Origin of the sequence: Rhizobium sp. 1399 (genome assembly GCF_031455475.1) — a bacterium.
Taxonomy (GTDB): Bacteria; Pseudomonadota; Alphaproteobacteria; order Rhizobiales; family Rhizobiaceae; genus Rhizobium.
Genome location: NZ_JAVDSU010000005.1, coordinates 113,383 through 226,902 on the forward strand (window position 1 = coordinate 113,383; position 113,520 = coordinate 226,902).

108 protein-coding genes, 1 tRNA gene and 2 pseudogenes (2 of these 111 cut by a window edge) are annotated in these 113,520 nt (G+C 60.3%); 62 read left to right on the forward strand and 49 right to left on the reverse strand.

Features of this window, described 5'->3' with window-relative positions; all coding sequences use genetic code 11:
* Nucleotides 1-100, reverse strand: the 5' portion of a protein-coding gene (locus J2X71_RS17970) for a hypothetical protein (protein ID WP_183850680.1). The gene continues 68 nt to the left of window position 1, outside the view; 100 of the gene's 168 nt are visible here — the first part of the coding sequence; the start codon lies at nt 98-100; its stop codon lies beyond the left edge, outside the window.
* Nucleotides 101-275: 175 nt separating this feature from the next.
* On the opposite strand from J2X71_RS17970, the gene J2X71_RS17975 reads away from it, so the two are divergent.
* The 3 genes from J2X71_RS17975 (at nt 276) to J2X71_RS17985 (ending at nt 2,761) form a co-directional block, all read left to right on the forward strand.
* Nucleotides 276-1,556 carry an MFS transporter gene (locus J2X71_RS17975; protein ID WP_113320874.1) on the forward strand — a complete coding sequence of 427 codons (1,281 nt, stop codon included), beginning with the start codon at nt 276-278 and terminating at the stop codon, nt 1,554-1,556.
* 123 nt (nt 1,557-1,679) lie between these two features.
* Entirely contained in the window at nt 1,680-1,871 is a 192-nt protein-coding gene (locus J2X71_RS17980) for a DUF1192 domain-containing protein (protein ID WP_310383507.1), read from the forward strand.
* Nucleotides 1,872-2,245: 374 nt separating this feature from the next.
* The gene (locus J2X71_RS17985; RefSeq protein ID WP_310383509.1) at nt 2,246-2,761 is read left to right on the forward strand and encodes a DUF1465 family protein; all 516 of its coding nucleotides are present in this window, start codon (nt 2,246-2,248) and stop codon (nt 2,759-2,761) included.
* Between the two features lie 139 nt (nt 2,762-2,900).
* Here J2X71_RS17985 and rpmE read toward each other — a convergent pair whose 3' ends face one another.
* Complete coding sequence (gene rpmE / locus J2X71_RS17990; RefSeq protein WP_007826526.1) at nt 2,901-3,122, reverse strand: 50S ribosomal protein L31; 222 nt, start codon at nt 3,120-3,122, stop codon at nt 2,901-2,903.
* Between the two features lie 193 nt (nt 3,123-3,315).
* Here rpmE and J2X71_RS17995 point away from each other — a divergent pair, with 193 nt between their 5' ends.
* From J2X71_RS17995 to J2X71_RS18015, 5 genes are all read left to right on the forward strand, one after another.
* Nucleotides 3,316-5,118 (forward strand): ABC transporter transmembrane domain-containing protein, encoded by a 1,803-nt coding sequence (locus J2X71_RS17995; RefSeq protein WP_310383513.1) that lies wholly within the window; start codon nt 3,316-3,318, stop codon nt 5,116-5,118.
* Between the two features lie 136 nt (nt 5,119-5,254).
* The gene (locus tag J2X71_RS18000) at nt 5,255-6,244 is read left to right on the forward strand and encodes a tripartite tricarboxylate transporter substrate binding protein (RefSeq protein ID WP_310383515.1); all 990 of its coding nucleotides are present in this window, start codon (nt 5,255-5,257) and stop codon (nt 6,242-6,244) included.
* Between the two features lie 170 nt (nt 6,245-6,414).
* Nucleotides 6,415-6,603, forward strand: a complete 189-nt coding sequence (locus J2X71_RS18005; RefSeq protein WP_192729246.1) for a YegP family protein — start codon at nt 6,415-6,417, stop codon at nt 6,601-6,603.
* 230 nt (nt 6,604-6,833) lie between these two features.
* A complete protein-coding gene (locus J2X71_RS18010) occupies nt 6,834-7,175 on the forward strand; it encodes a YciI family protein (protein WP_310383518.1) in 342 nt (113 codons plus the stop codon).
* 7 nt (nt 7,176-7,182) lie between these two features.
* Nucleotides 7,183-8,433, forward strand: coding sequence for a DUF6596 domain-containing protein (locus J2X71_RS18015; RefSeq protein WP_310383520.1), 1,251 nt, complete (start codon nt 7,183-7,185; stop codon nt 8,431-8,433).
* Here the strand turns inward: J2X71_RS18015 and J2X71_RS18020 are convergent.
* The 3 genes from J2X71_RS18020 to J2X71_RS18030 form a co-directional block, all read right to left on the reverse strand.
* Nucleotides 8,414-9,442 (reverse strand): peptidoglycan -binding protein, encoded by a 1,029-nt coding sequence (locus tag J2X71_RS18020; protein ID WP_113320880.1) that lies wholly within the window; start codon nt 9,440-9,442, stop codon nt 8,414-8,416. The two genes, J2X71_RS18015 and J2X71_RS18020, sit on opposite strands and share 20 nt — an antisense overlap.
* Nucleotides 9,443-9,445: 3 nt before the next feature.
* Nucleotides 9,446-10,546: a flagellar motor protein MotA gene (locus tag J2X71_RS18025; protein WP_310383523.1), complete on the reverse strand. Its 1,101-nt coding sequence runs from the start codon at nt 10,544-10,546 to the stop codon at nt 9,446-9,448.
* Nucleotides 10,547-10,658: 112 nt separating this feature from the next.
* Complete coding sequence (locus tag J2X71_RS18030) at nt 10,659-11,459, reverse strand: inositol monophosphatase family protein (RefSeq protein WP_113320882.1); 801 nt, start codon at nt 11,457-11,459, stop codon at nt 10,659-10,661.
* A 212-nt stretch (nt 11,460-11,671) separates the two neighbouring features.
* On the opposite strand from J2X71_RS18030, the gene J2X71_RS18035 reads away from it, so the two are divergent.
* Entirely contained in the window at nt 11,672-12,250 is a 579-nt protein-coding gene (locus J2X71_RS18035) for a TetR/AcrR family transcriptional regulator (RefSeq protein ID WP_310383525.1), read from the forward strand.
* A 73-nt stretch (nt 12,251-12,323) separates the two neighbouring features.
* A complete protein-coding gene (locus tag J2X71_RS18040; protein ID WP_310383527.1) occupies nt 12,324-13,064 on the forward strand; it encodes a 3-oxoacyl-ACP reductase family protein in 741 nt (246 codons plus the stop codon).
* A 60-nt stretch (nt 13,065-13,124) separates the two neighbouring features.
* Here the strand turns inward: J2X71_RS18040 and J2X71_RS18045 are convergent, their stop codons facing one another.
* From J2X71_RS18045 to J2X71_RS18095, 11 genes and pseudogenes are all read right to left on the reverse strand, one after another.
* A complete protein-coding gene (locus tag J2X71_RS18045) occupies nt 13,125-14,222 on the reverse strand; it encodes a chemotaxis response regulator protein-glutamate methylesterase (RefSeq protein ID WP_310383529.1) in 1,098 nt (365 codons plus the stop codon).
* A gap of 9 nt (nt 14,223-14,231) precedes the next feature.
* Entirely contained in the window at nt 14,232-15,086 is an 855-nt protein-coding gene (locus J2X71_RS18050; protein WP_310383531.1) for a CheR family methyltransferase, read from the reverse strand.
* Between the two features lie 33 nt (nt 15,087-15,119).
* Nucleotides 15,120-15,596, reverse strand: coding sequence for a chemotaxis protein CheW (locus tag J2X71_RS18055; protein ID WP_007826506.1), 477 nt, complete (start codon nt 15,594-15,596; stop codon nt 15,120-15,122).
* A gap of 76 nt (nt 15,597-15,672) precedes the next feature.
* The gene (locus J2X71_RS18060; protein WP_310383534.1) at nt 15,673-17,493 is read right to left on the reverse strand and encodes a methyl-accepting chemotaxis protein; all 1,821 of its coding nucleotides are present in this window, start codon (nt 17,491-17,493) and stop codon (nt 15,673-15,675) included.
* Between the two features lie 170 nt (nt 17,494-17,663).
* Nucleotides 17,664-19,100 (reverse strand): annotated as a pseudogene (locus J2X71_RS18065) (methyl-accepting chemotaxis protein); the annotation flags it as partial.
* A gap of 827 nt (nt 19,101-19,927) precedes the next feature.
* Entirely contained in the window at nt 19,928-21,865 is a 1,938-nt protein-coding gene (locus J2X71_RS18070; RefSeq protein WP_310383538.1) for a methyl-accepting chemotaxis protein, read from the reverse strand.
* A gap of 225 nt (nt 21,866-22,090) precedes the next feature.
* Nucleotides 22,091-23,803 (reverse strand): methyl-accepting chemotaxis protein, encoded by a 1,713-nt coding sequence (locus J2X71_RS18075; RefSeq protein ID WP_310383539.1) that lies wholly within the window; start codon nt 23,801-23,803, stop codon nt 22,091-22,093.
* A gap of 30 nt (nt 23,804-23,833) precedes the next feature.
* Complete coding sequence (locus J2X71_RS18080; protein ID WP_310383541.1) at nt 23,834-24,343, reverse strand: chemotaxis protein CheW; 510 nt, start codon at nt 24,341-24,343, stop codon at nt 23,834-23,836.
* Nucleotides 24,340-26,403, reverse strand: coding sequence for a chemotaxis protein CheA (locus J2X71_RS18085; RefSeq protein WP_310383543.1), 2,064 nt, complete (start codon nt 26,401-26,403; stop codon nt 24,340-24,342). The genes J2X71_RS18080 and J2X71_RS18085 overlap by 4 nt, the downstream gene beginning before the upstream one ends.
* A complete protein-coding gene (locus tag J2X71_RS18090; protein ID WP_112544064.1) occupies nt 26,400-26,768 on the reverse strand; it encodes a response regulator in 369 nt (122 codons plus the stop codon). Before J2X71_RS18090 ends, J2X71_RS18085 begins: the two co-directional genes overlap by 4 nt.
* A complete protein-coding gene (locus J2X71_RS18095; RefSeq protein ID WP_310383547.1) occupies nt 26,765-27,094 on the reverse strand; it encodes an STAS domain-containing protein in 330 nt (109 codons plus the stop codon). The genes J2X71_RS18090 and J2X71_RS18095 overlap by 4 nt, the downstream gene beginning before the upstream one ends.
* A gap of 343 nt (nt 27,095-27,437) precedes the next feature.
* On the opposite strand from J2X71_RS18095, the gene J2X71_RS18100 reads away from it, so the two are divergent.
* The gene (locus J2X71_RS18100) at nt 27,438-29,183 is read left to right on the forward strand and encodes a chemotaxis protein (RefSeq protein WP_310383549.1); all 1,746 of its coding nucleotides are present in this window, start codon (nt 27,438-27,440) and stop codon (nt 29,181-29,183) included.
* Between the two features lie 12 nt (nt 29,184-29,195).
* On the opposite strand, the gene J2X71_RS18105 is transcribed toward J2X71_RS18100, so the two are convergent.
* On the reverse strand, nt 29,196-30,275 hold the full coding sequence (locus J2X71_RS18105; protein ID WP_310383550.1) for a tetratricopeptide repeat protein: 1,080 nt from the start codon (nt 30,273-30,275) through the stop codon (nt 29,196-29,198).
* Nucleotides 30,276-30,285: 10 nt separating this feature from the next.
* Entirely contained in the window at nt 30,286-30,939 is a 654-nt protein-coding gene (locus tag J2X71_RS18110) for a thiamine phosphate synthase (RefSeq protein ID WP_310383552.1), read from the reverse strand.
* Nucleotides 30,940-31,047: 108 nt separating this feature from the next.
* Between J2X71_RS18110 and J2X71_RS18115 the strand changes: the two genes are divergently transcribed.
* Nucleotides 31,048-31,812, forward strand: a complete 765-nt coding sequence (locus J2X71_RS18115) for a sulfite exporter TauE/SafE family protein (RefSeq protein WP_310383554.1) — start codon at nt 31,048-31,050, stop codon at nt 31,810-31,812.
* Nucleotides 31,813-31,877: 65 nt separating this feature from the next.
* Nucleotides 31,878-32,138 (forward strand): helix-turn-helix transcriptional regulator, encoded by a 261-nt coding sequence (locus tag J2X71_RS18120; RefSeq protein ID WP_025669780.1) that lies wholly within the window; start codon nt 31,878-31,880, stop codon nt 32,136-32,138.
* 154 nt (nt 32,139-32,292) lie between these two features.
* Here the strand turns inward: J2X71_RS18120 and J2X71_RS18125 are convergent, their stop codons facing one another.
* Nucleotides 32,293-32,466 (reverse strand): YdcH family protein, encoded by a 174-nt coding sequence (locus J2X71_RS18125; protein ID WP_007826474.1) that lies wholly within the window; start codon nt 32,464-32,466, stop codon nt 32,293-32,295.
* 230 nt (nt 32,467-32,696) lie between these two features.
* Here J2X71_RS18125 and J2X71_RS18130 point away from each other — a divergent pair, with 230 nt between their 5' ends.
* The 6 genes from J2X71_RS18130 (at nt 32,697) to J2X71_RS18155 (ending at nt 36,623) form a co-directional block, all read left to right on the forward strand.
* Nucleotides 32,697-32,900 (forward strand): YdcH family protein, encoded by a 204-nt coding sequence (locus tag J2X71_RS18130; protein WP_007826473.1) that lies wholly within the window; start codon nt 32,697-32,699, stop codon nt 32,898-32,900.
* 16 nt (nt 32,901-32,916) lie between these two features.
* Entirely contained in the window at nt 32,917-33,411 is a 495-nt protein-coding gene (gene purE / locus J2X71_RS18135) for a 5-(carboxyamino)imidazole ribonucleotide mutase (protein ID WP_007826471.1), read from the forward strand.
* Complete coding sequence (locus J2X71_RS18140; protein ID WP_310383984.1) at nt 33,408-34,475, forward strand: 5-(carboxyamino)imidazole ribonucleotide synthase; 1,068 nt, start codon at nt 33,408-33,410, stop codon at nt 34,473-34,475. Before purE ends, J2X71_RS18140 begins: the two co-directional genes overlap by 4 nt.
* A 177-nt stretch (nt 34,476-34,652) precedes the next feature.
* Nucleotides 34,653-34,778 carry a type B 50S ribosomal protein L36 gene (gene ykgO, locus J2X71_RS18145; RefSeq protein WP_007826467.1) on the forward strand — a complete coding sequence of 42 codons (126 nt, stop codon included), beginning with the start codon at nt 34,653-34,655 and terminating at the stop codon, nt 34,776-34,778.
* 99 nt (nt 34,779-34,877) lie between these two features.
* Nucleotides 34,878-35,495: a hypothetical protein gene (locus tag J2X71_RS18150; RefSeq protein ID WP_113181450.1), complete on the forward strand. Its 618-nt coding sequence runs from the start codon at nt 34,878-34,880 to the stop codon at nt 35,493-35,495.
* Between the two features lie 78 nt (nt 35,496-35,573).
* On the forward strand, nt 35,574-36,623 hold the full coding sequence (locus tag J2X71_RS18155; RefSeq protein ID WP_310383563.1) for an alpha/beta hydrolase: 1,050 nt from the start codon (nt 35,574-35,576) through the stop codon (nt 36,621-36,623).
* On the opposite strand, the gene J2X71_RS18160 is transcribed toward J2X71_RS18155, so the two are convergent.
* A complete protein-coding gene (locus J2X71_RS18160; protein WP_310383565.1) occupies nt 36,575-37,378 on the reverse strand; it encodes an SDR family oxidoreductase in 804 nt (267 codons plus the stop codon). The genes J2X71_RS18155 and J2X71_RS18160 overlap by 49 nt on opposite strands.
* Nucleotides 37,375-37,704 (reverse strand): nuclear transport factor 2 family protein, encoded by a 330-nt coding sequence (locus J2X71_RS18165; RefSeq protein WP_310383566.1) that lies wholly within the window; start codon nt 37,702-37,704, stop codon nt 37,375-37,377. The genes J2X71_RS18160 and J2X71_RS18165 overlap by 4 nt, the downstream gene beginning before the upstream one ends.
* A 106-nt stretch (nt 37,705-37,810) precedes the next feature.
* Here J2X71_RS18165 and J2X71_RS18170 point away from each other — a divergent pair, with 106 nt between their 5' ends.
* Nucleotides 37,811-38,176, forward strand: coding sequence for a helix-turn-helix domain-containing protein (locus J2X71_RS18170; protein ID WP_310383568.1), 366 nt, complete (start codon nt 37,811-37,813; stop codon nt 38,174-38,176).
* A 4-nt stretch (nt 38,177-38,180) separates the two neighbouring features.
* Here the strand turns inward: J2X71_RS18170 and J2X71_RS18175 are convergent, their stop codons facing one another.
* Entirely contained in the window at nt 38,181-38,897 is a 717-nt protein-coding gene (locus J2X71_RS18175) for an SDR family oxidoreductase (protein ID WP_310383570.1), read from the reverse strand.
* Between the two features lie 114 nt (nt 38,898-39,011).
* On the opposite strand from J2X71_RS18175, the gene J2X71_RS18180 reads away from it, so the two are divergent.
* Nucleotides 39,012-39,866, forward strand: coding sequence for a helix-turn-helix transcriptional regulator (locus tag J2X71_RS18180; protein ID WP_310383573.1), 855 nt, complete (start codon nt 39,012-39,014; stop codon nt 39,864-39,866).
* 62 nt (nt 39,867-39,928) lie between these two features.
* Nucleotides 39,929-41,671, forward strand: a complete 1,743-nt coding sequence (gene ggt, locus J2X71_RS18185) for a gamma-glutamyltransferase (protein ID WP_310383575.1) — start codon at nt 39,929-39,931, stop codon at nt 41,669-41,671.
* Between the two features lie 8 nt (nt 41,672-41,679).
* Here ggt and J2X71_RS18190 read toward each other — a convergent pair whose 3' ends face one another.
* Nucleotides 41,680-42,387 (reverse strand): hypothetical protein, encoded by a 708-nt coding sequence (locus tag J2X71_RS18190; protein WP_310383576.1) that lies wholly within the window; start codon nt 42,385-42,387, stop codon nt 41,680-41,682.
* Between the two features lie 149 nt (nt 42,388-42,536).
* Here J2X71_RS18190 and J2X71_RS18195 point away from each other — a divergent pair, with 149 nt between their 5' ends.
* The 3 genes from J2X71_RS18195 (at nt 42,537) to J2X71_RS18205 (ending at nt 45,802) form a co-directional block, all read left to right on the forward strand.
* Entirely contained in the window at nt 42,537-43,598 is a 1,062-nt protein-coding gene (locus J2X71_RS18195; protein ID WP_310383578.1) for a helix-turn-helix domain-containing protein, read from the forward strand.
* Nucleotides 43,599-43,667: 69 nt separating this feature from the next.
* The gene (locus tag J2X71_RS18200) at nt 43,668-44,642 is read left to right on the forward strand and encodes a threonine/serine dehydratase (protein WP_310383580.1); all 975 of its coding nucleotides are present in this window, start codon (nt 43,668-43,670) and stop codon (nt 44,640-44,642) included.
* A gap of 131 nt (nt 44,643-44,773) precedes the next feature.
* Nucleotides 44,774-45,802 carry a dienelactone hydrolase gene (locus J2X71_RS18205; protein WP_310383582.1) on the forward strand — a complete coding sequence of 343 codons (1,029 nt, stop codon included), beginning with the start codon at nt 44,774-44,776 and terminating at the stop codon, nt 45,800-45,802.
* A 54-nt stretch (nt 45,803-45,856) separates the two neighbouring features.
* Here J2X71_RS18205 and J2X71_RS18210 read toward each other — a convergent pair whose 3' ends face one another.
* Nucleotides 45,857-46,654 carry an SDR family oxidoreductase gene (locus J2X71_RS18210; RefSeq protein WP_310383584.1) on the reverse strand — a complete coding sequence of 266 codons (798 nt, stop codon included), beginning with the start codon at nt 46,652-46,654 and terminating at the stop codon, nt 45,857-45,859.
* Between the two features lie 130 nt (nt 46,655-46,784).
* Here J2X71_RS18210 and J2X71_RS18215 point away from each other — a divergent pair, with 130 nt between their 5' ends.
* A complete protein-coding gene (locus J2X71_RS18215; RefSeq protein WP_310383586.1) occupies nt 46,785-47,729 on the forward strand; it encodes a GlxA family transcriptional regulator in 945 nt (314 codons plus the stop codon).
* Between the two features lie 255 nt (nt 47,730-47,984).
* Here J2X71_RS18215 and J2X71_RS18220 read toward each other — a convergent pair whose 3' ends face one another.
* Together J2X71_RS18220 and J2X71_RS18225 are read right to left on the reverse strand one after the other, a co-directional pair.
* Nucleotides 47,985-48,791, reverse strand: a complete 807-nt coding sequence (locus tag J2X71_RS18220) for a phytanoyl-CoA dioxygenase family protein (RefSeq protein WP_310383590.1) — start codon at nt 48,789-48,791, stop codon at nt 47,985-47,987.
* A gap of 227 nt (nt 48,792-49,018) precedes the next feature.
* Nucleotides 49,019-49,951: a LysR substrate-binding domain-containing protein gene (locus J2X71_RS18225; protein WP_310383591.1), complete on the reverse strand. Its 933-nt coding sequence runs from the start codon at nt 49,949-49,951 to the stop codon at nt 49,019-49,021.
* A 107-nt stretch (nt 49,952-50,058) separates the two neighbouring features.
* Here J2X71_RS18225 and J2X71_RS18230 point away from each other — a divergent pair, with 107 nt between their 5' ends.
* The 3 genes from J2X71_RS18230 to J2X71_RS18240 are packed head-to-tail and all read left to right on the forward strand — an operon-like array spanning nt 50,059 to nt 51,421.
* A complete protein-coding gene (locus tag J2X71_RS18230) occupies nt 50,059-50,478 on the forward strand; it encodes a tautomerase family protein (protein WP_310383593.1) in 420 nt (139 codons plus the stop codon).
* Nucleotides 50,475-50,873: a cupin domain-containing protein gene (locus J2X71_RS18235; protein ID WP_310383595.1), complete on the forward strand. Its 399-nt coding sequence runs from the start codon at nt 50,475-50,477 to the stop codon at nt 50,871-50,873. The genes J2X71_RS18230 and J2X71_RS18235 overlap by 4 nt, the downstream gene beginning before the upstream one ends.
* The gene (locus J2X71_RS18240; RefSeq protein ID WP_310383596.1) at nt 50,870-51,421 is read left to right on the forward strand and encodes a DUF4865 family protein; all 552 of its coding nucleotides are present in this window, start codon (nt 50,870-50,872) and stop codon (nt 51,419-51,421) included. Before J2X71_RS18235 ends, J2X71_RS18240 begins: the two co-directional genes overlap by 4 nt.
* Nucleotides 51,422-51,501: 80 nt before the next feature.
* Here J2X71_RS18240 and pyk read toward each other — a convergent pair whose 3' ends face one another.
* Nucleotides 51,502-52,941, reverse strand: a complete 1,440-nt coding sequence (gene pyk / locus J2X71_RS18245) for a pyruvate kinase (protein WP_037103632.1) — start codon at nt 52,939-52,941, stop codon at nt 51,502-51,504.
* Nucleotides 52,941-53,414 carry a DUF1036 domain-containing protein gene (locus J2X71_RS18250; RefSeq protein WP_037103631.1) on the reverse strand — a complete coding sequence of 158 codons (474 nt, stop codon included), beginning with the start codon at nt 53,412-53,414 and terminating at the stop codon, nt 52,941-52,943. Before J2X71_RS18250 ends, pyk begins: the two co-directional genes overlap by 1 nt.
* Nucleotides 53,415-53,628: 214 nt before the next feature.
* On the opposite strand from J2X71_RS18250, the gene J2X71_RS18255 reads away from it, so the two are divergent.
* From J2X71_RS18255 to J2X71_RS18265, 3 genes are all read left to right on the forward strand, one after another.
* Nucleotides 53,629-54,417, forward strand: a complete 789-nt coding sequence (locus J2X71_RS18255; RefSeq protein ID WP_310383986.1) for an N-formylglutamate amidohydrolase — start codon at nt 53,629-53,631, stop codon at nt 54,415-54,417.
* A gap of 17 nt (nt 54,418-54,434) precedes the next feature.
* Complete coding sequence (locus J2X71_RS18260; protein WP_029868617.1) at nt 54,435-54,740, forward strand: DUF1244 domain-containing protein; 306 nt, start codon at nt 54,435-54,437, stop codon at nt 54,738-54,740.
* A gap of 90 nt (nt 54,741-54,830) precedes the next feature.
* Nucleotides 54,831-55,094, forward strand: coding sequence for a DUF2312 domain-containing protein (locus J2X71_RS18265; protein WP_007822869.1), 264 nt, complete (start codon nt 54,831-54,833; stop codon nt 55,092-55,094).
* A gap of 157 nt (nt 55,095-55,251) precedes the next feature.
* On the opposite strand, the gene J2X71_RS18270 is transcribed toward J2X71_RS18265, so the two are convergent.
* Nucleotides 55,252-57,129 (reverse strand): DUF882 domain-containing protein, encoded by a 1,878-nt coding sequence (locus J2X71_RS18270; RefSeq protein ID WP_310383597.1) that lies wholly within the window; start codon nt 57,127-57,129, stop codon nt 55,252-55,254.
* Between the two features lie 179 nt (nt 57,130-57,308).
* Nucleotides 57,309-58,853 (reverse strand): sigma 54-interacting transcriptional regulator, encoded by a 1,545-nt coding sequence (locus J2X71_RS18275; protein WP_029868539.1) that lies wholly within the window; start codon nt 58,851-58,853, stop codon nt 57,309-57,311.
* Nucleotides 58,854-59,164: 311 nt separating this feature from the next.
* Here J2X71_RS18275 and J2X71_RS18280 point away from each other — a divergent pair, with 311 nt between their 5' ends.
* From J2X71_RS18280 to J2X71_RS18340, 13 genes are all read left to right on the forward strand, one after another.
* Nucleotides 59,165-61,018, forward strand: coding sequence for a M3 family oligoendopeptidase (locus J2X71_RS18280; protein WP_310383599.1), 1,854 nt, complete (start codon nt 59,165-59,167; stop codon nt 61,016-61,018).
* Between the two features lie 34 nt (nt 61,019-61,052).
* Complete coding sequence (locus J2X71_RS18285) at nt 61,053-62,213, forward strand: aminodeoxychorismate synthase component I (RefSeq protein WP_310383601.1); 1,161 nt, start codon at nt 61,053-61,055, stop codon at nt 62,211-62,213.
* Complete coding sequence (locus J2X71_RS18290) at nt 62,210-62,839, forward strand: aminotransferase class IV family protein (protein WP_310383603.1); 630 nt, start codon at nt 62,210-62,212, stop codon at nt 62,837-62,839. The genes J2X71_RS18285 and J2X71_RS18290 overlap by 4 nt, the downstream gene beginning before the upstream one ends.
* Nucleotides 62,840-62,841: 2 nt before the next feature.
* A complete protein-coding gene (locus tag J2X71_RS18295; RefSeq protein ID WP_310383605.1) occupies nt 62,842-63,126 on the forward strand; it encodes a YciI family protein in 285 nt (94 codons plus the stop codon).
* Nucleotides 63,127-63,173: 47 nt separating this feature from the next.
* Complete coding sequence (locus J2X71_RS18300; protein ID WP_310383607.1) at nt 63,174-64,031, forward strand: DUF3445 domain-containing protein; 858 nt, start codon at nt 63,174-63,176, stop codon at nt 64,029-64,031.
* A 131-nt stretch (nt 64,032-64,162) separates the two neighbouring features.
* Nucleotides 64,163-65,608, forward strand: a complete 1,446-nt coding sequence (locus J2X71_RS18305) for a homospermidine synthase (RefSeq protein ID WP_029868533.1) — start codon at nt 64,163-64,165, stop codon at nt 65,606-65,608.
* Between the two features lie 173 nt (nt 65,609-65,781).
* Nucleotides 65,782-66,150: an outer membrane lipoprotein Omp10 gene (omp10, locus tag J2X71_RS18310; protein WP_029868534.1), complete on the forward strand. Its 369-nt coding sequence runs from the start codon at nt 65,782-65,784 to the stop codon at nt 66,148-66,150.
* 30 nt (nt 66,151-66,180) lie between these two features.
* Nucleotides 66,181-66,501 (forward strand): hypothetical protein, encoded by a 321-nt coding sequence (locus J2X71_RS18315; RefSeq protein WP_310383609.1) that lies wholly within the window; start codon nt 66,181-66,183, stop codon nt 66,499-66,501.
* A gap of 177 nt (nt 66,502-66,678) precedes the next feature.
* The gene (locus tag J2X71_RS18320) at nt 66,679-68,595 is read left to right on the forward strand and encodes a 5'-nucleotidase C-terminal domain-containing protein (RefSeq protein ID WP_310383611.1); all 1,917 of its coding nucleotides are present in this window, start codon (nt 66,679-66,681) and stop codon (nt 68,593-68,595) included.
* A 126-nt stretch (nt 68,596-68,721) separates the two neighbouring features.
* Nucleotides 68,722-69,753, forward strand: a complete 1,032-nt coding sequence (gene hemH, locus J2X71_RS18325; RefSeq protein WP_310383614.1) for a ferrochelatase — start codon at nt 68,722-68,724, stop codon at nt 69,751-69,753.
* 157 nt (nt 69,754-69,910) lie between these two features.
* Nucleotides 69,911-70,174, forward strand: coding sequence for a hypothetical protein (locus J2X71_RS18330; protein WP_310383616.1), 264 nt, complete (start codon nt 69,911-69,913; stop codon nt 70,172-70,174).
* An 83-nt stretch (nt 70,175-70,257) separates the two neighbouring features.
* Nucleotides 70,258-71,277: an SPFH domain-containing protein gene (locus tag J2X71_RS18335; protein WP_113320926.1), complete on the forward strand. Its 1,020-nt coding sequence runs from the start codon at nt 70,258-70,260 to the stop codon at nt 71,275-71,277.
* A gap of 3 nt (nt 71,278-71,280) precedes the next feature.
* Complete coding sequence (locus J2X71_RS18340) at nt 71,281-71,736, forward strand: NfeD family protein (RefSeq protein WP_113320927.1); 456 nt, start codon at nt 71,281-71,283, stop codon at nt 71,734-71,736.
* On the opposite strand, the gene J2X71_RS18345 is transcribed toward J2X71_RS18340, so the two are convergent.
* Entirely contained in the window at nt 71,737-72,732 is a 996-nt protein-coding gene (locus J2X71_RS18345; protein WP_310383618.1) for a KpsF/GutQ family sugar-phosphate isomerase, read from the reverse strand.
* Nucleotides 72,733-72,875: 143 nt separating this feature from the next.
* Between J2X71_RS18345 and J2X71_RS18350 the strand changes: the two genes are divergently transcribed.
* Nucleotides 72,876-74,408 carry an outer membrane beta-barrel protein gene (locus J2X71_RS18350; protein ID WP_310383620.1) on the forward strand — a complete coding sequence of 511 codons (1,533 nt, stop codon included), beginning with the start codon at nt 72,876-72,878 and terminating at the stop codon, nt 74,406-74,408.
* Nucleotides 74,409-74,414: 6 nt separating this feature from the next.
* Here J2X71_RS18350 and galU read toward each other — a convergent pair whose 3' ends face one another.
* The gene (gene galU, locus J2X71_RS18355; RefSeq protein ID WP_310383622.1) at nt 74,415-75,302 is read right to left on the reverse strand and encodes a UTP--glucose-1-phosphate uridylyltransferase GalU; all 888 of its coding nucleotides are present in this window, start codon (nt 75,300-75,302) and stop codon (nt 74,415-74,417) included.
* A 204-nt stretch (nt 75,303-75,506) separates the two neighbouring features.
* Here galU and J2X71_RS18360 point away from each other — a divergent pair, with 204 nt between their 5' ends.
* Nucleotides 75,507-76,730, forward strand: a complete 1,224-nt coding sequence (locus tag J2X71_RS18360) for a lytic murein transglycosylase (protein WP_310383624.1) — start codon at nt 75,507-75,509, stop codon at nt 76,728-76,730.
* 192 nt (nt 76,731-76,922) lie between these two features.
* Complete coding sequence (locus J2X71_RS18365) at nt 76,923-78,134, forward strand: DUF459 domain-containing protein (RefSeq protein WP_113320979.1); 1,212 nt, start codon at nt 76,923-76,925, stop codon at nt 78,132-78,134.
* Nucleotides 78,135-78,230: 96 nt separating this feature from the next.
* On the opposite strand, the gene J2X71_RS18370 is transcribed toward J2X71_RS18365, so the two are convergent.
* The 3 genes from J2X71_RS18370 to gltB form a co-directional block, all read right to left on the reverse strand.
* Entirely contained in the window at nt 78,231-78,872 is a 642-nt protein-coding gene (locus J2X71_RS18370) for a hypothetical protein (protein WP_310383627.1), read from the reverse strand.
* A gap of 257 nt (nt 78,873-79,129) precedes the next feature.
* On the reverse strand, nt 79,130-80,584 hold the full coding sequence (locus tag J2X71_RS18375; protein ID WP_310383629.1) for a glutamate synthase subunit beta: 1,455 nt from the start codon (nt 80,582-80,584) through the stop codon (nt 79,130-79,132).
* 223 nt (nt 80,585-80,807) lie between these two features.
* On the reverse strand, nt 80,808-85,532 hold the full coding sequence (gene gltB / locus J2X71_RS18380; protein WP_310383632.1) for a glutamate synthase large subunit: 4,725 nt from the start codon (nt 85,530-85,532) through the stop codon (nt 80,808-80,810).
* Between the two features lie 544 nt (nt 85,533-86,076).
* Here gltB and J2X71_RS18385 point away from each other — a divergent pair.
* Nucleotides 86,077-87,129: a low specificity L-threonine aldolase gene (locus J2X71_RS18385; protein WP_310383633.1), complete on the forward strand. Its 1,053-nt coding sequence runs from the start codon at nt 86,077-86,079 to the stop codon at nt 87,127-87,129.
* A 137-nt stretch (nt 87,130-87,266) separates the two neighbouring features.
* Nucleotides 87,267-87,695, forward strand: coding sequence for a BA14K family protein (locus J2X71_RS18390; protein WP_310383635.1), 429 nt, complete (start codon nt 87,267-87,269; stop codon nt 87,693-87,695).
* A gap of 60 nt (nt 87,696-87,755) precedes the next feature.
* Here J2X71_RS18390 and J2X71_RS18395 read toward each other — a convergent pair whose 3' ends face one another.
* Nucleotides 87,756-88,610 (reverse strand): LysR family transcriptional regulator, encoded by an 855-nt coding sequence (locus J2X71_RS18395; RefSeq protein ID WP_310383638.1) that lies wholly within the window; start codon nt 88,608-88,610, stop codon nt 87,756-87,758.
* Between the two features lie 51 nt (nt 88,611-88,661).
* On the opposite strand from J2X71_RS18395, the pseudogene J2X71_RS18400 reads away from it, so the two are divergent.
* Nucleotides 88,662-89,709: pseudogene (locus J2X71_RS18400) on the forward strand (bile acid:sodium symporter family protein).
* A 71-nt stretch (nt 89,710-89,780) separates the two neighbouring features.
* Here the strand turns inward: J2X71_RS18400 and J2X71_RS18405 are convergent.
* Both J2X71_RS18405 and J2X71_RS18410 read right to left on the reverse strand, forming a co-directional pair.
* Nucleotides 89,781-90,251 (reverse strand): Hsp20 family protein, encoded by a 471-nt coding sequence (locus tag J2X71_RS18405; RefSeq protein ID WP_007822816.1) that lies wholly within the window; start codon nt 90,249-90,251, stop codon nt 89,781-89,783.
* 327 nt (nt 90,252-90,578) lie between these two features.
* Nucleotides 90,579-91,103: a hypothetical protein gene (locus J2X71_RS18410; RefSeq protein ID WP_310383641.1), complete on the reverse strand. Its 525-nt coding sequence runs from the start codon at nt 91,101-91,103 to the stop codon at nt 90,579-90,581.
* 237 nt (nt 91,104-91,340) lie between these two features.
* On the opposite strand from J2X71_RS18410, the gene J2X71_RS18415 reads away from it, so the two are divergent.
* On the forward strand, nt 91,341-92,312 hold the full coding sequence (locus J2X71_RS18415; protein ID WP_310383644.1) for an alpha/beta hydrolase: 972 nt from the start codon (nt 91,341-91,343) through the stop codon (nt 92,310-92,312).
* Nucleotides 92,313-92,417: 105 nt separating this feature from the next.
* Here the strand turns inward: J2X71_RS18415 and hisN are convergent, their stop codons facing one another.
* On the reverse strand, nt 92,418-93,191 hold the full coding sequence (gene hisN, locus J2X71_RS18420) for a histidinol-phosphatase (RefSeq protein WP_007822813.1): 774 nt from the start codon (nt 93,189-93,191) through the stop codon (nt 92,418-92,420).
* A 250-nt stretch (nt 93,192-93,441) separates the two neighbouring features.
* Nucleotides 93,442-94,323, reverse strand: coding sequence for an N-formylglutamate amidohydrolase (locus tag J2X71_RS18425; protein WP_310383648.1), 882 nt, complete (start codon nt 94,321-94,323; stop codon nt 93,442-93,444).
* A gap of 190 nt (nt 94,324-94,513) precedes the next feature.
* On the opposite strand from J2X71_RS18425, the gene cpdR1 reads away from it, so the two are divergent.
* From cpdR1 to J2X71_RS18440, 3 genes are all read left to right on the forward strand, one after another.
* Entirely contained in the window at nt 94,514-94,876 is a 363-nt protein-coding gene (gene cpdR1 / locus J2X71_RS18430) for a response regulator CpdR1 (protein WP_003542883.1), read from the forward strand.
* Between the two features lie 84 nt (nt 94,877-94,960).
* Nucleotides 94,961-95,035: transfer RNA gene (locus tag J2X71_RS18435), tRNA-Val, on the forward strand.
* Nucleotides 95,036-95,260: 225 nt separating this feature from the next.
* Complete coding sequence (locus J2X71_RS18440) at nt 95,261-95,737, forward strand: hypothetical protein (protein WP_007822806.1); 477 nt, start codon at nt 95,261-95,263, stop codon at nt 95,735-95,737.
* Nucleotides 95,738-95,771: 34 nt separating this feature from the next.
* Here the strand turns inward: J2X71_RS18440 and J2X71_RS18445 are convergent, their stop codons facing one another.
* The 3 genes from J2X71_RS18445 to J2X71_RS18455 all read right to left on the reverse strand — a co-directional run bounded on the left by J2X71_RS18445 (nt 95,772) and on the right by J2X71_RS18455 (nt 97,097).
* A complete protein-coding gene (locus tag J2X71_RS18445) occupies nt 95,772-96,485 on the reverse strand; it encodes a hypothetical protein (protein ID WP_310383650.1) in 714 nt (237 codons plus the stop codon).
* Between the two features lie 157 nt (nt 96,486-96,642).
* Entirely contained in the window at nt 96,643-96,819 is a 177-nt protein-coding gene (locus J2X71_RS18450; protein ID WP_310383652.1) for a hypothetical protein, read from the reverse strand.
* 38 nt (nt 96,820-96,857) lie between these two features.
* Nucleotides 96,858-97,097, reverse strand: a complete 240-nt coding sequence (locus tag J2X71_RS18455; protein WP_037103557.1) for a hypothetical protein — start codon at nt 97,095-97,097, stop codon at nt 96,858-96,860.
* A 372-nt stretch (nt 97,098-97,469) separates the two neighbouring features.
* Here J2X71_RS18455 and J2X71_RS18460 point away from each other — a divergent pair, with 372 nt between their 5' ends.
* Nucleotides 97,470-98,564, forward strand: coding sequence for a DUF475 domain-containing protein (locus J2X71_RS18460; RefSeq protein ID WP_310383655.1), 1,095 nt, complete (start codon nt 97,470-97,472; stop codon nt 98,562-98,564).
* A 126-nt stretch (nt 98,565-98,690) separates the two neighbouring features.
* Here J2X71_RS18460 and J2X71_RS18465 read toward each other — a convergent pair whose 3' ends face one another.
* The 4 genes from J2X71_RS18465 to J2X71_RS18480 form a co-directional block, all read right to left on the reverse strand.
* Nucleotides 98,691-98,861 (reverse strand): hypothetical protein, encoded by a 171-nt coding sequence (locus J2X71_RS18465; protein ID WP_007822797.1) that lies wholly within the window; start codon nt 98,859-98,861, stop codon nt 98,691-98,693.
* Between the two features lie 292 nt (nt 98,862-99,153).
* The gene (locus J2X71_RS18470; protein WP_310383657.1) at nt 99,154-100,671 is read right to left on the reverse strand and encodes a tripartite tricarboxylate transporter permease; all 1,518 of its coding nucleotides are present in this window, start codon (nt 100,669-100,671) and stop codon (nt 99,154-99,156) included.
* 92 nt (nt 100,672-100,763) lie between these two features.
* Entirely contained in the window at nt 100,764-101,255 is a 492-nt protein-coding gene (locus J2X71_RS18475; protein WP_310383659.1) for a tripartite tricarboxylate transporter TctB family protein, read from the reverse strand.
* Complete coding sequence (locus J2X71_RS18480) at nt 101,252-102,196, reverse strand: tripartite tricarboxylate transporter substrate binding protein (RefSeq protein ID WP_037103547.1); 945 nt, start codon at nt 102,194-102,196, stop codon at nt 101,252-101,254. The genes J2X71_RS18475 and J2X71_RS18480 overlap by 4 nt, the downstream gene beginning before the upstream one ends.
* 327 nt (nt 102,197-102,523) lie before the next feature.
* On the opposite strand from J2X71_RS18480, the gene J2X71_RS18485 reads away from it, so the two are divergent.
* Together J2X71_RS18485 and J2X71_RS18490 are read left to right on the forward strand one after the other, a co-directional pair.
* The gene (locus J2X71_RS18485; RefSeq protein WP_310383662.1) at nt 102,524-103,204 is read left to right on the forward strand and encodes a helix-turn-helix domain-containing protein; all 681 of its coding nucleotides are present in this window, start codon (nt 102,524-102,526) and stop codon (nt 103,202-103,204) included.
* 190 nt (nt 103,205-103,394) lie between these two features.
* Nucleotides 103,395-104,228, forward strand: coding sequence for a class I SAM-dependent methyltransferase (locus J2X71_RS18490; RefSeq protein WP_113320945.1), 834 nt, complete (start codon nt 103,395-103,397; stop codon nt 104,226-104,228).
* Nucleotides 104,229-104,407: 179 nt separating this feature from the next.
* Here the strand turns inward: J2X71_RS18490 and J2X71_RS18495 are convergent, their stop codons facing one another.
* Nucleotides 104,408-105,472 (reverse strand): ABC transporter substrate-binding protein, encoded by a 1,065-nt coding sequence (locus J2X71_RS18495; RefSeq protein WP_310383665.1) that lies wholly within the window; start codon nt 105,470-105,472, stop codon nt 104,408-104,410.
* Nucleotides 105,473-105,540: 68 nt separating this feature from the next.
* Nucleotides 105,541-106,053: a GNAT family N-acetyltransferase gene (locus J2X71_RS18500; protein ID WP_310383667.1), complete on the reverse strand. Its 513-nt coding sequence runs from the start codon at nt 106,051-106,053 to the stop codon at nt 105,541-105,543.
* Nucleotides 106,054-106,286: 233 nt separating this feature from the next.
* Between J2X71_RS18500 and J2X71_RS18505 the strand changes: the two genes are divergently transcribed.
* The 4 genes from J2X71_RS18505 to J2X71_RS18520 form a co-directional block, all read left to right on the forward strand.
* Entirely contained in the window at nt 106,287-106,964 is a 678-nt protein-coding gene (locus J2X71_RS18505) for a response regulator transcription factor (protein ID WP_310383669.1), read from the forward strand.
* Nucleotides 106,961-108,343: a sensor histidine kinase N-terminal domain-containing protein gene (locus J2X71_RS18510; RefSeq protein WP_310383671.1), complete on the forward strand. Its 1,383-nt coding sequence runs from the start codon at nt 106,961-106,963 to the stop codon at nt 108,341-108,343. The genes J2X71_RS18505 and J2X71_RS18510 overlap by 4 nt, the downstream gene beginning before the upstream one ends.
* 107 nt (nt 108,344-108,450) lie before the next feature.
* The gene (locus tag J2X71_RS18515) at nt 108,451-111,777 is read left to right on the forward strand and encodes a transglutaminase family protein (protein ID WP_310383672.1); all 3,327 of its coding nucleotides are present in this window, start codon (nt 108,451-108,453) and stop codon (nt 111,775-111,777) included.
* Nucleotides 111,778-111,791: 14 nt separating this feature from the next.
* Nucleotides 111,792-113,520, forward strand: partial view of a circularly permuted type 2 ATP-grasp protein gene (locus J2X71_RS18520; RefSeq protein ID WP_310383674.1) — the 5' portion only. Its footprint extends 689 nt past the window's final position; 1,729 of the gene's 2,418 nt are visible here — the first part of the coding sequence; the start codon lies at nt 111,792-111,794; its stop codon lies off the right edge, out of view.

A 113,520-nucleotide genomic window follows, 5' to 3' on the forward strand; every position in this document is an offset into this window, starting at 1 on the left:
TCCAGAAATCCATCCGGCGGCGCAGCCCCGGATAGCCGAGCGGCTTGATGATCTGGATTGCCATGGCAAGGATGAGCAGCAAAGCTATCAGCTTTGTCATGGCTTTATTTTTTCCATCTATCAGAATGTCACAGGACGGACATTTTTTCACGCGAACAGAGAATATCTACTCGCCGTAAAGGCATTCCGGGACACAATCAACATTCTTATGGACTGGGCAGATACAGGTCTCGCCTTATGTCCTTTTTCAAAGCGAACACGCCGAGTCTGGGGATATGACAAGAAATCTGCTGTCCGTCGCTGCGCTGCTCTTTGGCACGCTCTTCCTTTTCATGGGCAACGGACTGCAGGGCATTCTGCTTCCCGTACGCGGAAACCTGGAAGGTTATGCAACGACCACACTGGGCCTGCTCGGCACGTCCTGGGCGGCGGGCTTCGTCATCGGCTGCCTTGTCGCCCCGAAGATGGTGCGCCGCGTCGGCCATGTACGCGCCTTCTCCGGCTTCATCGCCATTATCGCCATCATCGCGCTGGTCAGCGGCATCATCATCGACCCGGTCTGGTGGGTCATCCTGCGCGCCGTCACCGGCTTCTCAACCGCTGGCACCTCGATGATCATCGAAAGCTGGTTGAACGAGCGGGCGAACAATGAAAGCCGCGGCGCGATCTTCTCGCTCTATATCGGCATCACCCTTCTGGGCGTCGTGGGCGGCCAGCTGATGATTCCGCTGGAAGACGTGCGCACACCGGTGCTCTTCATGATCTGCGGCATCTTCTACTGCATCGCCATGCTACCGACGACGCTCTCGACCGCCGCTTCGCCGCAGCCACTGAAAGCGGTGAAACTCGATCTGCCTGCGCTCTATCGCAATTCGCCCGTCTCCTGCCTTGGCATCCTGCTCGTCGGCATCGCCAACGGTGCCTACGGTACACTCGGCGCCGTCTTCGGCGCGGGTGCCGGCCTCTCCGACACCTCGATTGCGGTGATGATGAGTGCCACCATCTTTGCCGGTGCCATCATGCAGCTTCCGGCTGGGCGCCTCTCCGATCGCATCGACCGCCGTTATGTGCTGGCGGCCATGTCAGCCATCGCAGCGCTCGCCGGCCTCCTGATCTTCGTGCTGCACCCCTCATCCCCTGTCTTCCTGATCGGCCTTGTCATCCTCTACGGCGCCGTCGCCAATACGCTCTATCCGATCGCCGTCGCCCATGCGAACGACTTTGCCGCGTCGGAGGATTTCGTAAAGGTCTCGGGCGGCCTGCTGCTTCTTTACGGCATCGGCACCGTCATCGGTCCGACGATCGGCGGTCCGGTCATGTCGATCATCAGCCCGCATGCGCTCTTCCTGGTGACGGCGCTCGCCCATCTTCTGATTACCGGCTATGCCATCGTCAGGAGCCGCATTCGCGCAGCCATTCCGGCAAGCGACCGCGATGCCTATACGACGATCCCGACAGCAACATCTCCTACTCTCACGCCGCAAAGCATGTCGCTTGCCGATCGCGGCTCCAACAAGTCTCCCGAAACCGGCGATCCTGCTGTAAAGTTCGGCTGACGAACTGACGCATGTTGCGCAAAACTGTGCAGCGGTTTTGCTATAACGACATGCCGGAAACGGAGACTTAAAGCGTGGAGGCGAACCTGGAAGATCGCGACACGGTTTAAAGGAGGAGCGACAATGAGCTTGATGGATGACGACAGGCCGCAGAAGAAGACCGCACACGAGATCGGCTCCGATCTCTCCCTGCTTTCGGTGGACGAGCTGAAGGCGCGCGTGGAACTCTTGAAAACCGAGATCGCGCGGCTCGAAGCCGAGGCAGCCAAGAAGGCTTCCGGCCGGCTTGCCGCCGAAAGCCTTTTCCGATCATAAGACTGTGAACGAGCAACTATTGCTTCGAAATTACTTTCACTAAGTCTTAAATTGGAACGACATTAATAAAAAATTAAGCTTTATAAGATATTACTCAAACTGTTCAGATCCTTCTGAACCTCAGACAGTTTTCCAAGCGGTGAATTGGTCTGATTTTTCTCCCTGTTTTACCTTGAGAGCCGCTTTTGCGGCTCTTCTTTTTCGCGCTGCCTTAGATCTTTCCACGAAACTGTGGAGATTAACCTTTTCTTAAGAAACGGCTTGCGCAATTAGGTTAAAGATACCATCTTGAAATCATAAAGACCGGCCTAGGAAACTTTTCCGCGGAAACCGGCGTTACCTGATAGTAGATGCGTGCAACAGGGATTCTTTAGATGTCGGAACTTGGATTGAATACAATCAGTTTTGCGGGCCGCGCTGCCGCATCCTCGCAGTTCAAGACGCTGTATGCAGAGGGCATGTCGCTGGTCGAAGAAACCGCATCCTACCTCGACGGCCAGGGCCGCGCAGCCTCCAAGGTTCTGCCGCGTATGGCCTCGGTCCTTTACGCGGCTGAATCGATGCGCCTGACCACCCGCCTCATGCAGATGGCTTCCTGGCTGCTCCTTCAACGCGCCGTCAACAATGGCGAGATGTCTCGCGATCAGGTTCTGGCCGAGAAGAACAAGGTTCGGCTCGACGGCTTTAATGTCGACCGCAACGCTCCGGGCTGGGGCGACCTGCCGGAATCCTTCCGCGATCTCGTAGAGCGCTCGCTTCGCCTGCAGAACCGCATCGCCTTGCTCGACCGCGAAATCTATCGCCCGTCAGAAGCTGCGATCGTCCCGGACAACCAGAACAGCGTCCAGGCTCAGCTTTCCCTGCTGCAGACGGCCTTCGGCAACAACTGATCTGGCATCCATCATAGAATTTCATGGAACCGGCTGCGGCAACGCGGCCGGTTTTTTGTTTGCTCACCGGTACAGACCCGAAAAACAAAAAGCCCGGCACGAGACCGGGCTTTTGAATATTCCGCCAAGCGGATGCGAATTAGAGGCCGAGGCCGCCGAAACGCTTGTTGAACTTCGAAACACGGCCGCCGCGGTCCATCAGCTGCTGGTTACCGCCGGTCCAGGCCGGGTGCGACTTGGAGTCGATTTCGAGGTTCATGACAGCGCCTTCCGAACCCCAGGTCGAGCGGGTTTCGTACTCGGTGCCATCGGTCATGACTACCTTGATGACGTGGTAGTCGGGATGGATGCCTTCCTTCATGACAATCTTCCTGCGATGCCGGGGTTCAATTTGCCGCAGACAGTTGCGGGGAAAGAACCGATTGAATAAATGAAGCCGCAGTCGTGAAGGCTACGGCTTCCCATTAGGATGCGGTGCCTATACATGAAGGGCGCCGGGATAACAAGGGCCAAGGAGCCGCAATACGCGGTCTTTGAGGGCGATCGGAGACGATTTGGCAGAGCAGGCAGAGCTTGGGGAAAATAAGTCGCGTTCGCTAAGGCCGCTCGGCAGGTTGACACCTTATGTGGCGCGTTATCGCGGCCTAGTCGCGGGCGCTCTGGTTTCGCTGGCGCTCGCCGCCGTCACATCGCTTGCTATACCGCTTGCCGTGCGCCGCATGATCGACCACGGCTTCACCCAGGCCGATGGTACCTTCATCAACAGCTACTTTGCCATGCTGATGATCATGGCCATCGTGCTCGCCGTCGCCAGCGCTCTTCGCTATTATTTCGTCATTACCATCGGCGAACGCATCGTTGCGGATCTGCGCCGTGACGTCTTTGCTCATGTCACACAGCTCTCACCCTCGTTCTTCGACGTCAACCAGTCGGGCGAGATCGTCTCGCGGCTGACGGCCGACACCACGCAAATCAAATCGGCCGTCGGCGCCACGGCTTCCGTAGCGCTCCGCAACCTGATCCTCTGTATCGGTGCGCTCGGTATGATGATCGTGACCTCGCCGAAGCTCTCGAGCCTCGTCATCGTCGCGATCCCGGTCATCGTCTTTCCGCTGGTCGCCGGCGGGCGATCGGTGCGCAAGCGCTCCCGCGCGGCACAGGATACACTGGCAGAGGCTTCCGCCTTCGCCAATGAGACGATCGCTGCAACCCGCACCGTGCAGGCATTCAACGCCGAAACCGCCGCAGCGGACCGTTACGGCTCGGCTGTCGAATCCGCCTATCAGGCCGCACGTTCCGCCGTCTCCTCCCGCGCCCTGCTGACGGGCATCGCCATCACCCTGATCTTCGGCAGCGTGGTCGCCGTTCTCTGGTTTGGCGCCCATAGTGTCCTCGCTGGCACGCTTTCGGCCGGCACACTCGGGCAGTTTCTGCTCTATGCGGTCATCGCAGCCGGATCGCTCGGCGCACTGTCGGAAGTCTGGGGCGAGCTTTCGCAGGCAGCAGGTGCAGCCGACCGCCTGACTGAGCTTCTCGACGAAGTCTCGCCGATCACCGCCCCCGCAAATCCGCAGCCATTGCCCTCGCCTGCCCAGGGCCGCGTGGAATTCGACGGCGTGCACTTCGCCTATCCGTCTCGTCCAGGCAAATCGGCCCTGCACGGACTGGATTTCACGGTGCTGCCAGGAGAAACAGTAGCAATCGTCGGTGCATCCGGCGCCGGCAAGAGCACGGTCTTCTCGCTGCTGCTGCGCTTCTACGATCCGCAACAGGGTAGCGTGAAGATTGACGGTGTCGACGCCCGGCAGGCAGATCCGGACGCCTTGCGACAGCGCATTGCTATCGTGCCGCAGGATGTCACCATCTTCGTCGCCTCGATCCACGACAATATCGCTTTCGGTGTTCAAGGCGCCACGCGCGAGCAGATACGCGCCGCCGCGATCGCGGCCCAGGCCGATGAGTTCATTAATCGGCTGGACAAAGGCTACGATACGCAAGTCGGCGAACGCGGCATAACGCTATCCGGTGGCCAGCGCCAGCGCATCGCCATCGCCCGCGCGATCCTGAAGAACACACCTATCCTGCTTCTGGACGAAGCGACCTCGGCCCTTGACGCCGAGAGCGAAACGCTTGTGCAGAGGGCGCTTGACGGGCTTATGCATGGCCGCACTACGATTGTCATCGCCCACCGTCTCGCCACTGTTCTCAAGGCCGACCGCATTCTCGTCATGGATCAGGGCCGTGTCGTCGAGGAAGGCACACATCAGAGCCTGATCCGGCACGGCGGCATCTATGCAAAGCTCGCCAGCCTGCAATTCGATGCAGCCAACGAGGATGTGCTGGCAGCCGCCAAATAGCTGCCTCATACGTCATCGCGACTAAAGTCTGATCGCATAGCTCCCCGGACGCGGTTGCCTTTGCGGCAACCTGCCCTAACCTCCCTATGCCCGAGGTAGGGGCCCTTGCTGTTGAAATCTGTGGGAGGAGATTCGAATGGCGCTTTCTGATATTACCCGTCGCATGAGCCTGGCGCTCGGCTTTGGCCTGCTCGCAGCGGCCACAGGAACGGCCGCATCGGCCCAGAGCTTTCCTGACCGATCCATAACCATGATCGTGCCTTTCGCGGCCGGAGGCTCGACCGATGTCGTCGCACGTATCGTCGCGCAGAAAATGTCCGAAGATCTCGGCCAGCAGGTCATCGTGCAGAATGTTGCGGGAGCCGGCGGCAATCTCGGCGCTGACAACGTCGCGCGTGCTGCGCCGGACGGCTATACGATCCTGATGGGCACTGTCGCCACCCACGCGCTCAATCCGCTGATCCTGAAATCGACGCCTTATGATGCCGAGAAGGATTTCGCGCCGATCTCGTTGCTCGTGGTCGTTCCGAATGTGCTGGTCGTCAATCCGGAACTGCCCGCAAAGAACGTGCAGGAATTGATCGCGCTCCTGAAAGCCGATCCGGACAAATACAGTTACGCCTCATCCGGCAACGGCACACCGCTGCATCTTTCCGGCGAACTTTTTAAAAGTATGGCCGGCGTCGACATGCAGCATATTCCCTATAAGGGCGCTGGACCGGCACTGAACGACGTCATTGGCAACCAGGTGCCGATCATGTTCGACAACCTGCCCTCGTCGTCTAGCCACATCAAGGCCGGCACGTTGCGGGCACTCGCCGTAACGACCGCCGAACGCGCGTCATCCTTCCCCGATATTCCGACCATCGCCGAATCCGGTATTCCCGGATACGAGACCTATACGTGGAATGCGCTCTTTGCACCGGCCAATACGCCGGCCGATGTGATAACCCGCCTCAACGCCTCCGCCAAGAAGGCGTTGACCGATCCGGCCGTTGCCGAGCGGATGAAGGAATTCAGTGCAACGATCGTCGGTTCCACGCCGGAAGAACTCGGCGCTCACGTGAAGGCCGAGCTTGCGAAATGGAAACCGGTCGTGGACGGCGCCCATATCCAGATGGAATGAGCACAACGGAAGGGGACAGCGTGCCGTTAGCCCCTTTTCTCACGCCCGATCCAACCGGCGGCAATTGGACGCCATGCAATTGAATTCTAATTAAGGTAGTGGAAAAGCTCACAATTCTGAGCTAGCTTTCGGGAGGCTGATGCATGATTTCAGCTTACCAGGAGGGATCCATGTACAGATTTGAAGTTTACAAGGATAAGGCCGGTGAATTCCGCTTCCGCTTCAAGGCGTCGAACGGCGAGACCATGTTCTCGTCCGAAGGCTACAAGGCGAAGGCATCTGCAATGAACGCCATCGAATCCATCAAGAAGAATTCGCCTGGCGCTGACGTAGTGGATCAGACAAAGGCGGAAGCCTGACTGAAGCGGAGGCGGCATCAGTCGCCTCCAGCACTTTCCGCTCAGCGTATTTTTCGCGCACTTTTCCATGTGATCAATTTTTTCGACCGCAATGTCGAAATGAGGACGACTGAGACCTCATTGTTTCGGAACGGCTTGAGGCCGCGCCACCGAAGCATTGCAGCATGGGCGAATTCGGCTTTAGATGCTGCCTGCCCGGTCAAACGCCCCTAGAGGATCAGGAGTTTCCGATGCAATACGCACTTATCATCCGTGAATCCGCAGAAGACTTCATCCGCCGCAGCGACCCTGCCTACCGCGATGGTTGGACGGCCTACACCAAGGCACTGGTGCAAGCCGGAATCTTGACCGCCGGTGCCGGCTTGACCCCGCCTGAGACAGGCACGATCGTGCGTCGCAAGGGCGACGACCATGATGTACAGGATGGCCCGTACCCGGAAGGCAAGGAATCGCTTGGCGGCTTCTACGTGATCGACGTGCCCGATCTCGATACGGCGCTCGAATGGGCCACGCGCGTTCCCGTCTCCGAACAGGGCTCGGTGGAAATACGGCCCCGGCTGCAGGTCGCGTGAGGCCGTTGTGACATCAGATGCGGGCCGTGCTGCCGAGAAGGTGGCACGGCAATCCTACGGCAAGCTCATCGCCTTCCTTGCCGCTCGCTCCCGCGATGTTCCGGCGGCGGAGGACGCATTGTCTGATGCGCTGGCGGCCGCGTTGCGGGTCTGGCCCGAGCGGGGCATTCCCGACAATCCGGAGGGCTGGCTGCTCACCGCAGCCCGCCGCAACCTCATACAGGCTGCCCGCCATCGAACTGTCCGCGACAATGCCAGCGAAACGATTGCGCTGGCCGTCGAGGAGGCCGAGGAGCGTATGAACGATGCACGAAACGCCGACTTTTCCGATGAACGGCTGAAGCTTCTTTTTGCCTGCACGCACCCGGCAATTGACCGGTCCGTTCACACACCGCTGATGCTTCAGACCGTGCTCGGCATTGATGCGAAGACAATCGCACAGGCCTTCGTCGTCTTGCCGGATACCATGAGCCAGCGCCTGGTGCGGGCCAAGGTCAAGATCCGCGACGCCGGCATTCCCTTCGCCATCCCCGAGCGGCAGATCCTGACGGAACGGCTGGCGGGCGTACTCTCGGCAATCTATGCCGCCTATGGGCTCGGCTGGGATGGGCTCGATGGCGAAGGAGACAGTCGCACGGGCCTGACCGATGAGGCGATCTGGCTTGGCCGCGCACTCATGACCATGCTGCCCGAGCAGCCGGAGGTCATCGGGCTGCTCTCACTAATGCTTTATTGCGAGGCGAGAAGGCACGCACGGCGTGATGCCGATAGCGCTTACATACCGCTTGAGGAGCAGGATACCGGTCTCTGGAACGAAATCATGCTCGCAGAAGCCGACACGTTGCTGCGCAAGGCGGGCACCTTCGACCGCTTCGGTCCGTCCCAGTGCCAGGCGGCGATCCAGGCCGTCCACGCCACGCGCCGCCGGACGGGCACGACGGATTGGAAGGCGCTTATTACCCTCTACCGGGCACTCATCGCGATGAAACCGACACTCGGCTCAAAGGTCAGCCATGCCGCCGTCGTCGGCAGGGTCGATGGCGCAGCCCCGGCGATCGCCCTGCTGGACGGACTGGAACAACGGGGCATCGCCAGCTACCAGCCTTACTGGGCAGTGCGGGCGCATCTGCTGGCAGACCTTGGCGAAAGCGATGCCGCAGTAGAAGCCTACAGGATAGCGATCGGCCTCAGCGACAGTCCCGCCGTCCGCACCTTCCTCACTGGCAAACTTCAGGCCGTTATTTCTCGGTCAGCTTGAGCTCGATACGGCGGTTGGTGGCGCGCGCTTCCGGCGTATCGCCGGGTGCGATCGGCTGGAATTCGCCAAAACCTGCCGCAACGAGCCGGTCTGCGGGCACACCCTGCGCGATTAGGAACTTCACGACCGAAATCGCGCGGGCGGATGAAAGCTCCCAGTTGTCGCGGTAGCGGCCTGAGCCCGACAGCGCGACATTGTCCGTATGCCCGTCAACACGCAGCACCCAGTTGATCTCAGGCGGAATTTCCTTGGCAAGGTCGAGCAAGGCGGCGGCAAGCTTTGCCATTTCCGTTTGGCCATCCGGATTGAGGTCGGCTCCGCCAGACGGGAACAGCACTTCCGACTGAAAGACGAAACGGTCGCCGACGACGCGAATGTTCTCGCGATCGGACAGGATTTCGCGCAAGCGGCCGAAGAAGTCCGAGCGGTAGCGATTGAGTTCCTGCACACGCGCAGCCAGCGCCACGTTCAGGCGGCGGCCGAGGTCGGCGATTTTCGTCTGCGAAGTCTGATCCTTCTCCTCGGAAGCCTGAAGTGCTGCCTCGACAGCAGCGATCTGGCTGCGCAGCGCCGCGATCTGCTGGTTGAGGAGCTCGACCTGGCTGAGGGCACGGTCGCTGACCTGCTTCTGCTCATCGAGCTGCTGCGTCAGCGTTCCGATCTGCTGCTTTGCCGCATTCTGGCCGCCCGTACCGGCGCTGAGAAGCGCCTGCAACCGCGTACGCTCGCCCTCGGCACTCGCAAGCGACGCCTGCAGATTGGCGACCGAATCCTGAAGATCCTGATTGCTGCCCTTCTCGAGCGCCAACAACTGCGTGAGCTCGTTGATCTGACCGTTCAGACGCGTCAGCACCTCGTCACGGCCGCTGATTTCGCGGCTGAGAATGAACTGGCCGACAACGAAAACCGTGAGGATGAACATGATGGCGATGAGCAGCGTCGATAGAGCATCGACGAAGCCCGGCCAGTAGTCCACCGCGCGTTGGCGGCGGTTGCGGCCAAGAGGCATGGCTTACTTGCCCTCGCTCTTTTCGATCTGGCCGGACCGTTCGCGCACTCTGTCGCTGCCGCGGTCTTGCACACCGATGCGTTCAGCCAGCCGATCGAGCGTGCGGCGCATCGCCTTTGCCTCGTCCTGCTGGACCTCGATCCAGTCGCGCAGCATCTGCTGCTCGTTGCGCATGTTCTTGACGAGACCCTGAATGCCTTCGGCAAGGCTTGCCATCGCGGCAACCGACCGCTGGCTGGACGCGCCGTCCCCTTCGGCGACCTTTCGCAGATATTCCGACAGGGCCTTCATATCTTCCGATGAGCCACCGGAAACGCCATCCAGCGCCGGCACCGGAATGTCGGAGCCGACATCGGTAACCGAGGAGAGCCAGTTTTCCAGCTCCGTATAGAAACGGTTCTGCGCACGTCCGGCCTGCAGATCGAGGAACCCGAGGATCAGCGAACCCGAAAGACCGAGCAGCGAAGACGAGAAAGCCTGGCCCATGCCGGAAAGCGGCATCGCAAGCCCTTCCTTCAGCGTCGAAAGCACATCGCCCGTGCCATTCGAGCCGGCATCGAGCGACTGGATGACAGAGCTGATCGAGCCGATCGTGCCGATAAGGCCCCAGAAGGTACCGAGCAGGCCGAGGAAGACGAGCAGGCCAATGAGATAGCGGGAAACGTCACGCGATTCGTCGAGGCGGTTGGCAATCGAATCCAGAATGGAGCGCAGCGCGGTGGTCGATAATGCAACCCCCGACCTGCTACGATTTCCGATCAGCGCCCGCATTGGCGCGAGCAGCCGCGGATTGCGGTTCACCTTGTCGGCACTGCCAGCAGCGCGGAAAGAATTGAACCAGCGTACTTCCGGGCGAAGCGACAACACATGATTGAAAACGAGAATGATTCCAACGGCAAGAACGCCGACGATGAGACCATTCAGGCCCGGGTTATGCATGAAGGCAGTCTGTGTCTGCCGGAACAGGATCGCCGCTATGAAGCCCACGATGATGAGGAACAACACCATCGTCCAGAAGAACGACATGGGGCTGGAGAGTTTGTAAGCGTAGCCACCGGCCGTCTTCTCGGTCGAGCCGAACTCGGCCACATTCACATTTTCCATAGGTTCCTCGGCCTCCGGACTCATTACAGCCGAAGACTAGATCAACATTGTGCCAAATTGAAGTATGCGCGGGCGAAAAGCCGGACTTTACAACAGGCTGTTGCCCAGATCGTCACTTGGTCGGAACCGGTCGCTTGACCACTTCCGTGAGCGCTTTGTGGATGTGCTCGTTGCCGGCAATGATCGCACCGGTCTCCAGAATTGACGCCCCGCCGTCCCAGTCAGTCGCATAACCACCCGCTTCACGGATGAGCAGAATACCGGCCGCCATGTCCCAGGGCGACAGCGCCACTTCCCAGAAACCGTCGAAACGACCGGCGGCCACATAGGCAAGATCAAGCGAGACTGCGCCCATGCGGCGGATGCCGGCGACTTCGCCCATGACATGGCGCAGTTCGATCAGGAACTTGCCGTGATTGCCGCGGCCAAGATGCGGCACGCCGCAGCCGATGACGCTGTCGGAGAGCACCCGGCGCGAGGCGACGCGCAGGCGGCGATCGTTGAGGAACGCGCCGCCGCCACGCTCGGCAGTGTAGAGCTCGTCCGTCGCCGGATTGAAGACCACGCCTGCGACAATCTCATTGTTGCGCTCAAGCGCGATGGAAACGGCAAAGGCCGGGATACCGTGCAGGAAGTTGGTCGTGCCATCCAGCGGATCGACGATCCAGCGGTGCGCACCGTCGGTACCCTTGATCTCTTCGCTCTCTTCGCCAAGGAAGCCATAAGTCGGACGAGCCTTGAGAAGCTCTTCCTTGACGATCTTTTCGGCCTTGCGGTCGGCATTCGAAACGAAGTCGCCCGGTCCCTTCACGGATACCTGCAGGTTCTGCACTTCCCCGAAATCACGCCCCAGCGACTTGCCTGCCTTGATGGCAGCCTGAACCATGACATTGAGAAGAGCTGAACGGGCCATGTGGGCATTTTCCTTGGATAATACGGGACGCACTGTCAGGGGCGGGATATGTCCCTGAACGCCGGAAGCGACAGCGCTGCATAGATTGGCGGCCTCAAGACCACAAAATCGGGGAAATTTCAAGGGGAATGCCGCATGGCAGGGTTACAGCACGAAAGGATAGTTCCTAAATTATTCTGGACAGATCAGTCTAGAAACCTTATTGAGGCATCATGGCAAGGCATAAGGAATTCGATCGCGACACCGCACTCAAGGCGGCCATCACCGTGTTCACCGAACACGGCTACGAGGGCACGTCCACGGATGCGCTGCTGTCGGCCATGAAGATCAGCCGGCAAAGCATGTACGATACTTTCGGCGACAAGCGCAGCCTCTATCTGGCAGCGCTCGACCGCTACAATCTCGACAGCGTCTCTCAACTCGTGGCCGATCTGCACCGCGATACGACACCGTTGAAAGCTTTGGAAGAGACGCTCATCGCCTTTGCCTCCCGTCCGGAAACCGAAGCCGGCCGTGGCTGCCTTGGTGTCAGCGCCGTATGCGAGTTCGGTCGCACGGACAGTGCGGTCTCTGATCTGACAGACAAGGCATCCCGCCTGCTTTCATCCGCCGTGCAGACAATCCTTGAGGAAGGCAAGAAGCGGGGCGAGGTTGCAGATGATGTCGATACCACCGATGCCGTGTACTTCCTCGGCTCGACCCTGTCAGGCATGAAGGTCAGCGCCCGCAATGGCGCCTCCCCCGAAGCGCTTCGCGGGATAGCCCGCCTCGCCATTCGAAGCCTCCGGTAAAACCTGGAAGTCCAAACCCGATTTCGCATGCCCAATTCAAGACTAAACAGTCCAAAAAAGGAAGGAAACCACAATGTCCCAACCACTCTCCGGCAAGATCGCCCTCGTAACCGGTGGCTCGCGCGGTATCGGTGCCGCAATCGTCCGCCGCCTCAGCAGCGACGGTGCGGACGTTGCGTTCACCTATTCCGCCTCCGGCGACAAGGCGAAGGCCATCGTTGCCGAAATAGAGGCGAAGGGTGCGAACGCGCTGGCCATCAAGGCAGACAGCGCTGATCCGAAGGCCGTTCAAGATGCGGTCGATGAGACTGTCTCGACGTTCGGTGGCATCGACATTCTCGTCAACAGCGCCGGAATTCTCATGTTGAATCCAGTAGAGAATTTCCCCCTCGAAGACTTCGACCGCATGTTTGCGGTCAACGTCCGCGCAGTCTTCGCCGGCACGCAGGCGGCCGCGCGCCACATGAAAGCAGGCGGGCGCATCATCACCATCGGCAGCATCGTCGCCGAGCGGAGCGGCTTTCCAACCTCTTCGGTCTATTCCATGACCAAGGGTGCGGTCGCTGCCATGACACGCGGCCTTGCCCGCGATCTTGGCCCGCGCGGCATCACCGTCAACACTATTCAGCCAGGCCCGACGGCGACGGACATGAACTCGAACGAAGCCAGCCATGAGATGCTGAAACAGTTGATGGCGCTCGGCCGCATCGGCGAGGACAAGGAAATCGCCAGCTTCACCGCCTATCTCGCCAGTCGCGAGGCCTCCTTCATCACCGGCGCCAGCCTGACGATCGACGGCGGCTATCTGGCCTGATTCAGACAAGCGAACGGCGGCGCAGATACGCCGCCGTTCCATTGTTCAATGCTCGGAAATTCAGGATTTCTGCTGTGTGATCAGCACTTCGCGGGCGATCTGGTCGAGCGGCAGAATTCGGTCGACACCGCCCTTGGCGATCGCTTCCTTGGGCATGCCGAAAACAACCGAGGTCGCTTCATCCTGCGCGACGGTATAGGCGCCGGCCTGATGCATTTCCAGCATGCCACGCGCACCATCGTCTCCCATTCCGGTCATGATGATGCCCATCGCGTTCGAACCGGCCGAACGGGCAGCGGAACGGAAGAGCACATCGACGGACGGGCGGTGGCGGGAAACCAGCGGCCCCGGCTTGACGGACACGTAATAACGCGCGCCCTGGCGCTCCAGCAGCATATGCTTGTCGCCCGGCGCAATCAGCACATGGCCGCGCAATACCGGATCGCCATCGGCCGCTTCCTTGACCTCGACTTCGCAGAGACCGTTGAGGCGCTTGGCGAAAGCCGCTGTGAATTTTTCCGGCATGTGCTGGACGATGACCATGCCCGGCGCATTGGCCGGCAGCGCTTCCAGAAACTCGCGCAGGGCTTCCGTTCCGCCCGTTGAAGCGCCGACGCAGACAACCATTTCCGTCGTTTTCGCCATCGCCCGACCGGTCGGCGGCGGCAACATCGCATCGGCCGTCAGCTTCTTGGCCGGCCCCTCTGCCGAAGCCGAGCGGATGCTGCCTGCAGCGCGGCGCACATTGGTAAGCCGCGCATGCGAGGCACTCTTGACCACTTCGCGGATGCGCATTGCATCATCGGCCAGACTATCTGCCGCACCGATCTTGGATTTCAAGATGACGTCGACAGCACCCGCCTCAAGCGCCTGAAGCAGAGTTTCCGAACCCGCTTCCGTCAGCGAGGAGCACATGACGACCGGGATCGGCCGCTGCGACATGAGCTTGCGCAGGAAGGTGATACCATCCATGCGCGGCATCTCGACATCAAGGGTGATGACATCAGGGATCTCTTCCTGGATCTTGCGCGCCGCCATGAACGGGTCGGAAGCCACGGCCATGACTTCGATCTCCGGGTCTTCTTCCAGAACCCGTGCCAGCGTCTGCCTGACACTGGCGGAATCGTCAATGATGAGGACGCGGACTTTTTTGGCCATAGTATCCCCTCAGATGCGCTGGAACACCGTATTCGAAACCTGCTTCAAGGGAAGGTCGAAGCCGGTGATCGATTCCGAGTGACCGATAAACATGTAACCGCCCTTCGCGAGGCAATTGCAGAGACGGGTGAGCACCCCACCCTGCGTCTGCTTGTCGAAGTAGATCAGCACGTTGCGGCAAAAGATAAGGTGCATCATGTCGCCAATAGGATATTTCTCATCCATCAGGTTCATGCGGGCAAAGCCGACACGGCTGCGCAGCTTCGGCGAGATGCGAACCTCGCGGCGACCCTGCTGCTTGGCAACCATAACATATTTCTTCTGCAGGTCGCGCGGCACCGGAGCGATCAGATCTTCCGCATAAATACCCTTGCGCGCTGTCTGCAGCACATCGGTGGAGAGATCGGTCGCCAGCACATTGTAGGAGACATCGCTTCGGTTCTCGACGAACTCGGCCAGCACCATAGCCATCGTATAGGGCTCTGCACCCGTCGAGCAGGCAGAACTCCATGTGCGGATCGTCCGCAGGCCGCTGTCGGCGAGCGTCGGCAGGGCGACCATCTGCATATATTCGAAATGTTTGGCTTCCCGGAAGAAGTCGGTCTTATTGGTCGTCACGACGTCGATCAGGTAGACAGTCTCCTGCTCGAGACCATCCTCGTTGAACAGGAAATCACAATAGTCGTCGAAGCTCGCATGGCGCGTGGCGCGCAAACGCCGGCGCAGCCGGCCCTCCAGCATCGTCAGCTTCGTCGGCGGCATCTTGATGCCGCTATAGTCATAGATGAACCGTGCCAGCTTGTCGAAATTACGCTTGCTGATCCTGTCACCCGGCAATTGGGTTTCTACCGCTGCCATACTCATAAAACGCGACGCTCCGAACAGGTCTTGAGGGCCTCAGGCGGCCGATTGCAGGACAGTGGCATCCTCGCGCGACAGAAGCCGGGCAAGGTCGACGATGACGACGAAGCCGTTCTCGCGGCGCACGACACCAGCAATATAATCCGACCGCCAGCGTACGCCGATATCCGGTGCGGACTCGATCTGCTCGCGACGGAAGGGCGTCACTTCGAAAACGCGATCGGCAACGAGGCCGAGCGTCAGAAGGCGATTTTCCATCGGAACGTCTAGAACCAGCACGCGCGTGTGCGGCGTCGGCACTGTCTTCGACATGCCGAGCTTCAGGCGCAGATCGATCGTCGGAACACCCTGGCCGCGCACGTCGCGCAGGCCGAGCAGATAGTCGGGACCATTCGGAATCTTGAATGCTTCCGCATAGTCGAGGATTTCGCGCACCACCTCCACTGGAACGGCGAAGATCTCCTCGCCGAGGCTGAAGGTCACGAATTGGGCTTCCAGAGATGTTGTTGCCATGATCAACCGCTTTCCTTGGATTCGGGCGCCCCCATTATCGGAGACGCCTGTTAACATATTGAAAGGACCTGGATGCTCAGGCGCTTTCCTTGAACTCGGCATCCCCGTCGTCCGGCCCACCCATGGAGAGGTCGAGGGCAAAGCCCTTGGCGCGCGCCTGCTGGGCGGCAACCGTATTGGTGGCCGTGGTCTTCTTGCCGACCGGCTTGCGACCTCCGGTCGGAACCGGCGTGCGCACCGTGACCTTGGCAGCCGGAGCGCGGGACAGGCGGTTGCCGGCCGTGTCCACCTTGAAGAAGGCGATCGAGGCCTGCAATTCCTCAGCCTGGGTCGCCAGCTCTTCGGAGGTCGCCGACATCTCTTCGGAGGCGCCGGCATTCTGCTGGGTCACCTTGTCGAGCTGCTGGATCGCCTCGTTGATCTGGGCTGCACCAATATCCTGCTCGCGGCATGCGGCGCTGATCTCGGAGACCAGTTCCGCAGTCTTGCGGATATCCGGAACCAGCCGGCCGAGCATGTCGCCGGCTTCCTGCGCAGCTTTCACCGTATCGCCGGACATCGCACTGATTTCAGCGGCTGCCGATTGGCTGCGTTCTGCAAGCTTGCGGACTTCGGATGCGACGACCGCAAAACCCTTGCCGTGTTCACCGGCACGCGCAGCTTCGACGGCGGCGTTCAGGGCCAGCAGATCGGTCTGGCGGGCGATTTCCTGAACGATGCCGATCTTCTCGGCAATCGTGCGCATCGCAGCCACAGCCCGGTTGACGGCATCGCCGGAATTCTCCGCATCCTTGGCGGACTGGCGGGCGATCTTTTCGGTCTGGGCGGCGTTGTCGGCATTCTGCTTGATGTTGGAGGCCATCTCTTCCATCGAAGCGGAAGCCTCTTCAGCCGAAGCCGCCTGTTCGGTCGCACCCTGCGAGACCTGCTCGGAGCTGGCCGAGAGTTCCTGGCTGCCGGACGAGACGTTTTCCGCAGCGGCAATCGCATCGGCGACAACACCACGCAGGCGCTCCACCATCTGCTCCAGAGCAATACCCAGCGTATCCTTCTCGGACAGAGGCTTCGGAGACACCGTCAGGTCGCCGTTCGAGATCTGGTTGGCGATCTGCGCCGTGTTACGCAGGTTGCCGGTCATCCTCGTCATGGAATTGACCAGGTCGCGGATTTCGTCATTGCTCTTATGCTCGATGTCCTGTTCGAGATCGCCGATGCTGACGGCATCCGCGAGCTGGACTGCACGCTTGAGGCCACGGGAGATATTGAGCAGGATCCAGATGGCGGCAGCAGAGGATATGATGATCAGACCTATCGTCATCATCACCAGCATGTTGCGCGACTGGGCATACTGGTCGTTGGTAGCGGCGTCGGTTTCGGCGACATTGCCGGTCACGGTGTCGTTCAGCTTGGTGAGAATGCCGAGAAGCTGGGTCGTCACCGCCTGGCCTTCGCCCATCGAAATGACGCCGGCCTGGGTGTTGGATTCGGTGGTGTTCTGCTTGGCGAGGTCGGCAACACGATCCTGCAGCGCCGTCCACTTGCCGTAGAGATCGCCGAACTGAGCCATGCCATTCCTGATGTCAGGGTCTTCCGAAGTGGCAAGGCGAGCCTGCAGTGTCTTGATCTGCTCGCGCTGCTGCGAGATCTCATCGACATAGCCGGCGATCTTGGTCGCATCGGTATTGATGATCGCATCCTTTTCGGCGCGGATGGAACGCATCACGGCATCGGAGAGATCACCGGAATCGCGCAGATTGGCGACCGGACCGGCAACCATGACCGAGATGTCGCTATTCAGCGACGAGAGATTGTAGATCGAAAGACCGGCCATGGCGCAGGTCAGGAGAACGATGAAACCGAACACCAGGCCCAGTTTGAGTTTGATCGTGAAGCGCATTCCAAGACCCCTTTAGGACTGCAGCGGATATCCCGCGAAATGACACATTGTGCCGCCGTAAAAACGCTTCATGCGTTGCCGGCCGAGCCGGTGTGCCCCGGCGCTTCCATGCGCCGGCCGTAACGGGGCCGCTGTTGCCGCGGCCCCAATGCCTGTCCGCCGGGAAGCGCTTACGCGCTTTCCCGGAAATCATCGTCCGCCGTGTCCGGTCCGCCCATGGACATGTCCAGGGCAAAACCCTTGGCGCGGGCTTGCTGAGCGACAATGCCGTTGGCGGCAGCCGCCTTGCCGACCGGCTTGCGAGGTGCAGATGGAGCCGGGCTGCGCGTGGTCACCTTGGCAGCCGGTGCGCGACCCTGGCGGCCACCCGTCGCCATTGTCTTGCCACCCGCCGTATCCACTTTGAAGAAGGCGATCGACGTCTGCAGTTCCTCGGCCTGGGCAGCGAGCTCTTCGGAGGTTGCAGACATCTGCTCGGAAGCACCCGCATTCTGCTGGGTTACCTTGTCGAGCTGCTGGATCGCCTCGTTGATCTGCGACGCACCGACATCCTGCTCGCGGCATGCAGAGCTGATCTCCGCCACGAGTTCCGCCGTCTTTCTGATGTCAGGCACCAGGCGGCCGAGCATGTCCCCGGCTTCCTGGGCGGCAGTGACGGTATCGCTCGACATGGCGCTGATTTCCGCTGCCGCCGACTGGCTGCGCTCTGCAAGCTTGCGCACTTCCGAAGCGACGACTGCAAAACCCTTGCCGTGTTCGCCGGCACGAGCCGCTTCCACCGCAGCGTTGAGTGCGAGAAGGTCGGTCTGGCGGGCAATTTCCTGAACGATGCCGATCTTCTGGGCGATCGTACGCATGGCCTCGACGGCGCGGGAAACGGCGCTCCCGCTCATCTCCGCATCCTTGGCGGATTGACGCGCGATCTTTTCCGTCTGGGCGGCATTGTCGGCGTTCTGTTTGATGTTGGCGGCCATCTCTTCCATCGAGGAGGAGGCTTCCTCGGCCGCCGAAGCCTGCTCGGTGGCGCCCTGCGATACCTGTTCGGAGCTCGCCGAAAGTTCCTGGCTGCCGGCCGAAACATTCTCGGCGGCCGCAATTGCGTCCGCGACGACATCGCGCAAACGCTCCACCATCTGTTCCAGCGCGGTGCCGAGTGTATCCTTGGCTGAAAGCGGCTTCGGAGAAACCGTCAGGTCGCCGGCAGCAATCTGCGTGGCAATATCGGCAGTGATGCGAAGGTTGGCAACCATGCTTTGCATCGCGATGCCGAGCGTATCCTTGGCCGAAAGCGGCTTGACCTCGACCGAGAGGTCGCCTTCTGCGATCTGGTTGGCAACATCGGCGGTAGCGCGCAGGTTGTTCACCATGCCGAGCATGGCAATACCGAGCGTATCCTTGTCGGAGAGCGGCTTCGGTGTAACGCTGAGGTCACCATTCGAAATCTCGTTTGCGATGCCAGCGGTATTGCGCAGATTATCCGTCATGACGTTGATCGTGTTCACCAGATCCTTGATCTCGTCGTTGCTCTTGATCTCGACCTTCTGGTTCAGATCGCCGATGGCGACGGCGCTAGCGACGTTCATAATCTTGCGCAGGCCACTGTTGATGCCGAGCGCGATCCACAGTGCGGCGGCAAAAGCGATAACGGAAGCGCCGATGGCGATGCCGATCAGCAAGTTTCTGGTGTTGCTGTAGAGGACTTCAGTATCGTTGTCGGCTTGCGTCATCGACTTCTGCTGAAGCGCGACAAGCGTCGTAAAGACGTCTTCCAATTCTGTGACGATGGCCCGAACCTCTCCACCGGAATAGGCCGTGGCCCCTGCCCTGTCGCCATTTTCCTGGATCAAGGCGACTTTGTTGGAACCTTCCACGAAACGTTTGCTCAGCTCGACCAGCCTGTCCCACGTAGGCTTGCCGTCAGCCGTTGCAAGCTGCTGACCGCCTGTCGCGAATGTGAGCAATTCATCCATGCTCTTTGCCGAATTTTCGTAGTGTTTCCTGGCTGCTTCAGGATCCATTTCCAAAAGGGCGTTCTTCTGCCATCGGATAGCATCGAGCTCGGCAGCTTTGGCTTCCAGAGCCAGCTCCAGTCTTTTTGAAGGACCTGCGATCAGGTTGCCGACGGCATCGTTCAGGGAGCTGAGGCTGATAATTCCAAAGACTGCACTACCCACTAGCAACAATATGACAAAGCCGAACGCGGCTGCGAGCTTGAGCTTGATCGTGATACGCATCGCAATACCCCTATTTGAAAGCGACGGAATAAGTGTGGACCGGTGGTTTCCTGGGCGCGGCGTCACGCAGCAAAAACATTCCGGAGGCGAAGACAGTTATCGAAGAAATTGCGATCTTGCGTCCGGGGTTCCTGGGCACCGAATGCTTGTGGTCAGGGGCCATAAGCCTGGTCCCTGACGGTATTGGAGCGAGAAAGCGCTCAGGCGCTTTCGCGGAAATCATCGTCGCCGGCGTCCGGGCCGCCCATCGACATATCCAGGGCAAAGCCCTTGGCGCGTGCCTGCTGGGCGGCAACCGTATTGGCGGCAGTGGTCTTCTTGCCGACCGGCTTACGGATTGCTGCCGGAGCCGGGCTGCGGACCGTAACCTTGGCGGCCGGCGCGCGGGACTGGCGGTTGCCGGCCATGTCCACCTTGAAGAAGGCGATCGACGTCTGCAGTTCCTCGGCCTGGGAGGCGAGCTCTTCCGAGGTCGCAGACATCTGCTCAGAGGCACCGGCATTCTGCTGTGTCACCTTGTCGAGCTGCTGGATCGCCTCGTTGATCTGGGCTGCCCCGATATCCTGCTCGCGGCACGCCGAGCTGATCTCGGAAACCAGCTCCGCCGTCTTGCGGATGTCGGGCACCAGACGGCCAAGCATATCGCCCGCCTCCTGCGCAGCTTTCACCGTATCGCCGGACATCGCACTGATTTCAGCGGCTGCCGATTGGCTGCGTTCTGCAAGCTTGCGGACTTCGGATGCGACGACCGCAAAACCCTTGCCATGCTCGCCGGCACGCGCCGCTTCCACGGCAGCGTTCAGCGCGAGAAGGTCGGTCTGGCGCGCGATCTCCTGGACGATGCCGATCTTCTGCGCGATCGTGCGCATGGCATCGACGGCGCGGGAGACGGCTTCGCCGCTGGCTTCGGCATCCTTGGCCGACTGGCGGGCGATCTTCTCGGTCTGGGCGGCATTGTCGGCGTTCTGCTTGATGTTGGAGGCCATCTCTTCCATCGAGGCCGAAGCCTCTTCGGCGGAGGCGGCCTGCTCCGTCGCACCTTGAGAAACCTGCTCGGAGCTTGCCGAGAGTTCCTGGCTGCCCGCAGAGACGTTCTCGGCAGCCGAAATCGCATCGGCAACGACGCCGCGCAGGCGCTCGACCATCTGCTCGAGCGCAGTGCCGAGCACATCCTTTTCCGAAAGCGGCTTCGGTGAAACGGTCAGGTCGCCGTTCGAGATCTGGTTGGCCACTTCGGCAGTTGTGCGCAGGTTGGTCACCATGCTCTGCATGGCGATGCCGAGAGCATCCTTATCCGACAGCGGCTTTGCGTCGATCGAGAGGTCCCCCATGGCGATCTTGTCGGCAAGGGCCGCAGTGCTGCGCAGGTTGGCGGTCATGATATTGACCGTGTCGATCAGATCCTTGATCTCATCATTGGTCTTGATCTCGACCTTCTGCTCGAGATCGCCTTTCGAGACGGCTTCCGCGATGAAGGCAACCTTCTTCAGGCCACGGTTGATACCGAAAGCGATCCAGACCGCGATGGCCGTCGAGAAAACGAACAGCACCGCCGCCATGCCGATCAGGGCGCTGCTGGAATTGTCGTATTGGACATTCGTCGCTACATCGGTGGCGTGAAGATCTTCAACGATATGATTGTTGAGCTCGCCCAGGATCTTCAGGAGATTATCGGTGATCTTGGCACCTTCGCCCATAGAGATCTGAGCGGCATGCGCGTTGCTTTCAGCAGTGTTCTGGGTCGCCAGATCAAGGATCTGGTCCTGCATCCGTGTCCAGTTCGGATAGACCGAACGGAATTCTGCGAGCTTGCTGACGATTGCCGGATTGGTCTCCTTGTCGAGCTCGGACAGCCGGTCGTCGATAGTCTTCCGTTCCTGCGCGACCGTGTCCCGATATCCGGTGATGGCAGCCGGATCCGTGTTCATAATGGCATTTTTCTCGGCGCGGATCGATGCGGCGACCGCATCAGAAAGCCCGCCCGAATTCAAAAGGTTCTTGGCAGGACCAGCAACGATATCGCTGATGGCGGCATTGAGTGAATAAAGATTGGAAATGGCAAGACCTGCCATCCCAAGCGCCAGTAATATTACGAGACCAAAAGCAATACCTAGCTTCATTTTAATGGTGAAACGCATCTCTATCCCCTGAAAGCGGAAAATACTGTCTCGCAAGGCGGCCCGTGAGCAGATCGCCAGTAAGTAAAACCAATGAAGAGCCAAAAAAGGGGGACAGCGAGTGATTCACTTCCCAGCAGTCGGACATCTAGTGATCACGACGCTAACGCATACACACGTTGCGGGATATTTCGGTCCGAGGCCGCCGAAGCGGCCGCGGAGAGTTTCGGTTGACTGCGAAGCCGCTTAAGCGCTTTCGCGGAAATCGTCGTCACCGGCGTCGGGGCCGCCCATCGACATGTCCAGAGCAAAGCCCTTGGCACGTGCCTGTTGGGAAGCGACGGTGTGGCCGTGATTGTGGTTCTGCGTAGCCGGAGCTGGCTTGCGTGGGGCAGCGGCCGGAGCCTTGACCACCTTGGCAGCCGTCTTTGCAGCGGTCTTCCGTACGCCAGCACGGGTCGCGCCTGCCGTATCGACCTTGAAGAAGGCGATTGAAGCCTGCAGTTCCTCGGCCTGAGCAGCAAGCTCTTCAGAAGTAGCCGACATTTCTTCCGAAGCACCGGCATTCTGCTGGGTCACCTTGTCGAGCTGCTGGATCGCCTCATTGATCTGCGAGGCGCCGATATCCTGTTCGCGGCAGGCGGCACTGATCTCGGAGACGAGTTCGGCAGTCTTGCGGATATCCGGAACCAGGCGGCCAAGCATTTCGCCGGCATCGCGGGCGGCCTTGACCGTGTCGCTCGACATGGAGGAGATCTCCGCGGCTGCCGACTGGCTGCGTTCTGCAAGCTTGCGCACTTCCGAGGCGACGACCGCAAAGCCCTTACCGTGCTCACCGGCACGCGCGGCTTCGACGGCGGCGTTCAGGGCTAGCAAATCAGTCTGGCGGGCGATTTCCTGAACGATGCCGATCTTCTCGGCAATCGTGCGCATCGCATCGACGGCGCGGTTGACAGCATCGCCGGAAGCTTCCGCGTCCTTGGCGGATTGGCGGGCGATCTTCTCGGTCTGGGCGGCATTGTCGGCATTCTGCTTGATGTTGGCAGCCATCTGCTCCATCGAAGCGGAAGCCTCTTCAGCCGAAGCCGCCTGTTCGGTCGCACCCTGCGAGACCTGCTCGGAGCTGGCCGACAGTTCCTGGCTGCCCGAAGAAACGTTGTCGGCGGCAGACAGGGCATCGGCAACGACACCGCGAAGGCGTTCGATCATGATATTGACGTTGCCGAGCAGTTCGCCGATTTCGTCATGCGTGGTGATTTCGGCCATCTTCGTCAGGTCGCCTTCGGCAACTTCGCGGACAACGGTGTTGGCGCGGCTGAGACCCTTGCTGATGGTATTCGCGATCCAGAAGGCAGTGAGGACTGCAATCAGCAACGCTGTTCCGGCAACCGCGATCATCATCGTGCGCGTCGTGGCATACTGCTGGTCAGCGTTGTCATCCGCATCCTGCATGCGCTTTTTTTCGAGCGCCAGAATTTCATCGAGCGTGGAGTCAATATCGTTGGCTGCCTGGCGAGCCGTCGTAACCGAGACAGTGTTGGCGCCGTCCATATTGCCGCCTTTGATGAAATCTCGGATCTGGTCGTCTGCCTGATTGAATGCCTTGGAGAGTTCGGCAACGCGTTCCCAACGCGCTTTGCCTTCCTCGGTCGCAAGCTTCGTCACGGCAGCGAATGCGTCGGCGAAGTTTTTGCGGGCCTGGTTGCCCTTTTCGATTGCACCGGAAGCGTCGTCGGCATTGCGTGCGGTCAGAAGGTTCTTCTGCTGGCGGATGGCTTCGAGCTGGGCGATATTGATCTGTTGCGCCAGGTCGAGACGCGCGGCAGGACCGGCAAGAAGGTTGCCGATCGTATCGTTCAGCGAGCCGAGGCTGAAGATACCATAGGCAGCAGTGCCCATGAGCATGAGAATGATAAAGGTGAACGCGGTCACCAGCTTAGTCTTGATCGTCAATCGCATCGTTTTAACCCCTCAATGATTGGCCCCCGGCTAGTTGACGGCCCCCGCCGTCTCATGCCTCGATGAGAAAATCGCCTGCAAATTCGGAAGGATGATGAACTCGCCCCCCCTCTTGACCAGGCAGTTGATGTAATCCGCGCGCCAACGCATACCCACGCTTGGCGGTGGTTCGCTGGCGCTTTTCGTCAGCGTCGTCACCTCGTTCACCTTGTCGGTACGCATTCCCACGAGAGTCTGCTCCCCCTGCAGATCGACCTCGATGACGATGATGCGGCTGTCGATCGTCGCTTCCGAAGCTTCCATCCCAAAGGCGAGACGAAGATCGGCAAGCGGAATGACCTTGCCGCGGAAATTGATGACGCTGGCGACGAAGGGCTGGCTGCCCGGCACCGCCGTCTCGGGAAGCAGATCCAGGATTTCCTGGACGATTACCGCTTCCAGCGCGAAGGTTTCGCCATTGAGATCGAAGGTCAGAACTTCGATTTCCTCGGCGTAATTCCAGTGCTTGTCGAATTTTTCGGCTGTTGCTGCTGTGCTCATCCTGCCACGCGCAATTGCGCCTCCTGTTGCTGACCCGCGGCAACGAGGTGCCCGACGTCAAGAATGAGGGCGACGCTGCCGTCGCCGAGAATGGTAGCGCCAGAGAAGGTCGCCACGTCGTTGTGCAATTTCGACATCGACTTGATGACTGTCTGGTGGTCGCCGATGATCTGGTCGACCACGAGGCCGACACGTTCGGTGCCTGTCGAGATGACGACCACCTTCTGATGGACATCAGGCTTGGTGCCGGTGCGGAAGAGATCGCGCAGGCGCAGGAACGGCACCAGGCTGTCGCGCAGCGAGATGAAGCTGCGCCCACGCGAGCGGAGATCTTCTTCCAGCGACAGTTCAAGGCATTCCTCGACCGCCGAGAGCGGGATGACGTAGCGGCCGGAGCCGACACGCACCAGCAGGCCGTCGATGATGGCGAGCGTCAGTGGGATGCGAAGGGAGACTTCCGAGCCTTGCCCCGGCAGGCTGACGATCTCGATCGCACCACGCAGCGCCTCGACCGTCTTCTTGACGACATCCATGCCGACGCCGCGGCCGGAGAGATTGGTGATCTGCGCGGCCGTGGAGAAGCCGGGCGCGAAAATGAGCTGCAGCAATTCCTGATCGGAAAGCGGCTGGCCGGGCGCAATCAGGCCCGAGGATTCCGCCTTGGCGCGAACCCGCTCGCGGTTGATGCCGCGGCCGTCATCCTTGATCGAGATGATGACTTCGCCGCCGGACTGGTGGGCGGACAGCGTCACGGTACCGGCTTCCGTCTTGCCTGCGCCGAGGCGTTCGGCTGGCGGCTCGAGGCCATGGTCGATCGAGTTGCGGACCAGATGGACAAGCGGATCGGCAAGACGCTCGATGACGGTCTTGTCGACTTCGGTCGTTTCGCCCTCGGTGACGAGTTCGATGACCTTGCCGGTTTCGCGGGCGAGATCGTGTACGAGGCGGCGGAAGCGCGAGAAGAGCGTTCCGACCGGCACCATGCGCAGCACCATCATCGTGTCGCGCAGCTCACCGGAGAGACGTTCGATTTCTTCCGAAACCGAGCGTAGGGCAATATCCGAACTGGAGCTTGCCAGCTGACTGAGGCGCGACTGGGCAATGACGAGTTCGCCGACACGGTCCATCAGCTCGTCGAGCCGCTCTGCCGGAACGCGGACGTTTTCCTGTGCCTTTGCCTGGGCTGCCGCCTGAACAGGCGCTGGCGTTTCACGCTTCACCGGAACCGCCTCGACCGGGCGGAATTCTGGAGCAGCGGCGGGCACCGGTGCGACAGGTGCTGCGGCAACCGGAACGTCCGGAGCAGGAGCGACGTCCGTCTTTGTCTCGGCCGGTGCGGCTTGCGGGCCGGCGATTTCCTGAACGTCGAGCTCCATGTCATCCATGACGAAGATGAACACGTCGTCGATGGCCGAACGGTCCTGTTCGCTTGTCAGAATGACGTCCCAGGAAACGTAGAGCTCAGTCGGGACCAGATTATCGAGCGGCGGAATGCCTGATGTGTTTGCGCGGACTGTGCATTCGCCGAGATCGCGCAGTTCATCCAGAAGGCCGAGCGGGTTGGTGCCGTTGGCCATGGAATTTGCCGGCAGGCTGAAACGGATGCGCCAGGTCGTTTTCTTCTTGGTGGGAGCGGCGACGGCAGGGGCTGCAGCGGCAAGCGCGACAGCCTCCTTGACTTCGGCCTTGCCGCCGACGGCGGCCTGGAGCTGGGCAAGCAGCTTGTGGCCGGTATCGCCGTGATCGGCATCGGGCTGTTCGACGAGGGCGCGCATATGATCCTGCGCGGCAAGAACGGCGGCGACGAGCTCGGCGGTTGCCGGAACCTCACCCTTGCGGACACGGTCGAAGGCCGTTTCGCAATGATGGGTGAAAGCGGCAAGCGCCTCGAAGCCGAACATCGCACCCGAGCCCTTCAACGTGTGAAGGCCGCGGAACACGGCGTCGACGAGGTCCTTGTTTTCGAGGTCGTGGTTGAGGTCGAGAAGGCCGGCTTCGATCGCCTCGAGGCATTCGGCCGCTTCGGTACGGAATACTGCGACTGGATCAAGCGAGCTCATCTGCCAAGAACCTTCTTCACGATCTTAACGAGATTTTCCGGATCGAACGGCTTTGTAAGCCAGCCGGTGGCACCCGCGGCCTTGGCGCGGGCCTTGAGGTCCGCATCGGATTCCGTCGTCAGGAAGATGATCGGCACGCCGGCCTGAGCGGGCAGCTTCCGCAATTCTTCGATCATCGTCAGCCCGTCCATGACAGGCATATTGAGGTCGGTGACGATCAGGTCGAAATTGCCGCTCTTGGCTGTTGCCAGACCCTCGGCGCCATTGACGGCTTCGGTGACCGTGTAGCCGGCATTGGTCAGCGTGACCTTGGTAGTCAGGCGGATGCTGGCGGAATCGTCGACGGTCAGGATGTTTGCGCTCATAACGTCACCTCTTTATGCAACCAAAACTTCTTGTCTTCTTCATCGAAGGCCTCGGTAAATCCGGCCCGCTCAAGGACCTTGAGAAGCGGACCGCTGGCCGGAGCCGAAAGGGTAAAAGTCTTGCCTTCGGCCTTTGCCTGACGGCGGGCGGCTTCGATGAGCTGAAGAAAACTCAGATCCGCTTGCGCGTTTTCGGGAAGACTTAGAGTAATGTTATTATTGCCGCGAAATCGATCAATAATATTCGAATATACTTCCGAAGCATTACGAATGCTCAGAACTTCCGGAAGGGATATAGATTCGCAATATTGTGCCTGAGTATCCAATGCAGCCTCCATGGTCGGAGAAATACTTAACGACCATAAAAGGACTCTCATGACAGGCTTAACAGTGCGTAAACAGCGGTTGTAGGAAAGTGCAATTACCGCGAGTCCGGACTCCCTGAATTATCATCCAGGATAACTTATACTGAAGCTTTCTCATATGATAAAATACCACAAAAAAACAGATAGATAGCTCGACACCAACGCAGAACCTATCAATTCTTGCCGAATGCCTTCATAGGTTGTTAATCACAACGTTTACGAGTCTGCGGCGTTTACCTGCCGTTTCCATCCTGCCCGTAAAAATAGAGTCAAATTGCCTGTGTTTATAAGTAAAGGTACAAAAGTGACAAACGCGACGGCATCGGCACAGACTGCGCACTACGCATCAGGTTCGGATATCAGCCGTACCCTGGAATCGGCCCGCACCCAGGTCGAGGAACGCTTCCTCGAAGGTGGCACCGTCCTGCTGTCCGTGATGGATGTCCTCAATCGTCTGTTGACGTCACTGGACCAGATCACCAAGGCGCTGGACAACAATGAGGCGAGTGACACCAGCGCCGATCTCAATGCAACCGTCCAGAATCTGATCGAGCTTCCTGGCGCTGAGGAAAACCGCCAGCAGGCTCTGGCGGCACTTGCCCAGACCGGCTCGGAACTGCACCGGCATGTCGCGGATATGCAGGAAACGATGCGCTACCTGCGCACCTTCGCGGTCACGGTAAAGATAACGGGTGCCGGTCTCGCCGAATTCGCGGGCTTCGCCCAGGAAATCCTCGAGCGCATCTATTCGGGGACGGACGAAGTCAATCGCTTCGCCACCCATCTCGACAGCCTGCAGAAGGAGGTTAAGCTCGCCCTCTCCTTTGGCAACAGTCTCTCCAAAAGCTATGCCGACACCGTTCCTGCCGTCGCCAGGGCGCTTAAGGACGACGCAAAGAAGATTGCCGATCACCGCCAGAACCTCGGCGCCATCGCCCGAGACGTAGGCGCCATCGCTCGCGGCGTACAGGGCAAGGTCGCATCTACGCTTTCGGCGCTGCAGATCGGTGATATCACCCGTCAGCGCATCGAGCATGTGCAGAACACCTTTTCGCTGCTGGAGGATTTCTTCGCGAGCGAAGACGGCGCCAAGCTTGATGGCGATGCGCACAAGCGGCTGCAGAACGTCATTCACCACCTGACGGCCGCGCAGATGGCAGACATGTGCACCGACTTCCAACGGGATTCCCGCAATGTCGTAAAGACCATCGCGAGCTTCAGCCAGGATACGCAACAAATTCTGAGGTTGCGCGACCAGATGAGCGGTCAGAGCGACGGCAGCGGCGGCAATTTCATGCGTGCGCTGGAATCAAGCGTCTCTGCTGCCCACGAGATCGTCAAGCAGGTCGATACGGCGAGCCGTCAAGCCGACCAGGTCAGTCAGTCGACGCTCGGCACGGCCGCAACCCTTCTGCAGTCCATCGAGGCGATCCGCGCGGTCAAGACTGATATCCACTATATGGCGCTGAATACCAACCTGCGCTGCAGCCGTCTCGGTGAAGAAGGCAAGTCGATCAACGTCGTCACCGCCGAGTTGCGCATCTTTGCCGGCAAGCTCGATGATTCAGCCGATGCCATCGTCAATGGCCTGCCGGCGCTCGAGGCTTCGGCCGGACGTGTCGCTCCTGCCGCCGGCACCAAGAATGGAGGCCTTGCCGAAAGCCTCACCTCGGCCGTCGGCACGATCCGCGCTGCTGCCAACCTGATGGAAGACGAGCTCAAGGTACTTGCCGAACATGGCCGCGAGGTCGCAACCAGGATCAACCTGCTGATCGGCAAGCTCGATTTCCAGCATGATCTCGGCGACGTGCTCGCCCGTTGCGCCGACGTGCTGGAAACGGTGGCCGGCGACCAGATCGCCGATATTTCCGACATTGCCGAGGCAATCGCCCCGCTCGACCACAGGATCTTCAAGCTCTACACAATGGTGCAGGAACGCAATGTCCATCGCGACATCATTCCCGCCACCGAGGAAACAACGGCAGCGGCTCCTGCTGAGCCCGCCAAGGCCCAGAGCGACGAGGATCTGTTTGAGGACGCCCTTTTCTAGAAAGACCGCGGGTTAGTTGATGCGGCGGAACTTGTTCGCCGCTTCGATCGCCGCCTTCTGCTGGTCGTCCTCGATGCCGAGATAGAAATCCTCGAGCGAGGGGTCGCTCAACCCTGCGCGCCGCGACAGGACATACCATTTGGCAGCCTCGACCGGATCTGGCGCCGTACCGATGGCGTTGATGTAGAGATGCGCGAGCTTGTTTTGTGCAGCGACATTGCCCCTATTGGCGGCAATCTTCAGCCATTCGAAGCCGCGCACGTAATCCTTCGGCCCGCCGACGCCGTTGACCAGCCAGATACCCATGTCAAGTTGGGCCGTATCGAAGCCCGCCCGCGCCGCGCGCGCCATCCACTCGCGGGCCAGCTGCTTCTTGTCTTCGGGCAGGTCTGGCACCTGCTGATAGATCTGCGCTACCGCATATTGCGCGTCTGCGACGCCCTGCTCCCCCGCCTTTTCATAATAAGGCAGGGCAAGTTTCAATCCCTTGTCGCCGGGATTGTCGGCAACGAGCGTCTGCGCCCAATTGAATTCTGCGGATGAATTTCCGGCATTGGCCGCCTTGCGCATATATTCGTCGGCCTTCGCCTTGTCGCGCGTGACGTTATTGCCCTCCATGAGGAGCAACGCATATTTGAACATGGCAGTCGGATCGCCGCCCTCCGCCGCCTTGCCGTACCAGAAGGCAGCGTTCTTCATGTCCCGCTTAACGCCGAGGCCCTGCGACAGAATTTCGGCGATCAGGGTCTGGGCTGCTGGATCGCCGAGTTGCGCCCGTGGCAGCGCCTTGTCCATAGCGGTCAGATAATAGCCGCGCTGATAGGCGCCGAACGCCTCATCGATCTGACCCTTATATTCCTTTTCAGGTGGCAGGTCGGGCAGCTTCGCACCCATACGATCGAAAACCCCGACACCATCGGACGGCACAATACCCTGCGGCTGCGGTCGATCGGTACGGAATGTCTGGCTGGGCGTCGCCGAGGGCTCGGCAATCGCCCCATTTGCCTGCGCCGCCGCAAATTCCGGCCGGGCCGCCAGCAAGACGGTCATACAAAGGAGAGCGCATCTCGAAAAGCGGGCGGGGATCGGCATAAGCGCGATATCAATCCTCAAACCGTGGCGCTTTTTCGTCAAGCAAGGCATTGATCTGAGCCACGATCGAGGGCGCCTGAGCCGGCTCGGCAAATACGCCCATGCGCATCGCCACAAACTCGGCCCCAGTCTCCGCAACGGCAAGCGCGGAAGCCGGATCAGTGCCGCCCATGACGATGCACGGGATTTCGATCATCGACGCCCACCACTCGGCAAGCGCCAGGTTCTTCGGATGCGCCTCCGGCTTGATGTCGCCGTCGAGCTTGCCGAAGAAGATATAGTCGGGCCGCTCCTCGCCGACTGCGAGCGCTGTATGCCGGTCGGCGGCATTGCCGCCACCGACAATCAGCTTGTCGGCATAACGATCGATCGCATCGGCAATCTCGCTTGCCGGTCCGGCGATGTGCAGGCCATCGGCCTTCGAACGACCGACGACGCGGCTGTCGCCGGCAATCAGCGCCGCGGCACCGGCGTCCTGAATGATGGGCACGAGCTTTTCAGCGTGTTTCTGGAAGCTGCCGTCATCGAGACCGTATTGCGGCAGGATAACGGACGCGACATCACCGCCCTTCAACGCATCGGCAACGATCGCCGCCCTTTCATCGGCATCGGCGATATCGGGCACAACGAGAACAAGGCGGCAGCGGTTTTCCGGTTCGGTCATGAAGTCTTTCCATCTGCGGCGGTTTTTCCTGCTCTATGGCGGATCCGCACTCGTTTTGAGTGAGTAATTCCGATAGAGGGGGCTTGCAAGGGGAGGAACTTCAAAAGCATGCCGCAAGATCTGTCATTCTACTACGCCGCAATCCCGGCTGTCATTCTTGTCGGGCTTGCCAAAGGCGGGATGGGCGACGCTTTGTCGCTGATCGGCCTTCCCTTTCTCGCCCTCGTCGTAGCACCCGTCGAAGCCGCCGCGATCCTGCTTCCCATCCTCGTCTTCATGGACATGATATCGCTGGTCATCTGGCGCCAGCACGGCGACTGGACGACGCTGAAGATCATGCTGCCTGGCGGCCTTCTCGGCATTGCCTTCGGCTGGGCCACCTCCGCTCTCGTGCCGGGCAGCATGTTGCGCATTCTCATCGGCGCCGTCACCGTTGCCTTCTGTCTGCGTTATTTCTGGAACAATTTCGGCCCCGGCAAGGGTATAGCCATCCCGCCGCGACCCCAGCGCCCGGTACTGGCAAGCCTTTGGGGCACGTTTTCCGGTTACGGCAGCTTCGTTGCCCACGCCGGCGGCGCGCCCTTCCAGATTTACGCCCTGCCGCTCAAGCTGCCGCCACGCGAATTCACCGGCACCAGCGTGCGCTTCTTCGCCATTCTGAACGCTGTAAAGCTCGTTCCGTATTTTGCGCTCGGCCAGCTCGACACCCGCAACCTTCTGGCCTCTGCCACGCTCCTGCCCTTCGCCCCGCTGGCAACGATTGCCGGTGCATGGTGTGTGCGGCGCATGAAGCCGCAGATATTCTACCCCTTCATCTATGCCATGGCGCTGATCGCTGCTTTCCTCATCCTGCGCGAAGGCTTGCTCGAGTAGGGTTGTGTTCCGTTGCGATGCACAATTTCCTTGCTGCAAGAGCCTGTTTGACGTAGCTTTTTGTGATGTCGAACACGGACCCCTTCGCTGCGATTGCCGATCCGAACCGGCGGTTCTTGCTGGAGGAATTGCGGCGCGCGCCGAAGACGGTCAATGAGCTTGCCGAGGGCCTGCCGATCAGTCGTCCTGCCGTGTCGCAACACCTGAAAGCGCTGCTCGAAAGCAACCTCGTTTCCGTGACCTCGGAAGGAACGAAGCGCATTTACACGGTCAATAACCGTGGCTTCGACAAGCTCAATCTCTGGCTGGATCAGTTCTGGGCCTAAGGCGCCCCTCATCGTAAAAACGCCAGCCCGATGCCGCATGCAAGGGACTGGCGCTTGATTTCGGTTATTCACCGGGTCTTGCTTGATGGTCTAGAAAATTGGGGAATTTACCTTTTCTTTCACAAGACAGATGTCCGGCGATAGCCTGGAAAGATCAATGGACGGATGACTTGAGACGCTCGATCTCGTCCTTGATGCGCAACTTACGGCGCTTGCATTCGGCAAGTTCAGTATCGGAAATAGAGGGAGATGTTCTCAGGGCATGCAACTCCTCCTCGAGAGCGACATGCTTTTTCTGGAGCGATTCAAGATGAGCTTGAACAGTCATTTGACCCTTCCTTCCTCTTACCCTTCCCCAGCCATCCATTGCTGGAGATCCAAGGTGTCAACCAGCGGACTGTGACACATTTTTAAAGGCTTGTCGAAGGCCAAAAGATGGAGACTAAGCGGCAAATTCATGATCAACACTAACTTCCCGTTACCTCTATTTGGTGATAGGAGCTTGCGGAAATTATCGGCAGACCGGACAAGGTCCGAAGACGATTATGGGGAATATAAATGGCCGATCAGGAACAGGCGGAAATCAGGCTCATGGTGGCGCGTCTGCGCCAGGAGCACGAGGATTACGACGCCGCGATCAACGCCATGATTGAGACGGGCTGCGATGCCCTGCGCATCCAGCGCATGAAGAAGAAGAAGCTGGTCATCAAGGACAAGCTCTCCAAATTAGAAGACCAGATCATCCCTGATATCATCGCCTGAAGGAACGATTGTGACGATGACAGACAGACCACCAGTCGCCATTATCATGGGCAGCCAGTCCGACTGGGAAACCATGAAGAATGCTGCCGATACGCTGGAGGCGCTGGAAATCGAGTATGATGCGCGCATTATCTCGGCTCATCGCACACCCGACCGGCTCGTAACCTTCGCCAAGGGCGCACGTGCCGAAGGCTTCAAGGTCATCATCGCAGGTGCAGGCGGCGCGGCGCACCTTCCGGGCATGACGGCGGCAATGACGCCGCTGCCGGTCTTCGGCGTGCCCGTGCAGTCAAAGACAATGTCCGGCCAGGACAGCCTGCTGTCCATCGTTCAGATGCCGGGCGGCATCCCCGTCGGCACGCTTGCCATCGGCAAGGCCGGCGCGATCAATGCAGCACTTCTTGCTGCGGCAGTCCTTGCCCTCTCGGACGAGGAAATCGCAGAGCGCCTCGACGAATGGCGCGAGCGCCAGAGCGCCTCCGTCGCCGAATATCCGATGGACGATCTCTGATGGTCAGGACAATAGGCATCATCGGCGGCGGCCAGCTCGGCCGCATGCTTGGCATGGCCGCAGCCCGGCTGAACTTCCGCACAATCATATTGGAGCCGCAGGCCGACAGCCCTGCCGCTCAGCTCGCCAACCAGCAGATCGTCGCTGCCTATGATGACCCATCAGCGCTCGCCGAACTGGCTGGGCTCTGCGATGTCGTAACCTACGAATTCGAGAACGTGCCTGTCGCCGCTGCCGAAATGCTGGCAAAGAGCGTGCCCGTCTATCCGCCGCCGAGGGCATTGGAAGCTGCGCAGGACCGGCTGGTCGAAAAGCGCTTCATCAATGGTTGCGGCATCCCGACGGCTCGTTTCCATGCCATCGACAGTCAGGCCGATCTCGATTCGGCGCTAGCGGATTTCGGCAGCCAGGGCGTGCTCAAGACCCGCCGCCTCGGCTATGACGGCAAGGGCCAGATGGTCTTCCGGTCAGCAGCCGATAATGCTGAGGGCGCCTATGCGGAACTTGGCTCGGTGCCGCTCATCCTCGAAAGCTTCGTCGCCTTCGAACGCGAGGTCTCGATCATCGCCGCCCGCGCCACCGACGGTACTGTGCTCTGTTTCGACCCGGCCGAAAACGTGCACCGCAACGGCATCCTGCATACGTCGACAATTCCGGCGACAATCTCCGCCGCCACCGCCGATGCGGCGCGCAAGGCTGCCGAACAGATTCTCACCGCGCTCGATTATGTCGGCGTCATCGGCATCGAGTTCTTCGTGCTGGCCGATGGCAGCCTGATCGCCAACGAGATGGCGCCTCGCGTACACAATTCCGGCCACTGGACGGAAGCCGCCTGCGTCGTCTCGCAATTCGAGCAACATATCCGTGCCGTCGCCGGCCTGCCGCTCGGCAATCCGCGCCGCCATTCCGATTGCGTGATGCAGAACCTGATCGGCGACGATATCCTTGCCGTTCCGGACTGGCTGAAGCGTGACGACACGCTGGTGCACCTCTACGGCAAGACCGAGGCGCGCGTCGGCCGGAAGATGGGCCACGTGACGACGCTGACGGGCAAAGCCTGCTGAGCCGTTTGCCCGGCCGGCACCTGAAACCCACGGAAAAAAGCCTTCACGTGGTTGACACAAGGCGGAGGTCGGGTTATCTGCTCCCCCACCTAAAGAGCGCGCCCAGCCGGCGCGCTTTTGATTGTTAAAAGACACGGGCGAATGTGAATTCCCCCAGAAACATCGCGGATCAGAAAAATGAAGATCAAGAATTCGCTCAAGTCGCTCAAGGCGCGTCATCGTGACAACCGTCTCGTTCGCCGCAAGGGCCGCATCTACATCATCAACAAGCAGAACCCGCGCTACAAGGCTCGTCAGGGCTGATTGCGCGTATCCGGTTTGCCTGCCCTCAGGTGGGCATATCGGTTGGTCGCTTCGGTGATCACGCCAAATTTGTTTGATCTTCAGCGATGGCGGGCTAATATGTCCGCCATGCGCTTTTTTGCCTTGACCTCAGCGGCGCTGCCGCTTGCCCTCACCCTGTTCGCTCCTGCTCTCCCCGCTATGGCTCAGCAGAAAGACGTTATCGTCGAACAGCCGGCCGATTCCGATTCGTCTCCAAAGCAACGTCTCGACCAGCTCTATGGGCAGCTGAAGCGTGAGCGCGACCCCGACAAGGCAAGCAGCATCGCCAATCAGATCCGCATGGAATGGAACGATTCCAACAGCGCGACGATCAATCTCCTGATGCAATGGGCCGACAAGGCGATCGAGGAAAAGCGCAATCCGGCAGCGCTCGATTTTCTCGATGAAGCCATCGCCCTGAAACCCACCTATGCCGAAAGCTGGAACCGTCGTGCAACACTGAACTTCGTGCTCGGCAACTATCGCAAGTCGATGGCCGACATCGAACAGGTGCTGAAGATCGAGCCCCGCCATTTCGGCGCCCTGTCAGGCATGGCGGCTATCCTCGCCACCACGGGCAATGACCAGATCACCCTCAAGGCCTGGGAGCGCGTTCTGGATGTCTACCCCGCCGATCGCACCGCGCAGGAGCAGGTCAGCACGCTCTCGGAAAAGCTTGCCGGCAGCCGCACCTGACAGATCCGGCGCGCACTTGACGACGTAGGAAGGCGCACAATCTTAGCTCAATGATATCGTCACTGTGCGGTTAGTGCCATGCTTGCCGAAATCTCTGCCCTCCTCGCCCCCATCGCCGCCGCCATCGGCTATTCCTCCTACAAGGCCCGCCAGTTCGAACACGCCTATCCCAATATCGGCGAACTGACCGATATCGGCGGCTATAGCCTGAATGCCGTGCATGTTCCGCGCCCCGACACCGCCGATCTTCCGCCCCTGGTCTTCATTCATGGAGCAAGCGGCAATTTGCTCGACCAGACCGGCGCCTTCCGCGAAGCACTGGAGGGCCGCGCCGAGATGCTCTTCGTCGATCGACCCGGTCACGGCTACTCGGAACGTGGCGGGCCGGAAAACGCGCTGCCCTCAGGCCAGGCCGATGCCATTGCCAAGCTGATGGAAAAGCGCGGCATCGAAAAGGCTGTTATCATCGGCCATTCCTTCGGCGGCGCAATCACAGCGGCCTTCGGTGTCCACCATCCCGAGAAGACAGCCGGCCTGCTATTCCTCGCGCCGGCCTCTCATCCATGGCCGGGCGGCATCGATTGGTATTATCATGTCGCAACAACACCGCTTGTCGGCTGGCTCTTCAATCATGCGGTCGTCGTGCCCCTCGGCCTGCGGCGGTTGGAACGCGGCACGCTGAACGTCTTTCATCCCAATCCCCGGCCTCTCGATTACGTCGCCAAGACTGGTCCGTCGCTGGTGCTGCGGCCGCGCGCCTTTTACAACAACGCCACCGACTTCAAACGGCTCCATGAATATCTGACGGCCAACGCGCCACGCTATTCCGAAATATCAGCGCCAACCGTCATCATCACCGGTGACAAGGACGAGATCGTCTGGGAGCATCTGCATTCGCGTGGATTGGCGCGGGATATCAAGGGGTCGGAACTTATCATGGTTAGGGGCGTCGGCCACAAGCCTGACTATCTTGCGACCGACGTCGCCATTGCCGCCATGGAGAAGATTGCCGGCAAGGTGCGTGACCTTGCGGCGATTGCCCGCAAGGCGGAAGAGCGGCTTGCCGGCTCTTCCATCAATCAGACGGTTGGAACGGTACCGCCGTCGATCGTATATTCCGCGCCATGAATGGAGGCGGCGCGGGGCGAGGCCAGGAACGCCACGAGCTCCGCCACCTCTTCCGGGCGGCCCGGCCGGCCGATCGGTATGCCGCCCAGCGATTCCATCAGCAGCCTGCGGCCACCATCTTCATCGGTGCCGGCCTCATCAGCGATGCGCCGGATCAGGGCGGTGGCAGCCGTGGTCTCGATGAAACCCGGCGCGATCGTATTCACCCGAACGCCCTTCGGCCCGACCTCTTTCGACAATCCCTTGCTGTAATTCGACAATCCTGCCTTGGCCGCCGCATAGGCGAGTGTGGCTTCATATAGCGGCAGCCGCCTCTGGATCGAGGAAATATGGATGATGACGCCGTGGCCGCGCTCGATCATGCTGGGGAGGAATGCCCTATCGAGCCGCACCGGCGCGAGCAGATTGGCATTGATATCCGCCTGCCAATGTGCATCCGTCAGCGCAGCAAAACCGCCGCTTGGTGCCGATGAACCGCCGACATTGTTGACGAGAACATCGAGACCGCCGAAGACCTCCAGCACCCTCGACGCGACGCTATTCACGCCTTCCGCCGTGCTGATATCCGCCTGAACAAAGAGCGCGGAAGTCTGCCCCTCGGGCAGCGGCGAACGTGCGGTCGTCGCAACGCGTGCGCCGGCTGCGGAAAGTCGCCGCACGATCGCTTCGCCCATGCCCTTCGTGCCGCCTGTGACAAGAACGCGCTTGCCGGTGAACTCGTTCGGATCGAACGAAAATGCCGGTACGACAGTCATGCATTGATCTCCAGATGCTTGATTGCGCCGCCGGCAAGCGTGAAGTGATAGTATAGTGTGACAGGGCTGCCCGGAAAATTCCCGGAGACCAGCGCAGCCACAACCGGCTTGTCTGCGTCGCCGGAAATCTCCCTGGTATCGACCGTCACACCATATTTGCGCGTCGTCTCCTCCATCCATTCGCGGATGTCGACATGACCGCGCCTGTCCTCGCCCTCATCGTGCACGCTGGCATCTGCCGCAAAGCAGGCAAGCATGCCGTCGACATCCTTCTGATTCTTGGCGGCGTAATAGACGGCCAGCGGTTTCGGAAGCTCGATACTCATTCGGAAACTCCTCCTCGGTTGCTTCGCGAAAAGAATGGGCATAGGCTTACCAGATGACAAGAACCTACAAAAAAGTCAGGTACTTACCTGAAAGTAAGGTACTGCGATGACACCCTATTCCGCAGCGACCGGCGTCGAAAACGTGCTGAAGATTCTGGAAGGGCGATGGAAGCTCATCATTCTTTTCCACCTCTTCGGCGGCAAGGTGCTGCGCTTTTCCGATCTCGAACGCGCCATTCCCGCCATCTCGCAAAAGATGCTGATCCAGCAGCTCCGCCAGATGGAAAACGACGGTATCGTGCTGCGCATCGTCCATCATCAGGTTCCGCCCAAGGTGGAATATCGCCTGACGGATTGGGGTCAGGCCCTTTGCCCCGCCTTGGACGCCCTGCTGAAATGGGCGGCCCTGAAGGACAAGGACCTGACCGGAATGGTTTTCGCACCCGAGGAAGCCGTTGACGGGACTGTCTGAGCGTTCAAGCCCCGAGGTGAATGCCGCCATCGCAGGTCAGCACGTGACCGCTCATGAAGCCGTTCGAGACCAGGAAAGCGACGGCCTTGGCGACATCATCCGGCTGGCCGATGCGACCGACCGGGGTGCGCCCGGCAAAATCCTGGAACACGGCCTGACGCTGTTCGGCGGGCAGGAAATCCCACCACGGCGTATCGATCACGCCAGGCGAAACGCCATTCACGCGCAGTGGCTTCAACTCGGCAGCAAGCACCCGCACCATCGCCTCGATCCCTGCGTTGACAGCGGCAAGGCCTGCGGTTCCCGGCATCGCGGCCTGCGCACTAACGGCGGACACGAAAGTAATGCTGCCGTCTGGCCGCAGGGACGGCAGAGCCGCCTGCGCCGTCGCCGCATGCGGGATGAGCTTCGTCTGGAAGCCGGCAAGCAGGTCGGCCATGTCAAGCGTCGCGAAGGGACCGGCGCCATGGCCGCTGCCCAGCGCCAGCACGAGATGATCGAAGGATCCGAGACTTTCGAAGGCCTGCTTCACCGCGACGGGATCTCGGGCATCGATGGCGATCATTCCGATCTCGCCGGAAAGATGATCAGCCGATGCCTTGAGCTTCGCCTCGTCCCGTGCAGCGATGGTGACCCGAAACCCTTGTTCCAGAAGCAGTCTCGCCGAGGCGAGGCCGATACCGGAAGAGCCGCCGATAACGACTGCGTGCTGCAATGACATGAGAATACTCCTTTGGATGATCGAACTTCCGGCTTTCGTTGCCGGGTGCGCTCTCATCTTGCGGAGTCCCAAAATCGCAAACAGGCCTGATTTTATCCTGGTATCGATACTGATATGATCGTTGCGATGGATCAGAAGCTGGACACGTTCGAAGCGCGCCGTCGCGAATTCGCGGCCTTCCTGCGCTCGCGCCGTGAGCGCCTCCGCCCGGCCGATGTCGGCCTGCCGGATGGTTTTCGACGCCGCACGCCAGGGCTCAGGCGCGAAGAGCTCGCCATGATCGCCGGTGTCGGCACCACCTGGTACACCTGGCTGGAACAGGGGCGCGACATCCGCCCCTCCCCGCAGGTGCTGAACGCGCTTGCGGATGCGCTTCGCCTTGATGAGGCCGAGCGCCAGCATCTCTTCACCCTGAATAGCCGCCAGTCGCCGCAGCCGCTTTCGTCCGCGCCGGAAGTGGTCGATGAGCCGCTGCGCCGAATGCTGGATAATCTGACCCACCAGCCGGCCTATGTACTTGGCCGTCGTTGGGACGTGCTGGCCTGGAACCGTGCCGCCGACCTGCTCTTCGGTGGTTATGACCGGCTGGGGCCGGACGAGCGCAACACCATGCACCGGCTGTTTGCCGATGATTTCCATCGCAGCCTGCTGGTCGACTGGGAGGCAGTCGCCCGCGTCTCGCTCGCCATGTTCCGCGCCGACAGCGCCCGCTATGCCGGCGACCCTGATTTCGAGCGGCTCATCGGTCTGCTCCAGCAGGCAAGTCCGGAATTCCGCGCCTGGTGGCCACGCCATGAGGTCGTGGCTCCGCTCACCGGCGTGAAGCGCCTGAACCATCCGGTCAAGGGCCTGATGTCCTTTGAACATACGGGCCTTGCGCTGATGAGCCAGCCGGACATGAAGCTGATCGTCTACACGCCTCTTGACGAGCACGACACGAACAGGAAACTCGCCGAGCTTCTTGCCTGATCATTGCCTGCCGCAGAAGCGACGCCATATCTTTCCCATCGCCGTCCTTTGAGGGGAAATTCATGGATCGCCTTCCCAGACACTCCGTCGCTATTCTCGCCGCCATTTCGCTTTGCCTCGCGCCATTGCCGGCTTTTGCCGCCTCGCCGGCACCCGTCGAAGCTGAGCATGGCATGGTCGTCACCGCCCAGCATCTGGCAACCGATGTCGGCGTCGATGTCTTGAAGAGTGGCGGTAATGCCGTCGATGCCGCGGTCGCGGTGGGCTACGCGCTGGCCGTTGTCTATCCGACAGCCGGTAATCTTGGCGGCGGTGGGTTCATGACGATCCGGATGAAGGATGGAAAAACAACCTTCCTTGATTTCCGCGAACGCGCACCGCTTGCGGCAACCAAGACCATGTATCTCGATGCTAAAGGCGACATTGTCCCACGCGCCAGTCTCGATGGTTATCTCGCCGTCGGCACACCGGGTTCGGTCATGGGCTTTGAGACCGCGCGTGAGAAATACGGTACCAGGAAGCGAGAAGAACTGATCGCCCCAGCTTTAAAATATGCGAAGGAAGGCTTTACGCTGGAGCAGGGCGATGCAGCTACGTTCGCGGGCAGCGCCAAACGGCTCGCCAAGGATGAAGAGGCCGCAAAAATCTTCCTGAAAGCCGGTGGCAGCCCCTATGCGTCGGGCGAAAAGCTGGTGCAGCCGGATCTTGCGGCTGTCCTGCAATCCATCTCCGAAAAAGGCCCCGATGCCTTCTACAAAGGTGCGCCTGCCGAGGCAATCGTCAATGCCAGCCAGGCCAAGGGCGGCATTCTCGCCAAGGAGGATTTCGAGCAGTACAAGGTGCGGGAACTGAAGCCGATCGAGTGCAATTACCGCGGCTATGACATCATTTCCTCGCCGCCGCCCTCTTCCGGCGGCGTCATCATCTGCGAGATCTTGAACGTCCTCGAAGGCTATCCGCTCTCTTATCTCGGCTACGGATCGGCAGAAACCGTTCACATCATGGTCGAGGCCATGCGTTATGCCTATGTGGACCGCAACGCCGCACTCGGCGACCCTGACTTCATCGACAATCCCGTCTCCAAACTGCTGGACAGAAGTTATGCGGCGTCAATTCGTGCCAAGATCGATCCGTACAGGGCCGGCACTTCGGCCAATCTGAAGCCGCTGGGCGGCAAGGAAAGCACCGAGACGACCCATTATTCGATCATCGACGACGAGGGCAATGCAGTCGCCGTGACCTATACGCTGAACGGCTCCTTCGGCGCTGGCGTCGTTGCACCCGGCACCGGCGTGCTGCTCAACAACGAGATGGACGACTTCACCTCCAAGCCCGGCGTGCCGAACCTCTATGGCCTCGTACAGGGCGAGGCCAATGCCATCGCGCCCAAGAAGACGCCGCTTTCTTCCATGAGCCCGACGATCGTCACCAAGGATGGCAAGCCCTTCATGGTGATCGGTAGCCCCGGCGGTTCGCGCATCATTACGATCACCCTGGAAGCCATCCTCAACGTCGTCGATTTCGGCATGAACATCAGCCAGGCGGTCAACGCCCCGCGCATCCATCATCAGTGGCAACCGGACACCGTCTACCTGGAGCCTTTTGCGCTCTCGCCGGATACCGAAAAGGCGCTCGCCGCAATGGGCTACAAGCTCGATGGCGGCAATGATGCTCCGGTCTGGGGGCAGGCCGCCGGTATTCTCGTCGGCGGCAAGAGCCTTGCAGCCATCCAGAAGGGCGGCGGCGCCCGCTACAATGGCGCAATGGACAACCGCGCGACCGAAGGCTCAGCCAACGGTTATTGAACAGCCGCTTAGCGGATCCTGACCCGAGCGAAATCGCCATCGATCTCGACGCGTGGCATAGCGCCCGGCACGCTTGGCTTCAGGGCATCGACCCAGGAAGCCTTTGCCGTCACCTTGTAATCGACCGGCGCACTGTCTCCGAAACCAAGATAGGCATCGAGAGCACGAGCGCGGATCGATACTCTCTCGTCCGCTTCGACCCTGTCGAAATCGAGGGAAGCCCGCACGGCGTCGGCGCGAATATCGATGCCCCCGGCATGGCCGTCCAATGTGAGATCGGCCGCTTTTCCGGCAATCGCAAGCTCGGAAAAATGCCCCGTGAGCTTCGCCGTGAAAGCGCTCTGATCGATCCGGAGGGCCGCACCGGCAGGCACATTGGCGTTCACCTCGATCACACAGTCGGACGGATCCAGCCACGACGATGCGGCGATATCGATATGCAAGACCGTGCCTTCCACCCGCATGTCGCTATTGTCGCGGCAATCGGCAAAATACCAGCTTGAATACCAGGACGAGAACCAGCCCTTCCGTCGCCCGCTGAGCGATGCGCCATAGGGCTGGTCGCTTCGTGTGGTGATGTTGATCGAGCTTGCGTCACCACTGATGGCAATCGCACGCACGCCGGAAAGATCGGGAATTGCAGTTGTCGATACCTTGTCCGGCAGAGCGGCTGCAGAAGCTACCAGAAGCACCGGCATCACAAGAAGAATGATCATCGGAATCCGTCCATGAATGAGGCCCTCCCGTCGAGGACACTTTCAGGATGGATTTTCAGCCCCTATTTCGAGACCTCGATCACGATCCGGGTCGACCGCGAACGCAATCGGGTTCATTCTGGGATCATTGTTGCTACCGGATATCGCCGATGATCTTCGTTCCCTTGCCCTTCGTCGTGGCTCTGCTGCTTGCCATCCTGCTGATCCGCATGCTGCGGCAGGGAGATGGGGCGCTTGCCGAAAAGCGGCCTTTCCTATTGCTGATCGGGTTCTACATCCTCCAATCCATAGTGATCGGCATCCGCTGGGGCTACGACGTCATCGCGATCATGCCGATTCAATCGTTGATCGCGACAACAATCACGGGCCTCGCCTGGGTCTGCTTCAAGGGGCTTGCTATGGAAGAGCAGCCCACCCTTTCCCGTTTCTGGCCACATCTTCTGCCCACAGCCGCAATCGCAGTCTTCATCGCCCTCTATCCGGAGCCCATCAGCCTCGCCATCATCTTGATCTTCCTCTTCTATGGCGCCGCGCTGCTTTGGCTTGCCCGACATGGACCTGATGTTCTCGTATCCTCCCGCCTCGACGGTGCAGTGCTGTCCTATCGTTCGCTGCAGATAACCGGCTTTGCCCTCATCGCCTCCGCCGTCACCGACGTGATCATCAGCTTCGATTTCACCAAGACCGGCGGCATTCATGCGGGCGCCATCGTCGCACTCGGCAATGTCATTGCTCTCCTGATCCTCGGCACCGCCGCTTCGGTAGCAAGTGGCGGCAGCAGTGCAGAAGCGACCTCCGCGGAGCTGCCGCCGCCACCACCGGCAACGGAAGAAGACGGTGCCGTCGCCGCTGCCCTCGATACGCTGATGCGCGCCCGTCAGCTCTATCGCGATCCCGATCTCAATCTCACCCGCATTGCCCGCAAGATGAATCTCCCGGCCCGGCGCGTCTCCACGGCCGTCAACCGCATCCACGGCATGAGCGTCTCGCAATATGTGAACGACTTCCGTATCCGCGCCGCCTGCGAGCAGCTGGTCGGCACCGATCATCCGATAACACAGGTGATGTTCGACTCCGGCTTCATCAGCAAGTCCAATTTCAATCGCGAATTCGCGCGCATGAATGGCGAAACCCCCACACAATACAGAAAGCGGCGTGTCCCGCGGGAATCGGGTGGCGCGGCGTCCAATGTCATATTCATGTCACCGTGACAAAATCGCCGTTCACAAGCAAAGATGCGCGCTCTATGCATGAGCGGCATTAAAGCAGAAGAGATTCCCATGGCCTCCATTGAAATGATCGTTGCCGCCAGGGCCCGCCTGCGCGGACATGCGCGGCGCACGCCGCTTCTCTCCTCCCCCTTCCTCGATGAAATCGCCGGTCGGCGGGTGCTCGTGAAGGCCGAATGCCTGCAGCATTCCGGCTCCTTCAAGTTCCGCGGCGGCTGGTCTGCCGTCTCGGGCATTGATCCGGAACTGCGCAAGAAGGGCGTCATCGCCTTCTCTTCCGGCAATCATGCCCAGGGTGTTGCGCTGGCCGCACGCATGCACGGCGTTCCCTCCGTCATCATCATGCCAAGCGATGCGCCGAAGCTGAAGATTGCTAATACGCGCGCCTTCGGCGCCGAAGTGGTGCTCTATGACCGCGCCAATGAAGACCGCGACGAGATCGGCGCAAGACTTTCGGCCGAACGCGGACTGACGCTCATCAAGCCTTTCGACGAACCGCTGGTCATTGCCGGCCAGGGCACGACCGGGCTGGAAATCGCCGAACAGGCGGAAGAGGAAGGCGTCAGGAATGCCGAAGTCCTCGTTCCCTGCGGTGGTGGCGGCCTGAGTTCGGGCATCGCGCTGGCACTGGAAGCGAGTGCGCCGGGCTTCCGTGTCCGTCCCTGCGAACCAGAAAATTTCGACGACACCACGCGATCGCTTGCATCGGGCAAGATCGAGCGCAACGCCGCCATGAGCGGGTCGATCTGCGATGCGATCGTCACGCCCCAACCGGGCAACATTACCTTCCCTATCCTCAAGCGTCTGGCCGGACAGGGTATTGTCGTGACGGATGATGAGGCGCTGCGCGCCGTAGCCCTCGCCTTCACCCGCCTCAAGATCGTCGTCGAGCCGGGCGGAGCCGTCGCTCTTGCTGCCGCCCTCTTCCACGGCGACCAGCTGGATAGCGACACGGCCGTTGTCGTCACCTCCGGTGGCAATATCGACGCCGACGTGTTCACCACTGCACTCGAACGCTTCGGCTAACGCTCGACAACGCTCTCGAAGACCCCGATCGCGATCGGCGAGACCTCGATCATGATCGGGGTCTCGCTCACCTGAAAAACAGCGAAAACCTCGTCTTGCCGTCATGTGGCGGTCTTCGTTCCGAGGTTTCCATGAGACATCTTCTCACCCTGCTGCTGTCGGCCTGCCTTCTTGCTGCCAACACTCCGGCACATGCGGCCGACCCTGTCGGTCTGTCCTTTCTTTCGGTTCCGGTACCCGAACGCCACGGCACCATGGAGATCTCACTCTGGTATCCGGCCTTAGCAGGCGGAACGCCCATCCTGATCGGAGTCAGTCCGCTTTTCAAAGGCGAGACCGCGCAACGGGACGCACCGGCCGCTGCCGGCGATTTTCCGCTGATCCTGCTTTCGCATGGCGGTCTGAAATCCGGCCCTTTCATCGGCGCCTGGATGGCGTCGCGCCTCGCTTCGGAAGGTTTCGTGGTGGCAATGATGCGCCAGCCGGATCCGCAGACAATGACGAGCGAGGAGAGCATTCATGAAATTTGGCTCCGGCCCGCCGATCTCTCAGCCGCCCTGACCGCGATCGAGAAGGACAGCACACTACCTGCAAAGATAGACCGAAACCGTATCGGCGTGCTGGGCTTCCTCATCGGCGGAACATCCGCACTTTCGGTTGCGGGCGGCAGCCTGGATCCGGAGAGTTTCGCGCGTTCCTGCGGTCCCAATGGCACCGGCGTAGACTGCGCCGAGTTCGCCAGAGCCGGTATCGATCTCCACTCCGTCGACAGGCAGCAGCTCAGCCGCTCTCATCTAGACACGCGGGTGAAGGCGGTCGTCGTCATCGATCCTGAATTCGGCGCCAGTTTCACACCCGAAAGCCTCAAGCACATATCGATCCCGGTCCGCCTCATCAATCTCGGCACGCCGGCGACCATCTGGCCTGGGCTGCGGATATCAGGCCTAAAGGACACTATACCCAACGCGCGCTATGATCTCCTGGGCGATACTTCGCAATATGGTGCCTTCAGCGAATGCAAGCCGGGAGGCGCTGCGATCCTTCAGGAAGAAGGTGAAGAACCTCTCTGTGACGATCCCGAGGGAACGAGCAGGGCCACGATCCACGATCGCCTCGCTGAGAATATCGCAGCGGCCTTCCGCACGGATCTCCCCCAATAGAAAACATCGTCCGCAGCGACCTGCCGCGGACGATGTCTTCGCTATCGATCGTCTTCAGGCGATCTTGTAGCGCGCAGCCGGAGCCGAACGCGACAGGTTTGGCATCAGCGCCTGGCGGGCCTGTTCATAGGCAGCAAGAAAGCCGGCATCTTCAAGCGCCGGGATCGTCGCAAATTCTCCCTCGGCGAGACCTGCCAGAGAGGCATCGACCATGTTTTCCGCCGACATGACGATCTCGCCCGGCAGGTGCTCGATCGGCGTGCCGGCAATGCCCCAGAATTCGGTGGCCGTGGCACCCGGCAGCACGACTTGAACGCGAATATTCTTGTCGGCAAGCTCGTGCTTCAGCGACTGGCTGAAGGCGAGCACGAAGGCTTTACTACCGCCATAGACACCGTTCAGGACCTCGGGCGCGATTGCGACGATCGAGGCAATGTTGATGATTGTGCCGCCACCGCGGGCAACGAGACCTGGAACCGCAGCATAGGTCAGCCGCGTCAATGCCGTCACGTTGAGCTCGATCATTTCCTGCATCTTGTCGACGTCGGACGCGAGCAGCGGCGCCGTGCCGCCGAAGCCGGCATTGTTGACGAGCATGGTAATGCTCTGATCTTCCTTCAGCACCTTCTCGACCTTGGCAAGATCGTCCTTCTTGCCAAGATCAGCGGAAAGCGTCTCAACGGTCCGGCCCGTCTCATCGGTCAGCCGGCTTGCCAGCGCCTTGAGCCGCTCGCCATTGCGGGCGACGAGGATGAGATTGTAGCCCTGTTTCGCCAGCCGGTGTGCATAGATCGCGCCGATGCCCGAAGAGGCGCCTGTGACCAGCGCCGTACCCTTATGTTCTTGTGCCATGATCGTTTCTCCATTTCGTGCGCCAGCCCGATTGCCTTGCGCTTGAGGAGAGTTTTACGCCCGATTGCCGATGTCCCAAATGTCATATATACCACCTTTTAAGACATCCACTTTTCAGGACATGATGACCATGCAGCAAATCGGCTTCCTGCTTTTTCCCGGTTTCCAAATCATGAGCCTCGCCGCCGTCTCGGCCTTCGAATTCGCCAATCTCGAGATCGGCGAGAAAGTCTACGACATCCATTATCTCTCTGAGACCGGCGGTCCCATCGCCAACTCGCTGGGCATGATCGTCGAAACCGAAGCCTTCGGCGATCCCGGTTTCGACACGCTGATCGTCGCCGGCGCGCCTGACATTAAGCTGCCCAGCGAAGCCGAGGTGGATTTCATTCGCGCCGCCCTCCCCGCTGCCCGCCGCCTCGCCTCGATCTGTACCGGCGCCTTCCTGCTTGCCGCTGCCGGCGTTCTTGATGGCCGCCGCGCCACGACCCACTGGTATCTCGCCCGCGAACTGCAGAGCCGTTACCCTGAAATCAGGATGGAAGAGGACCGCATCTACATCATCGACGGTTCCGTCTGGACCTCGGCAGGTATGACGGCGGGTGTCGATCTGGCTCTGGCCATGGTCGAGAAAGATCATGGCCTGGAGATCGCCCGCGCTGTTGCCCGCAAGCTGGTCGTCTATCATCGTCGCGCCGGCGGCCAGTCGCAGTTTTCCGCCCTTCTGGAACTGGAGCCGAAATCCGACCGCATCCAGAAGGCGCTTGCGCATGCCCGCAGCAATCTGAAATCCACCCTCTCGGTCGAGGAACTGGCCGAGGCTGCACATCTGAGCCCCCGCCAGTTCAGTCGTGCCTTCCGCGCCGAAACAGGCCAGTCGCCGGCCAAGGCTGTCGAGAACCTGCGGCTGGAGGCGGCCCGCCTGATGATGGAGCAGGGCCGCCATCCAATCGAGGTCGTCGCCCGCGAGACCGGCTTTGCCGATCGCGAGCGCATGCGCCGCGCCTTCCTGCGGGCTTTTGGCCAGCCGCCGCAGGCGATCCGCCGGGCGGCACAGCAGGAACTGCTGGCGTGATGCACCCGGCAAAATTGGATGCATCCTCTCCGGCTGCGGGGGGCGGAGGTAACCTCCTCCACCCCCCTCCACTTGAGATGAACCTCCTCCACCAAGAGCACCGAGCGTCCGTTCGGACGCAAAAATAGCGCCCTTTTCGCGAACATGGGCATCTTGTGGAGGAGGTTCCTCGAAGTGGAGGAGGTTCCGATACGAAGCAACCTCCTCCACATCTATGATCCCGCGCAAAACTGTGCAGCGGTTTTGCGATACCCCTCAACCTTGCTGAAGCGCCCTGCGGATGGCGATTTCGACAGGCGAATAGGCGCCGTCCTCACGCGTAAGCTTCAACGGTTCTGAAGGTGCGAGGCCGGGCTGCGCCATGAAGCGCGGTTCCTTGCCGCGATGCATCTGCGCGGCATGGATCAGGAAAGGGTGGCACAGATAGACCGTGCCCGCCTGCCCCGTTGCCAGCGCAAGCGGCCTGTCCTCACCGACATGTTCCAGCCACAGATGCGCCATGCCGGCCTCGCCAGCCGGCTCCAGTAGCTTCGCGATATCCTTGTGCGACCCAACCCGGATACGCGTCGGCGCGTCATTCTCGCCGACATCGGAGAACAGGAAGAGCATCAGGAGTGCCCGTCCGCGCGAGGTGATGTTCACCCGCCAGGCGGAAAAATCCCGCTGTTCATTCGGATCGCCTTCGTCCCCCGGAAAGCTCAGATCCACATGCCAGCCGGCATCGCCGGGATCGTCCGGATGCGGAAAGCGGACCGGGAAGCTGCCAAGACCGCTGCGTGGTTCCCAGCGTCCTTTGCCGACGAGCTGATCGAAAGCCGAATGCAGCAGGGGCGTGTTGACCGCCGTCTCGAACGGCCCGCCGCCATAGCCGGCAAGCCGGACGACCGGCCGCACCCAGCTTTTCGGATCATCGGGATCGAAGGGAATGTCCCGCCACATGATGGCGCGGGCTTCTTGGGCCACGTCGCGGGGAAAAGCATCATCGATCCGTACGAAGCCGTCTTCGATGAATTGCTCAATCTGCGCGGCGCTAAGCGCCGGCGGGTAACCAGTGGATGTCATGAAATATCTCTCTATCGCCAAACCCTGCCGGCATTGTCCATCGGCCGAATGCAGGGTGGTTACAGTCCACGGCAACGGACCCAGCCAGCAGGCTGGTGGAGCGGCCGCACCTTCCTTTGCCCGAGGGCAGAGCCTTAAAGGCTCAAGAAGAAGACCGTAGCGATGTTGAGAGCGATCATTTTCATAGCGATGAGAGGCTACCGGCTTCCAAGGGGAGGGTCAACACTTCACCCGAACCTTCGCAGCGCCTTCTCCTGATCGGAGGGAATAGAAATATCTCGCACTGCCTCGTGCACCGACTGCAGCACCAGTTCCGCCAGCCGGCTCGTTGCAGAATCCGGCTCCGCTTCCGCTCGATGCAAGACCAGCCCCAGCTTCGGCAGTTCCGGCAGGCCGGCTTCGCCTGACGCCAGCATCCGCACCTTGGCCGGCAGCCCTATAGGCGTGCGCACCGTAATACCCAGTCCTGCAGCGGTTGCCGCCCAGAGGCCGCCGAGGCTTGGACTGACGAAAGACAGCCGCCAGGAGATACCCGCCTCGTCCAGCACTTTCGTCGCGGCATTCCTGAGCAGGCAGGGCGCCTCGAGCGAGGCAAGCGGCATCGGTTCGCCGCCTCCAGCCGCCCATGCCGGCAAGCCATTCGCCGGGCCAATCCAGCGCATCGGCACATCGGCAATATGCTCGCAATGGGCGGTCAAAGTGCCTGTGCTCCAGGCGAGCGCAAGATCGAGCTTCCCCGTCGTCACCCGTTCCAGAAGCTCGGCATTGCGCACCACACGCGCTTCGATCCGCACCTTCGGATGCGCCCGAGCAAAGCGTCCGAGCACCTCGGGTAGCAAATTCTCACCGAAGTCCTCCTGCAGGCCGAGCCGCACCCAGCCTTCCAGCTCGACACTCTGCACCGCAGCGACTGCCTCGTCGTTCAGATCGAGCAATCGCCGGGCGTATGCAAGCATCGTCTCTCCGGCTTCCGTCAGCGCCAGTCCGCGCCCGGATTTGCGGAAAATCGGCGTGCCAGCCTGCTCCTCCAGCTTCTTAAGCTGTGCGCTGACCGCCGAGGTCGAGCGCCCCAGGCGATCCGCCGCCCTGGCGAAATTGCCGAGATCCATGCCGGTCGCGAATGTCCTGAGCACATCCAGGTCGAATGTAATCCGTCGCATTTCGCGATCCCGATTTTCAGGATAATTCATGCATAAAATTCTGATTTTCCGCACCATGGTGTCGTGGCATGCTTCTCCTGTCAAGACAAAGAACAAGGAGGCATCCAATGCCATTCGCTCGCATTTCCCTTCTGAAGGGCAAATCGCCGGACTATCTGCGTGCGCTCTCGGATAGCATCCACAAGGCCATGGTCGAGACCTTCAATGTGCCGCCGGCCGACCGCTTCCAGATCATCCACCAGCATGAGCCGGGCGAACTGATCTTCGATCGCAATTACCTTGCCGGTCCGCGCTCGGATGATTTCGTGCTGATTTCGATCACGACCGGCAAGCCGCGCACAACGGAAATGCGCAAGGCTCTCTTCCGCCGAACCGTCGAATTGCTCCAACAATCGCCCGGCTTGCGCCCCGAAGACGTGATGATCGTCATCTCGACCAGCGAACCGGACGAATGGTCCTTCGGCGACGGCTTGACGCAGATGGCCGAACCCGGATGGGAAGCGCGCGCCAGGGGAGTTCCGGCATGAGCACCGCCAATCCGAGGACGATGACGATCCGCCGTCCCGGCAGTGCGGTCCGTTCTCCCGAAGGCATTTCGAATGCACCCTTCTGGGTCGAAATGCTGCTCGACAGCGAGATCGATGGCGAGAACACCGCCATGCGCGCAACCCTCGATCCGGGCACGGTCACACACTGGCATACGCATCCGCGCGGCCAGCTTCTTTATGTCCTCTCCGGTGTCAGTGTCGTGCAGCGGGAGGGTGAACCCGTCGAGGAAGTCAGAACCGGCGATGCAATATGGTTCGCCCCGGACGAGCTTCACTGGCACGGGGCAACGGCTGACAGCCCTTTCGGATATCTTAGCATCCAGGGTTTTGAGAAGGGACGCTTCGTCGACTGGTCTGAGGAGACACAGCCATGATGGCCATGCAATATTCCTTCACCTTGCCGGCAGATTACGACATGGAAATCATCGATCGCCGCATCCGCGACAAGGGGCCGGCGATGGACGGCTTCCCGCACCTCGGTTTCAAGGCTTTTCTGAGCGTTCGCCGCGGTGAATTCGGCAGCCGGGAAAATCTGTACTCGCCCTTTTATCTCTGGGATCAGCCGGAAGGCGCCAGCAACTTCATCTGCGGTCCCGGCTTTGCCGCGCTGACGGACGCCTTCGGTCGGCCGCTCATTCGCCATTGGATCGTCTGGCATACGCATGTCTCACCGGACCCCGCCAACGCCCGCTTTGCTTACAGCGAACACCTCCCTATCGAACCGCATGTCTCTCTGCCCAACTTACAGCAGCAAGAGGTTGATCTGGCAAAGCAGGAAGCCAGCGGCAGACATCTGCTCGCCCGCATTACCGCCTTTGACCCGCATGACTGGACGATGGTCCGTTTTGGACTTTGTGCGGAAGCCCCGCCCGCGTCAGGCACCAACCAGATCTATCGCGTCGGTCACCTCTCCCGCGGCTAAGAGCACCAAAGGCAGAATCGGAAAGCAAAAAAAGCGCCCCTCTTTCGAGGAGCGCTTTGTTTTTTCAGGCCTGAAAGCGATCAGATGCCACTCTGGCCGTCGGAGCCGATATAGGCGATACGCAGCATGTTGGTCGCGCCAGGTGTGCCGAGCGGCACGCCAGCGGAGATGATGATGCGATCGCCCGGCTTGCCGAAACCTTCTGCTGCGACGATGCGGCAGGCGCGGTTGACCATGTCGTCGAGGTCGGTCGCGTCATGTGTGACGACGCAATGCATGCCCCAGACGACGGATAGGCGGCGCGCAGTCTTGATGATCGGCGACAGAGCGATGATCGGCACCTGCGGACGCTCACGCGAGGCGCGCAGGCCAGTTGTGCCGGAAGAGGTATAACAGACGATAGCCGACAGCTTCAGCGTCTCGGCGATCTGGCGGGCGGCAAGCGAGATAGCGTCGGCGCCGGTTGCTTCCGGCTGGGCGCGCTGCGCATAGATGATGCCCGGATAGTGCGGATCCTTCTCCACCGTGCTCGCAATCGAGGCCATCATCGAGACGGCTTCGACCGGATAAGCGCCGGAAGCCGACTCGGCCGACAGCATGATCGCGTCAGCACCTTCGAAGACGGCGATCGAAACGTCCGAAACTTCGGCACGTGTCGGAACCGGCGAGGAGATCATCGATTCCAGCATCTGCGTGGCGACGATGACAGGCTTGCCCGAACGGCGGCAGGAGCGAATGAGCTGCTTCTGGATACCCGGAACGGCTTCGAGCGGCATTTCAACGCCGAGATCGCCGCGGGCGACCATCAGCGCATCGGAAAGCTCGATGATTTCTTCGATGCGTTCCAAAGCCTGCGGCTTCTCGATCTTCGACATAATGCCGACGCGGCCACGGGCGATCTTGCGCACTTCGGCAAGGTCGTCGGGACGCTGGACGAAGGAGAGCGCGACCCAGTCGACATCGTCGGTCGCGAGAACTGCGTCGAGGTCGGTACGGTCCTTGTCGGTCAGCGCGCCAACGCCAAGCAGCGTATCGGGCAGGCTGACGCCTTTACGGTCGGAAATGCTGGTGCCGGCAATGACGGTCGTGACGATGCTCTTGCCGTCGCACTTTTCTGCGCGGAGAGCCAGTTTACCGTCGTCGATCAGCAGGCGATGGCCGGGCTGAACGGCTTCGAGAATTTCAGGATGCGGTAGGAACACGCGGGTGTTGTCGCCGGGGGTATCGTTGTTGTCGAGCGTAAATGTCTGACCGGGCTTCAGCTCGACCTTAACATCGGCAAACTTCCCGACGCGAAGCTTCGGACCCTGCAGGTCGGCCAGAATACCGATCGGCCGGCCCGAGCGGGCTTCGACGGCGCGAATACGCTGCACGAGTGTGCGCATCACGTCATGGCTCGCATGGCTCATATTGATGCGGAAGATATCCGCACCCGCCTGGTGCAGCTTCTCGATCATCGACTCCTCGGAGGAGGCGGGGCCGAGGGTGGCGAGGATTTTAACTTTGCGGTTACGCTTCATCAATTCTGGCTTTCTTGCGTCCCTGGGGTGTCGGAGAGTTGAACCATCCAGCTTCCCTGGCGGCCCGTATCATATTCCTTGAATCCCATTTTCTGATAACCCCGGGCGTAGCAGTCCTGCACACCCGTGATCTTGAATTCGTTTTCCGCCACGCACATCTGCACGTCACCCGTCCATCGGCCTCCCCGGGCGGCGTCTTCTGCGTAGAGGTAATAATAACGCGACTGTAGCTCTCCCTCGATCAGCGTGGCGCAGGTCGTTGCCGGCACCTGCCACCAACCCTCCGTGACCCAGCCATCCTTCGCTCTATATCCGATCGCAACGCCAACCAGATTTTGCGTACCGTTGCATACACGGAAATCCGCACGCGCGGCATCGGCAATGAAGAACGGCGAGACGGCTGCAAGAGCGAACAATGCGAGACGGACCAACGGCCCGGACCGCGTGAGGAAACTTGGCGCGGCTTGGATCAACACGGCTCCCAAATAGCTCCACGGTTATTCGTTATCCGTGTCTTCTTGCGCCGCCATCAGGCGAAAGTCAACGCAATGCTAATCGATTATATTTCCTTTCATAACCGCCGATCGGGCGCATCTTGTCGCGTTGGTCCGCCCATCACGCTTGAACCGGCCGAACGCGCATGCAATCACTGGGCGAAGACGCGAAATGACAATTGGCAATTTCCTGATGGATCACTTCCAATCCTTCGAAATCCTATTCGGCCAACATGACAAAGGCATGGTGATCCTTGGCGATCATGCCATGAACCGTCTGCCCGAGCGATATGGCCGGCTCGGCCTGCCGGAAAGTGCCTTCTCCAGGCACATCGCTTATGACATCGGCATTCAGGGCCTTGCCCGCAAGCTGTGTGCATGGTTGGGCGTGCCGGGCGTGCTCGGCGGTTTTTCGCGCTTGCTGATCGACCCCAACCGCGGCGAGGACGACCCGACGCTGATCATGAAAATCTCCGACGGCGCCGTCATCCCCGGCAACCATCCGATTACTGAGGAGGAGTGGAACTACCGGATCGAAACCTTCCACAGACCCTATCACAATGCCGTGTCGGAGACGATCGATAGGGTGGCGAACGCGACCGGCAAAGCGCCGCTGGTCCTGTCCCTCCACTCCTTCACGCCTGCCTGGAAGGGTGTTCCCCGCCCCTGGCATGCAGCAGTGCTCTGGGATAGTGACCACCGCGCCGTTGCCCCATTGCTTGAAAAACTGCGGGCCGATCCCGATCTCGTCGTCGGTGACAACGAACCCTATGACGGTGCCCTGAAGGGTGACACCATGTACCGTCATTGCATGATGACGGGCATCCCGCACGCGCTTCTGGAAGTACGCCAGGACCTCATCGGCAACGAGGCCGGAATCGAGGAATGGGCGGCGCGCCTGGCACCCGTCTTTGCGGAGATGAACGCCGATCCGGCGCTGCATGCATACAGCGTGCACGCTTCACGCACCGGCCCCTATTGAGTGAAAGGACTTGACCCATGACCACGCTCAGCAAGGAACAACAGACGGAATTCGAGGCAGCCGCCTTCCGCCGGCTCATCACGCATCTTCGCGAACGAGCCGACGTGCAGAACATCGATCTGATGAATCTCGCCGGCTTCTGCCGCAACTGCCTTTCCAACTGGTACCGCGAAGCCGCGGAGGCCGGAGGCGTCACTATGACGAAGGACGAATCGCGCGAGATCGTCTACGGCATGCCCTACGAAGACTGGAAGAACATCCACCAGACAGAAGCATCGCCTGTGCAAAAGGCGACTTTTGAGGTGAACAACCCGCACAAATAGTCCACCCGCTCTCGAATCGTCTTGACGCTGGCGGCACTTCGCGGCAGTCACTGGCAACCCGAATGCATATCCCGAAATCAGGAGAACACGATGTCTGATGCACATGGCGTCGCTCGCGATCAGCTTCGCGCTTTTGTCGAGCGCATTGAACGCCTGGAAGAAGAAAAGAAGACCATCGCCGACGACATCAAGGACGTCTATGGCGAAGCCAAGGGCATGGGCTTCGACACCAAGATCCTCAAGAAGGTCGTTGCGCTCCGCAAGAAGGACGAGCAGGAACGCATGGAAGAAGATGCGATCCTCGATACCTACCTGCACGCTCTCGGCATGATCGAATCCCCGCCGGAAGGCTGAGGATCATCCAACCGCATTTTCAGAGAGCCGCCGCTTCGGCGGCTTTTCTTTTGATCTCATCAAAGTACCAGCGCCGATTTTCGCCGTGCCTCCGGCCCAAAAACGAAAGCCGCCGGAGACGATCCAGCGGCTTTTGCTTATTCGAAATATGGCCGGATCAGCGCGTGTTGAACTTACGCACTTCCATGAAATTGACGGCCGTGCCGCTGAAACGACCTGGGTCGATCGAAGCAGTCTTCTGGAAGCCTTCGGCATAAACCGAGGTTGGCTGGGCGCGCAGCTCCTGGCTGACGAAGCGCGGTGCCTGCACCTTCTTGGACGCCATTTCCAGGCGGGCATTGGTAAGAGCCCACTGCGAGATCATCTTCTGCGTCAGCTTCGGCTCCGTACGCACCGTCTGGCGGCTTTCGTCGGCGGCTACAGCTTCCTGCTTCGTCGGACGACCACCCTTGGTGGGAAGGCCCTGCGCGACCGGGCTGTCGACGATGACAGGCTTCGGCGCCGCGGGAGCAGCAGCAAAGCTTGCAGACTTCGTCATCGGAGCAAGTGCCGCAAGCTGCAGTGGCGGCTTGTCGAGTGCCGGCGGATTCTTCGGCGCGGCGGCGTTGATTGCCTGCTCCACGGTCTGCGGCTCAGAAGGTGCGTTCATAGCGACCTCAGCGCCACCGCTCTGATCCTGCTGCTTTGCAAGTGCTGCCGCCATAGCCGGCGAAAGCGTATCCTGATCAGCCTCGTCTTCACCCGCTTCAGGATCGGCATTCTGTGCAGCAAGCAGGTTTTCGGCAACGGCCGGACGTTCGGCTGGGGTCGGAACGCTCGTCGACATCAGGCTCGGGTCGACAGAGGCAAGTTCGGCATCACCCGGCGCACGACGCTGCCCAAGGAGTGACGGAACCGGAATGCTGTAACCGGTGAGATCGGCGAAATGCTCCGGTTCCTGCGGCTGGCCTGCGGGCATGGCGGCAAGCGCCTGCTGGGCAGCATTGCCTGCAGATGGCGGCACCAGGGCATTGGCAACCTCGTTGCCGGCAAGCTGGTTGCTGAAGGCCGGGCGAACCTGCGGCACTGGTGCATTCACGCTCGCAACTTCGGTCTGCGGCTGCGGTTCATCAGCTGCTGGGACAGCCTCAGCCTTCGGCGGCGTCGCCTTGGCGACAGCCACCGGTGTGCTATCCTCCGAATTATCCTCTTCCTCGTCAGCGCCGCCACCAAAGAGGTAGGCAAACAGCGTCTTCTGCTTGCGAGGTTCGTCATCGGAAACGGAAGCGCCGGCGCTGGCCATCATGATCTGGCTGCCGTTCGCCATGCGGCGCTTGTAATCGGCCATTGCCTGCTGGTAGCCTGGCAGCGGCTTGCCATCGGCGGGAATATGAATGGTATTGCCGTCAGGGAAGAGCCTGACCAGTTCGTCGCGGCTCATGCGCGGCCAGGCGCGAACGCCGCCGACATCCATATGCACGAAAGGCGAACCGGACTTTGGATAGAAGCCGACGCCGCCGACCTGCATCTTCATGCCGATACCGCGCAGCGTGGCGAGCTTTACGTCTGGAATGAAGAAGTCCATCGCCTTGCCAAGCATATGCTGGCTCTTTTCGGCGACACCGGATTTACGCGAACGACCGCGCAGCATCTCGTTGGTAGCAGGCGAGCGGAAACCGCAGACGACGTTGATGTAATCCCTGGAGCCGGACTGGCGGTAAACTTCCCAGATGAGGTCGAAGAGGCGCGGGTCCATCTTCGTCGGCTGATTCTTGCGCCAGTCGCGCAGGAAACGGTTGAGCTGCTCGAGACCTTTGGGGTCGAATTTGCCGTTTCGCTTGTAGGTGATGACGGCCTTTTCGCCGGTATGAATGAAATAGAGCTTCAGGCTGCGGGTATCCCCGGCAGCCTGAGACGGTGTGCTTACGAATACCGGTGAGGAAACCGCGAGTGCAAGAAGGGCGGCCGCTGCCGTCCTAATTGCCTTTCCGCCAATCTTGGCGCACAAACGCCAACTCAAGCGCGAAAGCTTGGTATTCCCATTCAGATTCTGCAACTCGATCCCCGTCAGACAGTCAATGTCCAATGCTGTCTCAAATGGCTGTCAAATGCGGTCACACGATGGCAAAAATGCCACACATGATCAACCTTTTCTTTATAGAGTGAACGAGCTGCTAACAAGTGGTTTATGGACGGTAACCAAATGTGGTTGCCTTATTCTTAATAAAAATGCGCTTATGCCGCATCTTTCTGAGGATTATCGGGGTCGATACCGTAGTCCTTGAGCTTTCTATAAAGTGTGGATCGCCCGATACCTAGCTTTCTTGCCACTTGACTCATTTGTCCTCGGTAGAATTTCAAGGCAAAACGAATCAGTTCTTCCTCGACATCGGCAAGACGCCGAACATCACCAGACTGATTGACGCTTGATATCGCGTTATCGGAAGCCTCGGTCCCGCGGCGCATCGTCTCGGCGACTGATTCCGCCTGATAATCCTCGGGGAATTCCGCGTCAGGATCGAGGTGGGAATTGTCGGCAACGAGCGCCAGATGGTCCACGACATCGTAGTTCGGAAGCTGGGCGGCGATCTGCGGGAAGTCCGCCTCAGTCAGCTCCGGACCTTCGGCAAGCACGACGGCGCGGAAGATCGCGTTTTCGAGCTGGCGGATATTGCCCGGCCAGTCATAGGCGGTCAGCAATGCCAGCGCGCCGGCATTGACCGTCATGCGGCGGCCGTTCTTCTGTTCGCTGGAGAAGCGGTCGGCAAAGACGCGCACCAGATGCGGAATGTCCTCCTTGCGCTTGCGCAGCGCCGGAATGGTGATCGGGAAGACGTTCAGGCGATAGTAGAGGTCCTCGCGGAAGTGGCCATTCTTGACCTCTTCGATCAGATCCTTGTTCGTCGCCGAAATGAGGCGAACATTGACCTTGTGCGCAGTGCGCGCACCGACGGTCTCGATCTCGCCTTGCTGAACGGCGCGCAGCAGCTTCACCTGCACCTCGAGCGGCAGATCGCCGATCTCGTCGAGGAAGATGGTGCCGCCATCGGCTTCCATGAACTTGCCGATATGCTTTTCGGTCGCGCCGGTAAACGCACCCTTTTCGTGACCGAAGAGGATGCTTTCCACGAGATTGTGCGGAATGGCGCCGCAATTGACCGTCACGAACGGTTTGGTGGCGCGATCGCCCCCCGACTGGATGGCGCGTGCCACCAACTCCTTGCCGACACCCGATTCGCCTTCGAGCACGACTGGGATGTTGGACTGCGAGGCGCGCTGCGCCAGATCGATGACGCGAATCATCGCCGGGCTTGCCGAAACGATGTCGTCGAAGCCGACGGAGCCCGAACGTGAACGACGGCCGGTACGGGCCTTCACCTCACGCTGGTCGAGCTTCATGGCATTGGAAATCGACGTGTTGATACGCTCCGGAGAAACCGGCTTGACGACAAAATCGAAAGCCCCGGCGCGCATGGCCTGCACCACCGTTTCGATGCCGCCCTGCCCCGTCTGGACGATGACCGGAATCTGGGTGCCGAAATCATGCAGTGCTTCGAGGAATTCGAGGCCGGTCATTTCCGGCATCATCAAATCGAGCACGATGACGTTGAAAAGGCCGGGATCGCGCTTCACCATCTCCAGCCCGATGCGGCCGTTTTCGGCCTGATGCACCACATGGCCGCTACGCTCGATCGCGTTCTTGAGCAGACGGCGCTGGACGGGATCGTCCTCGACCACAAGGATCTGCCCTGCCCCTTTGAGCTCATTGTAACCGGTCATTGTCGCCTCACTTCATGCGAAACCATAGAGCGCACTCTGACAGAAAGGCTTGAACATCCTGTTTTGAGAAACAATTGCATTTTAACTGTTCTGACAGGCCGTTTTCGTGCCGTTACGGGCCCTTTCACACGCCGAAAACCCCTTGATGCTGGACCTTTCGGCGCCCAGAGCGCCGCGCGTCCATTCGGACGCGCAAAGGACGTCTCTCTTTTTGAAACTGCGCAATCAGCCTTTCCGAAAATCGATTCCGATTTTCGGGCCGATGCTGTAGACAGTCAGACCTGTTATAGAAGAGGAAGAGGAACCGCCCCATGAGACATATGCTTGCGCACGCCGATCTTCACCTTTCGGCAACGGCTCCCGCTGCAGCGTCGGACCCGGCTCTGGGCGAGCTTCCCTCCTGGCGGCTGCAGGATCTCTACCCCTCGGCGACCTCCACCGCCTTCGTCGCCGATATGGAAAAAGCCGGCAAGGCCGCTTCCGCTTTCGAAGAGAAATGGAAGGGCAAACTTGCCGAAGCAGCCGCCAAGAAGGGCGAGGAAGGCATCGGCCAGGCACTGAAGGAATATGAGGCGCTCGACGATATTATGGGCCGCCTCGGCTCTTTCGCTGGCCTTACCTATTTCTCGGATACGTCCAACCCGGCAAACGGCAAGCTCTATGGCGACGTCCAGGCCAAGCTTACCGACTATTCCGGCCGCTTGCTGTTCTTCGCTCTCGAACTCAACCGCATCGACGATGCAGTGATCGATGCCTGCATGGCGAACGATCCGCTTGCCGGCCATTACCGCCCCTGGCTGGTCGACCTGCGCATGGACAAGCCCTACCAGCTCGAAGATAAGCTCGAGCAGCTGTTCCTCGAAAAGTCGATGACATCAGCTGCCGCCTTCAACCGTCTCTTCGATGAGACGATGGCGGAGCTGCGCTTCGAGATCGACGGCGAGAAGCTGCCGCTCGAAGTGGCATTGAACATGCTGCAGGAAAAGGATCCGGAGGTGCGTCGCAAGGCGGCAATGGCGCTCGCGGAAACCTTCAAGACCAACATCCGCATCTTTACGCTCATCACCAATACGCTCGCCAAGGACAAGGATATCTCCGATCGCTGGCGCAGCTTCGAAGACATTGCCGACAGCCGCCATCTGGCGAACCGCGTCGAGCGCGAAGTGGTCGATGCGCTCGCTGCGGCGGTGAAGGAAGCCTATCCGCGCCTTTCGCATCGCTATTACAAGATGAAGGCGAAATGGCTCGGCATGGAGCAGATGAACTTCTGGGATCGCAATGCGCCGCTTCCGGAAACCTCAAGCGCCATCATCTCCTGGACCGAAGCCAGGGACACAGTGCTGTCCGCCTATGGCAACTTCTCGCCGGAAATGGCTGAAATCGCCAAGCGTTTCTTTGACGAACAGTGGATCGACGCCCCCGTGCGCCCCGGCAAGGCGCCCGGCGCTTTTGCACATCCGACCGTTCCATCGGCCCATCCCTATGTGCTCGTCAATTACATGGGCAAGCCGCGCGATGTGATGACGCTCGCCCATGAGCTCGGTCACGGCGTGCATCAGGTTCTTGCCGGCGCGCAAGGCGCCCTCATGTGCCAGACGCCGCTGACGCTTGCCGAAACCGCTTCCGTCTTCGGCGAGATGCTGACCTTCCGGGCATTGCTGAACCGGACGACTGACAACCGCGAACGCAAGGCCATGCTTGCCCAGAAGGTCGAAGACATGATCAATACGGTCGTGCGTCAGATCGCCTTCTACGAGTTCGAGCGCAAGGTTCATACCGCCCGCAAAGCCGGCGAACTGACCGCCGACGACATCGGCGAACTCTGGCTTTCCGTCCAGTCGGAAAGCCTTGGCCCGGCGATCAAGATTTCCGAGGGTTATGAGACCTACTGGGCCTATATTCCCCACTTCATCCATTCGCCCTTCTATGTTTACGCCTATGCTTTCGGCGACTGCCTAGTGAACTCGCTCTATGCCGTCTATCAGAAGGCCGAGAAGGGCTTTCAGGACAAGTATTTCGAGATGCTGAAGGCCGGCGGCACCAAACATCATTCCGAACTGCTGAAGCCCTTTGGCCTGGATGCAACCGATCCTTCCTTCTGGAGCAAGGGCCTGTCGATGATCGAAGGCCTGATCGACGAGCTCGAGGCACTGGACAAGGCATAAGACCGCCCGAACCCGCAGCTTCGCTGGAAAGGCAATGGCAGCGTCCGAACCCTTCATCCTGTTCCGGGACGACACGACCGGCGAAGTCATGCTCTTCGCCGGCCCGGTAAACATGATCACCGCTCGCACGAAGGCGGAATTCCTGCCGGCGCTCAAGCGGATGGAAGAGGCGCGACAGGCCGGCAAATGGCTTGCCGGTTACATCGCTTATGAGGCCGGCCATCTCTTCGAAGAAAAGCTTGCTCCCTTCGCGGAAGAGAACCGCGAGACACCGCTGCTGCTGTTCGGTGTCTTCGATGCGCCGCAGCCAGACGATCATCCTCTCGCAAGGCCACGGCAGCGCCACGAAAACGAGGAATTCCTGACCGCACCGAAGGCAGCCTGGAACTTCGCTATATATAAAGAGCGTTTCGAACGCCTCCACCGGCATCTGCGCCTCGGCGATATCTATCAGGCCAATCTGACGATGCCGATCGAAGCCCGCTGGAGCGGCGATCCGCTGGCCGCCTTCTGGTCGCTGATCGACCGCCAGCCCGTGAAATACGGCGCGTTTGCCGATCTCGGCGGTCCCATCGTTCTTTCCCGCTCACCGGAACTGTTTTTCCGCACCGACGAAGATGGCTGGATCGAGACGCACCCGATGAAAGGTACGGCCAAACGCGGTGCGACACCGGCCGAAGATGCCGAAATCGTCGAAGCCATGAAGGCCGACATCAAGACGCAAGCGGAAAACCGCATGATCGTCGATCTGCTGCGCAACGATATCTCGCGCATCACCGAGGTCGGCACGCTCGATGTTCCAAAACTCTTCGAAATCGAGACCTATCCCACCGTCCACCAGATGGTCAGCCACGTTCAGGCGAAGCTCCTGCCCTATCTTTCCATCCGCGACATCTTCGCCGCCCTTTTTCCCTGCGGCTCGATCACCGGCGCGCCGAAGATCCGCGCCATGGAAATCCTCCACGACCTCGAGGATGGTCCGCGCGATGCCTATTGCGGCGCAATCGGCATGATCTCGCCCGACGGAGCGATGCGCTTTTCCGTCGCCATCCGCACCATGACGCTGTTTGACCGCGGTAAAGCAGTCTTCAATGTCGGAGGCGGCATCGTCTTCGATTCCACGGCTGAAGCAGAATATGAGGAATGCCTGCTCAAGGCCCGCTTCGCCATCGGCGACCAATGGATTGCCCGATGACGGACTTTTCGCTGATCGAAACCCTGCGCTGGCAACCGGACGAAGGGTTCATTCGCCTGCGTCTTCATCTCGCCCGCCTCTCCCGCTCCGCCCGCCGCATCGGTTTTCCCGAGCCGATGGATGTGGTCGCGAAGCTGGAAGATGCGGTAAAGGATGATAAGGAGCCGCGCCGTATCAGGCTGACTTTCGATGGCCAGGGCCGGATCGATATTGCCACCGCGCCCTTCACGCCGCTGCCACAAGACGCGGTCTGGAAACTCCGTATAGCCAGCACGCGTCTCGATTCCACCGACAAGCTACTGCGTATCAAGACCACATGCCGGGCTGTGTACGAAACGGCGCGCGCCGAGTTTACGCCGCAGCAAGCGGATGAAGTCATCCTGCTCAACGAACGGCAGGACGTCTGCGAGGGAACCATTACGTCTGTCTTCCTTGATGACGGCTCCGGCATTCTCAGGACACCGCCGATCTCCTGCGGCCTGCTCGCCGGCGTGCTCCGCACCGAGCTCATCTGCCAGCGAAAGGCCCGCGTCGGTCGCATCACGCTCGATGATCTGGACAAGGGTATGCTTTACGTTGGAAATTCGCTACGCGGCCTGATCCGCGCCACGCTGCAAAAGGACTGACCATGCTGATCCTCTCCCTGACCTATGTGAAGCCCAATGAAGAGGCCGACAAGCACATGGAGCCGCATATGGTCTGGGTGAAGGAAGGATATGCGAAGGGCTGGTTCCTCGCTTCCGGCCGGAAGGTACCACGCACCGGCGGAGTCGTTCTCGCCATCGGCGACCGCGCCCAAATTGAAGCCTATGTCGCAGCCGACCCTTTCACCATCCATGGTGTTGCCGAATATGACATCACAGAAGTCGCGCTGACGACGGTGACGGAAGGGTTGGAGGCTCTGAAGCGCTGAGTTACAAACCGCACCCGGCAAATCGTCAGGCTCAAAAAGGAGCGGCGATGAAACGTCCGACCTACACGCCCTATGACAGCTCGGTCCGGCCCTTCACGATCGGCCTGATGCCGTTCGATCCCGCCCGCTGGATCGAACCTGACGACGATCTCAACCGCTACCTCGAGGAAAAGGCGCGGCTGGCGGGCGAGCGCCTCGACGACATCTTCGTCGCAGAGGATGGGACAGAAGCAGCCCAGCAGGAGGCGCTGGATATTCTTCTCGCTCACCTTGCCGATCGGCATCCGGCGATGCTCCGGCAGGATACGTCCGATCTGCCGCCTCTCTTCAAGGCCGGTTCACTCATCCAGGATGATCTCGTTCTGATGCGCCGCAAGGCCGATGGCTGGCATCTCGTTGCGGCCCATGTCGCCTTTCCCTCCTCGTGGTCACTGCATGAGAAATTCAGCCGGCCGATGCACGAGATCCATGCGGATGTGCCGGGCTTCGGCGAAGGCACGCGCAATGCCACACTGGTTGCCCGCATCTTCGACGGCCTGCAGAGTGCCCAGCCGGTCGAGCGGCTGAACTGGTCGGTCAACACCACGACCGATCTCTTCCTTCCCGTCTCGAAACATAGCCGGCCGCCTTACGCCGAGGCCTTCACGCTTGAAGAGCGTTTCGTCCGTGTCGAGCGACAGACCCTTCGCAAACTGCCTGTCTCGGGCGACATTCTCTTCACCATCCGCATCTATATTGATCCGATCGCCGTCATTGCCGGGCATCCGCAGGCGCGGAAACTCGCAGCCAGCTTTGCCGATCAACTGGAAGCGCTCGACGACCAGCAGACCGCCTACAAAGGGCTGACCTTGCAGCGGACGGAACTCGTGCGGAAATTGCGGGCACTTTGCAGCCCCGATATTTGACCTTTACAGGGGAACGCTCTTTATTGTGACGCCATTTTGTGATTAGAGCCGGTCACTTCGCGAGCTTCGCGGCATTTTCACATGAATTCTTTAGGCTGAAAGCCTTCGTTCCCTTCCAATAGGAGAAAAGAATGACGGAACAGAACTATCCGGTATATGGCGAAATTACCGGTCCGATCGTCATGATCGGCTTCGGCTCCATCGGCCGCGGCACGCTGCCCCTGATCGAGCGCCACTTCAAATTCGACAAGAGCCGGATGGTTGTCATCGACCCGCGCACGGACGATGCCCACATTCTGGAAAAGCACGGCGTCAAGCACATCCAGGCGCATGTGACGAAGGACAACTACAAGGAGCTGCTGAAGCCGCTCCTGACTGAAGGCGAAGGCCAGGGCTTCTGCGTCAATCTCTCGGTCGACACCTCGTCGCTCGACATCATCAAGCTCTGCCGCAAGCTTGACGTGCTCTATATCGATACCGTCGTCGAGCCCTGGCTCGGCTTCTATTTCGATAAGGACATGAAGAACGAGGAACGCACCAATTACGCGCTGCGTGAAACCGTTCGCAAGGAAAAGGCCAAGAACCCCGGCGGCACCACCGCCGTTTCCACCTGCGGCGCAAATCCGGGCATGGTGTCCTGGTTCGTCAAACAGGGTCTGCTGAACCTTGCCCGTGATATGGGCCTGAAGTTCGACGAACCGGGCCAGGACGACCGCGAAGAATGGGCAAAGCTCATGAAGAAGGTCGGCGTCAAGGGCATCCACATCGCCGAACGCGACACGCAGCGCACCATCCACCCGAAGCCGCTCAACGTCTTCTGGAACACCTGGTCGGTCGAAGGCTTCATCTCCGAAGGCCTGCAGCCGGCGGAACTCGGCTGGGGCACCCACGAAAACTGGATGCCGAAGAACGCCAAGAAGCATAAGAAGGGCTCCAAGGCCGCCATCTTCCTGGAGCAGCCCGGCGCCAACACCCGCGTGCGCACCTGGTGCCCGACACCCGGCCCGCAATATGGCTTCCTCGTCACCCACAACGAGTCGATCTCGATCGCCGACTTCTTCACGGTTAAGGACAAGGACGGCGACGTCTCCTATCGTCCGACCTGCCACTATGCCTATCATCCGGCCAACGACGCCGTTCTGTCGCTGCATGAGATGTTCGGCAACGGCGGCAAGGCGCAGCCGGTTCTCCACGTTCTCGACGAGAACGAGCTGGTTGATGGTGTCGACGAGCTCGGCGTGCTGCTCTACGGCCACGACAAGAACGCCTACTGGTATGGTTCGCGCCTGTCGCTGGAAGAAACCCGTCGTATCGCCCCCTACCAGAACGCGACTGGTCTGCAGGTAACCTCTGCCGTTCTCGCCGGCATGGTCTGGGCTCTTGAGAACCCCAAGGCCGGCATCGTCGAAGCCGACGAGATGGATTACAAGCGCTGCCTCGAAGTGCAGTTGCCATATCTCGGCCCGGTCGAAGGCCACTACACCGACTGGACCCCGCTCGATGGCCGCCCGGGACTGTTCCCGGAAGACATCGACACCAAGGATCCGTGGCAGTTCAAGAACATCCTCGTTCGCTGAACCCTGACCTATCGCTTTCGAAGATGCCCGCTGTTAGGCGGGCATTTTTGTAACGCCTGCTGTCTAAATGCCGGCCGATCTCCGTCGAAGGCTTGCCTTCGCGAAAGGCCCGCGCCATGCTTTTGGCGGACTGTCGCGGAAAGCTACCGCTTAGATTCGCCGGGAGAAGCCTTATGAAAGTCAGAACTGGTCTCGTTCTTGCGGTTGCATCGGCAGCTCTTGCCGCCTGTGTTTCCTCCGGCCCGCGCCCCCTCCCCGTTACATCAGCACCCGCTCCTACCGGTGTCGAAGGAACCTGGGCCGATCCGAACGGCATCGTCTCCACCTTCCAGTCCGGCACTTTCACGACGCGCACGACCGACAGCAACCAGCTTCTGGCCTCCGGCACCTATACCAATACCTCGCCGACGCTGGTGGAAATCAACATGACCTCGCTGGTTCGCAACACCCAGTCGAAGGTCAATTGCGCCCTCGTTTCGACGAGCCAGCTGAACTGCACCTCGGATGCCGGCGCACAGTTTGTCCTGACCCGCCGCAGCTGAAAAAAGCAGATGGGGTGAAGGCTAAGCACCATGCGGGCTTTCGCTGGTTACCTCGTCCTGTTGCTCGCAACGCCGCTTGCCGCACTTGCGGTCATTTTGCCGGCTAATGTCTATCGTGCCCAAGGTATCGCTGCCCTCGATTGCGACGGGCCGCTGCAGGTGCTGATCTTCGCCGTGCCAGCAGTTCTGATCTACGGCGCAGGCGCAGTCCTTGCCTATCGGGCCGGCCGGCGCTTTCACCGCATCGTTTCCCTTCTTTGCTTGATCATCGCGCTCGCCACATTTCCGAATATTGCAGAGGCCATGCGCGAACTCTGCCGAAGCGCTGCCGCCGGAGAATGCGTTGGATAACCAGTCGGCTTTTTTGCCCGGTTCCCCCTTGGAAAGCGGCTCCCCTGGCCCAGCTTTCCCTTGCGGCGGTGCATCGTCTGATGGAACATCCGCATGCCGGGAAACCGCCCGGGCTGACTACGGAAGGGACTGGCGAGGATCAGGGGGATCTTCGCCCTTTTAATCAGGAGAACAGGGATGACGAAGTCTTTCAGCTTCGGTTTTTTGACCGCGTCCATGCTGGCGCTGAGCACAGGCGCCGCTTTCGCGGATTACGAACTCAATATTCTTCACATCAACGATTTCCATTCACGCATTGAATCGATCAACAAGTTCGACTCCACCTGCTCGGCCGAGGAAGAAGGCAAGAATGAATGCTTCGGCGGCGCCGCCCGCCTGAAGACCGCCATCGACCAGCGCCGTCAGGCTCTGACGGGCAAGAACGTGCTGCTGCTCAACGCCGGCGACAATTTCCAGGGCTCGCTGTTCTACACGACCTACAAGGGCGCGGCTGAAGCCGAAATGCTGAACCTGATGAAGTTCGACGTCATGACGGTCGGCAATCATGAATTCGACGACAGCGAGGATGGGCTCGCAACCTTCCTCGACAAGGTGCAATTCCCCGTCGTTACCGCCAACGTCAAGGCAAGTGCTGCCTCCAAGCTTGGCGACCGCGTCAAGCCTTCTCTCGTGCTTGATGTCAGCGGCCAGAAGATCGGTATCGTCGGCGCCGTCACCAATGACACGCCGGAGCTTTCCTCGCCCGGCCCGAACGTGACGATTGCCGATGACGTCCAGAGCATCACGGCAGAGGTTCAGAAACTGAAGGGCGAAGGCGTCAACAAGATCATTGCGCTCACCCATGTCGGCTACCCGCGCGACCTCGCGATGATCGCCAAGATCCCTGATGTCGATGTGGTCGTCGGCGGCCATTCACACAGCCTGCTGTCGAACACCGATCCGAAGGCCGAAGGCCCCTATCCCACGATGGTCGACAATCCCGGCGGCTACAAGGTACCGGTGGTGCAGGCAGCCTCCTACAGCAAATATCTCGGCGATCTCGTCGTTAATTTCGATGATAATGGCGTCGTCAAGGAAGCCAAGGGTGATCCCATCCTGATCGATTCTTCCTTCACGCCCGATCCGGCTGTCACGGCACGCATTGTCGAACTGGCAAAGCCGATTGAAGACCTGCGCAAGAAGGTGATCGGCTCCTCCGAAGGCCCCATCGAGGGCGACCGCAAGGTCTGCCGCGTCAAGGAATGCTCGATGGGCAATCTGGTGGCCGATGCTATCCTCGACCGTAGCAAGAACCAGGGCGTGACCATTGCCATCCAGAACGGCGGCGGCCTGCGCGCCTCCATCGACGGCGGCGACGTCACCCAGGGCGAAGTCATCACCGTGCTGCCCTTCCAGAACACGCTCGCAACCTTCCAGCTGACCGGCGCCGATATCATCAAGGCGCTCGAAAACGGCGTCAGCCAGATCGACCAGGGCGCCGGCCGTTTCCCGCAGGTCGCCGGTCTGAAATTCACTTTCGACCAGTCGAAGCCGGTCGGCAGCCGCGTCAGCGACGTCCAGGTCAAGGACGGCGACAATTTCGTACCGATCGACAATGCCAAGACCTATAGCGTCGCCACCAACAACTTCATGCGCGCCGGCGGCGATGGCTATGTCGCCTTCAAAGACGGCCAGAATGCCTATGACTACGGTCCGGACCTGGCCGACGTGACAGCCGAATATATTGCCGCGCACTCGCCCTATAAGCCTTATACGGACGGCCGCATCACTGAAATTGCGCAGGCGGCACCTGCTCCCTCCGCAGAGCAGGCCCCTGCAGCCCCTGCACCCGCGGCCCCGGCTCCATCTACCGAACCGACCCCAGCTCCTGCAGCACCGGCCCCTTCGGCTGAACCGACCCCGGCGCCTGTCCCGGCAGCCTCCGCACCGGCCACGCCCTCGACCCACGTCATCGTTGCCGGCGATACCTTCTGGGATCTCGCCAAGACCTTTTACGGCGATGGCGCCGAATGGCGCAAATTGTCGGAAGCCAATGGTAGCCCGAACCCGCGCCATCTGCGGGTCGGCGAGGAAATCCAGGTTCCTGCCAAGTAAGACGATTTGTCCCGACCATCAGAGCCGGTCCGGGGTTCCCCGGGCCGGCTTTTCTTCTTATAGGGTGAACCGTGATCGGCCGGCTGCGTATGAGCCGGCGAGACACGAAAGCGCGTTGGGGCCAGAATGACAGATACTACACTCCGCCCGGCGGACCATCCCGCCGTCAAATTCGGCAAGGTCGGCGTCCTGCTGGTCAATCTCGGTACGCCGGATGGTACTGATTACACCTCCATGCGCCGCTACCTGCGCGAATTCCTGACCGACAAGCGCGTCATCGAATGGTCGCCCTGGAAATGGTATCCGATCCTGTTCGGCATCGTCCTCAACACGCGCCCGCAGAAGGTGGGCAAGGCCTATGAGACGATCTGGAACAAGGATCTGAATGAAAGCTGGCTACGCACCTATACCCGCAACCAATCGGACTTCATGGCCGAACGGCTGCGCGACGTGCCAAACGTCAAGGTCGATTGGGCAATGCGGTATGGCACGCCATCGATCCCCTCGCGTATCGAAGCGCTGAAGGACGAGGGTTGTGACCGCATCCTGCTCTTCCCGCTCTATCCACAATATGCGGCAGCTACCACCGCGACCGTCAACGACAAGGCCTTCCAGAAGCTTCTGACCATGCGCTGGCAGCCGGCGTTGCGCACGGTGCCTGACTATCACGACGACGAGACCTATATCGAAGCGCTCGCCAAATCCGTCGAACAGCACCTTGCCACCCTCGACTGGAAGCCCGAGATGCTGCTCGCCTCCTTCCACGGCATTCCCCTCTCCTATTTCCAGCAGGGCGATCCCTATTACTGCCAGTGCCAGAAGACCGGCCGCCTGCTGCGCGAGCGCCTCGGGCTGACAAAGGAAAATTTCATGGTCACCTTCCAGTCCCGCTTCGGACCAGAGGAATGGCTGCAGCCCTATACCGACAAGACTGTCGAGAAGCTGGCGCAGGATGGCGTCAAGCGCATCGCCGTCATGAACCCCGGCTTCGTTTCCGACTGTCTGGAGACGCTGGAAGAGATCGCCGAACAGGCCGCCCATTCTTTCAAGCACAATGGCGGCGAGCAGTTCACGCATATTCCCTGCCTGAATGACAGCGAGGACGGCATGCAGGTGCTGGAAAAAGTCGTGCGCCGTGAGTTGTTGGGCTGGGCATGACAGACGCGGCCCCAGATTTTCTGGCGCCCTGCAATAGATAAAAATATCCCGCGCGCCAGATCTAAAGAATGGCCGATAGGCGATCGCAATCGCGCCAGAGGCGCGGCTGCGGCCCGCAGATTCGTGGCCTGCTGCTTTATCGATCTGGACGTACTTTATGATTTCGGGTTTCAGAAAATTGATTGTCCTCGCCTGCTTGCTCGTCATTGCAGGTGGCGGTTATCTTGCGTGGGAGCACTATCAGCGGGTCTATGCCAACGCCCCTCCCAAAGGCATCGTCGGTCAGGTCGCATGTCAGCTTCGCCTCCGCGATGTCAAAACCAGCAATCTGAAGCCGGACGATCAGCCGTTTCTCACCAATTGCCTGATGGGCGGCTACATCACAAAGAGCGACCTCGATGATGCCGGCCTATCACCCTGATTTGACAGGCGAGGCCGTCATTCCTTCCTTGCAAAGAACGTGATAACTCACCACGTCAGATAGGTGGGCTTAGGGAGGAATACATGCTGCTGAGCGGCTTCGATATCGTCGTGATCGTATTGGTGGTTTTTGTCATCCTGGTGCTCTTTGCGGGCATCAAGACGGTTCCGCAGGGCTACCGTTATACGATCGAGCGTTTCGGCCGCTATACGCGCACGCTGGAACCCGGCCTGAACCTGATCACCCCTTTCATCGAACGCGTCGGCGCCAGGATGAACGTGATGGAGCAGGTGCTGAACGTGCCCACCCAAGAGGTGATTACCAAGGACAATGCCTCGGTCTCAGCCGATGCCGTATCCTTCTACCAGGTGCTGAATGCCGCTCAGGCCGCCTATCAGGTTTCCAATTTGGAAAATGCTATCCTGAACCTCACCATGACCAATATTCGCTCCGTCATGGGCTCTATGGATCTTGATGAGCTGCTCTCCAATCGCGATGCGATCAACGACCGGCTGCTGCGCGTCGTGGATGAAGCCGTACAGCCTTGGGGCATCAAGGTCACCCGCGTCGAGATCAAGGATATCCAGCCGCCGCGCGACCTCGTCGACGCGATGGCCCGCCAGATGAAGGCCGAGCGCGAGAAGCGTGCCCAGGTGCTGGAAGCTGAAGGTTCGCGCAACGCGCAGATCCTGAGAGCCGAAGGCGCCAAGCAGTCCGCCATCCTTCAGGCCGAAGGCCAGCGCGAAGCCGCATTCCGCAATGCCGAAGCCCGCGAACGCCTGGCAGAAGCCGAAGCCAAGGCGACGAAGATGGTCTCGGAAGCGATCGCCGCCGGCGACGTCCAGGCAATCAACTATTTCGTTGCCCAGAAATACACCGAGGCGCTCGCTTCGATCGGCTCGGCGCCAAATTCCAAGATTGTCATGATGCCGATGGAAGCGTCTTCCATTCTCGGCTCACTTGGCGGCATTGGCGCGATTGCCCGGGAGGTCTTTGGGGAAGGCAACAATCCGCCGCCGCCTCCCCGGGCAGTTCCGGCGCGCTCCACGCCGTCGGTCGGCCCGGCTCCGGCCAATCCCTTTAATCCCAATCCGGAGCGGTAAGCCATGCTGGCGAAGATCGTCGGCGAACTTGGGCCGTGGAGCTGGTGGGTGGCAGGCCTCGTGCTGCTTGCAGCCGAGATGGTCGTGCCAGGCTTCTTCCTGGTCTGGATCGGGCTTGCCGCACTTGCCGTCGGTGTTTTGTCGCTGCTCTTCTGGGATGCCGCTTTCTGGATCTGGGAGCTTCAGGCAATCCTCTTCGCCATCCTCGCGGTCGCAGCCACGCTCATCGGCCGGCGGCTGACACTGCGCAATGCCACGACGGATGAGCCGTTCCTCAATCAGCGCGGCGCGAGCCTCGTTGGCCGTACCGCGACGCTGCGCGAGCCGATCCGCGAAGGCCGCGGCCGCATTCGTCTCGATGACACGACGTGGCAGGTCATGGGGCCGGATCTTCCGGCCGGAACGCAGGTCAAAGTGGTTTCGAGCAACGGCCGCGACCTGACGGTCGAGCCAACCTGATCAGGCCACACCGATCCGCAAGAGATCGTGGAAGTGAACGAGCCCGATTGGGCGCTGCTCGTCATCGATGACCATAAGCGCACCGATCTTGTATTGTTCGAGCAGTGCCAAGGCCGCAGTCGCCAGTATCGTCGGCCTGACCGTCTTCGGCGCGCGCGTCATGATGTCATCGACTGTCAACTCCGCGAGATTGCGGCTGAGGTTGCGGGACATGTCACCATCAGTGACGATGCCGCAAAGCCGGCCCTCCGCATCAAGCACGCCGACGCACCCGAAATGCTTGTGAGACAGAACCTTGATCGCCGCCGGCACCGACGTGCCTTGCGCAACCAGCGGCAGGCGGTCACCGGTGTGCATGATGTCGGCAACATGCATCAGGCTCGCGCCCAGCTTGCCGCCAGGATGGAAAACATGGAAATCTGTCGCCGTGAAACCCCGCGCGTCCAGAAGCGCAATCGCCAGTGCATCACCGAGCGCAAGCTGCATCATGGTCGATGTGGTCGGCGCCAGCCCGTTGGGGCAGGCCTCTTCCTCATTGGGGATCAGCAGCGCGATATCTGCGGCGGTCGCCAGTGAGGACTGTGGGCTGCAGCTTATGGCAATCAGCGGAATGGAAAAACGCCGTGTGTAGGAAATGATGCTCTTCAGTTCCGCGCTCTCGCCGCCTTTGGAAATCGCCAGCACGACGTCGTCGCCGGCGATCATGCCGAGATCGCCGTGATTGGCTTCCGCTGCATGCACGAAAAAAGCGGGCGTTCCCGTTGAAGCGAAGGTAGCCGCGATCTTCGTGCCGATATGGCCGCTCTTGCCGACGCCGGTCACGATCACACGGCCGGTATTCTCGCCAATCATCTCGACCGCACGAGTGAAGGGGCCGGCCAGCCCATCATCGAAGGCACGTTCCAACGCCTCAAGGGCACGTCTTTCGATGCTGACGGTGCGCTTGCCCGACTCCAGCACGCTGTTTTCGACGAGTTTTACCGCTCTCCTGATCATGGCAATGCGTTAGACCTTTTCACTTTACCTGTCCACCCGACAATGTTTCCCATGTATGAACGCGCAGCCCGCACGGCAACGAATGGTTAACCACAAGGCTTTACGCTTGGGTAAGACTTCGAAGCATTTCAGGCGCGGATTGAATGGGCCAGGGAAAACAGACGAGCAGTGTGACGCCGCTCCGCGCCATGAGCCGTGCCGTCTCCATCACGGCTATCGGCCTGCTGTTCGTGCCCGCCGCTTTCGCACAGCAGACGACGTCTCAACAAGCACCGGCAAGCACGGCAAATTCCCGCACGACAGCCACACAGGGCGCAACCACGTACAATGCGGCGCCGGATTTCGGCGATACGGGCGATGCCGCGACCACTCCTGCCAACAATGTCCGGGATCAGGATTCGGATGCAGCGGCTGGCCGCACTCCGACAACACAGCCCGACGATGAGGTTACCGGCGCGATCCTCGACGAGGATATGCGCAGGCTGAACACCCGCGAACCGCGCCTGGACGAAACGCCGGCGCGCAAGGTGCCGGAAAGTATCTCGACCGAGCAGACGCCCGGCATCCCTCTCGGCAGCTTTGTCCTGCGCCCGAGCGTCACCCAAACGATCAATACCGAGACCACGAAGGACGGTGGAACGAAAAAGAGCCGCGGCTTCCTCGAGACCGATATGGGCGCGACGCTGACCTCCGACTGGAGCCGGCATCAGCTGACCGTCACCTCCGAGGGCGCCTGGCAAAAGAACATCAGCGGCGAAGGTGAAGAACAGCCATCCTTCAAGATCAACGGCGATCTGCGCCTGGACCTGACGCGCGACACCGTCGGCCACATCACTGGTGGCTATAATTTCTACCGCGAAGACACTGATGATCCGGATGCGATCACCAACGCCGATCAGCAATCCGATGTGCAGGAATTTACCGGCGGCGCCTCCATCGAGCACGACTTCGGCATCCTGCGTGGAACCGCCGCCGTTGCGCTTTCGCGCTCGATCTATTCCGATGCCGAACTCTCCAACGGCACGACAGTCTCCATGAGTGACCGGAACCAGACCACGGGCACGGTGCGCGGCCGAATCGGCTATGAACTCTCGCCGGCACTCATTCCCTTCATCGAGGCGTCGATCGGCAAGACCAACTATGATGAACGCACCGATTCCTCCGGTTATCGGCGTTCGGGGGACAGCTACGGCGCCAAGGGCGGCGTTCAGGTCGATATGGGCGAAAAACTCAAGGGCGAGGTCGCGGTCGGTTATGCGACGGCGGATTTCGATGATGACAGGCTGAAATCGATCGATACGGCGACACTCGATGCTAGCCTGCTCTGGTCGCCGATCCGCGGAACGAATGTCAATCTGGACCTCCAGACCAGCATCCAGCCTTCCACCGCAGCGGGCGAAAGCGGCTATGTTTCGCATCAGCTGACATCCACGGTCGATCATCAGCTGCGCGACAATCTGGTGGCCACTGTCATCGGTGGCGTGACGCTGCGCGATTATCCGAGCGGCAGCACGATAAGCGACGAGACGGTTTACACCGCCTCGACAGGTCTTGTCTGGAACATCAACCGCTACCTCGACTTCACCAGCACGCTTGGCTACGAGCTGACGACACGCAAGGAAGGCGACGACTCGCAGCAATGGCGAGCCGGCGTCGGTCTCAAGGTGAAGCGCTGAAGGGCCTTAGTTCAGGCCGGCGAGAAGGTCCCTGAAGCCGCCCTCAACCGTCGGACGGATATCCGCACGCTCAAGAGCGAAGGCGACGTTGGCGAGGATGAAGCCATCCTTGGCGCCGCAGTCGTAAGTTTCACCCTTGAAGTGATAGCCAGCGAAATCCTGTTCCTTGAGCAGCTTCAGCATGCCGTCGGTGAGCTGGATTTCGTTACCTGCGCCGCGTTCCTGGGTTTCCAGGATTTTGAAGATCTCCGGCTGCAGGATATAGCGACCGTTGATGAAGAAGTTTGAAGGAGCCGTACCCTTGGCAGGCTTTTCAACCATGCCGGTGATCCGGAAGCCTTCGCCGATAGCTTCGCCAACGCCGACGATGCCATATTTGTGAGCCTGGTCGGGAGCGCATTCCTCGACAGCGATGATATTGCCGCCGCTGTGTTCGTAGAGCTCGATCATGCCCTTCATGCAGCCCTTTTGATCCTTCATGATCATGTCGGGAAGAAGCAGTGCGAAAGGTTCGTCGCCGACGATCTCGCGGGCGCACCAGACGGCGTGGCCGAGGCCGAGCGGCTCCTGCTGACGGGTAAAGCTCACCGTGCCTGCCTTGGGAAGCTGCTGCTGCAGCAGGGTGATCTCCGCCTTCTTGGCGCGCTCCTTGAGCGTCTGCTCAAGTTCGAAATGAATATCGAAGTAATCTTCGATGACATGCTTGTTACGACCAGTAACAAAAACCAGATGTTCAATGCCTGCTTCAAGTGCTTCGTCGACAACATACTGAATGATTGGTTTATCGACGACCGTCAGCATTTCCTTTGGAACCGCTTTAGTGGCTGGAAGGAACCGCGTTCCCAGACCTGCGACTGGAAATACTGCCTTGCGAACTTTCTTATTCAGAGCCACACCGACCTCCTGTTTTGACTATACCGCTTTTAACGAAACGCTACATCGATTTGAACTAGTATAGAATTGCTACCGTTTTGCAAATGGTGACTGGACCGGCCGGGCATGGTAAAGAATTTGTTGACTCCGTTCCTGTAATTTCGGCGTAGGACGGACATGACGTACCGCCCAGGCTAAAACTGAAGATGACGGATACGACTGCCGATGACCCAGAAATATATAAACTCCCTTCGTGGTCTTGCTCTCGCCCTCGTTGTCGCCACAGCGACCGGACTGGCCCCCAATAACGCAAAAGCTGATGCCCGGTTCCAGAAGTGGATCGCGGACTTCTACCAAACTGCCGCGCAGAGTGGCATCAGTAAGGCAACCTATCAGAAAGCCTTTTCCGGGGTAAGCGAACCTGACCCCACAGTGCTGGAAAAGGCAACTTATCAGCCTGAATTCACATCGAAGATTTGGGATTACATCGATTCCCGCGTCAATCCCTACACTGTGGAAATCGGCCGCAAGATGGCCGCCAAGCATGCCAAGACGCTGGATGTGATCCAGCGCCACTTCGGCGTCGACAAATCGATTCTGCTCGCCATCTGGTCGATGGAATCAAATTACGGGGCAGTTCTCGCTAAGGATGAGCGCCTTCACTATGTGCCGCGCGCATTGGCAACGCTTGCCTTTGCCGATCCCAAGCGTGCCAAGTTTGCCAAGAAGCAGTTGATCGCAGCCCTGAAGATCCTGCAGAATGGCGATGTGCCCGCCAAGGAAATGACCGGCTCATGGGCTGGCGCCATGGGCCACACCCAGTTCATCCCGACAAGCTATCTTCTCTATGCGGTGGACGCTGACGGCAACGGCCATCGCGACATCTGGAATTCCGTGCCCGACGCGCTGGCGACCTCGGCCAATCTCCTCATGAAGAACGGCTGGGACGCTGGCAGAACCTGGGGCTACGAAGTCGCAGTACCGGCATCTGCCGCACAGCAGGTCGGCAAGACGCGCACGCTCGCCCAGTGGGCAGCCCTTGGCCTGAAGCGTCCGAATGGCAAGCCTTTCAAGGATGGCGACACCCGCGCCATGCTGAAGATGCCGGCAGGTAGCGATGGTCCGGGCTTCCTGATGACGGCGAACTTCTTCACCATCAAGAACTACAATGCCTCCGACAGCTATGCGCTCGCCGTCGGCCTGCTTGCAGACCAGATTGCCGGCTTTGGCGGAATGCAGCAGCGCTGGCCGCGTCCGGAAGGTGCGCTCGACATCACCGAGAAGTTCGAATTGCAGACACGCCTGAAGACGCTCGGCTATTACAGTGGTGATGTCGACGGCAATTTCGGCTCCGGCTCCAAGGCAGCCATCGCCGCTGTTCAGGAGCGCATCGGCATGCAGCCGGATGGTGAGCCTTCACTTTCGCTTCTCGACGCGCTGCGCCGTTAGCGCGTCGTGCGTCCATTTGGACGCACAAAGGACATTCTAACTCCTTGAATCTACGTATCGTGCTTTCCGAAAATCATTCCGATTTTCGGGCCGATGCTGTAGAAGCGGGGAAAGCCTGACCTAAATAATATTGGTGGTGTGGACGGAAAGCAGCTGCCTATGCAAGATGCCCGGCAGATGCGGAACTGCCCGATGACAAGACAAATTGACCGGACCCGATGGATTCGTGGGCTTGCGCTTGCCGCAGCCACGCTTTCCCTTTGCCTTGGTTCGATGCTGCCGGCCGACTATGCTGAGGCGCAGGAGCTTCGCTATCAACGCCGCTCCATCCTCGATTTCTTTCTCGGCCGCCGTTACATCGATGAGAACCCGCAGCCCGAAATGCGCGGCCAACCGCGGCGGCAACAGCAGCAACGTAGGCGCGCACCCGCGCAGAAGGCCGTGACGCCAATGCGCACGGCGCCGGTCGCGCCCGCTGAACCCGTGGTCCAAAAGCTGGACAATGCCCAGAAAATCCTGATCGTCGGTGATTTTCTCGCCGGCGGCCTGGGCGACGGCCTCACCGCCGCCTTTGAAACCTCGCCCGGCGTCGTAGTCGAGGCCCGCAGCAATGTCTCTTCCGGCCTCGTGCGCGACGACTATTACAACTGGCCCGGCGAATTGCCGAAGATGATCGACGAGCTGAAGCCGGCAATGGTCGTTGTCATGATCGGCGCCAATGATCGCCAGCAGATGGTGACCGATGCCGGCAAGGAAAAATTTCGGACCGACGGCTGGTTTACCGAGTATCAGCGCCGCGTGCTGGCCTTCGGCAAAGAGATCACAAGCCGCAAGATCCCGCTGCTCTGGGTCGGACTTCCTGCCTTTGAATCCGATTCGATGACGGCCGATGCCGTTCAGATGAACCAGCTCTACCGCAACCAGATGGAAAGCATCGGTGGCGAATTCGTCGACATCTGGGACGGTTTCGTGGACGAGAACGGCAAGTTCATCGTCACCGGCTCCGATGTCAACGGCCAGCAGGTGCGCCTGCGCACCACTGACGGCATCAACCTGACCCAGGCCGGCCGCCGCAAGCTCGCATTCTACGTGGAAAAACCGGCGCGCCGCCTCCTCGGCACCCAGGCAAGTCCCGATCTCGTGCGCCTCGACCCCGGCAACCTGCCGGCACTGACGCTGCCCACCAATCCGGTGGAACACACGCAGCCGATCAGCCTGTCCGACCCGAACCTCGATGGTGGAGCGGAATTGCTTGGCGCCAGCAAGACGCCGCCGGTAACACTGACCAAATCGCCACGTGATCTGCTGGTCGAACAGGGAGAGATGGCACCGGCGCCGGCAGGCCGTATCGACGACTATCGCATGCCGACGCTGAAGACGACGGCGGAAGTTTCCGTGAAATGAGAAACGGCCGTTAGAGCGCCGTGCGCCCATTCGGACGCATTAGGGACGCTCTAACTCTTTGAATCTACGCATCGACCCGAAAATCGACGGTCCGGATTACTTGGCTGCCGCCTGCGGCCAAGTCAGATAGTAGAAGTTAGAGCCGATCTGGCCGAAATAGGCATTGCTGTTGTCGACCTTATCCACATAGTGACCGGCCTGCTTGACGAACGAGGCATCATCGCCGCGCTTCAGATGCGCGTTGAGAAAGTCGTTCCAGCCGCTGGTGTCGATATCGGTGCCGGGCTTGCTGTCCGTATTCGCTTCATCCGGATTTTCGACATCCCAGGCGGCGATGGAAACGCCCTGCGTCGGATCGGAGACCGTCAGCGTACCATTTTCAAGAGCTGTCAGCACGTCATGTGCCGTACCATCGGTGCCTTCCTGCTGGGCCGCCTCTTCAAGCTGCTTTTTTAGCATGGCCATGAAGGACGAACTCGTCACATCGGGATTTTCGCTGGATATGTCCGTCGTCTCGTCTGTCTGATCGTTCTGCGTCGAAAGCGTATCGAGCAGGCTTGCAAGCGCATTGTTGGAAAGCAGCGAAGACGTGTCCGGGTCCAGACCGTAGCTGCTGAGAATGCTGGCAGCACCGGAGGATTCGGTGGCACTCTGACTGCTGTCGTCATCGGAACCGCGCAGGTTCTTCAGGGCGTATTGGGCTGAGACCAGCCGCGTACTGTCGATTGCGGAAACCATGGTTTGTCCTTTGTGATGGTCCGCAGCAACCATGTCCCTTGCGCCGCGGCCAACAGTGAAACGCCTCACGACTGAACGGGCGGGGGCATGTCCAGCCAGTCGCCGCAGGCCGGTTCGGGCCTGCATACGCAGGAAAACTGCAGCTCGGGAATTGCATGAAGCTTGCCGGAAGCCGGGGCGCGTCAACCGGTCGCACCACGAAAAACTCCGCCGGAATGCGGCGGAGTTTTATTGCTCGACGAATTGTTTGTGGCCGATCAGCGCGGCAGGACGGTGGAGCCCATCAGCGCCTCGTCAATCGCGCGCGCAGCCTGGCGGCCTTCGCGGATTGCCCAGACCACCAGCGACTGGCCGCGGCGCACGTCGCCCGCCGTCCAGAGCTTGTCGATCGAGGTCTTGTAGTCAAGGTCGTTAGCAACGACGTTGGTCGATCCGCGCTTGTCGATATTGAGTATCAGCTTGCCGTCGAGCTCCTTCAGCACGCTGTCGTTGAACGGACCGCTGAAGCCGATGGCGATAAAGGCAAGATCTGCCTTGATGACAAAATCCGTACCCGGAACCGGGCGGCGGCGCTCATCGACTTCACAGCACTTCACGCCTGTCAGGACACCATCTTCGCCGACAAATTCGAGCGTGGCGACCTGGAATTCGCGGATCGCGCCTTCGGCCTGCGAAGAGGAGGTACGCATCTTCGTGGCCCAGAACGGCCAGACGGCGAGCTTGTCTTCCTTTTCCGGCGGCTGCGGACGAATGTCGAGCTGGGTCACCTTGACCGCACCCTGACGGAAGGCCGTGCCGACGCAGTCCGACGCCGTATCACCACCGCCGACAACGACGACATGCTTGGCGCCGGCCAGGATCGGATCGGACGGCCAACCGGTGCTGTCGATATTCTCGCGGCCGACGCGCTTGTTCTGCTGAACTAGATACGGCATTGCATCGTGAACACCGGCGAGATCGATGCCCGGAATGCCGGCAGCGCGCGGCGTCTCGGAGCCGCCGCAGTAAAGCACGGCATCATAATCCGCGAGCAGCTGCTCGACCTTGACGTCAACGCCGACATTGACGCCGCAATGGAACGTCACGCCCTCGCCTTTCATCTGCTCCACGCGGCGATCGATGAAGTTCTTCTCCATCTTGAAATCCGGAATGCCGTAACGCAGCAGGCCGCCGGGCTTCGTCTCACGCTCGTAGACATGCACGTCATGGCCGGCGCGACCGAGCTGCTGGGCGGCCGCCATGCCGGCAGGGCCGGAGCCAATGATCGCAACCTTCTTGCCGGTATGGATCGTTGCCGGCTGCGGACGGATGAAGCCGAGCTCGTAAGCCTTGTCGGCAATCGCCTGTTCGACCGTCTTGATGGCAACCGGCGTATCCTCGAGGTTCAGCGTGCAGGCCTCCTCGCAAGGCGCGGGGCAGACCCGGCCAGTGAACTCCGGGAAGTTGTTGGTTGAATGCAAGTTCTGGATCGCCGCTTCCCAGTTGTTGTTGTAGACGAGATCGTTCCAGTCCGGAATCTGGTTATGCACGGGGCAGCCAGTCGGGCCGTGGCAATAGGGGATGCCACAGTCCATGCAGCGGGCTGCCTGTTTCTGCACTTCCGGGTCCGACATCGGGATCGTGAATTCGCGGAAATGACGGATACGATCCGACGCCGGCTGATACTTCGCTACCTGCCGGTCGATTTCCAGAAAACCTGTAACCTTACCCATATTTTCGTCCCTTACCCTCATGACCGCCTCGCCCGCGGCCAGTTGTCTGTTCAGCCTCGATCGCGGAGGCAGGTTGTTTGTCTTGACCGTCATTCGAACATATCCCCTGTCGCCATCCACGCAGTTGCACAAGCTTCAAGCTCGTGGCTCATCGTCGTGTGTCATTGAGATATTTCAGTCACCCGCCACGCGCTTTTCAGGCGTGGCGAATTGTTCGGTGCAATTACTCGGCAGCGATGCCCATCCGGCTGCGCTCCATTTCCTCAAGCGCGCGACGGTATTCAACCGGCATGACCTTGCGGAATTTCGGGCGGTAGTCAGCCCAGTGCTCAAGGATTTCCTTGGCGCGGGTGGAGCCCGTGTAGTGCAGGTGGTTTGAGATCAGCTGGTATAGGCGCTCCTCGTCGTGACGCGTCATGTCGCCGGAAACGTCGACACGTCCCTTGTGCATGAGGTCGCCGCCGTGATGGTGCAGCTTCTCCAGCATGTCATCCTCTTCCGGAACCGGCTCGAGCTCGACCATGGCCATGTTGCAGCGGCTGGCGAAATCGCCGGCCTCGTCGAGAACATAGGCCACGCCGCCCGACATGCCGGCCGCGAAGTTGCGGCCCGTTTCGCCGAGCACCACGACCACGCCGCCCGTCATATATTCGCAGCCGTGGTCGCCCACGCCTTCGACGATGGCGATCGCACCGGAGTTACGAACTGCGAAACGCTCACCCGCGACACCGCGGAAGTAGCACTCGCCCTCGGTCGCACCATAGAGAACGGTATTGCCGACGATGATCGAGTTCTCAGCGACGATCCTCGAGTTTTCCGGCGGACGGATGATGATCTTGCCGCCCGAGAGGCCCTTGCCCACATAGTCGTTGCCGTCGCCGATCAGGTTGAAGGTCACGCCGCGTGCCAGGAAGGCGCCGAAGCTCTGGCCTGCTGTTCCTTTGAGGGTGACGTTGATCGTGTCTTCCTTCAGGCCGCGATGGTTATAACGCTTGGCCACCTCGCCCGAGAGCATCGCACCGGCCGAACGATCGACGTTCCTGATGTCGACTTCGAAGGCAACGGGCGTCTTCGATGCCAGCGCCGGCTCGGCCGCCGCAATCATCTTGCGGTCGAGAATGTCGTCGATCGGGTGCTTCTGGCGCGTCGTCCAGTAGGTCTCCTCCTTCGGTGCATCGACCTTGTGGAAGATCTTCGCGAAGTCGAGTCCCCTAGCCTTCCAGTGCGCCAGCATCTCGTCCTTCTCGAGCAGTTCCGAAGCGCCGATGATCTCATCGAGCCTGGTGAAGCCGAGGGAGGCCAGAATTTCGCGCACTTCGTTGGCGACGAAGAAGAAGTAGTTGATGACGTGCTCGGGCGTGCCCTTGAAGCGCTTGCGCAGGACGGGATCCTGCGTCGCCACGCCGACCGGACAGGTGTTGAGATGGCACTTGCGCATCATGATGCAGCCGGCAGCGATCAGCGGAGCCGTCGCGAAGCCGAATTCATCGGCGCCAAGCAGCGCGCCGATGACGACGTCGCGGCCGGTCTTCAGACCACCGTCAACCTGCAGGGCAACGCGCGAGCGCAGACCGTTCAGCACCAGAGTCTGCTGGGTTTCGGCAAGGCCGATTTCCCAGGGAGAGCCGGCATGCTTCAGCGAGGTGAGCGGTGAAGCGCCCGTGCCGCCGTCGAAACCGGCAACCGTGATGTGGTCGGCGCGCGCCTTGGCAACACCGGCGGCAACCGTGCCGACGCCGACTTCCGAGACAAGCTTGACCGACACATCCGAGGTCGGGTTGACATTCTTCAGGTCGTAGATCAGCTGCGCCAGATCTTCGATCGAATAGATGTCATGGTGCGGCGGCGGCGAAATCAGGCCGACGCCCGGCGTCGAATGACGGGTCTTGGCAACGACCGCATCGACCTTATGGCCGGGCAGCTGGCCGCCTTCGCCGGGCTTGGCGCCCTGCGCAACCTTGATCTGCAGCACGTCGGCATTGACGAGATATTCCGTCGTCACGCCGAAACGACCGGACGCGATCTGCTTGATGGCCGAGCGCTCGGGGTTCGACGAACCATTCGGCAGCGGCATGTAGCGATCGCTCTCTTCGCCGCCCTCACCGGTGTTCGACTTTCCGCCGATCCGGTTCATGGCGATCGCCAGCGTCGTATGCGCCTCGCGGCTGATCGAGCCGAAGGACATGGCGCCCGTGGAGAAGCGCTTGACGATATCGACCGCCGGCTCGACGCTGTCGACCGGCACCGGCTTGCGGCCGAGTGCCTCGGCGCTCTTGATCTTGAAGAGGCCGCGGATCGTGTTCATACGGAGCGCCGACGTGTTCACCATCTCGGCGAATTCGCGGTAGCGATCCTCGGCATTGCCGCGAACCGCATGCTGCAGGGCAGCCACGGCATCCGGCGTCCAGGCATGGCTTTCGCCACGCATGCGGTAGGCATATTCGCCGCCGATATCGAGCGTGCTGGCGAGCAGCGGATCGCGGCCGAAGGCTGACTTGTGGCGGATGACCGTCTCGCTGGCGATTTCCTCCAGGCCGACGCCTTCGATGGTCGTCGCCGTACCGAAAAAGTACTTGTCGACGAATTCCGACTGCAGGCCGATCGCATCGAAGATCTGCGCACCACAATAGGACTGATAGGTCGAAATGCCCATCTTGGACATGACCTTCAGGATGCCCTTGCCGACAGCCTTAATATAGCGATAGACGACTTCGCTGGCGTCGACTTCCTTCGGGAATTCGCCCTTGGCATGCATGTCAAGCAGCGTGTCGAAGGCGAGATAGGGGTTGATCGCTTCAGCACCATAACCAGCCAGCAGGCAGAAATGGTGCACTTCGCGCGGCTCGCCGGTTTCAACGACGAGACCGACCGAGGTGCGCAGCCCCTTGCGGATCAGGTGATGGTGCACGGCAGCGGTCGCAAGCAGCGCCGGGATCGCGATACGATCGGGGCCGATCTGGCGGTCGGAGAGCACGATGATGTTGTAACCGCCCTTGACGGCCGCTTCCGCCCGTTCGCAGAGGCGGTCGAGCATCTCGGGCATGCCTTCGGCGCCACGCTCCACATCATAGGTGAAATCAAGTGTCTTTGTGTCGAAACGGTCTTCCGTGTGACCGATCGAGCGGATCTTCTCGAGATCGCCATTGGTCAGGATCGGCTGGCGCACCTCGAGACGCTTGGCGTTTGCCATGCCTTCGTGGTCGAGAATGTTCGGACGCGGGCCGATGAAGGAGACGAGGCTCATGACGAGTTCTTCGCGGATCGGGTCGATCGGCGGGTTCGTCACCTGCGCAAAGTTCTGCTTGAAGTAGGTGTAGAGCAGCTTCGACTTCTCGGACATGGCCGAGATCGGCGTATCCGTGCCCATCGAGCCGATCGCTTCCTGACCCGTCGTCGCCATCGGCGACATCAGGATCTTGGTGTCCTCGGTCGTGTAGCCGAAGGCCTGCTGGCGATCGAGCAGCGAAACGTCGCGGCGAAGCGCACGCGGTTCGACCGGCTTCAGGTCTTCAAGGATAAGCTGCGTGCGGTTAAGCCAGCTGCGATAGGGATGCGCGTTCGCAAGCTGCGCCTTCACCTCGTCGTCGGAGATGATACGGCCTTCTTCCATGTCGATCAGCAGCATCTTGCCTGGCTGTAGGCGCCACTTCTGGATGATGCTCTCTTCGGCAACCGGCAGCGTGCCGGCTTCGGAGGCGAGGATAACGCGATCATCGCCTGTGACGAGATAACGAGCTGGACGCAGGCCGTTGCGGTCGAGCGTCGCGCCGATCTGCTTGCCGTCGGTGAAGGCAACGGCAGCCGGGCCATCCCAAGGTTCCATGAGAGCAGCATGATATTCGTAGAATGCCTTGCGCTCCGGCGACATGGACTGGTTACCAGCCCAGGCTTCCGGGATCAGCATCATGACCGCATGCGAAAGCGAATAGCCGCCGCGCAAGAGGAATTCGAGCGCGTTGTCGAAACAGGCCGTGTCCGACTGGCCTTCATAGGAGATAGGCCAGAGCTTGGAGATATCCTCGCCGAACAGCGGAGAGGAGACAGAGGCCTGGCGCGCCGCCATCCAGTTGACGTTGCCGCGCAGCGTGTTGATTTCGCCGTTATGGGCGACCATGCGGTACGGGTGCGCAAGCTTCCAGGACGGGAAGGTGTTGGTCGAGAACCGCTGGTGTACGAGTGCCACGGCGCTCTCGAAGCGCGGGTCCGCCAGGTCCTTATAATAGGCGCCGACCTGATAGGCCAGGAACATGCCCTTGTAGACGACGGTCGTGCTCGACAGCGACACCGGATAGAAGTGGCTCTCCTCGCCGTCGAACTCGTCATAGATGCGGTTGGAGATCACCTTGCGAAGCGTGAAGAGCCGGCGCTCGAATTCATCGTTCGTCGCGGCATCCTTGCCGGCACCGATGAAGACCTGCACGTGATGCGGCTCGGTCGCGGCAATTGCCGGCGCCTTGGAGAGCGAGGAATTGTCGACCGGAACGTCACGGAATCCGATGAGGACCTGGCCTTCTTCGGTGATGACGTCCTTGATCACCTTCTTGAAGTGCTCGATCTGCTTTTCGTCGCGCGGCATGAAGATATGGCCGACACCATATTCGCCGGCCTTCGGTAGGGTGATGCCCTGCAAGGCCATTTCCTCGCGGAAGAAGCGGTCGGGGATCTGCACGAGGATGCCCGCGCCGTCGCCCATCAGCGGATCGGCGCCGACGGCACCGCGATGCGTCAGGTTTTCAAGAATGAAGAGACCGTCTTTGACGATCTGATGCGACTTCTGGCCCTTCATATGCGCAACGAAGCCGACACCGCAGGCATCATGTTCATTGCGCGGATCGTAGAGCCCCTGTTTTTTCGGCAAGCCGGAGGCGAATTTACGCGTATTGGCCGTTGCGCGCACGTTTGCTGCTGCGAACTGGTCAATCTGCGTGGATGGCGTCTTCTTCGTCATCGTCTTCCTCCTGTCGAAGCCCGCGGGGCTGCGGGCGGCTTTTCGTCGCGCACCGCACCCTTTAAGATAGGTCCGGCGCGTGACAGCGCTGTTGCATCGTGAAGATCCGGTCGCAGACGTCTGCTTTTCAAGGAAAGCAAACCGTCGCGTTCCGCGCCTGCCATTCGCCTCCGCGCGCCGCCATGTGAAGGCTCAGCACTCGAAAGAACTATAGCGTGAAAGCCGCTCTGTTCCAGGGCTTTCGGCGCCTCTTCGGCCGGGAAGGCCAAAATAGGACAGCAACCCTGTCCTAGTTCATCAGTTCAATGACAGAAACAATTCCTCTTCGCAAGAGTGTGCTCTTAAAAAAACGTCAATTTGCGACGGAAGATTGCCAAATCAGCCAAAACCGCGACATAAAATTGCTCATCGAGAAAGTATTTTGTTTTTTGATTACGCGGTTCAATTTCTGTGATGGATCAGGACTTCCGCGCTTGATCCTGTGAAGCTTTGGCGTAATGTCCCTTTCCGAACTCCCGCCCCATCATTTTCAATGGTTTCTTCCATGTTTTTTGCTTCCGACAACTGGGCTGGCGCCCATAAATCCATTGCCGAGCGCCTGCTGGCTGAATCTGCCGATTTTGCCGCCGCCTACGGCAACAGCGACTACGATAAGAAGGTTGAAGCCCGCTTCTCCGAAATCTTCGAACGCGAGGTCTCGGTCTTCTTCGTCGCCACCGGCACCGCCGCCAACTCGCTTTCGCTCGCAAGCGTGCAACGCCCCGGCGGCATCGCCTTCTGCCATCAGGAAGCCCATGTCACCCAGGACGAATGCGGCGCCCCCGAATTCTTCTCCGGTGCATCCCGCCTGATGCCGGTCGCCGGCGATTTCGGCAAGATCGATCCGGCAGAACTGTCCGCGAAGATTGCCGCCTTCCCTGAGGACGCGGTCCATCATGGTCGTGCAAGTGCGGTCACCATCACCCAGGCGACTGAAATCGGCACCGTCTATTCTCTGCCGGAAATCGGCGAAATTTCCGCCATTGCCAAGAAGCGCAATCTGCCGCTGCACATGGACGGCGCCCGCTTCGCCAATGCGCTTGTCGCGCTCAACGCAACGCCTGCCGAAATGACCTGGAAACGCGGCGTCGACATCCTTTCCTTCGGCGGCACCAAGAATGGCTGCTGGTGCGCGGAGGCGATCATCTTCTTCAATCCTGAACAGGCGAAGGAAATGCCCTTCATCCGCAAGCGCGCCGCCCAGCTCTTCTCCAAGTCGCGCTTTATCTCCGCCCAGTTCGATGCCTATCTCGAAAATGGCCTCTGGCTCGATCTCGCCCGTCACTCCAACGGCATGGCCGAGCGTCTGCGCGCCGGCATCGGCGCCAGCAACTCGGCTCGGCTCGCCTGGCCGACCGCCTCAAACGAAGTTTTCGCAGTCATTCAGAAATCAGCGGCAAAAACGGCTGAGGGCAGAGGCGCAAAATTCTACGAGTGGCCGATCCCGGCCGGCATGCCGGACCTCCTTTCGGAGGGCGAAACGCTCGTCCGTCTCGTCACCAGCTTTGCAACGACAGAAGCCGATGTCGACGGCTTCCTGAAGTGCCTAGCTGCCTGATTTCGTAAATGCCGGAACGCCCGCTCGAAAGATCCCCGTGTTCCGGCCATGCCGGAACCAAGTCCGCTTCTTCGGCATTTCTCCCTTAATTCATAGGGCGGTCCGTGTCACCCCGTTTCCTATGAAGAGGTGAAGAAATGAAGAAGTTGGCAATCATCGTCCTGACCGTCGCGACGGCTTTTACGGGCATCGCACCGGCGCAGGCGTTTCCGACAATCGCAAAGCCTGATGTGCCGCAGGCCTCCAATGTCGAGCAGGTTCAGTATTATCGCCGGCACTGGAATCGCTATCGTTATGATGATGACAGGTGGCGCTATCGTTACGACGACGACGGATGGCGCTATCGCCGATATCACAGACACAATAACGCCGGCGCCATCATCGGCGGCCTTGCCGCAGGAGCCATCATCGGCGGCATCATAAGCTCGCAGCGCCAGCCGCGTTATTATTACTCCGGCGGCGGCCATCACACCCGCTGGTGCTATTCGCGCTACCGCTCTTATCGCGCCTACGACAACACCTATCAGCCCTATTACGGTCCGCGCCGCCAATGCGTCTCGCCGTAGAGTTCTGATTACAAAAGCGAAATCCCGCCTTCGCCGGGCGGGATTTTTGATTGAAACTATTCAAGCCGACCGCAGTCCCCTGACTTTCTTCAGAATATCATCCGAAAGTGCCGCCACGAGCGCCTGATCGGCCCCCTTTCGCGGCACCAGTACGAATTCGACATCCTCTAGCACCGGCAGCCTGGCCGGCGCGATTTCCTTCAGCCCCGAAGGCGCCATGCTGCGCGGCTGCACGAGCACCCCCATGCCGGCACGCGCCGCGGCCGTGAGCCCGCTCAAACTGCCGCAGGTGCAGACGATGCGCCAGGCCACGCCGTGCCGGCCGAGCGCTTCCAGCGCAATGGCGCGCGTCACACTCGGCGGCGGGAAAGCGATCAAGGGCAATGGGCCTGATGCGAGCACATGCTCCGGATCCCGCGCCAGCCACACCAGCGGCTCCCGGTAGACGAGCTTTCCGTGCTCATCACCGAGCCTTCGCTTGGCAAGCACGAGATCGATCGCTCCTGCATCCTGCATTTCATAGAGCACACCGGAAAGCGCCACCGTCAGTTCCAGATCGACAGAAGGATGCGATCGCACGAAATCTTCCAGCACCGCCGGTAGCTGGCTCGTCACGAAATCCTCGGAAACGCCGAGCCGCAGGCGTCCGCGCAGGCTGCCGCTCTTGAACAGCGATTGCACGTGCCCCTCGATCGACAGCATCGACCGCGCATGCGACAGCAAGGTCTCACCATCACCGGTCAGCACGACCTTGTGCGTATCGCGCTCCAGCAACCGGCGCCCGAGGGAAGTTTCCAGCCTTTGGATATGCTGGCTGACCGTAGATTGCCCGAGGCCCAGCCTCTCGGCGGCCAGCGTGAAGCTACCCATCTGCTCGACGGTGACGAAACTGCGTAGCTGTGAGAGGTCCAGCATGAGGAGAATCCAGATTCGCGATAACTGTTATTCCTTGCATCCTGGATCATAATGAGCGACAAAACAATGACTCATTTATCTCAGCGAGACCGCCATGCGCCGCTTCTTACCCGACACATTCACGATCCTGCTCGTCTGCACCGTCATCCTCGCCTCGATCTTCCCAGCAAGCGGCGCCTTTGCCGGCTGGTTCGGTGTGGCGACTGATTTCGCCATTGCGCTGCTGTTCTTCCTGCACGGCGCGCGACTCTCTCGTGATGTTGTCATCGCTGGCCTGCTACACTGGCGGCTGCATCTCGTCATTCTGTTGACCACCTTCGGCCTCTTCCCGATCCTCGGCCTGGCGATAGGCTTCATCCCGGATTCGATCCTGCCGCAGCCGCTTTATCTCGGCATCCTCTTCCTCTGCGTGCTGCCGTCGACTGTGCAGTCCTCGATTGCCTTCACCTCAATGGCGGGTGGTAACGTGCCGGCAGCGATCTGCTCGGCTTCGGCGTCCAATATTTTCGGCATGTTCCTCACGCCGTTGCTCGTCGGCCTGCTCTTTTCGGTCGGCGGCCACGGCGGCTTCTCCTTCGACGCGCTCGAACAGATCCTGCTCCAGCTCCTCGCCCCCTTCGTCGTCGGCCAGATCCTGCAGCCCTGGATCGGCGAATGGATCCGCTCCAAGAAGAAGATCCTGATGCCGGTCGACCGCGGCTCCATCCTGATGGTCGTCTACCTGGCTTTCTCCACTGCCGTCGTCGAAGGCTTGTGGCACACCTTCTCGATCGGCGACATCGCCGCCGTCATCATCGCCGACATGGTGCTGCTGGCGCTCGTTCTCGTTATCACCATGTATGGCAGCCGCTGGCTCGGCTTCAACCGGGCCGATGAGATCACCATCACCTTCTGCGGGTCGAAGAAGAGCCTCGCAAGCGGCGTTCCGATGGCAAACGTCATCTTCGCCGGCCAGTCGATCGGCGCAATCGTCCTGCCGCTGATGCTCTTCCATCAGATCCAGCTGATGGTCTGCGCCGTCATCGCCCAGAAATATGCCGCCGCCGCAGCCCGCCGGGCCACCGAAAAGCAGCTTGAAGAAGCGGCAAGCCCAGCCTGATTGAACAGAATGACCGCAAACAAAAACGGCGCCCGCGAGGGCGCCGTTTCCGTCTGATCCGTCAAAGCGGATTAGTTGTTGACGACCTGTGCTTCGATCGCCTTCGGAGCCTCGACCGGCTCGGCAGCAATAGCGATCTTGCGGGGCTTGAGAGCCTCAGGAATGCTGCGCAGCAGGTCGATGTGCAGGAGGCCGTTCTTCAGCGAAGCGGCGGTCACTTCGACATGGTCGGCAAGCTGGAAGCGGCGTTCGAAGGCGCGCTTTGCGATGCCACGATAGAGGAACTCGCTGCCATCAGCATTTTCTTCGCGCTTTTCACCTTTCACGATGAGCGCGTGGGCATGCGATTCGATGGAGAGTTCGGTTTCGTCGAAGCCGGCAACGGCCATGGTGATACGGTAGGTGTTCTCACCGGTCCGCTCGATGTTGTACGGCGGATAGCTCGGAACCTGCTCCGGCTGGGAGAGGCTGTCGAGCATGGTAAAGAGCCGGTCGAAACCGACGGTGGAACGATAAAGGGGAGAGAAGTCTACGTGACGCATGATGTCCTCCTAGGGAAGCGACGTGTTGCGATATCATGCCCCTGAAACCCCGTTCTTGGCGGCTTCGGGACGGTTGCGCGGACCCTTCTGGCGTCCGCAAAGTTCAGATGGGTATGGCTTTCTGAGACTTCAAGCCCCTTTTCAAAGCACCCGTGATGGCTGCGTGAACCCCGCATGAACGGCAGGTTCGGCGAAGGTTCAGGCGCCGCTGTCTAGAGATAGAGGCATCGGGTGACACTGGCCCGAAGGCTGAAGTGTATCGTCCCTTCTTCTTCAGCCTAAATTCGGCCGGCCAAGAGCTCCCTCAGCTCCGCCGGCCTTTTTTCTTCAGGCGTAAAGCTCTGCAAGCTGATCCTGCGTCGCATCCAGCCTATCAGCCACGGCATCCTGATGGCTCAGCATGAGAGCGCTGACGATGCGCGACAGCGCAGCTGAATCACTGCTTGAAAATATCGACAAAGGACTGCTGTCCTCTTTGCCGCCGCTGTTTGAAGGCGGCACCTCGGCAACGATGGAACCGCCGCCCGGCAGCTTCGTGCTGATCGTGAAACCCTCCGCCGGAAAGGCGTCGCGATTGTCAACGATCATCTGCTCGAGCGCAAGGAACTGGCCGTTTTCCGGCGAAATGTCGGCATTCTGCGGCATTGCCATGACGGCAGAATATTCCCGCGCGAAAGCTGCCTGCGACTTCGAATTGTCGCTGAGCAGTTTCAGGATCGCCGGATGCACATCCGGCGGATCGATATCGAGATAGTCCGACTGCAAATAATCGAGAATGGACTCCGGCCGCTGCGGACCGGTTGATTGGTGGACGCCGGAATTGACAGGCCCGACGGAAGAAACCGAACTCATGGCCAGCCTCCCGGCGCCCCAATCTTCAGTCATGAACGTGCGGATAACCGGCCTCATGCCGGGACAAATCTTTCGTTCGCACTAACCATAGCGTGTCTCTGCTTTCGCGAAGCTTGCCATATAGAAAAATCTTAATGTATTATACCTCGCTTATATTAAGCCACAATTTCGCCATTGATTTTCCCGGCCTCTGCGCTATCCCCTAGTATATCTCTCACGCGAAGAAACATTCTGCCTATGGAACAGGTTCTTTACTCGACCCCAGACAATCCGGCGCCAGAGAACCGCACCGAAGGTTTTTTCGAGACCTCCGACGGCCATAGGTTGCGTTATGCCGTCTTCCGGTCGCAGGCACCGGTCGCCCATGGAACGGTGGTGCTCCTGCACGGGCGCAGCGAATATATCGAGAAGTATTTCGAGACGATCCGAGATCTCACCGCCAAGGGCCTCTGGGTCGCGACTTTCGATCTGCGCGGCCAGGGTGGTTCGCCCCGGCTGCTCAAGAAGCGCAATCATGGCCACATCCGCCGCTTTTCCGATTACGAGCGCGATCTCGATGCCTTCCTCGAAAAGGTCGTGCTCCCGGATACCCGCCTGCCCTTCTATATGCTTGCTCATTCCACAGGCGCGCTGATTGCGCTTTCCGCCGCACCCTATCTCTCGACGCGTATCGAGCGCATGGTGCTCTCTGCCCCTTTCCTCGGCCTCATCGGCCAGGCCGCCTCCCAAGGCGTCATCCGCACGGTATCGAGCGCACTCTGTGCTGTTGGCCTCGGCGGGATGCCGCTCGGCAAGATGAAGGAGCTGCAATTCCTTGATAATCCGCTCACATCGGACGAAACGCGCTTCGAGCGCAATGCGGCTATAGCAAAAGCCCACCCGGAGCTTGCGCTGGGAGCGCCGACCGCGCGCTGGATGTATGAATGCATGAAGGCGATCGACCGGGTGACCCAGCCCTATCATCTCTTTTCGATCACCATTCCCTCTGTCGTCATCGCCCCGACACGCGACGGGCTGGTGCCTTATACGGTGCAGGAGAGGCTTTCGCGTTATTTCCGCGCCGGTCAGCTCGTACCGATCAACGGCGCCCGCCACGAGATATTCCAGGAAAGGGATATGTATCGTACCGCAGCACTTGCCGCCTTCCACGCCTTCATTCCCGGCAGCGACGCCGAGGCGACCGATGACGTGACGGCGATCGGCGTCTGAAACTTAAACCCATCGCGGTCTCCAGGATTCGCTCGCCATGCTTTAAGTTCTTATTTTACGCATGTGGTTATCGCAAAACCGCTGCACACTTTTGCACGACGCGCGTTAGCGCTGCAGGATGGCGATCGCCTCTTCATAGACCGCCCTGCTGCCGGCAGCGATAATGGAGCCGCCGTTTTCCGGCCGTCCGCCGTCCCAGGTGGTCATGATGCCGCCGGCGCCCTCGATGACAGGAATGATCCCACCGACATCATAGGGTTTGAGGCTGTTCTCGATCACGAGATCGACATGGCCTGCCGCCAGCAGCGCATAGGCATAACAGTCGCAGCCATAGCGGAAGAGCCGCACCTGACTTTCGATCTCGCGATATTTCTCCATCTCCTCGCCGACGAAGAGATGCGGCGATGTAGTGAAAAGGATGGCATTGGAAAGAGCGCCGCAATCACGCACCTGCAGCCGGCGTTCGCCCTCAGGCCCGCTATAGGTCGAACCGTTTTCGTCGCCGAAGTAACGTTCGCCGGTGAAAGGCTGCTCGATCATACCGGCAACCGCCCGGCCATTCTTCTGCAGGCCGATCAGTGTACCCCAAACCGGGACACCGGAAATGAAGGCGCGCGTACCGTCGATCGGGTCGATCACCCACACATGCTCGCGGTCAAGGCCGACATTGCCATGCTCTTCGCCCAGAATACCGTGCTCGGGGAAATGCGCTTCGATCAGTGCGCGAATGGCCGTCTCCGCCGCCCTGTCGCCTTCAGTGACCGGGTCGAAGCCGGACGACAGCTTGTTGGTGACATTGATGCCTGAGCGAAAGCGCGGCAGGGTTTCGGCCTTGGCAGCTTCGGCGAGACGGTTGAAGAACGAACGGTCAGGAAGCATGGAGAAATCCACATAGCTGGCGGGAAATGGCGTTTTTCATAGCGAAAAACCGGCGGATTGCAAACACAACAGGCAATTTCCGATTAGCTGCCTAAATATTTTGCAGTGCAATATAATGCTTGACAATTGTGCAATGCAGCAGTAGTTTCTTACCCACAGTCTTCTGACTGTAAATACCCTCCTTGGGTGTTTCCTCCCTAGACTTAGCCGCGCTCACAAAGCGCGGTTTTTTTTGATCTGAAGGCAGAAATCACTCGGCCGCGAGCGCCCGGTCGCCGGAGAATTTTTCGACATAGTCTGCCATCTGCCGCATGAACGACGTGACGGCGGCTGCAACGATGTCGAAATCGGGCCGCTTCTCCAGCGTGACCTCATCGACGTAGATCGAACGGTTGACCTCGATCTGAAGCGCATGCAGCCCGCGTGACGGACGGCCGTAATGTTCGGTGATGAAGCCACCGGCATAGGGTTTGTTGCGGATCGCCGCAAACCCCATTTCCTCAAGGATGCCGATTGCCGTACGCGAAAGCTCTGCCGAAGCGCTGGTGCCGTAGCGATCGCCGATGATGAAATCGGGCCGCGCATTGCTACCGGCAACGCGCACGTTGCCCGGCATGGAATGGCAGTCGATCAGGACGCCGAAGCCAAACTGTACATGGGTGCGTGCAATCAGCCGCCGCAACGTCGAGTGATAGGGCTTGTAGACGCTTTCGACACGTTCCAGCCCCTCCTGAACGGGCAGCCGGCGCGCATAGATTTCCATGTTCTCGGCCACGATGCGCGGAATGGTGCCAAGTCCACCCGCAACCCTTAGCGAGTTGATATTCGCATAGGGCGGCAACAGCCCGTCGAACATGCGCGGATCGAGCTCATAAGGCTCACGGTTGACGTCCAGGTAGGCGCGCGGGAAATTCGCAAGGAGGAGTGGCGCACCAAGATCCACGGCCGCGCCGAACAGCTCGTCGACATAATGGTCTTCAGACCGGCGTATCGAGATACCTTCCAGCCGCGACTGCGCGATGAATTCCGGTGGATAAATGCGACCGCTATGAGGGGAGTTGTAGACGAAAGGAATGGTCTGCGACACGGGCTCATGCACTTCAAAAAGCTCGTATTCGCGTATTTCCGGCACTTTCTGCCCTCTTTACCATGTCATCAAGTGGCTATGACGGCTATGTTGCCAGTTGCCTGCCCTTAAGTCCATACTACATAGAAGGGATGGCGGTCGTGGCTAGGGCGATTTCACCGGTTGTTTACCGGGCGAAGTTTAGTGTAGACGGCTGGTATCCTAGAAAAACATCAGTGATCAGCGGTCCGGATTAATGACTCAGAAGATACTTCTCGCCGAAGACGACAATGACATGCGCCGCTTCCTCGTGAAGGCGCTCGAAAAGGCCGGATACAAGGTCCTTTCCTACGACAACGGCGCTAGCGCTTATGACCGCCTGCGTGAGGAGCCCTTCTCCCTGCTGCTGACCGATATCGTCATGCCGGAAATGGATGGCATCGAGCTGGCGCGCCGTGCGACCGAACTCGATCCTGACCTGAAGGTCATGTTCATCACCGGCTTCGCAGCCGTTGCACTGAACCCTGATTCGAAGGCTCCGAAGGATGCAAAGGTCCTTTCCAAGCCTTTCCACCTGCGCGATCTCGTTGACGAGGTCAACAAGATGCTTGCCGCATAAGGCTTCTTGGCGGCTCGTCACAAAACTTCAAAAAAGCCTATTGACGGCTCCGGAGGTTTTGTGATCTATGCGCCGCCATCGGATGGGCGTGTAGCTCAGCGGGAGAGCACTACGTTGACATCGTAGGGGTCACAGGTTCAATCCCTGTCACGCCCACCATCCTAATTCGCTGAAAAGCAAAGGCCTTTCGAGAAATCGAAAGGCCTTTTTAGTTTCCGGTTTTAAGTTGCCGGATTCGCATTCCAGGCCAAGCCACCTGTACCGGCTCGTCTCAAATCTTATCCGAAGGGATCGAAACCAAATTCGGACACAGAGCCATGCCATGCGCGATAATAGAGCCCGAGGCGTTGATTCGCCTCGTCAGGACATGGGGTTCGAATCGAAATGAAATTATCCGCGCTTGCCATCGCCGCCTTCTCCACCCTCGCTTTTGCAGCTGCAGCGCAGGCCGACGACAATTTTCCGGGCGCGCCCGGCGTCATTGCCCTTGGTGGCAAGTGTCAGAAGCTCGTCGTTGCCAAGTTCGATGCCACGAAGGGCTGCAAGGGAGAGCTGGCAAGCGTGACGCTCGTCAACGGCACCGTGACCTTCATCTTCACCTCTGATGGCAAGCTGCTGGGCTTCCAGGGCGATGGGAAGGGCATCAAGCCCGCGTCCAATGGCAATGCCCGCCTGCCGCTCAGCCTCGTCACCACGGGCGTTGGAAATAAGATGACAGGTGAGGTGAAGGTTGCCGGCTCGTGCACCTTCGGCAATCCTTATTCCGGTAAGCCGACTGCCATCGAATGCACGGCCGAAAGCAAGGATTCGGCCTTCACCGGCAGCTTCCGCACCAGCGGCAAGGCGCCAGCACGGAAATAACACGCGAAAATAAGCGATCGTCAGACCGGGGGCCTCAAGCGCACCAGGAACCGCCGGCAGATCCCGGCTTCCTGGCCAGGCCCTCATTGATAAGCCGCGTGCCGAAAGAGCGCCCGTCGCGCGAAATGACACGCGGCGCACCCCGGTCATCTGCCTTGCCGACAGCATTCATGTTGAACGGACCGGCATTCAGCAGCGCAAGCAAACGCGATTTGGCAGCAAAGGCAATCTTCCGTTCGTCTTCGCAGCGTGCACGGTCCACGTCCGGGCTGACCATATCGGCGATGACGATCTTCTCGCCCTTATACCAGAAGGTACCTGCGTCACCGACGCAATTGATATGCTCACCCTGCCCGCAATATCCGAAAGCCGCCTTGGCGGTTTCCGACGAGGATGGGGTAGCAGGAGAAATAGAGGCCGGCACGATCTTTGCCGCCGGCACCGGAGCCGAGGGGATCGCTGCAGGTGGTACTGGATCGTTTGTCTGGCGTGGCTTGACAGCAGGAGCCGCAACGGCAACCTGCTTCGGCGCTTCCTTGGATGTCTGAGGTTTGCCTTCAGCCGCCTCACTGATGACGGCGGCAGGTGCCTTGCCAAGCATCGGGCGGATGCTCTTCCAATTGTCATAGGCGGCAATGGCGCCCACCGCCGCGATGCCTATCACCATCCAAGGCATCGCGCCGCTGGAGGACGCACTGCTCTTCCTTTTTGCCGGCGCCTTGCGGCGGCGTGTCGCTGTCTTGGCCATCGATCCGATTCCCTTGAATGGGCCGGATTATCGCTGTCCAATCCTTTCGGAAAGGTTGGCAAGATATGGCCGTGGGTCGCTTTCCCAGACCAGAACTCGTCGGAAAAGAAAACGCCCGGCGCGTGGCCGGGCGTCTCATTCAAATTCTGCCCTGTGTTCAGCAGCCTTGCGCTGCCGAGGTTGCAGCAGCGGGCCTTGCGGTTTGCCCGCTTGACTGCGCGGATGGCGTCTCGCGCTTGCCTATATCGAGCCGGCGTTCGGCCGCCTCGCGCACGGCCTGCCACTCATATTCGTGCTGGATGAAGATATCCCGCGGCACAAGATTGATCGTCATTCGTATTTCACCTGTCTTATCGGTTGCGAAACTGGTTTTCAGCGCACAGGCTTTGCGACGTTGGCATCGTCGCTCTTGATATCAAGCCCGCCCTTGGAAAGGTCGCTGCCGGTCATATGCGCCGGCACATGAATGTCGTGGATCGCGCCCGGGGTCAGCGTCAGGTCCACCTGGTGCGGGGGCAGAACCTGCGCCCTCTGCATGCGATTGGGTTTCGCCCGCTTCATACGGTCCGACGCTTCCGTGCGCTTGTCGGGAACATGGGTCGAATTATGCATCGTCGCCCTCCTTCAAGAGTATCTGAGATGTTTCATCGGCTCAGCTAGGACGGAACGGGTGAGCGCCAGTATGGTTCCAAAGAAATCGATAACCTTGCCCGTCCGTGCATCTTGACTGGCGCAGCAACATGACTACCTAGTGGAGCACCCGCCGCCTCATCCAGACATCGGCTGCGGGGGAACCCTGGTGCCGGGCCCCTCTGGCGAGAGTTTTTACGGCGCTCTCGTGATGTCGGTACCGCCTGCAAATTAGCCGGCGGATTTTTCATCGATGAAAAAGCTCACCATGCCAATAGCGCATGCCCTATGTGGTATGCGTTTTTCTGTTTTCACCCCATCTTCAGAAACGGTTTGCGGCTGCGAGGTGCAGCCATGAACCAGCTTCAATCCCACAAATCCTCGCTCGGCTATTTCCGCTGGGCCTTCATCGTCACCGCACTCGGCCTGGCACTCGGCGCATTTCTCGGCTGGCAGTCAACTGGCACGCTGGGTGGCATGGCCACTGTTTTCTTCATCTGCACGGTACTGGCTGTGCTGGAGATCTCGCTCTCCTTCGACAACGCCATCGTCAATGCCAATAAGCTGAAAGAAATGACCCCTGTCTGGCAGCATCGCTTCCTGACCTGGGGTATCGTTATTGCCGTCTTTGGCATGCGTATCGTCTTTCCGCTGGCAATCGTCGCCATCGCGGCAAAGATCGGCCCGTGGGAAGCGCTCGTGCTTGCCGCGCGTGAACCTGCCGAATATGCCCGCATCATGAATGATGCGCATCTGCCGATCGCAGCCTTCGGCGGCACCTTCCTGATGATGGTTGGCCTCAGCTACTTCTTCAACCATGAGAAGGAAGTCCACTGGATCGGCTCGCTGGAGCGGCTGATGGCGCGTTCGGCTACCATCAAGGGTATCGAGATCGCCTTCGTGCTCCTGCTGATCCTGCTGTTCTCCTATCTCCTCGAAGGCGAAGACGCGACCACCTTCGTCTACTGCGCCATCTACGGTCTTGTGACCTTCCTAGTGGTAGAAGTCATCGGCGGCCTTCTCGATGCATCGCAGCGTGCGATGAGCGAGGCGGCAAAGGGTGGCCTCGGCGCCTTCATCTATCTGGAAGTGCTGGATGCCAGCTTCTCCTTCGACGGCGTCATCGGCGCCTTCGCACTGACGCAGAACCTCTTCATCATCGCGATCGGCCTCGGCATCGGCGCCATGTATGTGCGCTCCATGACGATCATGCTGGTAGAAAAGGGAACGCTCGCCGAATACCGCTATCTGGAACACGGCGCCTTCTATGCCATCCTGATCCTCTCGGTGATCATGTATGTGCAGACCTTGACGCACATTCCCGAGGTCATCACCGGCCTTGGCGGCGCGGCCCTGATCGGCATCTCGCTCTGGTCCTCGATCCGCTACAACAGGCAAGAACGGCAGAAAGAAGCTGATGTCCCCGAGCGGGAGCGCCTGCACGCCTGATAGTCAAAAAGCCGCGGCGGTCTGGCGCTGGGGCTCGCATATCCAAAAACAAAGCCCGCGACCAACGGTTGCGGGCTCATTCGTTCAATACATGATCTGGCGTTCAATCCATGCATCCGGCACGTCTTACCGGATGACACGGCCGAAGCTTACCGGATCGATACCAAGTTCCTGCAGGTCGCGTGCACGCGGCTTGCGGCCGCCTTCGACAGCAGCGCTGACTGCGTTTGCGGCACCGAGCGCTGCAAAGGCGCGGGCCAGGAAACCATTGTGGATCGACTTTCTGAAAGCGGACATCTTCTTTCCTCTCGCTCTTTGTTTGACCCTTCCTAGGTGGGGAAATCCGGATGCACCTACAACGCGCAAGAAATCACCGCTGCTATGCAAGAAGCGCATATTTCTTTCGCCGGCAAACGAAAAAGGCACCAGGAACCTTACAAGAAACTCTTATTTATCCCTTTAATTTCAATAGAATAAATAGAAGGAACCATAGGGTTTTGACTGAAAGAAATTGTCAAATGGCAAGAGAAAAGGCCGGCCATGTCGCCATGGCCGGCCTGAATTAGGGGTCAGGGTCGTCTTTTTTGTTTTAGTCTTCATTTGCCGCAAGCTGAGAGAGAACCTGGCCGCGGCCACGCAATCTCAGGATCAGCGGAATGAGGAAGGCGGCAGCCGCAACGATCAGCAGGCCACAGGCGATCGGCGACATGACAAGCGTGGTCACGTCACCCTGGCTGATCGAGAGCGCTCGGCGAAGCTGCTGCTCGGCCAGCGGCCCGAGGATGAGGCCGACGACAGTAGGCGCGATCGGATAGCCGAAGATCCGCATGATATAACCGAGCACGCCGAAACCGAGCAGCATGCCGAGCTCGAAGACCGAAGGGTTGGCCCCGATAGTGCCGAGCGTGGCAAACAGCAAGATGCCAGCATAGAGCCACGGCTTTGGAACCGTCAGCAAGCGAACCCAGAGACCGATCATCGGCAGGTTCAGGACCAGGAGCATCGCATTGGCGATGAGCAGGCTGGCTATGAGACCCCAGACGAGCTGCGGGTTGGTCGCAAACAGCAGCGGACCCGGCTGCAGGCCGTATTGCTGGAAGCCGGCCAGCATGATCGCCGCTGTCGCTGACGTCGGCAGGCCAAGCGTCAGCAGCGGCACCAGCGTGCCGGCGGCCGATGCATTGTTGGCAGCCTCGGGACCGGCAACGCCTTCGATGGCGCCATGGCCGAATTCCTCGGGGTTCTTCGACAGGCGCTTTTCCGTGGCGTAGGAGAGGAACGTGCCGATTTCGGCGCCGCCCGCCGGCATCGCGCCAATGGGGAAGCCGATGATCGTGCCACGCAGCCACGGCTTCCAGGAGCGTGCCCAGTCCTGCTTGTTCATCCAGAGCGAGCCACGAACCGCTTCCACCTTGTCCTCGCCGCGCTTTCCTTGAGCGGCGATGTAGAGCGTCTCGCCAATGGCGAACATGGCAACAGCCAGCGTCGTCACCTCGATACCGTCGAGCAGGTCGGGTATGCCGAAGGAAAGACGCGCCTGGCCCGTCTGCTGGTCGATCCCGACCATGGCGAGCGCAAAGCCGATGAAGAGCGAGGTGAGGCCACGCAACGCCGAATCCCCGAAGGCCGAAGAGACGGTCACGAATGCCAGCACCATAAGTGCGAAATATTCGCGGGGACCGAAAATCAACGCCAGTTTCACGATATAGGGGGCGACGAAAGCAAGTCCGAGCGTGGCGATGAGACCGGCGACGAACGAGCCGATGGCCGCTGTCGCCAATGCCGGTCCGCCGCGACCTGCACGCGCCATCTTGTTGCCCTCGAGCGCGGTGACGATCGAAGCGCTTTCACCCGGCGTATTCAAAAGGATCGACGTGGTCGAGCCGCCATACATGCCGCCGTAATAGATGCCGGCAAACATGATGAGCGAGCCGCCCGGATCGAGCTTGTAGGTGGCGGGCAAGAGCAGCGCGACCGTCAGTGCCGGGCCGATGCCCGGCAGTACGCCAACCGCGGTGCCAAGGGTCACGCCGATGAAGGCGTAGAGCAGGTTGATCGGCTGCGCAGCAACCAGAATGCCCTGCCATAGGAATTCGAATGTGCTCATGGTTTTATCCCAAGCGGCGGCTCCTGAGGGGGCACAGGACCGTCCGCGCAAAAACTAGAGAACTGAAAGCGCCCGGCGCGAGGCGAGCGCTATCAGAAGAACAGATGTTCGAGCGGCCCGGCTGGCAACGTGAGCTGCAGGAGCTGCGAGAAGATAGCCCAGACGATGAAGCTCATGATGATGCCGATCGGCAGCGAGAACCAGATCTGGCGCTTGCCGAAACCACGCGCGGTCAGAGCAAAGAGCACGCCCGTCGCAATCGAGAAACCGGCGATGCGCAGAAGCAGCATCTGCCCGGCAAGACCTGCGACGATCCAGATGACCGGTGCCACTTCCTGATGCTCGCGTTCCGGAAAATCGCCGCGCCAAGCTTCGATCACCGTCCAGATGCCAAGACAGAAGAGGCCGAGAGCGACGACTTTCGGCACCGTCGACGGGCCGATGCGGTCATATTGCGCAATCGTCTTCAGATGCGAGGCATCCCAGAACACCACGACAGCGACGGCAATGAGGAAGACGGCAATGACCAGCGCCGCCCAATCAGGGCGGCGCTTCGTTGCCGATGAGATATCGGCTTCGCTCATTGAACGAGACCGATGTCTTTGAGAATGCCTTCGGTGGCCGAGACATCCTTTTCGAGCTGTGCCTTGAACTCGTCACCTGCGAGATAGGTGTCGGCCCAGCCCTTGGTCTTCAGGGTTTCCTGCCAGGCAGCAGACTTGTGGAGCTTGTCGAAGTCTGCTGCAATCGAGGCGACTTCTTCATCGGTCAGGCCTGGGGCGGCAGCGACCATGCGCCAGTTCTGGATGGAAACGTCGGTACCGGCTTCCTTGAAGGTCGGCGCATCGACGCCGGCGATGCGGGCATCGCTGGAAACGCCGAGCAGACGCAGCGTGCCGGCCTTGACCTGCGATTCGAACTCGCTGTAGCTCGAAATGCCGGCCGTGACCTGGCCACCGAGGATAGCGGCGAGTGCTTCGCCGCCGCCAGAGAAGGCGACATAGTTGATCTTTGTCGGATCGACACCGGAAGCCTTGGCGATCAGGCCGACGGCGATGTGGTCCGTGCCGCCGGCAGAACCGCCGCCCCAGGAAACGGCGCCGGGATCAGCCTTCAGCTTGGTGACGAGATCGGCGAGCGTCTTGATGTCGGATGCGGCCGGAACGACGATGGCTTCGTACTCGCCGGTCAGGCGGGCAATCGGGGTGACGTCCTTCAGCGTGACGACGGACTTGTTGGTCAGCAGTGCGCCGACCATGACGTAGCCGCCGACGATGAGAGCGTTCGGATTGCCGGCACTCTGGCTGCTGAACTGGGCAAGACCGATAGAGCCGCCGGCGCCCGGTACGTTCTGAACCTGGACGCTTTTGGAGATACCTTCCTGCTGCAGCACCGTCTGCAGCGAGCGGGCCGTCTGGTCCCAGCCGCCGCCGGGCGCTGCCGGAGCGATGATGGTGTAATCAGCCGCATAGGCCGGCAGCGCAATGGCCGCTGCTAAAAGGGTTGCGATGAAAGTGTGCTTCACGATGTGTCCTCCGTGCTGCGGCTGAGCGGACCGCCTGTGCTATTTTTGAAAATGAGGAGAGATCACCGATCGGTGGACGCAATTGTCCTGATAGCGAGCGGAAGTCCTCCCGGAAAATCTTCAACTCTCCGCCTCCACGGAGAGGAAGTAGCCCAAGCCATCATATGAACCTGTCATTTAGCTGACATCGGCGGGATATCCAGTGCGGCAAGACACTTTTTTGCCGTAATTCGACTACCTTCCCGCGAAATGCGACTGGACTAGTACATTGTCAGTACTGGACGCTCTCAGGAACTTGGCCGATACTCGGCCGAGGAGGGCGATCCGATGGCAAATGGCGGTTACAACCAGTTTTGTCCGGTTTCCAAGGCGTGCGAGCTGCTCGAGCCGCGATGGACCTTGCTGCTGCTCTGCGAAATGTGGTCCGGCTCCACACGTTTCAACGAGATCCGGCGCGGCGTACCGGGAATGTCACCGACCCTCATGGCAAAGCGGCTGCGCGAGATGGAGGCAAACGGCCTCGTCACCCGCTCGGAAAACCGCATCACGGGCGAGATCGTCTATCGGACGACCGAGATTGCCAACGAGCTTGAGCCCATCGTGCATGCGCTCGGCACCTGGGCGCATCGCAATATCGACGCCAACGTAACCCTCGAAAAACTCGATGCCCGCATTCTGATGTGGAACATGCGCCGCAAGGTCAATGCCGCCGCACTGCCCTTGCGCAAGCGTAGCGTCATCCAGTTCACCTATCCCGAATTGCCGCGCGACGAACGGCATTACTGGCTCGTGGCGCGGCTAGGCACGCCTGTGGACCTCTGCCTCACAGATCCCGGTTACGATGTCGACCTCTTCGTCACCGCCGATTTGAAGGCGATGACCTCGGCCTGGATGGGCCATTCCAGCCTCGATACCGAGATCGCCAGGGAACGCATCTCCTTCATCGGCGACATGTCGCTAGCCACAAGCATCGGAAACTGGATGGTGCGCAGCTCCTACGCCGCCTGATCCATTTTCTGTATCGGTTCCAGTCCATTTTCTACACTAGGCCGATTGCCCGACCAGAGGCACGATCTACCTGCAAGCGGACCTGGGGCACTCCAAGAGGCTGGTCGAACGCTGCTTATATCTGGATATCAAAAACCGGCGGGCGCTCGCGGCTCTGGCCTTCGCTCGCCGAGATGAGAGGAGACATTCCATGCAAACCACAGCGAATGCCGTGACACAGCCCACACCCGATCTCGCCGCGTTGAAGTCGCGCCAGCAGGTCGCCTGGGCTTCTGGCGATTATTCCGTCATCGGCGCCCGGCTGCAGATCGTCGGCGAAAGCCTGTGCGAAGCCCTGGACCTGCGCTCCGGCGAAAAGGTTCTCGATATCGCCGCCGGCAACGGCAATGCGACGCTTGCCGCTGCGCGGCGTTGGGCCGAGGTGACCTCGACCGACTACGTGCCGGAGCTTCTGGAGCGCGGCCGCGAACGGGCGATGGCAAACGGTCTGGCGGTGGAGTTCCAGCAGGCCGATGCCGAGGCCCTGCCCTTCAAGGATGCAAGCTTCGATGTCGTCGTCTCCACCTTCGGGGTCATGTTCACGCCGGATCAGGACAAGGCGGCAAAGGAAATGCTGCGCGTCTGCCGGCCAGGCGGGCGCATCGGCATGGCGAACTGGACGCCGGAGAGCTTCATCGGCCAGGTCTTCAAGACGATAGGCAAGCATATTCCGCCGATGCCGGGCCTCAGGTCGCCGGCGCTGTGGGGCACGAAGGCAAGGCTGGAAGAAATGTTCGGCGGCCAGGCCAGCATCGAGGCGACGTCACGTATGTATAATTTCCGCTACCGCTCACCCGCCCACTGGCTGGAAGTGTTCCGCACCTGGTACGGCCCCGTCCACAAGGCCTTCGAAGCTCTGCCACAGCCGGGCAAGGCGGCTCTCGAAGAGGATTTCCTTGCGCTCATCGCCCGCTTCAACCGCGCCAAGGACGGCACCATGGTCGTGCCGGCTGAATATCTGGAAGTGGTGATACGCAAAGGCTGACCGTAGCTGCCGTCACGGCATAAATGCGAAAGGGCGAGGTTCGCTAGCAGCAACCTCGCCCTTTATATTCTTGAGTCAGAGCTCGGACCATTCCTGGCGAATGGATCAGCGCTTAGTCATTGAGAACATGTGATTTATTTTGGTCAGCCCACAGGTTTCCTACTGGCCGAGCGAGGTTTTTACTGCGTCCGCAGCACCTCATTCCAGTGCGCAATCAGCCGAGCCCGCTTCACCTGATCGAGATAGACCATCAGACCGGGGCTGACAGGCACCGGACGCAACTGTGCGCCGAGTAGTTCCTGCAACGTATTGGCGGTATTCTCGCCCGCCACTTCCGGGCTGACGGCCGGGATCTGCAACTCACGGGCCATGATCGTCTGGCCCTCCTTCGACATGAAGAAGGCGAGGTAGCGACGCCCGAGTTCCGGTTCCGCGGCAGCCTGCGGCACCAGGCCGATGCGCGACATCACGACCGTATAATCCTTCGGCAACACGATGCCGACGTCAGGATGACGCGAGGCCCAGTCGGCCGCATAAGAGCCGAGGATATTGTAGCCGAGCACGAAGCGCCCATCGGCCACCCGCTCGAGGATTGCCGAACTCGTGGAGTAGAGCTTCACGCCGGCTGCCCCCATCGCCCCGATCACCGACCAGATATCGCCGAACTGTTCCTGATCGCGCGCCATGAACAAAAAGCCCACGCCGGAACGTTCAATATCATAGGTCCCGATCCGCCCATAAACCTCATTGCCCTTGCGTTTCAAATAGTCGACGAATTCCGCCCGCGAGCTCGGCACCGATTCATGAACAAAGCTCGGCTTGTGATAGACGAAGACGGCAGGTTCGAAGGTCAGCGCATAGGCGGTGTTGCGCCAGTTCGCCCATTTCGGCCATTGGGCGCTCATCGGCAGGTTGCTCACCTGCGCATAGCCGTCGTTCGAAAGCTTCACCTGCAGGTCCATCGCAGAGGAGAAGGCGAAGTCCGCCGTTTTGTGACCGGCATCCGTCTCCTTGACGATGCGGTCGTAAATATCCCCCGTCAGCATGTCCTCGTATTTGACCGCCACGTCCGGATTGGCCTCCTGAAAGCCGCGGATCATCGGCTGCGCCAAGGGCTCGTCGAGCGAGGAATAGACTGTCAGCACCGGCGCATCGGTATTGCCCGACTTCGCCGGATAAAAAACCTGATCCGCTGCCGCAAAGCCGGGCACCAGACACAGGAACAGAATGAAAAGGCTCCTCATCGCGCAAGAATGCCCGAGCCGCACAAGCCAGACAAGGGTCGGCTTCCAGTGGCGGCTACAGCCAGACCTCAAAGCTCGCGCTCGAAGAACATCAGGATCGGCTTCAGATCATCAGGGATCTCGTAGTAGGCGTCGCGCTCGCGAAAACCTAGGCGGCGATATAGCTTCTGGGCAGCGACCTGCCGATGGCCGGTATCGAGCCGCATCATCCGGTAGCCATCCTTCTTGGCCTGCGCGAGGGACGCTTCGCAAAGCGCCAGTGCTGCGCCACTGCCGCGTGCCTGCTCGGAAACGAAGAGCCGCTTCATCTCCGATATGCTCGGCGCGATCTCATGCTGCATCACGCAGCCGACAATCTCTCCGTCCAGCCGCGCCAGGAACATTGCCCCTTGTGGCCTTGCATGGATCTTCGGCAGGTCGGCGAGCATAGCCTCGAATTTTTCCGGACTGTAGTAAAGTTCTATCTGCGCCCGCTCGTCGGGATAGTTGTCGTAAAGCCATTGTCGGAAGGCACGGCTGAGATGCCGAACGGCATCGATCTCTTCCGGGCTTTCCACAAGCCCGACCGACAGGTTCCGCATCTGCAAAGCCTCCCCAAACTCCCCTTGTCCTTACCACGACGGTCTGCGCCCCGCCATCGACATCTCGGCGCGGATCGAAACCGGCCCATGGCATCGTGGCGATCGGGCTCATGATGCGCAGGGCCGGAAGGCGAATAAAATCCTGCTATCCTCCATACACCAATTCCCAGAATCGCTGTGACATCGGGCTGTCATCCCTGATAAACTCCCCGAAAAATCGAGGGAAACATCCGTTGCGCATCCTGCTTACCGAAGACAATATCGCGTTGGCCGACGGCCTGTCGGCGATCTTGCGCGGCACGGGCCATGCAGTGGATGTCGTCCATGACGGGGCTTCGGCCAATGCCGTCATCGCAGCGGAAAATTTCGATCTCGTCATTCTCGATCTGAACCTTCCCGAAATGGACGGCCTTGATGTGCTGCGCGCCATGCGCGCTCGCGGCAGCCGGGCTGCCGTGCTCGTCCTGACGGCCCGCGGCTCGCCGGAAGAGCGTGTGAAAGGCCTGGATCTCGGTGCTGACGACTACCTCATCAAGCCCTTCGACATTGCTGAATTCGAAGCGCGTGTGCGCGTGCTTCTGCGCCGCCAGGCCGGGCTGCATTCCTCGACAGTCAGCTTCGGATCGATCTCACTCGACCTGAATTCTCGTGCCTTTTCGGCCGGTGCCACGCCGCTCGACATCCCCTCCCGCGAGCTCGGCCTGCTCGAAATTCTTTTCATGCGCGCCGGCAAGGTCGTTGCCAAGGAGGCGATCATGCAGTCGCTGACTGCCTTCGATGACGACATCTCCGCCAATGCCATCGAGCAATATGTCAGCCGCCTGAGAAAGAGGCTTTCACCGCACGGACTGACGGTTAGGACCGCCCGCGGCATCGGCTATTATCTCGACAAGCTGCCCGAGGCCTCATGACGGCGGCCTATTCGCTCCGGCGCCGACTGCTTTTCTGGCTGCTTGTCTCGACCGCCGTTATCGGCACGCTGGCGCTCGCCGATACCTGGCGCGAAGCCGTCCAGACCTCGAACATCGTTTCCGACCGCGTTCTTGCCGGCTCCGCACTGGCCATCGCCGAACGGGTCGTCGTCGCCGAAGACGGCACGCTCGAGGTCGATATTCCCTATGTCGCGCTGGAAATGCTGACATCGGCGGCACAGGACCGCGTCTTCTACCGTGTCGACGGCCCGCCCGGAAATTTCATCACCGGTTACCAGGCGCTGCCGGTATTGAAGGAAACGCAAGGCGATACGGCTGCCTTTGCCGACGACATCTTCCGCGGCGAGCCGATCCGCGTGGCGACATTGGGACGCTCCGCCTCGACCGGCATCCGCTCTGTGCCCTTCGTCGTCACCGTCGCCGAAACCACCATTGCCCGCCGTCATCTGGCGCAGGCAATCCTCGTCCGCTCGGCGCTGCGCCTCGCCGTCATGATTGCCGGTGCCGCCGTCATCGTCTGGATTTCCGTTACGGTGGCGCTACGGCCACTCTACAAACTCGGCGACGCTATCGGCGAGCGCAACCCGGACGACCTGCACCCGATCGAGCAATCCGTTCCGAGTGAGGTGCAGCCACTTGTCGATACGGTCAACTCCTTCATGGTGCGCCTGCAATCGGCGCTTGATGCGCTGCGCAATTTCACCGGCAATGCCAGCCACCAGCTCCGCACGCCGCTCACGATCATCCGCACACAGCTTGCTCTTTCAGCCCGCGCCGGTTCTCTCGACGAGGCGCAACATGCCGCACTCAAAGGCGATCAGGCTGTTGCCCATGCCGAGCGCATCCTTGCCCAGCTTCTGCTGATGGCCAAGATCGATGCCGCGACCGCCAAGGAAGCACTGACGGTCTCGGCCATCGATCTCACGGCCATTGCTCAGGAGATCACCGGCGAGCAGATCCCGCGTGCCGCCGAGGCTGGCATCGATCTCGGTTTCGAGGGTGAAGGGCCTGCGATGATCCGCGCCGAGCCGCTGCTGATCGGCGAGATGCTGCGCAATCTCGCCGGCAATGCCATCGCCTATGCCGGCAAGGGCGCGGAAGTGACTGTCCGTATTATGGAGGATGCGGAAACGGTCAGGCTGGAAGTCGAGGATAACGGCCCGGGAATTCCGCCCGAAAAGCTGGAAGCCGTCAGAAAGCGTTTCTCCCGCGGCAATGAGTCCGGGGCGCCCGGTGCCGGCCTCGGCCTGCCGATCGTCGAGGAAATCGCCAATCTTTTCAATGCGAGACTTGTATTGATACCGGGCCGCGGCGGTAGGGGTCTGAAGGCGTCAGTGACGTTCAACAGAGCCGCCTGAATGCCGTCACCGCCCTAACCTTTCCGCCTTGCATTCTTTCGCTGCATTGCACACACTGGCTTTGGGAACAGCTAAGCCGATCAACGGTAAGCAGATAAAAGAGCAATATGTCGATCAAAGCCAGCATCTATCATCTGACCCATTATCAGTATGACAAACCGGTCCGCCTCGGCCCACAGATCATCCGTCTGAAGCCGGCCTCGCATTCGAAGACGCGGGTTTTGAGCCATTCTCTGAAGGTCACGCCGTCGAACCACTTCGTGAACCTGCAGCAGGATCCTTACGGCAACTACCTCGCGCGCTTCGTCTTTCCCGAACCGGTGACCGAATTCAAGATCGAGGTCGATCTCGTTGCCGACATGACGGTCTACAATCCCTTCGATTTCTTCGTCGAGGAGGAAGCGACGAAGTGGCCCTTCAACTACCCGGAATCGCTCCGTGAAGATCTCTCGATCTACATGATGCCGGAGCCGGCTGGCCCGCGCCTGAAGGCACTCCTGCCGACGCTCGACTGGTCCCCCGATCAGCCGACGGTGGACATGATCGTCGGTCTCAATGCCCGTCTGCAGCGGCAGATCGGTTATGTCATCCGCATGGAAGCCGGCGTCCAGACGCCGGAGGAGACGCTGGAAACCGCCAAGGGCTCCTGCCGCGACACCAGCTGGCTGCTCGTGCAGATCCTGCGCCATCTCGGGCTCGCCGCCCGCTTCGTCTCCGGCTACCTCATCCAGTTGGCGCCGGACCTAAAGGCCCTCGACGGCCCTTCAGGTACCGAGGTCGATTTCACTGATCTGCATGCCTGGGCGGAGGTCTATCTGCCCGGCGCCGGTTGGGTCGGTCTCGATCCGACCTCTGGACTTCTAACCGGCGAAAGCCACATTCCACTCGCCGCCACACCGCATTTCAGCAATGCCGCCCCGATCTCCGGCGGTTATTTCGGCGAGGCCGAAACCGAATTCGCCTTCGACATGAAGGTCTCCCGCGTCGCCGAGCACCCGCGCATCACCAAACCCTTCTCTGATGAGAGCTGGGACGAGCTCAACCAGCTCGGCGAGAAGGTCGACCGCGTCCTCGAAGCCGAGGATGTACGCCTGACGATGGGCGGCGAGCCGACTTTCGTCTCGATCGACGATTTTCAGTCCGAGGAATGGAACACCGCCGCCGTCGGACCGACCAAACGCGAAAAGGCCGACAGCCTGATCCGCAGGCTGCAGGAGCGCTTCGCGCCCGGCGGCTTCCTGCATTACGGCCAGGGTAAATGGTATCCCGGCGAAAGCCTGCCGCGCTGGACCTTCTCTCTCTACTGGCGCCGTGACGGCAAACCGATCTGGCAGAACCTCGACCTGATCGCCGCTGAAGGCAAGGATACCGGCGTCAAGGCCGAGGATGCCGAAAAGCTTCTGACGGCGATCGCCAGGGAACTGGCAATCAAGCCGGATATGGTGCAGCCGGCCTATGAGGATCCTGCAGACTGGATCATCAAGGAAGGCAGCCTTCCCGAAAATGTCGATCCGTCCAATTCGAAGCTGAAGGACCCCGAGGAGCGCAACCGCATTGCCCGCGTCTTCGCCCGCGGCCTCACCGTGCCGACGGGTTATGTCCTTCCCGTTCAGGTATGGAATGCCAAGGCCGCTGCAAGCAGGACATGGGTCAGCGAAAAATGGCGCACGCGCCGCGGAAAAATCTTTCTTGTACCGGGTGACAGCCCGATCGGCTATCGCCTGCCACTCGGCACGCTGCCTTATGTCCCGCCGGCACGCTACCCTTATATCCACCCCGCAGATCCGTCGATACCGCGCCCGCCGCTGCCTGATGTCTTCGTGCCCGCCGGCCGCGCCATGCCAGAAGCATCGTTCCAGGCGGACGAAAGCCACGCCGTCCGTGTCGAACAGACCCTTAGCGACATAGGCGGTGCCGTGCGCACTGCCTTGTCGGTCGAACCGCGCGAAGGCAGGCTCTGCGTCTTCATGCCGCCGGTCGAGCGCGTCGAGGATTATCTCGAGCTGATCGCCGCTGCCGAAAACGCCGCTGCCGAACTCAAGCTTCCCGTTCACATCGAAGGCTATCCGCCGCCGCAGGACGAGCGCATCAACGTTATCCGCGTCGCTCCCGATCCAGGCGTCATCGAAGTCAACATCCATCCAGCTTCCAACTGGCAGGATTGCGTCGACATCACCACGGCGATCTACGAGGAAGCGCGGGCCACCCGGCTCGGCGCCGACAAGTTCATGGTCGATGGTCGCCACACCGGCACCGGCGGCGGCAACCACGTCGTCGTCGGCGCCGCCAATCCAAACAACAGCCCGTTCCTGCGCCGCCCGGACCTGCTGAAAAGCATCATTCTCCACTGGCAACGCCATCCCTCGCTCTCCTACCTCTTTTCCGGCATGTTCATCGGGCCGACCAGCCAAGCGCCGCGCATTGACGAGGCCCGCCACGACAGCCTCTATGAGCTGGAAATCGCCATGGCGCAGATCGGAGCGCCGGGTCGCGGTCAACTGCCGTTGCCCTGGCTCGTCGACCGGCTGTTCCGAAATCTTTTGACCGATGTCACCGGTAACACGCACCGTGCCGAGATCTGCATCGACAAGCTGTTCTCGCCGGATGGCCCGACTGGACGGCTCGGCCTCATAGAGTTCCGCGGCTTTGAGATGCCGCCGAACGCGCGTATGTCGCTTGCCCAGCAATTGCTGGTGCGCGCGCTGATCGCCCGCTTTTGGAAGAACCCCGCCGATGGCAAGTTCGTCCGCTGGGGTACGACACTGCACGACCGTTTCATGCTGCCGCATTTCGTCTGGACGGATTTCCTCGATGTGCTCGCAGACCTGCGCGAAAACGGCTTCGACCTCAGCCCCGAATGGTTCAAGGCGCAGCTCGAATTCCGCTTCCCCTTCTGCGGCGAGGTCGAATACGAGGGTTCGAAGCTGGAACTGCGCCAGGCGCTGGAGCCCTGGCACGTCATGGGCGAGGAAGGCGCGCCGGGCGGCACTGTCCGTTACGTCGACAGCTCCGTCGAGCGCCTTCAGGTTCGGCTCGAAACGAACAACGTCTCGCGCTACATCGTCACCTGCAACGGCCGAATCGTACCGCTGATGCCGACGGGCACATCGGGCGTGTCGGTCGCTGGCGTGCGTTTCAAGGCCTGGCAGCCGGCTTCTGGCCTGCACCCTGTGCTGCCGGTGAATACGCCTTTGACTTTTGATATTTATGATACATGGTCGAAACGTTCGATCGGCGGCTGCATCTATCACGTTGCCCATCCGGGTGGTCGGAATTATGAAACCTTCCCGGTCAACGGCAACGAAGCGGAAGCGCGGCGGCTTGCCCGTTTCGAACCGTGGGGACATACGGCGGGTGGTTATATTCCGCGCGCCGAAACGGTTTCGCCTGAATTCCCGCTCACGCTGGATCTGAGGCGGCCCGCTGGAATTTGAAGAAACTGGGTCTGATGGGCAAGAAGCCTGCACTGGAACTGAGGGACGAAATCGAAGAACGCGCCGGCGCGGACGCGGTCTTCGATTATGAGCCCTTGCCCGGCATCGCCGACGAGATGGTGGACAATAAGGGCACAATCCGCCCGGTCTGGCAGCGCTTCCTCACCCATCTGAACATCATGCCGGAAAAGGATCTGGCCGAGCGGTTCGCCCGCGCCGACCGCTATTTGCGCGACGCCGGCGTCTTTTACCGGGCTTACGGCGCCAAGGGCAGCGGCGAGCGTGCCTGGCCGCTCTCCCACATTCCAGTGCTGATCGACGAGCGTGAATGGCAGGCTCTTTCGGCGGGCCTCGTGCAGCGCGCCAACCTCCTCGAAGCGATGGTTGCCGATATCTACGGCGACAACAAGCTCGTCGAGGAGGGCATCGTTCCGCCCGCCCTCATCGCTGCCAATCCGGAATTCCAACGGCCTCTGGTTGGGGTAAAACCGGCAACCGGGCACTATCTGCATTTTTGCGCCTTCGAGATCGGCCGTGGCCCTGACGGTAATTGGTGGGTACTTGCCGACCGCACGCAGGCCCCCTCGGGCGCGGGCTTTGCGCTGGAAAACCGCGTGGCGACCACCCGAGCGTTCTCCGATATTTACGCCGAAACGCCGGTTCACCGCCTCGCTTCCTTCTTCGGCGCCTTCCGCGATGCACTGCAGACGATGAAACATTCGGGCGACGACCGCATCGCGGTTCTCACCCCCGGCCCGGCAAACGAAACCTACTACGAACACGCCTATATTGCCCGCTACCTCGGCTTCATGCTGCTGGAAGGCGAGGACCTGACTGTCGTCAACGGCCGCATCATGGTGCGCACCGTCGCCGGTCTGAAGCCGATCGGCGTGCTGTGGCGGCGCCTCGATTCCGCCTATGCCGATCCGCTGGAACTGAACCAGAACTCGCATATCGGCACCCCCGGCCTTGTGGAGTCGCTGCGCGCCGAAACCGTCACCATCGTCAATGCGCTCGGCACCGGCGTTTTGGAAACACGCGCCCTGCTCGCCTTCATGCCCGCCGTCTGTCGCCAGCTGCTGGGCGAAGATCTGCGCCTGCCGTCCATCGCCACATGGTGGTGCGGCCAGAAGGACGAGCGTGACCACGTGGCTGCCAATATCGAGAAGATGGTGATCGGCCCGGCCTATTCCCGCGCGCCCTTCTTCGATGACAGCGGTGAATCCGTCCTCGGCTCGTCGCTGCGCGCCACAGCGAAGAACTCGATTGCAGACTGGCTGACAAGCGACGGTGCAAAGCTCGTCGGTCAGGAAGTCGTCACCCTCTCGACCACACCCGCCTGGGTCAACGGCAAGCTGACGCCGCGGCCGATGTCGCTACGCGTGTTCGCCGCCCGTACCGTCAACGGCTGGCAGATCATGCCCGGCGGCTTTGCCCGTATCGGCTCGGGAGACGATGTCGCCGCCATCGCCATGCAATCCGGTGGCGCGGCGGCCGATGTCTGGATCGTCAGCGACAAGCCGGTCGAGCGCCACACTCTTCTGCCCGCCGAGGGCAGCTTCACCCGCAACATGCCGGGCAGCCTGCCGAGCCGCGCGGCCGATAACCTCTTCTGGCTGGGCCGCTATATTGAACGCGCTGAAGGGGCACTGCGCATTCTGCGCGCATGGCATGCACGTTACGCCGAGGCTGCCGACCCGAACCAGCCGCTGCTTGCCGACGTCACCGAATATCTTGCCGCCG

Excerpts from the sequence above, each read along its gene's own strand:
- gltB (WP_310383632.1), bottom strand. The coding sequence starts at position 85,532 with ATGACGAAGAAGACGCCATCCACGCAGATTGACCAGTTCGCAGCAGCA.
- J2X71_RS18485 (WP_310383662.1), top strand. The coding sequence starts at position 102,524 with ATGGCAAATGGCGGTTACAACCAGTTTTGTCCGGTTTCCAAGGCGTGC.
- J2X71_RS18220 (WP_310383590.1), bottom strand. The coding sequence starts at position 48,791 with ATGACATCCACTGGTTACCCGCCGGCGCTTAGCGCCGCGCAGATTGAG.
- J2X71_RS18370 (WP_310383627.1), bottom strand. The coding sequence starts at position 78,872 with ATGGTTTCCGCAATCGACAGTACGCGGCTGGTCTCAGCCCAATACGCC.
- J2X71_RS18385 (WP_310383633.1), top strand. The coding sequence starts at position 86,077 with ATGTTTTTTGCTTCCGACAACTGGGCTGGCGCCCATAAATCCATTGCC.
- J2X71_RS18285 (WP_310383601.1), top strand. The coding sequence starts at position 61,053 with ATGGCAGCGTCCGAACCCTTCATCCTGTTCCGGGACGACACGACCGGC.
- J2X71_RS18000 (WP_310383515.1), top strand. The coding sequence starts at position 5,255 with ATGGCGCTTTCTGATATTACCCGTCGCATGAGCCTGGCGCTCGGCTTT.
- J2X71_RS18190 (WP_310383576.1), bottom strand. The coding sequence starts at position 42,387 with ATGATCATTCTTCTTGTGATGCCGGTGCTTCTGGTAGCTTCTGCAGCC.
- J2X71_RS18375 (WP_310383629.1), bottom strand. The coding sequence starts at position 80,584 with ATGGGTAAGGTTACAGGTTTTCTGGAAATCGACCGGCAGGTAGCGAAG.
- J2X71_RS18280 (WP_310383599.1), top strand. The coding sequence starts at position 59,165 with ATGAGACATATGCTTGCGCACGCCGATCTTCACCTTTCGGCAACGGCT.
- J2X71_RS18315 (WP_310383609.1), top strand. The coding sequence starts at position 66,181 with ATGCGGGCTTTCGCTGGTTACCTCGTCCTGTTGCTCGCAACGCCGCTT.
- J2X71_RS18440 (WP_007822806.1), top strand. The coding sequence starts at position 95,261 with ATGAAATTATCCGCGCTTGCCATCGCCGCCTTCTCCACCCTCGCTTTT.
- J2X71_RS18085 (WP_310383543.1), bottom strand. The coding sequence starts at position 26,403 with ATGAGCTCGCTTGATCCAGTCGCAGTATTCCGTACCGAAGCGGCCGAA.
- J2X71_RS18450 (WP_310383652.1), bottom strand. The coding sequence starts at position 96,819 with ATGACGATCAATCTTGTGCCGCGGGATATCTTCATCCAGCACGAATAT.
- J2X71_RS18340 (WP_113320927.1), top strand. The coding sequence starts at position 71,281 with ATGCTGGCGAAGATCGTCGGCGAACTTGGGCCGTGGAGCTGGTGGGTG.
- J2X71_RS18045 (WP_310383529.1), bottom strand. The coding sequence starts at position 14,222 with ATGGCCAAAAAAGTCCGCGTCCTCATCATTGACGATTCCGCCAGTGTC.
- J2X71_RS18005 (WP_192729246.1), top strand. The coding sequence starts at position 6,415 with ATGTACAGATTTGAAGTTTACAAGGATAAGGCCGGTGAATTCCGCTTC.
- J2X71_RS18470 (WP_310383657.1), bottom strand. The coding sequence starts at position 100,671 with ATGAGCACATTCGAATTCCTATGGCAGGGCATTCTGGTTGCTGCGCAG.
- J2X71_RS18345 (WP_310383618.1), bottom strand. The coding sequence starts at position 72,732 with ATGATCAGGAGAGCGGTAAAACTCGTCGAAAACAGCGTGCTGGAGTCG.
- J2X71_RS18125 (WP_007826474.1), bottom strand. The coding sequence starts at position 32,466 with ATGACTGTTCAAGCTCATCTTGAATCGCTCCAGAAAAAGCATGTCGCT.
- J2X71_RS18515 (WP_310383672.1), top strand. The coding sequence starts at position 108,451 with ATGTCGATCAAAGCCAGCATCTATCATCTGACCCATTATCAGTATGAC.
- J2X71_RS18090 (WP_112544064.1), bottom strand. The coding sequence starts at position 26,768 with ATGAGCGCAAACATCCTGACCGTCGACGATTCCGCCAGCATCCGCCTG.
- J2X71_RS18260 (WP_029868617.1), top strand. The coding sequence starts at position 54,435 with ATGACCACGCTCAGCAAGGAACAACAGACGGAATTCGAGGCAGCCGCC.
- rpmE (WP_007826526.1), bottom strand. The coding sequence starts at position 3,122 with ATGAAGGAAGGCATCCATCCCGACTACCACGTCATCAAGGTAGTCATG.
- J2X71_RS18080 (WP_310383541.1), bottom strand. The coding sequence starts at position 24,343 with ATGAGCACAGCAGCAACAGCCGAAAAATTCGACAAGCACTGGAATTAC.
- J2X71_RS18350 (WP_310383620.1), top strand. The coding sequence starts at position 72,876 with ATGGGCCAGGGAAAACAGACGAGCAGTGTGACGCCGCTCCGCGCCATG.
- J2X71_RS18040 (WP_310383527.1), top strand. The coding sequence starts at position 12,324 with ATGTCCCAACCACTCTCCGGCAAGATCGCCCTCGTAACCGGTGGCTCG.
- J2X71_RS18055 (WP_007826506.1), bottom strand. The coding sequence starts at position 15,596 with ATGGCAACAACATCTCTGGAAGCCCAATTCGTGACCTTCAGCCTCGGC.
- ggt (WP_310383575.1), top strand. The coding sequence starts at position 39,929 with ATGGATCGCCTTCCCAGACACTCCGTCGCTATTCTCGCCGCCATTTCG.
- J2X71_RS17980 (WP_310383507.1), top strand. The coding sequence starts at position 1,680 with ATGAGCTTGATGGATGACGACAGGCCGCAGAAGAAGACCGCACACGAG.
- J2X71_RS18240 (WP_310383596.1), top strand. The coding sequence starts at position 50,870 with ATGATGGCCATGCAATATTCCTTCACCTTGCCGGCAGATTACGACATG.
- J2X71_RS18110 (WP_310383552.1), bottom strand. The coding sequence starts at position 30,939 with ATGACCGAACCGGAAAACCGCTGCCGCCTTGTTCTCGTTGTGCCCGAT.
- hemH (WP_310383614.1), top strand. The coding sequence starts at position 68,722 with ATGACAGATACTACACTCCGCCCGGCGGACCATCCCGCCGTCAAATTC.
- J2X71_RS18175 (WP_310383570.1), bottom strand. The coding sequence starts at position 38,897 with ATGTCATTGCAGCACGCAGTCGTTATCGGCGGCTCTTCCGGTATCGGC.
- J2X71_RS18275 (WP_029868539.1), bottom strand. The coding sequence starts at position 58,853 with ATGACCGGTTACAATGAGCTCAAAGGGGCAGGGCAGATCCTTGTGGTC.
- J2X71_RS18335 (WP_113320926.1), top strand. The coding sequence starts at position 70,258 with ATGCTGCTGAGCGGCTTCGATATCGTCGTGATCGTATTGGTGGTTTTT.
- J2X71_RS18465 (WP_007822797.1), bottom strand. The coding sequence starts at position 98,861 with ATGTCCGCTTTCAGAAAGTCGATCCACAATGGTTTCCTGGCCCGCGCC.
- J2X71_RS18365 (WP_113320979.1), top strand. The coding sequence starts at position 76,923 with ATGACAAGACAAATTGACCGGACCCGATGGATTCGTGGGCTTGCGCTT.
- J2X71_RS18300 (WP_310383607.1), top strand. The coding sequence starts at position 63,174 with ATGAAACGTCCGACCTACACGCCCTATGACAGCTCGGTCCGGCCCTTC.
- J2X71_RS18105 (WP_310383550.1), bottom strand. The coding sequence starts at position 30,275 with ATGCCGATCCCCGCCCGCTTTTCGAGATGCGCTCTCCTTTGTATGACC.
- J2X71_RS18290 (WP_310383603.1), top strand. The coding sequence starts at position 62,210 with ATGACGGACTTTTCGCTGATCGAAACCCTGCGCTGGCAACCGGACGAA.
- J2X71_RS18035 (WP_310383525.1), top strand. The coding sequence starts at position 11,672 with ATGGCAAGGCATAAGGAATTCGATCGCGACACCGCACTCAAGGCGGCC.
- J2X71_RS18060 (WP_310383534.1), bottom strand. The coding sequence starts at position 17,493 with ATGCGCTTCACGATCAAACTCAAACTGGGCCTGGTGTTCGGTTTCATC.
- J2X71_RS18195 (WP_310383578.1), top strand. The coding sequence starts at position 42,537 with ATGATCTTCGTTCCCTTGCCCTTCGTCGTGGCTCTGCTGCTTGCCATC.
- J2X71_RS18235 (WP_310383595.1), top strand. The coding sequence starts at position 50,475 with ATGAGCACCGCCAATCCGAGGACGATGACGATCCGCCGTCCCGGCAGT.
- cpdR1 (WP_003542883.1), top strand. The coding sequence starts at position 94,514 with ATGACTCAGAAGATACTTCTCGCCGAAGACGACAATGACATGCGCCGC.
- J2X71_RS18445 (WP_310383650.1), bottom strand. The coding sequence starts at position 96,485 with ATGGCCAAGACAGCGACACGCCGCCGCAAGGCGCCGGCAAAAAGGAAG.
- J2X71_RS18150 (WP_113181450.1), top strand. The coding sequence starts at position 34,878 with ATGTCCGCCATGCGCTTTTTTGCCTTGACCTCAGCGGCGCTGCCGCTT.
- J2X71_RS18050 (WP_310383531.1), bottom strand. The coding sequence starts at position 15,086 with ATGAGTATGGCAGCGGTAGAAACCCAATTGCCGGGTGACAGGATCAGC.
- J2X71_RS18390 (WP_310383635.1), top strand. The coding sequence starts at position 87,267 with ATGAAGAAGTTGGCAATCATCGTCCTGACCGTCGCGACGGCTTTTACG.
- J2X71_RS18070 (WP_310383538.1), bottom strand. The coding sequence starts at position 21,865 with ATGCGTTTCACCATTAAAATGAAGCTAGGTATTGCTTTTGGTCTCGTA.
- J2X71_RS18225 (WP_310383591.1), bottom strand. The coding sequence starts at position 49,951 with ATGCGACGGATTACATTCGACCTGGATGTGCTCAGGACATTCGCGACC.
- J2X71_RS18020 (WP_113320880.1), bottom strand. The coding sequence starts at position 9,442 with ATGCCTCTTGGCCGCAACCGCCGCCAACGCGCGGTGGACTACTGGCCG.
- J2X71_RS18170 (WP_310383568.1), top strand. The coding sequence starts at position 37,811 with ATGACACCCTATTCCGCAGCGACCGGCGTCGAAAACGTGCTGAAGATT.
- J2X71_RS18130 (WP_007826473.1), top strand. The coding sequence starts at position 32,697 with ATGGCCGATCAGGAACAGGCGGAAATCAGGCTCATGGTGGCGCGTCTG.
- J2X71_RS18205 (WP_310383582.1), top strand. The coding sequence starts at position 44,774 with ATGAGACATCTTCTCACCCTGCTGCTGTCGGCCTGCCTTCTTGCTGCC.
- J2X71_RS18215 (WP_310383586.1), top strand. The coding sequence starts at position 46,785 with ATGCAGCAAATCGGCTTCCTGCTTTTTCCCGGTTTCCAAATCATGAGC.
- J2X71_RS18305 (WP_029868533.1), top strand. The coding sequence starts at position 64,163 with ATGACGGAACAGAACTATCCGGTATATGGCGAAATTACCGGTCCGATC.
- J2X71_RS18165 (WP_310383566.1), bottom strand. The coding sequence starts at position 37,704 with ATGAGTATCGAGCTTCCGAAACCGCTGGCCGTCTATTACGCCGCCAAG.
- J2X71_RS18010 (WP_310383518.1), top strand. The coding sequence starts at position 6,834 with ATGCAATACGCACTTATCATCCGTGAATCCGCAGAAGACTTCATCCGC.
- pyk (WP_037103632.1), bottom strand. The coding sequence starts at position 52,941 with ATGAAGCGTAACCGCAAAGTTAAAATCCTCGCCACCCTCGGCCCCGCC.
- hisN (WP_007822813.1), bottom strand. The coding sequence starts at position 93,191 with ATGCTTCCTGACCGTTCGTTCTTCAACCGTCTCGCCGAAGCTGCCAAG.
- J2X71_RS18120 (WP_025669780.1), top strand. The coding sequence starts at position 31,878 with ATGTCGAACACGGACCCCTTCGCTGCGATTGCCGATCCGAACCGGCGG.
- J2X71_RS18160 (WP_310383565.1), bottom strand. The coding sequence starts at position 37,378 with ATGACTGTCGTACCGGCATTTTCGTTCGATCCGAACGAGTTCACCGGC.
- J2X71_RS18025 (WP_310383523.1), bottom strand. The coding sequence starts at position 10,546 with ATGGAAAATGTGAATGTGGCCGAGTTCGGCTCGACCGAGAAGACGGCC.
- J2X71_RS18030 (WP_113320882.1), bottom strand. The coding sequence starts at position 11,459 with ATGGCCCGTTCAGCTCTTCTCAATGTCATGGTTCAGGCTGCCATCAAG.
- J2X71_RS18490 (WP_113320945.1), top strand. The coding sequence starts at position 103,395 with ATGCAAACCACAGCGAATGCCGTGACACAGCCCACACCCGATCTCGCC.
- J2X71_RS18360 (WP_310383624.1), top strand. The coding sequence starts at position 75,507 with ATGACCCAGAAATATATAAACTCCCTTCGTGGTCTTGCTCTCGCCCTC.
- J2X71_RS18415 (WP_310383644.1), top strand. The coding sequence starts at position 91,341 with ATGGAACAGGTTCTTTACTCGACCCCAGACAATCCGGCGCCAGAGAAC.
- J2X71_RS18230 (WP_310383593.1), top strand. The coding sequence starts at position 50,059 with ATGCCATTCGCTCGCATTTCCCTTCTGAAGGGCAAATCGCCGGACTAT.
- J2X71_RS18265 (WP_007822869.1), top strand. The coding sequence starts at position 54,831 with ATGTCTGATGCACATGGCGTCGCTCGCGATCAGCTTCGCGCTTTTGTC.
- J2X71_RS18200 (WP_310383580.1), top strand. The coding sequence starts at position 43,668 with ATGGCCTCCATTGAAATGATCGTTGCCGCCAGGGCCCGCCTGCGCGGA.
- ykgO (WP_007826467.1), top strand. The coding sequence starts at position 34,653 with ATGAAGATCAAGAATTCGCTCAAGTCGCTCAAGGCGCGTCATCGTGAC.
- J2X71_RS18155 (WP_310383563.1), top strand. The coding sequence starts at position 35,574 with ATGCTTGCCGAAATCTCTGCCCTCCTCGCCCCCATCGCCGCCGCCATC.
- purE (WP_007826471.1), top strand. The coding sequence starts at position 32,917 with ATGACAGACAGACCACCAGTCGCCATTATCATGGGCAGCCAGTCCGAC.
- J2X71_RS18500 (WP_310383667.1), bottom strand. The coding sequence starts at position 106,053 with ATGCGGAACCTGTCGGTCGGGCTTGTGGAAAGCCCGGAAGAGATCGAT.
- J2X71_RS18330 (WP_310383616.1), top strand. The coding sequence starts at position 69,911 with ATGATTTCGGGTTTCAGAAAATTGATTGTCCTCGCCTGCTTGCTCGTC.
- J2X71_RS18255 (WP_310383986.1), top strand. The coding sequence starts at position 53,629 with ATGGATCACTTCCAATCCTTCGAAATCCTATTCGGCCAACATGACAAA.
- omp10 (WP_029868534.1), top strand. The coding sequence starts at position 65,782 with ATGAAAGTCAGAACTGGTCTCGTTCTTGCGGTTGCATCGGCAGCTCTT.
- J2X71_RS18180 (WP_310383573.1), top strand. The coding sequence starts at position 39,012 with ATGATCGTTGCGATGGATCAGAAGCTGGACACGTTCGAAGCGCGCCGT.
- J2X71_RS18210 (WP_310383584.1), bottom strand. The coding sequence starts at position 46,654 with ATGGCACAAGAACATAAGGGTACGGCGCTGGTCACAGGCGCCTCTTCG.
- J2X71_RS18475 (WP_310383659.1), bottom strand. The coding sequence starts at position 101,255 with ATGAGCGAAGCCGATATCTCATCGGCAACGAAGCGCCGCCCTGATTGG.
- J2X71_RS18295 (WP_310383605.1), top strand. The coding sequence starts at position 62,842 with ATGCTGATCCTCTCCCTGACCTATGTGAAGCCCAATGAAGAGGCCGAC.
- J2X71_RS18455 (WP_037103557.1), bottom strand. The coding sequence starts at position 97,097 with ATGCATAATTCGACCCATGTTCCCGACAAGCGCACGGAAGCGTCGGAC.
- J2X71_RS18410 (WP_310383641.1), bottom strand. The coding sequence starts at position 91,103 with ATGAGTTCGGTTTCTTCCGTCGGGCCTGTCAATTCCGGCGTCCACCAA.
- J2X71_RS18510 (WP_310383671.1), top strand. The coding sequence starts at position 106,961 with ATGACGGCGGCCTATTCGCTCCGGCGCCGACTGCTTTTCTGGCTGCTT.
- J2X71_RS18115 (WP_310383554.1), top strand. The coding sequence starts at position 31,048 with ATGCCGCAAGATCTGTCATTCTACTACGCCGCAATCCCGGCTGTCATT.
- J2X71_RS18395 (WP_310383638.1), bottom strand. The coding sequence starts at position 88,610 with ATGCTGGACCTCTCACAGCTACGCAGTTTCGTCACCGTCGAGCAGATG.
- J2X71_RS18405 (WP_007822816.1), bottom strand. The coding sequence starts at position 90,251 with ATGCGTCACGTAGACTTCTCTCCCCTTTATCGTTCCACCGTCGGTTTC.
- J2X71_RS17985 (WP_310383509.1), top strand. The coding sequence starts at position 2,246 with ATGTCGGAACTTGGATTGAATACAATCAGTTTTGCGGGCCGCGCTGCC.
- J2X71_RS18460 (WP_310383655.1), top strand. The coding sequence starts at position 97,470 with ATGAACCAGCTTCAATCCCACAAATCCTCGCTCGGCTATTTCCGCTGG.
- J2X71_RS18495 (WP_310383665.1), bottom strand. The coding sequence starts at position 105,472 with ATGAGGAGCCTTTTCATTCTGTTCCTGTGTCTGGTGCCCGGCTTTGCG.
- J2X71_RS18075 (WP_310383539.1), bottom strand. The coding sequence starts at position 23,803 with ATGCGATTGACGATCAAGACTAAGCTGGTGACCGCGTTCACCTTTATC.
- J2X71_RS18320 (WP_310383611.1), top strand. The coding sequence starts at position 66,679 with ATGACGAAGTCTTTCAGCTTCGGTTTTTTGACCGCGTCCATGCTGGCG.
- J2X71_RS17975 (WP_113320874.1), top strand. The coding sequence starts at position 276 with ATGACAAGAAATCTGCTGTCCGTCGCTGCGCTGCTCTTTGGCACGCTC.